Genomic DNA, 109,064 nt, shown 5'->3' with positions numbered 1-109,064 from the left:
CTGATCTCGGCCGCGGCGGGGCTGGCGCTGTTTTTCGTGTTCCACGGACTGGGCCGGCGCCACGGCTGGGGCTGGGGCCCGCCGATCGGCTGGAGCTTCCTGCTGGCGAGCGCGCTGACCGCCAGCGGCGACCTGTGGAACCTGTTCTATTTCAACTACGGCCGGCTGCAGTCGCTGCAGCTGCTGAAGGTGAAGCTGGCCGAAGTGCACGACCCGGACAGCATGGGCCTGCGCGCGCTGTGCGAGCTGCTTGGCGTGGTGCTGGGCATCTACGTCGGCTGGGCGCTGGCCAGCGGCGACTGGCGCCGGCGCTTCGGCGGGCGCAGGTGATTCCTCAGCGCGCCGGCAGCTGGTGCGCGAACATCCACGGCCACAGTGCCTGCGTGGCATACGCGGCCTGCCAGGAAGCGTGCCTGACGCCGGCGAATTCGGTATAGCGCACCTCGGCGCCACGCGCCTGCAGCGCGGCGTGCATGCGGCGCGATTCCTCCGGCGGCACCACGTCGTCGAGCGCGCCGTGGAAGATCCACACCGGCAGCGTGCCGAGGTGGGCGGCGAGCCACGCATACGGGTCGCCGGCCGTGGCGGGGATGCCCTGCACGCGCAGGTCGGCGTGGTCGTTCGGATGGCGGATGCCGCCGCAGACGATCGCGGCGGCGGCAAACATGCCGGGGTGGTCCAGCGCGATCTGCCAGGCGCCGTAGCCACCCATCGACAATCCGGTGAGGTAGAGCCGCCGGCGGTCGCCGTGCCATTCGCCGATGCTGTCGTCCAGCGCCTTGAGCGCCATCTGCTCGATCGCGCCGTTCCAGCGGCTGCCGGCCGGTGCCTGCGGGATCACCACCACGGCCGGGAAACCCGCGCCGTGTTCGGCCAGCCACGGTGGCAGGCCCTGACCGAGCTGGGCACGGTTGTTCTTGCCGCGCTCGCCGCTGCCGTGCAGGAACAGCACCACCGACCATGCGCGTTTGGCCGTCCAGCCGTCCGGTACGAAGACCCGGTAGCGATAGGTGGTGCCGTGCAGTTCCAGCGAGCGCTCGACGAAGCGAGTCGGTTCGCCGGCGTGTGCGGCCAGGCTCACGGCCATCAGGCACAGCAGTAGGGCAAACTGGCGCATGGCGGGGTGCTCCTACAGTAGCGGGTCGAACAAGCGTGCCACATGCATCGCCACCCGGTGCAGGTAGGGCGCCTCGCGGTATTCGCGTTCGTCGATGGCCTTGGCGCGGGCGAAGTCCGCGTTGAGCATCGCCGCCACCTCGGCGGCGAAGGCGTGATCGACGGCGAGGGCGGCGACCTCGAAGTTGAGCCGGAACGAGCGGCTGTCCAGGTTCAGGCTGCCGATCGCGGCGGTGTCGCGGTCGATCAGCAGCGCCTTCTGGTGCAAAAAACCGGGCTGGTAGCGGAACACGCGGATGCCGGCGCGTACGGCAGCGTAGGCGTGCAGGGTGGAGGCGAGGAACACGGTGCGGTGGTCCGGCCGCGCGGGGATCAGCACGCGCACGTCCACCCCGCGCAGCACCGCCAGCTGCAGCGCCGCGCGCACCGCGTGGTCGGGCACGAAGTACGGCGTGCTGAGCCACACGCGCTGGCGCGCCGCGTTGATCGCGGCGGCGAAGAACAGCGAGCCGGTTTCCTGCGGATCGGCCGGGCCGCTGGCCACCACCAGCGCACTGGCCTCGCCGTCGGCGGGCGGCGACGCCAGCAGTGGCGGCGGTGCGCCGGTGATCCATTGCCAGTCCGCGGCGAACAGCTGCTGCAGGTCGGCCACCGCCGGCCCGGCGAGTTCCAGCTGGGTGTCGCGCCACGGCGCCAGCGGCGGTTTCAGGCCGAGGTATTCGTCACCCACGTTGAGCCCGCCGACGAAGCCGCGCGCGCCGTCCACCACCAGAATCTTGCGGTGGTTGCGGAAATTCAGCTGGAAGCGGTTGCGCCAGCGGTGGGTGGCGAAGCGGTGGATCGCCACGCCGCCGGCGCGCAGCTCGTCGACGTAGCGTTGCGGCAGCGCATGGCTGCCGATGCCATCGAACAGCACGTACACGCGCACGCCGGCCGCGGCGCGCTCCAGCAGCACCCGCTGCAGGCGCCGGCCCAGCGTGTCGTCGTGGATGATGAAGAACTGCACCAGCAGACAATGCTTGGCCGCAGCCATCGTGCCGAGCATGGCGTCGAAGGCGGCTTCACCGTCGATCAGCAGGCGCAACCGGTGGCCGCCGCGGAACGGCCGTCGCTGCAGCGCGCTGATGGCGGCGTAGCGCTCGCAGCCCGGGTCGAGCGGCGGCGCGGCACCGGCGGCCCCGGCCTGCGTGGATGCCGCTGGTGCATGGTGCCCGGCGCGATAGCCGAGGAAGCGGCTGGAACCCAGGTACAGGTAGGGCAGCAAGGTCACGTACGGCAGCAACAGCAGGCCGAGCGTCCAGCCGATCGCGCCCTGCGGGGTGCGCGCGTGCATCACCGCGTGCATCGCTGCCAGCAGGCCGAGCAGGTGCGCCACGGCGATGCAGGCGGTGAGCACGCTGGCAGTCATCGCGGGCGCCGCGGCCGCTCAGTCGCCCAGCAACTGGTCGGCCAGGTGGCGCGCCTGCTGGCGGATCTCCGGCATCGCGGTGGATTCCCACAGCGTGCCGCGCAGCAGGCTGCCGATGGCGAACAGGTTCGGCCAGTACTGCTCGCCGTGGCGCAGGTGGCCGTCGCCGTCGGCCTGCACGCCGAGGCCGAGCGGGTCGGCGGCGATGTGCGCGTTGGTGAGCAGCTGGCTGACCAGCCGGTGGTTGCAGCGGCGCAGGTCGGTCTCCAGGCCTACGGTCTGGATCACCAGGTCGGCGTCCAGTACATGGGTTGCGCCGGCGTGGCCCACGGTCAGTTGCAGCACGTCGCCGGCGACGTCCACCGCGTGCACGCGTCCGCACTGGCGCTGCAGCCGGCCGTCACGTTCCAGCGCGGCGATCGTCTCGCGCACCTGCGGCGGCATGCGGTGCCGCACGCGCTCCCACGCCCAGCGCGCATGGCGCATGAAGCGCGCGCGCTGTTCCGGCGACAGCTCGGCCCACAGCGCGGGCAGGTGCGGGCGCAGGCTGTCGACCACGGCGCGCCATTCGGTGCCTTGCTGGGCGATCGCCTCGCGCAGCAGGCGCATCCAGCGGCGGATCTCCGGCGCGTCGCGCATCGCCTCGACCAGCGCGGCGCCGTCGTCGGCGGGCGCGGCGGCGGCGTGCAGATGCGCTTCGGGGAAGCGGCCGTGGCGGGAGATCGCGACGAATTCGGCCTGCGGCCATCGCGCGGACAGTTCCAGCAGCACGTCGACCGCGGTCAGCCCCAGCCCGATCAGCACCACCTTGCGCGGCGGCGGCTGCCGCTCGGCGAGCTGGGCCAGCAGGCGCCAGGGGTCGACCACGTAGCGGCCGCTGGCGAGGGCGGCGGCGCTGACGCCGGCCAGCGGCTGCGGCGGCAGCGCGCCCAGCGCCAGCACGGCAGCGTCGGCCGGGTGGCTTTCCTCGCCATGGATCACGGTGATGCCGCCCGACTCGGGCACCAGTGCGTCGACCGCGAATGGCAGGATGTTGACGTGGTGCCCGCGCGCCTTGCCCTGCTGCAGCGCGCGCGCCACTTCCGCCTCGAGGTAGTCGCCGTAGCGGCGGCGCGGCAGGAAGTCGGTGCCGGCGATGGCGGGATCGTCGCGTTGCAGGAAATCCAGGAAGCCGCGCGGCTTGCCGGCGAACATGCTCATCGAGGCCGCCCGCACGTTCAGCAGGTGGCGTTCCGAAGCGGTGCCGTAGGCCACTCCGCGCGCCGGTGGGCCGCCGCCGGTGAACCAGTCCAGCTGCAGCGGCTGCGGCGATTCGCGCTCCAGCAGCTCGCTGAGCAGCGTGGCAGCCGCGGCACCGCCGCCGATGATGGCGACCCGTCGAAACATGGAACTCCCCGTGCGTGTGGTGGCGGGCGGATCAGCCGGGCAGGCGGCCGGCGATGGCGCTGTGCCGTGGCTGCGCGCTCCAGCGCCCGGCGGGGTCGAGCTGCCCGCCGGCAAAGTGCTGCGCCGGCTCGCCGCTGCAGACGTGCAGCGAGAGCGCCGTGTCGTGCCGCGACAGGTTGCGGCAGCGCCGCGCCAGTCCGTGTTCGCCCTCGAACCAGATGCCGTCGCCCGGGCCGAGCCAGTTGCGGCCGTGCAGGCTCAGCTCGCCGGACGCGTCGTCGCAGCGGTAGGACTGCACTTCCAGCGCGCCCACCAGCGCCATGTCCAGGCCCCACAGGCCGGCGGGGTCATGCACCGGCGCGGCGTGGTTCGGCGGCCAGGCCAGTACCAGCACGCTGACCGGCGGCTTGCCGCGCTCGGCCAGCAGCCAGCGTTCGAAACCGTGCCGGCGCTGGCTCAGCCGGCCCAGCCGGTGGGCCAGCGCCGCGGCATCCTGATGCACCACGCGGCCCAGTTCGCGCGCCATCGTGGCGAGGTCGGGGCGTTCGACGCCGGCGTGCTCGAGCGCGATCGCGCGCAGGGTTTTCAGGAGAGGCTGGTGCTTGCCCATGCGTGGAGCCCGGCAGGGTGAATGGGCGCCAGTGGAGCATGCATATCGTTAAAGCCACGTAAGCCGGCGGCATCGCCGCAGGCACTCGCGCCACGGTCATCCGCCCGTCGCGGCCGCCGGGCGGATGACCGCGGCGAAAGCGCTACTCGCGCAGGTCGAACGTCACCGGCACCCGTGCCCAGGCGCGCACCGCCCGCCCGTTCACCATCGCCGGCTGGAACTGCCAGCCGGCCAGCACCTGCTCGACGGCGCTATGGTCGAGCAGCAGGTAGCCGCTGCCGTGCTCCACCGACACCTGCACCGGCTTGCCGGTCTCGTCCACCAGCACGCGCAACAGCACCGTGCCCTGCATGCGTTGCTGCAGGGCGCGGGTGGGGAAGCGCAGCGGGGCGGAGCGGTAGGCCAGGCTGGCCTCGACCGGTGCCGTCAGTGCCGGCCCTGGCGTCGTAGCGCTTGGTAGCAGGGGCGGTGTGGCGACCGGTGGCACGGCGACGGCGCCTTCGGTGCTCGGCACGACCGCCGGCGGGTTGGCCGGCAACGGCGGCGTGTGCGCGACCGGCACGGCGGGCGGATGCGGCAAGGGCGTCATCTCGACCGGCGGCGGTGGAGGCAGGGGTGGTGTCGGCTCGACGAAACGGATCGTGGGTATCGGGTTGATCTGTTCGATCGCATGGAAAAACGCCGGGCCGGTCGGCCGCGAGGCGATCACGATCACGGCAAGGTTGAGTGCGATCGCGGCACTGATGGCGGCGATGCGTGCGCGGTCGGGGTGGGTACGATGAGCTACGGCCAGGCTTGCGGACGACATGGCGACCTCCTGACTTCGGTGGGATGTTGCGGCGGTCACGCTGCGCGGGCAGGGGGATCGTGCCGTCGCGATGGCAGCGTATGCCTGCGGAATGCGCTTGCGCAAGCGGACGGCTGGATGGCCAAATGCGGGATCGTGGCGGCGCGGCCGTGACCGGCAAAAAAAGCCCCGCGGAGAGGCGGGGCGGAAGGCGGATGGCCGGGGAGCGCACAGCCACCGGCAAAATCGTGCGCTGCGGCTGCAGCGGTCCGCCGTGGAATCCTCGTGAAGACGGTCTTCATGCCGGTCCTCGCCGCGGGTGCCATGCTCCTGCAGCCTTCGGCCGCGGCGCCGGTGCTGACCAGGGGCAAGGTCTCGCTGCGCTCGGCGGCAGGGGCGCGGGCCGGAACCTGGGCGTGGCGTTCGGTGCGTTCATCATCGAATAACGTGACGGCGTACCGGCGCGGCCATGCGCCACGATAGGCAGGCGCGGGCACACCCGGTTAAGGTATGCCCACGCGCCTCGCATTGCCCAGGAGTCCCCCATGTCCGCCACATCCGGCACGGTGATCCCGCGCTACAGCTTCGGCGACGAGCTTGCCAGCATCATCATCCACGGCCTCGGCATCGTGCTCAGCATTGCCGGCCTGGCGACGCTGGTGGCGTTCGCCGCGCTGCACGGCAATGCATTGACCGTGGTCGCCTGCGCGGTGTTCGGCACTTCGCTGGTGCTGCTGTACACCGCGTCCACGCTGTACCACTCGATTTCCGTGGCGGCAGCCAAACCGGCGTTGCGCATGCTCGACCACATCGCGATCTATGTGCTGATCGCCGGCACCTATACCCCGTTCACCCTGGTCGCCCTGCCCGGAGCATGGGGCTGGAGCCTGTTCGTGGCGGTGTGGGCACTGGCGCTGGCCGGCAGCGCGCTGGAGCTGGGTCTGCTCAAGCGTTACCACAAGCTGGCGGTGCTGCTGTACGTGGGCATGGGCTGGATCGGCATGGTCGCGTTCAAGCCGCTCAGCGAGCATCTGCAGACCGGCGGCACCGCACTGCTGCTCGCCGGCGGGCTGGCCTATACGCTGGGCGTGCCGTTCTACCTGTGGCGGCGGCTGCCGTACCACCATGCGCTGTGGCACGTGTTCGTGCTGGCCGGCAGCGTGCTGCACTTCCTGGCCGTGCTGCTGTACGTGATTCCCGACCCGGCGTGAGCCTGCCGCCGGACCTAGCGGCGCGGCGCCGCGAACTGGAGGACGCGGCCACCCACCTGGGCCGGCCGCACGAGTTGCGCTTCCAGCCGATGTTCGGCGGGCTGATGGCGTACCTCGGTGAAAAGCCGTGCGCGTGGCTGACCCCCGGCGGGCTGGCCTTGAAACTGGCGCCGGCGGATCAGCCGGCGCTGTTGCGGATCGAAGGCACCGCGCGACTGGTCGCCAAGCCAGGCGCCGCGCCGAGCCGGCACTACATCGTGCTGCCCGCCGCGCTCAGCCGCGACACCGCGCGGCTTGCCGGCTGGCTGGCGAAGAGTGTGCGGCGGTGACGGTCACGGTTTCTGCCGGGCCGGAATGAACTGCGTGCGCACCGCCTCGGCCAGCTGCTCCGGCGGCAGCAGGCCCTGGCCGATCACGAAATCGTTGAAGGCCAGGCGGTCGAACTTCGGGCCCAGCGCCAGCTCGGTCTGCAGGCGCAGCTGCTGCAGGCGCAGGTAGCCGTAGAAGTACGCGGTGGCCTGGCCGGGCGAATCGTAGGTGTAGCGGTTGATCTCCTGCGTGGCGAGCGCGTCGGACAAGCCCACCTCATGCATCAGGATCTGCTTGGCACGCTCGGGGGTGATCAGGCCGAGATTGAGCATCGGGTCGAGATACGCGCGCGCGGCGCGCTGCAGGCGCGCCTGCAGCGCGGCGAACTGCCCAGCTGGCGGCTCGTACGGCAGCATCTCGGACTCGGCGTACAGCGCCCAGCCTTCCACGTTGACGCTGTTGAACGCGAACAGGCTGCGCGCCAGCGAGACGCCGCGCTCGACCATCGCGGCGAACTGCAGCTCGTGGCCGGGGCGGCCCTCGTGTGCGGTCAGCGTCCACGCCGCGGCCTTGTAGGTGAAGTCGTCATAGGCCTGGGTCGGGTCGCCGTTCTTGCCCGGGTTGCCCATGGTCAGCACGAAGGTGCCTTGCTCGCCTTGGTTGTTGATGAACGGTGGCGGGTCCATGTGCGGCGCCGGCACCTGCGCGGCTTCCGCGTCGGAGGCCAGGCGCATCTGCATCTTGCGCTGCGGCAGGGTGACGATGCGCTCGCGGCGGATGATGTCCTCGATGTGGCCGAGCACCTGGTGGTACCACGGCTCCACCTGGTCCCGACCCAACTGGTCCTTCTTCAGTGCCTTGAGCACCGCGCGGTAGTCGGTGGCATCGATGCCCTCGGCCTTCGCCACCACCGGCGCCAGCACCTGCATCATGCCTTGCAGCTCGACGAACTCCAGCTGCGCCTGTTCCATCAACTGCTGCGGCGGGATGTCGATGCCGACCTGGCGCAGGTTGTAGGCGTACAGCGGCTCGGGCAGGCGGAAGTCGGCGCGGGCGCGCGGCAGCACGGTGCGGCGCACCCAGCCGTCGTACGCCTGCAGCTGGGCGTCCAGCGCGTCCAGCGCAGCCTTGCCCTGGGCATCGTCCAGCTTGTATTTGGCGAACAGCTGGCGGATGCCTTCGACATAGCGCGACGTGTTGGCGAGCTTCTGCTCGACCTCGCCCTTGTACGGGCCGAGCAGTGCCTTGTCGCCGAGCCGGGCAAGGGTCTGCGCCTTCGCCTGCTCGGCGATCGGCGTGCAGCCGGGTGCCTTGCCGACGTAGCACTGCAACCGCTTCAGTGCCGACGGGCGGCGCGCGGCGGCCACGTCATCCTTCAGCAGGCTGAATTCGCCGCCGAACACCAGCTCGCCGACATCGGTGTACGGCAACAGGTATTTGCGATTGAGGTCGATGCCCTCGATCTGCCCGGCGGTGGCCTTGATCAGGATCTGCAGGTCCTGCCGCACGTTGGCGTCCCGCTCCGCCGCCAGCCGGGTCTGCAGCTTCGCCTTGGCCGCCACCAGCGCGGCGCGCGAGCGCTGGTCCACGCCGGGGCGCAGGTCGGCAACCTTGTCGTCGTAGCCGGATACACCGACCTGCGAGGCGAACTCCGGGCTGAAACGGGCGATCTGGTCGAGCAGGATCTGCGAGTCGGCGTTGCTGCGGGCGATCCACGCCGGCGGCGAGGTCTGCGCGTGCAGCGAACCGGTCGTGGCCAGCAGGGCGGCGAGGGCGAGGACAATGCGTCGGGACATGGAGGTTCTCCTGGGAGGCTCCAAGTCTGCAGGCACGCGGCGTCGACGCCATGTGCCGAAGGTCGGGCGTGTCAGCCGAACAGCATGGCCAGCCCGAACAGGCCGACCATCACGAACGAGAGCACCACCTTCACCAGGGTGCCGAGCAGCAGGCCGAGCCAGGTGCCGACGCCGACGTGGGCCGAGCGCAGCACGCTGGTGCCGGAGGCCAGCTCGCCGGCGAGCGCGCCGAGGAACGGCCCGAACAGCAGCCCCGGGATGCCGAAGAACATGCCGACCAGGGTGCCCAGCCCGGCGCCCCACAGCGCCCGCTTGCTGGCACCGACGCGCTTGGCGCCGAGCGTGCCGGCGACGAAGTCGACGATCACCCCGAGCGTGCCCAGCGCACCGATGAGCAGCAGCCACCACAGGCCCAGGTGCCGGTAGCCGTCCACTGCCGCGACCAGCCAGATGCCGCCGAACAGCATCGGGATGCCGGGCAGCGCCGGCAGCACGGCGCCGGCCAGGCCGCCGACGATCAGCAGCGCGGCGAGGAGGTAGAGCGCGATGTCCATCATGGGTTTCCGTTGGCGCGGCCGCACGACCATGGTGAGTGGACAGACTATGGCATGCCGCCGCGCGCCGTGGCGCCGCATTCGCGGCCGCGGTCTGTCATGGGAGCGCACCTGTGCACGGTGGCTCTTCGTCACGTGAACAAGAGCGTTGCGCACAGGGTGCGCTCCTGCACTCATTTCTCCACGAAGGCCCGCTCGATCACGTAGTCGCCCGGTTCGCGCGTGCGCGGCGAGGCCTGGAAGCCGCGGCCGTCGAGCAAGGCGCTGAGGTCGTCCAGCATGGCCGGGCTGCCGCACAGCATCACGCGGTCGGTGGCCGGGTTCAGCGGCGGCAGGCCGGTGGCTGCGCTCAGCCTGCCGTTGACGATCGCATCGGTGATGCGGCCCTGGTGGCGGAACGGCTCACGCGTCACGGTCGGGTAGTAGATCAGCTTCTCGCGCACCAGCTCGCCCAGGTAGTCGTGCCGTGGCAGCTGGTGTTCCAGATAGTCGGCGTAGGCGAGGTCCTCGACCCGGCGCACGCCGTGGGCCAGCACGATCCTGTCGAAGCGCTGGTAGGTGTCCGGGTCGCGGATGACGCTCATGAACGGCGCCAGCCCGGTGCCGGTGCCGAGCAGGTACAGGTGCTTGCCGGGCTTGAGGTCGGTCAGCACCAGGGTGCCGGTGGGCTTGCGCGTGACGATCAGCGGGTCGCCGGGTTGCAGGTGCTGCAGGCGCGAGGTGAGCGGGCCGTTCGGCACCTTGATCGAGAAGAACTCCAGGTGTTCCTCCCAGCTGGCGCTGGCGATCGAGTAGGCGCGCAGCAGCGGACGGCCGTCCGTCTCCAGCCCGATCATCACGAACTGGCCGCTGTCGAAGCGGAAGCCCGGGTCGCGCGTGGTGCGGAAGGAGAACAGGTTGTCGTTCCAGTGCCGCACGTCGATCACGTGCTCGGTTGCCATTGCCACCATGGTCGGTCGTCTCGCCTTGTTGCGCCGTCGGGGAAGTCGCCCGCCGGGCCATCCGGCAGGCCGGAGAGGGGGACTCGCGGGGAGGGCGGCCACGGCCGCGGTGCCTTGCGAGCGCCGGGATGGGCGCGGCGACAGGCGCCTAGGATACGCGAGTGGGCGGGAGCGCGCCCATGCCTGGGCGCGGTGGTGCCGGGGCTTGCGGCATCGTGCCACGCCGCCGGCCCTGGCCGGGAGTCGGGGCGAAGGGGCGGTCGGGTGACCGGCCGCCATTTCCGGGGCGGGACGAGGCGATGGCCTAGGCCGGTGAGCCGCCGGGTACTACGCCGGCAGCAGCCGGGGACGACAGCAGGAACATGACTTGGACTGCAGCGCCGAAACTGCGCATACTCCATCGTCGCCGATGATCCGGTGCGCCAGTACCGGATCGCGATGGATGCCAGGGGGATTTCGCTGCACGCCGGGAGTTGGCGTGCCGGGGTTCTTGCTGGTGACTTCGGGGACGGACGATGCCGGTCATGCTCGGCCAATCCATGGCAATCCAGGCGGTGCGGGCGCAATTGCAGCGCTATGCCGGCTGCGACGTGCAGGTGCTGATCGAGGGCGAGACCGGCACCGGCAAGGAGCTGGCCGCGCGCGAGATCCACTACGCCAGCGCCCGCCGCGACCACCCGTTCGTGCCGGTCAACTGCGGCGCGATCCCCGACAGCCTGATCGAGAACGAGCTGTTTGGCCACGGCCGCGGCGCCTTCACCGACGCCGGCGCCGCCCAACCCGGCCTGGTCGACCATGCGCGCGGCGGCACGCTGTTCCTCGACGAGGTCGACGCGCTCTCGGACAAGGGCCAGGTGACTCTGCTGCGCTTTCTGCAGGACAACGAATACCGCCCGGTCGGCGCTGGCGCGGCGCGGGTGTCGGACGCGCGCATCATCGCCGCCACCAATGCCAGTCTGGAGCGCCAGGTGGCGGCCGGGCGCTTCCGCCGCGACCTGCACTACCGGTTGCATGCGCTGTACCTGCGGCTGCCGCCGCTGCGCGAGCGCAGCGACGACGTGGCCCTGCTCGCCAGGCGTTTCGTCGATACCGTCGCCCTGCGCCTGCGCGGGCCGGTCCGTCAATGGAGCGAAGCCGCCCTGCAGGCGCTGCGGGCCCATACGTGGCCGGGCAATGTGCGCGAGCTGGAGAACGTCGTGTTGCGCGCCTACATAGCCACCGAGGGCGACGTCATCGGCTTTGCCGAGCTAGTGACGGCGGAACCGGCGTTCGCCGGCACCGCGTCGGTGCCGCGGCGCCGCGCCGACGAGCCGGAGCTGGGCTTCAGCGCGGCCAAGCTGCATGCCATTCGCCAGTTCGAGCGCGACTACCTCACTCAGCTGATGCAGCAGGCCTGCGGCAACATCAGCGCTGCCGCCCGCCTGTCCGGCACCGAGCGCCGCCAGCTCGGCAAGCTGCTGCTGAAGCACGGCATCGAGACCAAGCAGTTCCGCTCGCACTGAACGGAGCGTCCGGCCCGGGTGCAATCTTCCCCAGTGCGCCGGCAAAACGGGTCACCGCTGACCCGGTTGCTGCAGGCTGGCACGCCCAGGCCCTTGGCACAGTCCATCCGGCCGGTCTGCTCCGCTGGCACGCCTGTTGCCTAGGTCCCCATGCACATGTGCAGAAGGGTGTCATGACTAGGCATCAGGGCCACAGCACGGCAGGCGACAGCGGGATGGAGATCGAGCGTTCGGTACTCGCGTATCTGCATTCCCATCCGCAGGCGGCTGACACCCTCCGCGGCATCGTCAACTGGTGGCTGCCGCGGCAGCGCTACGAGAGCAACTGCCTGCGCATCGAGCACGTGCTGGAGCGGCTGGTCGCCGAGGGACTGCTGCACCGCGACGAGCTGCCGGACGGCGAGGTGCTGTACGCGTTGAACAGGCACACCAGGCAGCCGCAGCCGAACTGACCGCGACACGGGTTTTCACGACGGAGGACCGATCCCATGCCATCTGCGCTCACCTATCCGGGCGTCTACATCGAGGAAATTCCCAGCGGCGTCCGCACCATCACCGGGGTGGCCACCTCGATCACCGCCTTCGTCGGCCGCGCCGCGCGCGGCCCGATCGATGCCGACGCGGAAAGCCCGGTCATCATCAACAGCTACGGCGACTTCGAGCGCAACTTCGGCTCCCTCGACCCGGCCTGTCCGATGGGCTATGCCGTGCGCGACTTCTACCTCAACGGCGGTGCGCAGGCGGCGATCGTGCGCTTGTACAAGGGGACCGACGGCAAGCCGGCAAAGGCGGCCATCGCGATCGCCAACCTGCCGCTGGAGGCGGCCTCGGCCGGCAGCTGGGGCAACCAGCTGCGCGTGCGCATCGACGGCAACGTGTCCGCCGACATCGCCACCGGCTTCGGCCTGGCGGTGGGCGACCTGTTCAACCTCACCGTGCGCGACCTGGCCAGCGGTACCCAGGAGAGCTTCCTCAACCTCAGCGTGAAGGAGAGCCCGCGGCGGGTCGACCGTGTGCTGAAGGCGGGCTCCTCGCTGCTGCGCGTGGCGTCTTCGCTGGTCCTGCCCGCCACCGCCATGCCCGCCGCCCACCTCGACGCGGACGCCGGCAAGACCGTGTGGGAGCAGGACAAGTCCTCCACCGGTGTCGCCGCGGCCGGCCAGGCCGTCGACAGCGCGGCACTGGACGACAACGCGTACCTGGGCAGTGCGGACGCCAAGACCGGCATCTACGCGTTGAAGAAGGCCGACCTGTTCAACCTGCTGTGCATTCCGCCGGACGTGCGGGGGGGCAACACCAGCAAGTCGGTCTACCAGAACGCCATGGCGCTGTGCGTGGAACGTCGTGCGCTGCTGATCGTCGATGCGCCGGCCGACTGGGGCAGCGCGGGCGCGATCACCCCGGCGGTGCTGGCGGCGCTGGGCCTCGCCGGCACGGCCGCGCGCAACGCCGCGCTGTACTTCCCGCGGGTGATCGAATCGGACCCGAAACGCCAGGGCCAGCTCGACACCTTCGTGCCCTGCGGCATCGTCGCCGGCGTGATGGCGCGCACCGATACCCAGCGCGGCGTGTGGAAGGCGCCGGCCGGCATCGACGCGGCGCTGAACGGCGTGCAGGGGCTCGCCGCCACGCTCAACGACGCCGAGAACGGCATGCTCAATCCGCTCGGCGTGAACTGCCTGCGCAGCTTCCCGCTGGTCGGCCCGGTGCTGTGGGGGGCGCGCACGCTGCGCGGCGCCGACCTGCTCGCCGACGAATACAAGTACGTGCCGGTGCGGCGGCTCGCGCTGTACATCGAGGAAAGCCTGTTCCGCGGCACCCAGTGGGTGGTGTTCGAGCCGAACGACGAGCCGCTGTGGTCGCAGATCCGCCTCAACGTGGGCGCCTTCATGCAGAACCTGTTCCGCCAGGGCGCGTTCCAGGGCAAGACGCCGGCCGACGCGTACTTCGTGAAGTGCGACAAGGAAACCACCACGCAGAACGACATCAACCTCGGCATCGTCAACATCGTGGTCGGCTTCGCGCCGCTCAAGCCCGCCGAGTTCGTGGTCATCCAGCTGCAGCAGATGGCCGGCCAGATCCAGACCTGAGGACACATCCATGGCTCAGTTCAGCGTCAATGCGCAGCGCTTCGATCCGTACAAGAACTTCAAGTTCCGGGTGAAATGGGACGGCCGCTACGTGGCCGGCATCAGCAAGGTGTCGGGCCTGAAGCGCACCACCGAGGTGGTCAAGCACCGCGAGGGCGGCGACCCCAGCAGCACGCGCAAGTCGCCCGGGCGCACCGAGTACGAGGCGATCACCATCGAGCGCGGCGTCACCCACGACACCGAGTTCGAGAAGTGGGCGAACAAGGTGTGGAACTTCGGCGCCGGGCTCGGCGCGGAAGTCTCGCTGAAGGACTTCCGCAAGGACCTGATCCTGGAGGTCTACAACGAGGCCGGCCAGCTCGCGCTCGCCTACAAGCTGTACCGCTGCTGGGTCTCGGAGTACCAGGCGATGCCGGACCTGGACGCGAACGCGAACGCGGTGGCGATCCAGCACCTGAAGCTCGAGAACGAGGGTTGGGAGCGCGACGTCGGCGTGCCGGAGCCGGCCGAGCCGAGCTTCACCGTACCCGCCGGCTGAGCGCCATGCACACGCCCACGCCCGCGCAGCTGCTGCAGGTCTGGGAACGCGGGGGCGACCCGTCCGCCGCGGCACGCGGACTGTTGCTGCTCGGCTGCAGCTGCGACGAATACTCCGCCGAAACGCAGGCGGCCTTGCCGCTGGGCCGGCGCGATGCGCTGCTGCTGGAGTTGCGCGAGCGCCTGTTCGGCGCCGCGATCGACGCGGTGGCGACATGCCCGCAATGCGCGGCCACGGTCGAGGCCACGTTCCGCTGCGATGACCTGCGGCTGCCGGACGCGGAAGCCGCCGCCACGCTGGAACACGCGGCGCACGGCATCCGCGTGCAGTTTCGCCTGCCCGACAGCCGCGACCTGCTGGCGCTGGAAAACTGCGGCGATGCCGGGGCGGCGCGCGCGCTGCTGCTCGAACGTTGCGTGCTCGCCGCGCAGCGTGGCAGCGAATCGCGCGAGCCGCGCGGCCTGCCGCACGAGCTGCAGGCGGAGATCGCGCAGGCGATGGCGCAGGCCGATCCGCAAGCCGACCTGCAACTGGCGTTCCGCTGCCCGGACTGCGGCCACGCATGGCAGCCGCTGTTCGATATCGCGCGCTTCCTGTGGCAGGAGCTGCATGCCTGGGCGCTGCACATGCTGCGCGAGGTGGACACCCTGGCGCAGGCCTACCACTGGGCCGAGGCCGACATCCTCGCGCTGAGCCTGCGCCGCCGCCAGGCCTACCTGGAGCTGTGCACGCCATGAGCGATTTCCTCGACCGGCTGGCGGCACGCGCGATCGGCAGCGAAACCTCGCTGATGCCGCGGTTGCCGTCGCTGTTCGAACCGCTGCAGCGTGCGCCGATCATGCCGCTGGCCGATGCGGGTGAGGCGCTGCCAGACCGGCGCGAGGCGGTGCCCGCAGTTCACGCGGTGCCGGGCGTGGCGCCGACAAGTGCCACGCCCGCGAGCACGTCGGCGCGGCCGGCTGCAGCGCCCGTCGCGCCCATCAAGCACGTGGTGGGAGCGGTGTCGGCAAGCGCTGCCGTGAGCACAGCGCAGCACGCATTGACACCGTCGACCGTCGGCGCGCGGGCCTCCGCTCCCGCCGTCGACCGTCCGGCAGCGCCACCTGTGTCGGCGCGTCCGGCCATGCCCGCAGCGCCGCTGCCGGTCCAGCCGCGGCAGGCGCGCGTCGCGCCGGATCGGCCGGAAACGGTGCGGACGCCAGCATCGAACGGCGTCCTGTTGCCCGCGCCTGCGCCGGTGTTTGCCGTAACGCTTGCGGCGCCCGCCCGATCCGGGCGCACCGTCGCCGCGCGGGCCGCGGCGGCGCGAACCGAAGGCAAGGCTGATGCAGCGGGCGAGCCGGTGGTACACGTCAGCATCGGCCGGCTCGAAGTGCGCGCCGCGCCGGTGGCCGCCGCGCCGCCGCGTCGTCGCGATGGCCCGCAGCCGAGCAGCCTCGACGACTACCTGCGCCAACGTGGCGGCAAGGCGTCGCCATGAGCAACGTGCTGGCGATCGCCGCGACCACGCGCACGCTGCGCAACCTGCTGCTGGCGCAGGTGCCGGTGCTGGATGCGGAACTGAGCGACCTGGAAGTGACCCTGCAGCCGCCCGACGTGGCGCGCAAGGGGATCAGCAAGGCGCAGCTCAACCTGTTCCTGTACCAGGTGGTCGCCAATGCCGCCTGGCGCAACCTCGACCTGCCGGGGCAAGTGCGTCCCGGCGAGACCGCGCCGCCGCCGCTGGCGCTGAACCTGCATTACGTGATCACCGCCTGGGGCCGCGGCGAAAACGACAACGACGCGATCAGCCACCGCGTGCTGGCCGCCGCGATGAGCACCCTGCACGACCGCGGCGTGCTCGACGGCAACGACATCCGCAACGCGCTGCCAGACAACGACCTGGCCGGCCAGGTCGAGCGCGTGCGGGTCACCCCGCTGGCGCAGAGTGTGGACGAGCTGTCCCGGCTGTGGACCGCGTTCCAGACCAACTACCGCGCCTCGGCCGTCTACGAGGCGGCGGTGGTGCTGATCGACAGCCAGGCGGCGATGCGTGCGCCGCTGCCGGTGCTGCGGCGCGGCTCGCAGGATCGCGGTGTGATCGCCACCGCGTCCGTCGCCGCGGTGCTGGACGCGCTCGACTACCCGCGCCATCAGGCTGCCGTGCGCCTCGGCGAGGACATCGTGCTGAACGGTCGCCAGCTCGCGACGGATCATGCGCTGGCCCGCTTCAGCAGCCTGCGCCTGGACGCGCCGATCGATCTCGCGCCGCTGCTTGGCGCCGCCGCCGGCACGTTGCGCGTGCATCTCGCCGACACCGCCGACGATGCCGACGCCGTCGCGCGCTGGGCGCCGGGCATCTACACCGTGGCCCTGCTGGTGCAGCCGCCGGGACTGCCGCCGCTGCTCAGCAACGAGCTGCCGCTGGTGCTGGCACCGCGCATCGTGCTCGGCTCGCTCGCCGCCGCGGCCGGCGACTTCGCCTTGAACCTGACCTGCACGCCGCGCATCCGCGACGGCCAGCGCGTGTTCCTGCTGTTCGGCGACCGCCTGCTGGCGCCGGCCAGCCTCGGCAACCCGGCCGACATGCAGCAGCCGACCGCGCTGGTCTTCAAGCTCACCGGCGTGGCCGCGGGCAGGTACACCGTGCGCCTGCGCGTGGATGGCGCCGACAGCATCCCGGTCGACTTCAGCGGCAGCGCGCCCGCGTTCGCCGCAGACCAGCAGGTGGTCGTGTCATGAACGACTACGCGCCGTGGCTGGAAGCGAACGACCGCTACCTCGCCGGTGCGCTGGCCGAGCTGCGCGCGCGGCTGGAACGCGCCGCGCAGCGGCACGACACGCCGCCGGCGGCACCGGCGGCGGCCACCGCGCTGATGGAATCCGCGCCGGCGGTGAGCGCGCCGGCCGGGCCGAAGCATTCCTGGGTCGCGCGGCTGTTCGGCGGCCAGCACGCGCCGCCGTCGCTTGCGGCGGAGGCCGACGAACCGCCCGTTGCTCGACCGCTCGTCGCCGCCGTGCCGGATGACGGCACGACCGTTGCCGCACCGGGCGAGGGCGAGGGCGGCCACACCCCCGCGCTGGCCGTGCTCGCGAACCGCCTTGGCCTGTCCGCGTTCGAGCGCGACGTGCTCCTGCTGTGCATCGGCATGGAACTGGACACGCGCTTCCCCGCGCTGTGCGCGCAGGCCCAGCACGATCCGGCGCGGCCGTACCCCACCTTCGCGCTGGCCTTTGCCGTGCTCGATGCGCCGAGCTGGGATGCGCTGTCGCCGCAGCGGCCGCTGCGCTACTGGCGCCTGCTCGAGATCCACCAGCCCGGCGCGCAGCCGCTGATCGGCGCGGCGCTCAGCGCCGACGAGCGCGTGGTCAACTTCGTCAAGGGCATGAACTACCTGGATGACCGGCTGACGCCGCTGCTCACCGCATTGCCGCCGGCCACGCTGCCGCCGTCGCAGCAGGCGATCGCCGACCAGCTGCTGGACAGTCTGCACCACGTGCCGCCGGGCGAGCCGCTGCCGCTGGTGCAACTGCTCGGCAGCGACAGCGTCAGCAAACAGGCGCTCGCGCAGGCCATTGCCGCCGCGTTCGGCGCGCAGGCCTATCGCCTGTCGGCCGAGCTGCTGCCGGCCGCGGTCGCCGAGCAGGAAACCCTGTTGCGGCTGTGGCAGCGCGAAAGCCAGCTGCTACCGCTGGCGCTGTACCTCGACGCGGCCGAGGTCGAACACGGCGATGCCGCGGCCGCGTGGGTCAGGCGTTTCCTCGCGCGCACCGGCGGGCTCGCCTTCGTCGACGCACGCGAGCCGTGGGCGGGTGCGGCCACGCAGGCGCTCAGCGTCGACGTGGCCAAGCCCACCGCGGTCGAGCAGCGTTCGCTGTGGCAGCGCCTGCTCGGCGACGCCGCCGGCGCGCAGCCGCAGCAGCTGGCCGGCCATTTCGATTTCAACCTGGGCCGGATCGAGCAGATCGCGCACGGTGCGCTGGCGGCGGCCGAGGGCAAGCCCGCCGCGCTGGCGCAGACGCTGTGGCAGGGCGCGCTGGCGCACACGCGGCCGGCGCTGGATCAGCTCGCCCAGCGGATCGAGCCAAAGGCCGGCTGGGACGACCTGAAACTGCCCGACGGCGAGAAGGCCCTGCTGCGCCAGATCGCCGACCAGGTGGCCCAGCGCACGACCGTCTACGACGACTGGGGTTTCCGCCAGCGGATGAATCGCGGGCTGTCGATCAGCGCGCTGTTCACCGGCGAAAGCGGCACCGGCAAGACCATGGCGGCGGAAGTGCTGGCGCGCGAGCTGGGCCTGTCGCTGTACCGCATCGACCTGTCGGCGGTGGTCAGCAAGTACATCGGCGAGACCGAGAAGAACCTGCGCAAGCTGTTCGACGCAGCCGAGGGCGGCGGCGCGATCCTGTTCTTCGACGAGGCCGACGCGCTGTTCGGCAAGCGCAGCGAAGTGAAGGACAGCCACGACCGCTACGCCAACATCGAGGTGAACTACCTGCTGCAGCGGCTGGAGTCGTTCGGCGGGCTGGCGATCCTGGCCACCAACATGAAGGGCGCGCTGGACAGCGCGTTCCTGCGCCGGCTGCGCTTCGTCATCAACTTCCCGTTCCCCGGCACGGCCGAGCGCCGCGCGATCTGGGCCTCGGTGTTCCCGGCGCAGGCGGCGGTGGGCGCGCTGGACTTCGACCGGCTGGCACGGCTCGCCCTCACCGGCGGCAGCATCCAGGGCATCGCCCTCAACGCCGCGTTCATGGCGGCCAAGGCTGGCGTGTCGATCGGCATGCCGCTGCTGCTGGATGCCGTGCGCACCGAATACCGCAAGCTGGACAAGCCGATCAACGAGGCGGACTTCCGCTGGCTGGAAAGTGCCGGAGGCAAACCGTGAGCATCGAGCTGCACATCGAACGGCTGGTGATCGACGAAGCCGCGCTCGGCGGCGAGCGTGCTGCAGGCGTGCGTACCGCGATCGAGCGCGAACTGGCCCGGCGGCTGGCGCAACCCGGCGCCGTCGACGCGCTGCGCGGTCTCGGCGCCGTGGCCACGCTGCCGCCGGCGACGCTGCCGATTGCCGGCCACCTGCACGAGCGCCTCGGCGTGCGCATCGCGACGGCGGTGCAGCACGGCCTCGGCATCCCTCCCGCCGCGCGCGTCGCGGGCAAGGAGCATTGACATGAAAGCGATCCCCAAACCCCGCCCCGACGGCATCGTGCGTTTCGGCAAACGGAAGGCCAAGCGCGACGACCGCAACCTGCTGTTCGCCACGCTGCTGAAAGTGCCGCCGGTGCTGCCGGCCGAGTACGACTTCGACGTGGTGCACCACGGCATCCCCACGCCGATGTTCGGCAACGACCAGTACGGCGACTGCGTGATCGCCGGCCGCGCGCACCAGACCCTGCGCTTCGAGAAGGCCGAGCAGAACAAGCTGATCGCGATCGGCGACAACGACGTGCTGCACGAGTACTTCGGCGAAACCGGTGGGACGGACAGCGGCCTGGTCGTGCTCGATTCGCTGAAGGAATGGCGCAAGCGGGGCTGGCTCGCCGCGAAGCGGCGCTACAAGATCAAGGCCTTCGCGCAGATCGACCAGGGCAAGCGCAGCGAGGTCAAGCGCGCGGTGTTCATGGACATCGGCGTCGGCCTCGGCTTCACCCTGCCCGACGCGGCGCTGACCCAGTTCTACGCCGGCAAGCCGTGGGCGGTGGTGGGCGGCAAGGCCGGCCAGCCGAACCCGCGCAACGGCCACTACGTCTACGTGCCCGGCTACACCAGGAGCGGCCCGGTCTGCGTCACCTGGGGCCGCAAGCAGCAGATGAGCTGGGCCTTCCTCGTCAAGTACTGCGACGAGGCCTACGCGATCATCGATGCGATCGACACCGCGAAGAAGAAGCGCGGGCTGGATGCGGGCAAGCTCGACGCCTTCCTTGCCGGGTTGCGCAAGGCGAAGGCGACCGCGAAGAAACGGGCGCCGCGCGCGGGAGCCCGACATGGCTGAGCGCAGCGCCACTGCCGTGAGCAAGCCGCTCGCCCGTCACGCGGCCGCGGCCGGCCTGCTGCGCCGCAAGTGCGCGTGCGGTGCGCACGTGCCTGGTGGCGGTGAATGCGAATCCTGCAAAAAAAAGCACGCGGGCCTGCAGCGTTCGGCGCAAAGGTCGGAGCCGCCCGCCGCGCTGCGGACTACCGGTCCACTGACCGCTTCACTGATGCGTTCGCGCTTCGGTGGGGATTTCTCGCGTATCCGCGTGAACGGCGCCAACGTGCCGATGGCGAGAGCAGACGACGGCGGCAGGAAGATGGATATCGACGTGCGCACGGTGCGCCACAACGCGGCTGCCCGCCTGGGCGCCCTGCAGCAGGCTGGCGAGCAGCCGAAGGAAAACGAAGGTGCTGGCGCAGGCGGCATCATGCGCACGGCGCAGGTCACGCCGCCGCCCGGCATCATGGGGCCGGTGGGCCCCGGTTCCGGCGCGGGTGGCTGCAGCTTCGCGATCCACTACGAGAACGTCCGGAATACCGGTTGTGGAGCGAACTGCGGCGCGCAGATCGAGTACGACGTCACCGGCGTGACCGCGACCGGCAGCGGTTGTCCGGCTACGCTCAACGGCCTGCGTGTCACCGAATCGGTAACCACCGACAACGGCTGCGGCCCCGGCGGTGTGACCACCGGCGCGGGTTGTCCGATCGAGGAACATCCACCGCTGCTGCCTGGCCACGGCATCATCCGCAACTGCCACGATACCTATGCGCTGTGCGGTCCGAACGCCGCCTTCGGCACGGCCGGATGCAGCGAAACCTACACGCAGAAGCTGTCCGTCGGCGGCACGCTGGCCGAGACGCGGACGATCCGCTTCGTCATCACCAAGTCGGGCAGCAGTTGCTCGGGCACAGTCACGCGTACCTGAGGGAATGCCATGAATACTCCCGCCCGCCGAACCGATGGTTCGTCCGTCTTCACCCCGAGGCAAGCCGCTGCATATCTGCGCGGGCAACACCACATGGCGCTGTGCTTCATCCAGAACGGTGCCGCGTCCCACGACTGGCAGGCGGCATCGCACGGGACGCCCGGAGCGCTCCTGGATTCCATTGTCGCCGTCGTGCCCGAATACGCGTGGACCGCGATAGGAGACCGGTACGTGCTCCATCCGCGTCAGGACATCTGGCGTGCGCCGCTGTCGGGTGGGGCGTTTCGGGGGCCGCGCCTGCAGACGGCGAAGGCCTATGTCGAGTTCCTGCGCGGCACGGCACCGGAGATGGCCGATCTGCTGCCGCCACTGTTGAAAGGCGATCCCGCCGCGGCGCTGTACACGGCCACGGTGTCGATACCTGAAAGCTGCAGCGCGCTGCAGGGGCTGGTCGGTCTGCTTGGTCCTGAGCCGACGATGGTGTTCACCATCGAACGTCAGGATGCCGACCGGCGGGTGCTTTTCTTCGAGCAGGTGGACGTGGGAGAGGCAGCATGAGCGCGGATAGCTCCTTCGCCTGTGCGCGGCCCCCGGATGCAGCCCCCTTCGCGGCGAGCCTGCGCCGCAAGTGCGCTTGCGGCACGCACACGCCGGACGGCGGCGAATGCCGGGATTGCGCGAGCAAGCGACTGCGGCGCAGCAGCGCCGGGAGAAGCTCGCCCATGCTCGTGCCGTCGCTCGTGCACGACGTGCTCGCCACGGCGGGCCGGCCGCTCGAACCCGCGACCCGCAATTGGATGGAGCCGCGTTTCGGCAGCGACTTCAGCCGCGTGCGCGTGCACGACGACGGCCACGCCGCCGCATCCGCGCGCGCCGTGGGTGCGCTGGCCTATGCGGTCGGCAGCCATGTCGTGTTCGACACCCATCAGTACGCACCGGGCACGCCCGCGGGCCGCCACCTGCTCGCGCACGAGCTGGCGCATACGCTGCAGGACCCCGGCGCTGGCGGCCTGCACGCGTCGCTGGCGATCGGGCAGCCCGGCGACGCCTCCGAAGTCGCCGCCGACCGGGCGGCCGACGCGGTGACGCGGGGCGAGCGGGTTTCCGTTGCGCCGAGCGGCGGCGGGCTGGTGCGTCGGCAGATGCGCGGGTGCGCCGCCAGCGCGGGCGACAGCCCGGACGTGCGCAAGGTGCATTGCCCGGACGGCTCCGACTACCGGGTGACGATGACCGCCATGGACGGACCGCCGGTGCCCGGCTTCCATGGCTCGGTCACGCCCGGTGCCAGCCTCAAGGAAATCTGGCTGGACATCGAACTGTGCAAGGGCGGCACCCAGGTGAACGTCCGCCCGAGCGTGGACCTGCCGCCGGCGCTCGGCTCGGTCATCGCCAACCTGGTCACGGGCTCCGACGCGCTGAAGGGCGTCGCCATCAATCCGGCGCTGAAGGTCACCTTCATCCAGGGCTCGAACTTCACGGTGACGCTCTCGCCGTCGGTCAAGCTGGACGACAAGGGCGTCGCCGGTGCCGGCGGGTCGGTGAAGGTGCAGACCCCGGATGTCACCGTGACCGGTGGCGTCAATTGCGACCCGCGGGCGAAGTCGTGCATGTTCACCATCGACATCGGCGGTGGCGCGACCACCAAGGATGTCGATTGCCACAAGAAAGGCAAGCAGAAGCTCGTCTTCGCGTGCGAGAAGATCACCCATGTGCCGCCGGTCCCGGAGGTGCCAGCGCAGCAGCGGACGGACACCCAGACGCGCTACGTGTTCTTCCGGCACGCCAGGCACGAAGTACGCAAGGATTTCCGGCTGCCGACCGACATCCAGGCATTGAACGAACAGGGCTACCGGGTCACCTCGATCAAGGGCTTTACCTCGCCCGAGGGACCGCGTGGTTCCGAACACGCGCCGCAGTTCGAGGGCAATGTGGAGCTGGCCAAGGAGCGCGCGCAGGCGGCCCGTGATTGGCTGGCGGACCCGAAGGTGTGCGCCGGTTGCGACCTGTCCGGCGCCAGACAAAGCGGCGAGAGCGAACTGCCGCCGGAACAGGGCCAGCAGGAGCCCGAACCGAAAGGCCCGGGCATGGAGCATGGCGCCGTGGACGAGTTCCTCGGCAAGCAGGGCACGCCCGACCCGCTGGCGCCTGCCGACCCGGCGGAACGCGCGAAATTCGAGCGCATGCCGTTCGGCCGGCAGCGCGAACAGGCGTACGAACTGATGCGCCGGGTGGCCATCGTGCTGGAGCGCACGCAGGTCGTGCGCGAACGCCAGCCTGGCGTTCCGGCACGGGACGAACCCAGCGCTGTCGAATGCAGCCCGGAGGTGCTGGAGGCGGCGCAGAAATCGTTCGGCATCAACCCGCCGGGCCCGTTCAACTTCGGCACGCCTGGGAAACCCTGATGGAAAGCTCGCCATGAACATCTTCGACGGCCTGTACGGCTACGAAAAACTGATGCTGCTTTGCGGCTTCATCCTGTTCGTGTTCGCGCTGGCGGCGATCACCGTGATGATCGTGCAGCGGCGCGACTTCAAGATGGCGATGGGGCTGATCGTGTTCGCGATCGTGCTGATGGGCTTTCCCGGCATCCAGGCGGTGAAGTTCAGCCAGGACACGGTCGAGCTGGACCGCATCCGCGCGCAGCCGCAGGCCCCCGCCGATCCGGCGCAGAAGCAGCAGGCCGAGCGGACGCTGGCCAGTCTGGAGCAGCGTGCGGCCGACAACCCGCAGTTGCAGGCGCAGGTGTCGGACGGCTACCGCGCGATCGGCGAGCTGGACCAGGCCTATCGGCTGGCGCAATCGGTGCTGCATGAGAAACCCTCGGCGCAGGTGCAGGCCACCCTGGTGCCGGTGCTCACCGCGAAGTTGAACCAGGTGCAGGCGGGCGCGCCGATCGCCGAACCGGCCATGCCGGCCGCCGCTGCCAGTTCGGCCATGGCGTCGACGACCACGCCGCCGGCGGCGCCCGCCGCAACCGCCACCCAGCAGCGCGAGATCGCCGATATCGCCAGCCAGCTGCAAGGCACCGGCACGCCGTTGCCGGCGGCCTCGCATGCCGCGCTGGCCAAGGCCTACGTGGTACTGGGCCAGCCGCAGAAGGCGCAGGCGAACGTCGAGGCGGCCCGCCGGATCGACCCGAACGTGAAGATCAACGCCGCCGTGCTGCGTGCGGCCAGGACGGACGGCCACCCATGAGCGACGAGGCGACGACGATGGATACCTTGCGCAGGAACGACCGGGGACCGCCGGTGCGGCAGTTGCAGAAGCTGCTGGCGCAGCGTGGCTACGCGGTCGATGCCAATGGCACGTTCGACACGAAGACCTGGCAGGCGACGCGCGCGTTCCAGACGCAGAACCTCGACCAGCACGGCCAGCCGCTGGTGGTCGACGGCGTGGTCGGGCCGCTGACGTGGTGGAGCCTGCGCAACCCGAAGCCGTTCATCCGCACGCCCACGGCGGTCGACTACGCCACGCTGCCGGCCAGCGGCGGCAGCAAACTTGGCCGCGCCGCACTCGCCGCGGCGATCGGCGAGCTGAAGGCGAACGCGCGCGAGATCGGCGGCAACAACCGCGGTCCGTTCGTGCGCAAATACCTCGCGCCGGCCGGCCTCGACGAAGGCAGTTCGTGGTGCGCCGGTTTCGTCAGCTGGTGTTTCATGCAGGCAAGCGGTGGCGACAAGGCGGCGATGCCGTTCACCTATATCGCCAGTGCGCGCAGCTTGCTGGGCGAGTTCAAGCAGCAGGGCTGGGCGTCGGCGCCGGGCAGTGGCTACCTGCCGCAGCCGGGCGACGTGGTGGTGTGGTGGCGGGTCAGCCTGGCCGGCTGGTTGGGCCACACCGGCCTGGTGCACTCGGTGCAGGACGGCATGCTCTACACCATCGAGGGCAACCGCAGTCCGCGCGTGCAGGGCTTCTCCTATGTGCTGAGCCGGATGGACAAGCTGCTCGGCTACGGCCACGTGCCATGAGCGCATTCCCCGGCTCCCCGCGCATTCTGAAGGGCGGCATCGTGCTGATCGACGCGGCCAGCTCGGCGGTGCTGCGGGTGATCGCGCTGCAGTACAACCCGGATTCGCTCACGCGCTCGCTGCAGGTGCAGGCCGTCAGTGCGGACGGCGGCGACCGCTCCGAGGTGCTGCGCCTGAAGGGACCGCCGGTGGAGACGCTGAAGCTGGAGGCGGAGATCGACGCCACCGATCAGCTGGAATTTCCGGAACAGAACGGCGGCGTCGCCCAGTCCGGCATCTTCGCCCAGCTGGCCGCGCTGGAGACGATGGTCTATCCGAGCAGCGGGCAGCTGCGCGCGAACGACCTGCTGGCGCAGATCGGCACGCTGGAGATCGTGCCGATGGAAACGCCGCTGGCGCTGTTCGTGTGGAGCAAGTCGCGCATCCTGCCGGTGCGCGTCACCGAGTTCGGCATCACCGAAGAGGCGTTCGACACGGCGCTGAACCCGATCCGCGCCAAGGTCAGCTTGGGGTTGCGCGTGCTGTCGGTGAACGACGTGCCGTCCGGGCACAAGGCCGCCAGCCTGTTCATGAGCTACCTGCAGCAGAAGGAGCGCCTGGCCGGCGGCGCCGGCGGCCAGCTGTCCGCGCTGGGCTTGAGCGGAGTGCCGTGATGAACGCGAACTTTCCTCCCACCAGCCGTTACGCGCTGACGCCTACCACGAGCTTCGTGCGCGCCGACGGCACCATCGTGACGTACCTGAAGCGCCGCTTCGTGCCGCCGCCGGAAAACCTCGCCCTGCTGCAGTGGCACCGCGTGGTGCAGGGCGAGCGGCTGGACAACATCGCGGCGAAGTACCTGGGCGATCCGGAACAGTTCTGGCGACTGTGCGACGCGAACCGCGCGCTGCGTCCCGGGGAGTTGACCGAGACGACAGGAAAGCCGTTGCGCATCACCTTGCCCGAAGGCATCCCGGGGGTGCCGCATGCTTGAGGGAATCCACCTGACCTTGCTGGTCGGCCCGGTGGTGCCGGTGCCGGTGCCGCAGCTCGTGCTGGATGCGCTGACCCGGATCGAGGTGAACGCGCCGGACGAAGCGGCCGGTGCGTTCACCCTGCAGTTCACGCTGAGCGTGCAGTCGCCGCTGCACACGCTGTTCCTGCTCTCGGGCGGCGGCGTGGTGCCGCTGCTGCGGGTGATCGTGGTGGTCACCGTGAACGGCATGCCGCAGGTGCTGATCGACGGCGTGGTGACCCGCACCGAAGTGGTGCCGGGTGCGGACCAGCGCCATACCACCTTGCAGGTCACCGGCGACGACCTCACTGCGGTGATGACCAAGCTGGAGTTCTCCGGCCTGCCCGGCCTGCCGTATCCGGCGATGCCGGCCGAGGCGATCGTGGCGCTGCTGCTGGCGAAGTACGCGTTCCTCGGCATCGTGCCGCTGGTGATCCCCAGCATCGCGATCGACGTGCCGATCCCGACCAACCGTATTCCCACCCAGCAGGGCAGCGACCTGGAGTACATCCGCCTGCTGGCCGAGCGCGTCGGCTACGTGTTCTACCTCGAGCCCGGCCCGCTGCCCGGCATGAGCACCGCGTACTGGGGGCCGAAGATCAAGGTAGGCGTGCCGCAGCCGGCGCTGAACGCGGACATGGATGCGGCCAGCAACGTCGACGAGCTCAGCTTCAGCTACGACGGCAACGCGCGACAGCTGCCAGTGGTCTACATCCAGAACGAGCAGACCAAGGTGCCGCTGCCGTTGCCGATTCCGGACATCGGGCCGCTCAATCCGCCGCTGGGCCTGATCGATCCGCCGCCGCAGCAGTTCCGCCCGCTGCCGGAGACCGCGAAGTATTCGCCGCAGCGCGCGCTGCTGCTGGGCATGGCCGAGGCGGCGAAATCCGCCGACACCGTCACCGGCCGCGGCAGCCTCGACGTGGTGCGCTACGGCCGCGTGCTGCAGCCGCGCCAGCTGGTCGGCGTGCGCGGCGTCGGCCCGGCGTTCGACGGCCTGCACTACGTCACCCAGGTGCGCCACACGATCCGCCGCGGCGAGTACCGGCAGAGCTTCCAGCTGTCGCGCAAGGGCCTGGTTTCGACCGTGCCGCTGGTGCTGCCATGAGCAAGTTCTTCGGCAAGTACCGCGGTACGGTGATCCAGAACGTGGACCCGGAGCAGCGCGGACGCATCCAGGTGATGGTGCCGGACGTGTCCGGGCTGATCCCGTCGAGCTGGGCGATGCCGTGCGTGCCGATCGCCGGCAAGCAGAGCGGCGTCTACGTGGTGCCGCAGATCGGCGCCGGCGTGTGGGTCGAGTTCGAGCAGGGCGATCCGGATTATCCGGTCTGGGTCGGCGGCTTCTGGGGCAGCGCGGCGGAAGTGCCGGCGCTGGCGCTGGCCGGCAATCCGGCCAGTCCGAGCGTGGTGCTGCAGTCGGGCCTGCAGAACACCATCGCGATCAGCGACGTGCCGGGGCCGGCCGGCGGCATCCTGCTGAAGAGCGTCACCGGCGCGATGATCATGGTCAACGAGGTCGGCATCACGATCTCCAACGGCCAGGGCGCCACCATCGTGCTCGCGGGGCCGACGGTGACGATCAACAACGGCGCGTTGGTCGTGACCTAGGGAGATGCATGATGCCGGGCTTCCTCATCCATGTCGGCGCCAGCGTGCTCTGCTCGCACGGCGGCCAGGCGCAGGCCACCGCTCCGAATCCGCGCGTCACCGTCAGCGGCCAGCCCAGCGTGACGATGCCGGCGCCGTGGCTGATTGCCGGCTGCGCGCTGCCGCCACCGACGGCGGCAAACGGGCCGTGCGTCACCGCGCAGTTCGTCACCGCCGCCACCCGGGTGACTTCCAACGGACAACCGCTGCTGCTCATCGACAGCCAGGCGATCTGCGCGCCGACCGGCACGCCGCTGCTGATCGTCGCCAGCCAGACGCGCGTCACCGCGATGTGAGGGTCCCATCATGAACATGGATTACCCGTTCCATTTCGACCCCCGCGGCCGCGTCGCGGAAACCGGCGACGACGAGCACGTGCGCGACATGATCGAGCAACTGCTGTTCACCAGCCCGGGCGAGCGGGTGAACCGGCCCGATTTCGGCAGCGGCCTGCTGCAGCTGGTGTTCGCGCCGAACAGCCCGGAACTGGCCGCCGCGCTGCAGTTCACCCTGCAGGCGGCGTTGCAGCGCTGGCTGGGCGACGTGATCGACGTGGGCAAGCTCGAAGTCAGCAGCGAGGACGCCACCCTGCGCGTCGACCTCAGCTATACCGTGCGCGCCAGCGGTGACACGCGCAGCGACAGCTTCGTGCGGAGCCTGCCATGAACCGCGCGAACGCCCATGCGAGTCTCGGTACGATCGGCTGCGCGCCGCTGCCGGCCTGCAGCGTGCCGGCGCGGCGCGAGAAGCTGCGTCAGGTCGGCACACTCAACGGCATCGACTACGTCGAGGTGAGCGACGACGGCGTGAGCCTGTGCGTGCACCTGTTCGGCGAGATTCCGCAAGGCCTCGGCGTGGCCACCGTGCGGATCAGCGGCGGCGACCGCATCACCGGGCTGCGCGTGCTCAGCGTGAACCCCGAGCTGGAAGCGGACATGCACGACGACGCCTGCCTGCGCGTGGTGCTCGACCGCGAAGGCGACCACACCGCGTACTGCCTGTGCCTGGTGGATGCGGCCTCCGGCAACGACCCGGCGAGCTGGCAGGCCTATCCCGGCTTCGACCCGCGCTACGCCTGCGTCACGCTGCACTTCCGCCTGGACTGCGCGAAGACGCTGGACTGCGCCGACGAGACGCCGTGCGTGTCGCCGCCGTCGCCCGCGCCGGAGATCAATTACCTGGCGAAGGACTACGCCAGCTTCCGCCAGCTGTTCCTCGACCGCCTCGCGCTGGACCTGCCGGCATGGCAGGAGCGTCACGTACCGGACCTCGGCATCGCGCTGGTGGAGACGCTGGCATACACCGCCGACTACCTCAGCTACTACCAGGACGCGGTCGCCACCGAGGCCTACCTGGGCACCGCGCGCAAGCGCATCTCGGTGCGCCGGCATGCGCGACTGGTCGACTACCGCATGCACGAGGGCTGCAATGCGCGCGCCTTCGTCACGCTGGCATCGAGCGACGATCTGAGTCTCGAGCTGGACAACCTGCTGTTGCTGGTGCCGCCGCCGGGGCAGGGCCATCCGCAACCCGGCGTGATCGACGCGGCCCAGCTCGACGCGGCGCGCGCGCAGGGTGCGCTGATCTACGAGCCGCTGCCGCTGGACGGCATGACCACGTTCGACGTGGTCGCCGCGCACAGCGCGATCCGGCTGCACAATTGGGGCGACGAGCTGTGCTGCCTGCCGCGTGGCAGCACACGGGCGACCCTGGTCGACACGCCGCCATCGGCGCCGCCGGCGACGACGGATGTCGCCGCCGCCACGGCGCCGCAACGCGCACTGAAACTCGTGGCTGGCGACCTGCTGATCTTCGAGGAGGTGCTGGGACCGCAGACCGGCAACCCGGCCGACGCCGATCCCACGCACCGGCACGCGGTGCGCCTGACGGACGTCCGGACGTCCGTCGATCCGCTCGACGGCACGCTGCTGCTGGAAGTGGCGTGGGATCCTTGCGACGCGCTGCCGTTCGACCTGTGCCTGTCGGTGCGCACGCCGGCGCCGGATTGCGCATGGCTGCACGACGTCAGCCTGGCGCGCGGCAACGTGCTGCTGGTCGATCATGGCGAACACGTGCGGGGGCAGTGCGTTTCGTCGGCGATCTGCATGCCGACCGGTGGCGATGGCGACTACCCCGGCCTCGCCGCCGCGCTCGCTGCGATGCCGGATGCCTGCACGCGCTGCGGCACGCTGGCCGAGGATTGCTGGCTGGTGCCCGGCGGCACGCAGTACGGCTGCTGCCGTTGCGACGGCGCCGTGCCCGACGTGCGCCGTCCGCCGTCCGACACCGGCCACGTGCTGCCGGATACGCCGCTGACCTGGGCCGAGCCGCTGCCGCCGCACGCGCCGGTGTGTCGGCTGCTGGCGCGCGATCCACGCCAGGCGCTGCCGCAGCTCACCGTCTACGGCGGCGCGCTCGACGAGGTGCTGGTGGCCGGCACGCCGGATCCGCGCTGGCAGTGGCTGCCCCGCCAGGACCTGCTGGCGAGCGGTCCGGACGACCGCCACTTCGTGGTCGAGATCGACGACGACGGCGCCGCGCACCTGCGCTTCGGCGACGGCGTGCTGGGCGCGCAGCCACAGGCCGGCGACTTCTTCCGCGCCGCCTCGCGCGTCGGCAACGGCCCGGCCGGCAACGCGGGCCGCGACAGCATCGTGTGGCTGGCGTTGAAGTCCGGCGTGCTGTCCGCCGAGCTGCAGCCGCGCAACCCGCTGCCGGCCAGCGGCGGCACCGCGCCGGAGAGCCTGGCCGAGGTGAAGCTGTACGCGCCGGGCGCATTCCGCGCGAAGCCGCTGCGCGCGGTCGTCGCCGACGACTACGCGAGCTTCGCCGCGCGCGCGCCGCAGCTGCAGGGCGCCGCCGCCGCGCTGGAGTGGAGCGGCAGCTGGTACGCCGCCGACGTGGTGGTCGACCCGCTGGGCCGCGAGTCGCTGCCGGCGGAGCTGGCGCGGCGCATCCGCGCGCAACTGGAGCGCTACCGCCGCATCGGCCACGACGTCGAGGTGCATGCGGCCTGCTACGTGCCGCTGCGCATCGCGCTGTTCGTCTGCGTGCGGCCGGACTTCCTCATCGCCCACGTCGAGGCCGGGCTGCGCGACCGCTTCAGTTCGGGCCTGCGCCGCGATGGCACGCCCGGCTTCTTCCATCCGGACCGGCTGAAACTGGGCGCGCCGGTGTTCGCCAGCGCCCTGCTGGCCGAGGCGCAGGCGATCGCCGGCGTGGCCCACGTCGAGGTCACCACGCTGGCTCGCGCCGACGGCGTGGATGGCAGCGTGCCCGACGACGGCGTGCTGCACCTGGCCGCGCGCGAAATTGCCCAGGTCGACAACGACCCGGATCATCCCGACCACGGAAGCATCGCGTTCACGCTGGGAGGTGGCCGATGAGCTGCTGTAGCGCTTGCGGCAAACACGCCTGTGCCTGCGGTTGCGGCGCGACTGCCGGCACGCCGCTGCCGCTGACCAACCGGCCGGGGCTGGACAGTCTCGCGTATCGCGTCGGCACCTATGCCGACTTCCGCGCGACCATGCAAGCCGGCTTGAGCGACGCCGCGCTGCCGGCGCTGGCCGGACTGCGCACGCGCGAGGCCGACGATCCGGCGATGGCGCTGATCGACGCCTGGGCGGTCGGCGCCGACGTGCTGAGCTTCTATACCGAACGCATCGCCAACGAGGCCTACCTGCGCACCGCCACCGAGCGCCGCTCGGTGCTGGAGCTGGCGCGGCTGGTCGACTACCGCCTGCGTCCCGGCGTGGCCGCCAGCGTCTACCTCGCCTACACCGTGGAGAAGGATTCGCCGCCGGTGACGATTCCTGCCGGTGCGCGCGCGCAGTCGGTGCCGGCGCCGGGCGAACAGATGCAAACCTTCGAAACCGCCGAGCCGCTGGACGCTCGCTACGAGTGGAACGCGCTCAAGCCGCGGTTGACGCGGCCGCAGGACATCACGCTGGACAACGTCGCCACGCTCGACGCGGTGTGGATCGCCAGCACGGCCACCGGCCTCAAGCCGAACGATCGCCTGTTGTTCCTGTTCGGTGAACTTCCCGGCGGCGTGCCGGCCATCCGCCTGGTGCAGTCGATCGAAGTGCACCAGCGGGACGGACGCAGCAAGCTGCTGCTGCAGCCGCTTGGCGCACTGAAGGTGCAGATCGTGGCGGCGGCGAAAGCGGCGGTCGCCGCGCTGGCGTCCGACGGGACGTCGCTGCGCAGCAAGATGGAAAGGCTCTATCGGGGCTTGCTGCTCGGCGGCGGCGATGCCGGCAGCGTCAACCAGCTCCTGGGGAGCTTCGGCCTGGAGGTGGGAACCCTTGCCGGCGGCCCGGCGGCGGCGCAGGCATTCCTGCTGGCCGTAGTGAAGGCTTTCGGCGACGGCGGCTCCGTCAGCCCGCCGCCGGCAGGCGGTTTCGGTGCGCTGTTCGGCGCGTTGACGCTGCAAGCCACGCTGCAGCCAGCCAACAGCTTGCGCCTGCAACGAAGCGTCGCCGCGGCCTTGGGCAAGGCCAGCGATGCGCGACCGCAGCTGCTGCTGAAATTCGCGCCGCAACTGCACGACACCTTCTACCGCGCCTGGGCCAGCGTGCCGCAGGGCGAACCCTCGCCGACATTGAACGGCGTGTACGCGCTGCGCCTGGCCGCGCCGCTGTTCGGCTACAACGCGCCGCGCATCATGGGGCTTGGACTGAACACGGACAGCGCCACCAAGAACACCGTGCCCTACGTGTCCCGGCCGGATGGCGACTGGGATTCCATCGGGGACGGCGGCGAAGAGGATGACCTCGTGCAGCTCGACAATGCCTACGACGGCGTCCAGGCGGGCAGTTTTCTCCTGATCCAGTCGGGGCGCTACGGCCCACCGGTCGTTGCGCAGGCCAGGCGCGTGCAGGTGCATCCGCGCAGTGCCTATGGCATCAGCGGCAAGACCACCGGGATCGAATTGGTCAAGCCGGACGCGGACACGTCCGTGTGGCAGGCACCGACAATGTCGACGCTGCGCACCACCCAGGTCTACGCACAAAGCGACTCGCTGCCGCTGGCCGAGCTGGCGATCGCCGACGAGATCGGCGCGGTCGCGGCCGACGGCAGCCCGCGCAGCACCGGCGACAGCGCCACCCGCCTCACCCTCGACGGCGCGGTGGATGGCCTCAAGGCTGGCCGCTGGGTGATCGTGGAAGGCCGGCGCAGCGACGTGCCGGGTACCGACGCGGTGACGGCCGCCGAGCTGGTGATGCTGTCCGCGGTGGAGCAGGGCGTGGAGGCGAACCTGCCCGGCGACACGGTGCACAGCACCCTGGTGTTCGGCAACACGGGCCTGGCCTATCGCTACGTGCGCGACAGCGTGCAGGTGCAGGCGAACGTGGTGCGCGCCACCCACGGCGAGAGCCGCCGCGAGGTGCTGGGCAGCGGCAGCGGTGCGGCGTCGATGCAGGCCTTCGTGCTGAAGCAGCCACCGCTGACCTACGTTTCCGCGGCCACCGCCGATGGCGTGCAGAGCACGCTCACGCTGCGCGTCAACGACATGCGGTGGCACGAGACGCGCAACCTCGCCTTCGTCGGCGCGGCCGAGCGCAACTTCGTCACCGCCATCGACGACGGCGGCAGGACCACGGTGCAGTTCGGCGACGGCACGCATGGCGCGCGTCCGCCGACCGGCATCGAAAACATCGTCGCCACCTACCGCAACGGCATCGGCACGCCGGGCAACGTGCGCGCACGACAGGTCAGCCTGCTGGCGACCCGGCCGCTCGGCGTCAAGGGGGTGATCAACCCGCTGCGCGCCTCCGGCGGCGCCGACGCGGAGACGCGCGATCAGGCGCGTCGCAACGTGCCGCTGGCGGTGCTGGCGCTGGACCGGCTGGTCTCGGTGCCGGACTACGCCGACTTTGCGCGCACGTTCGGCGGCGTCGGCAAGGCGGCGGCGATCAAGCTGGGCCACCGGGTGCAGGTGACCATCGCCGGTGCCGCCGATGCGCCGATCGACTCGTCTTCCGATCTGTACCGCAACCTGCTGCAGGCACTGCAGCGCTACGGCGATCCGTCGCTGTCGGTGCAACTGGGCGTGCGCGAGCTGCTGGCGCTGACCGTGAGCGCGAAGGTGGGGCTGCTGCCGGACTTCGCGTGGGAGTCGGTCGAGCCGGCCGTGCGCGCGGCGCTGCTGGATGCGTTCGGCTTCGAGCGGCGCGCTCTGGCGCAGAGCGTCTACCTCAGCGAATTGGTCGCCTGCGTGCAGGCCGTGCGCGGCGTGGCCTGGGTCGACGTGGACGCGTTCGGCAGCCTCGACGAGGCGACCCTGCTGGCCGGTTTCGGCGTGAGCGGCGACAAGCAGGGTGATGGCGTTGGCTTGATGAGCCACGCCACCGCCACGACCGTTGCGACGGTGCCGCCGCGCGTGCGCGTGCTGCCCGCCCGCTACGACGATCAAGGCACGCTGCGCCCGGCGCAGCTCGCCTACCTGCCGCCGAACATCCCCGACACACTGCTGCTGCAGGAGGCCACGCCATGAGCGCGCAAGCGGAAGGAGGGCGCGCCATGAGCGCGCGAGCGGATCGGCTGTTCGACCTGCTGCCGGTGGTCTACCGCATGCGCGATGCGGAGCAGGGCTATGCGCTGCGCGATTTCCTGCGCGTGCTGTCGAGCCAAGTCGAGGTGATCGAGCAGGACATCGCGCGGCTGTACGGCAACGCCTTCATCGAGACCTGCGACGACTGGGTGGTGCCGTATATCGGCGACCTGCTCGGCTACACGCTGCTGCCGGAAGCGGCCACGCTGGGCGCGGACGGCGGTCGCGATGGCGGCCTCGGCCGCGTGCTGGCACCGCGCGCCGACGTGGCCAACGCGATCGACGCGCGCCGGCGCAAGGGCACGCTGTCGCTGCTGGAGGACCTGTCCCGCGACGCGGCGGGCTGGCCGGCGCGCGCGGTGGAGTTCTACCGCCGGCTCGGCTGGATGCAGCATCTCGACCACCTGCATCCGCGGCGCGGCGGCACGGCCGACCTGCGCGATCCCGGGCGGCTGCAGCGGCTCGGCTGGGCCAACGGCGCGTTCGATCCGTTCGCGCACAGCGTCGACCTGCGGCGCCTGGGCAGCGCGCATCGGCGCGGCCGCCACAACATCCCCGCGGTGGGCGTGTTCGCCTGCCGCCTGCGCAGCTACCCGGTGAGCTGCACCCCGGCGTACTGCATCGAGGAGCGCGGCCCGCACTGCTTCAGCTTCAGCGTGCTCGGCAACGACACGCCACTGTTCCAGCGCCCGGTCGCGGAAACCGAACCCACCCACATCGCCGACGAGCGCAACCTGCCGCTGCCGCAGCGCCGCTGGCGTTTCGCCGAGCGCGGCGTGCTGGCCGACTACGCCAGCGTGGCGGCCGAACTCTACGGCGACGGCCGCAGCGTGCAGCTGTGGGCGCCGGACTGGCCGGCGAAAGGGCAGGGCGTGCCGGTGCCGCGCGAGGCGCTGATCCCGGCGGATCTGTCCGGCTGGGGTGGCCAGGTGAAGCGGGGGCGCGTGGCAGTCGATCCCGAGCGCGGCCGCCTGCTGTTTCCGGCCAACCAGCGGCCGAAGCGCGGCGTGTGGGTGAGCTACCAGTACGGTTTTGCCGCCGATCTCGGCGGCGGCGAGTACGCACGGGTCACGCCGGAACTGGAAGGCGCCACGCGCTACGTGGTGCATGCGACGCGGCCGGATCGTGCGGCAAACGCCAGCTGGCCGGCCGGCCACTTCGGCAGCGTCGCCGAGGCGCTGGCGGCGTGGGCCGCCGCCAAGGCGGCCACGCCGGCGTTGCACGCGCTGATCATCGAGCTGGCCGAGAGCGGCGTGTACGAAGGCAGCCTCGATCTGCAGCTCGATGCCGGCGAGGCGATCCAGCTGCGCGCCGCCGAACGCACGCGACCGGTGCTGCGCCTGCTCGACGTGCGCGCCAGCCAGCCGGACGCGCTCAGCGTCAGTGGCCATGCCGGCAGCCGCGTCTTGCTCGACGGCCTGCTGATCGTGGGCCGCGGCGTCGAGGTGCATGGACCGGCGGAAGAAGATGACGCGCCGACCGGCGACCTGTGCGAACTGGTGATCCGGCACTGCACCCTGGTGCCGGGCTGGGCGCTGCAGTGCGATTGCGATCCGAAGCGCCCGGGTGAACCCAGCGTCACGTTCGATCGCACGCGCGCTGCGCTGCGCGTCCGCCACAGCATCCTCGGCGCGATCATGGTGATCAGCCCCGAGCAGCGCGGCGAGCCGCCGCCGCTGGAACTGTGCGACAGCATCCTCGACGCCACCGGCATGGAGCGCGTGGCGCTGGGCGCGCCGGACGAGGCAGTGGCGTATGTCGAGGCCAGCTTCCGCCGCTGCACGGTGATCGGCACGGTGCAGGCGCACGGCATCGTGCTGGCCGAGGACTCGATCTTCGCCAGCCCGCTGCGCGTGCTGCGCCGGCAGCAGGGCTGCGTGCGTTTCTGCTACGTGGCGGACGGTTCGCGCACGCCGCGACGCTTCCACTGCCAGCCCGACCTGGCGCTGGCCGCGGTGGCGCCGGAGCAGCGCGCGCACGAACGGCTGCGCGTGGTGCCGCAGTTCCGCAGCCGGCGTTACGGCACGCCGCACTACCTGCGCCTGGCCGATGGCTGCTGCGCGGAGATCCGCCGCGGTGCGTCCGACCGTTCTGCGATGGGCGTCTGGCACGACCTGTACGAGCCGCAACGCGAGGCGAACCTCGCGGCGCGGCTGACCGAATACGTTCCGGCGGGCACGGACGCCGGCATCCTCTTTGCGACTTAGGAGATCGACCATGAAAGGCGACTTCGCACGCGTCAGCTTCGATCCGACCCGGCATTACAGCCAGGTGTTCCAGCAGCAGGGCCGCGTGTTGCTGGAGGCGGACTGGAACGAACAGGCGCAGATCCAGCTGCAGCTGCTGCGCAGCCTGGTGCGCGACCTGGTCGGCCCGTGCTGGGCCGCGGGCAGCGGCTTCGCCATCACCGCCAGCGTCACCAACGCGGACGGCAGCAGCAAGCCGCTGCCGCTGGCCGACTGGCAACTGGCGCCGGGGCACTTCTACGTCGACGGCATCCTGTGCGTGAACGAGGCTGCCTGCACGCTGGCGCAACAGCCGTACGCGCCCACGCCTGACTACGGCGTGGCCGACGGCAAGAGCGGCTTCGAGAACCCGCCGCAGGGCTACGCGTTGTGGCTGGACGTGTGGGAGCGGCACCTGTGCGCGGTGGAAGCGCCGGGCATCGCTGATGCGGCGCTGGACGGCGTCGACACCGCCTCGCGTGCGCAAGTGGTGTGGCAGCTGCGCATGCTCGACCAACCGCGGGCGCAGCAACAGCTCGACGACGTCACCACGGCGTTGAAGACGCGTCAGCAAGCCGCGGACAATCCGACCAGTGCCGCCGCGATCAAGCAGCAGTTGGCCGAGGTGGCCTCGCTGCGCAAGAGCCTCGACGGCGGCGACCAGGCCAACGCCTCGCCCTGCGCGCTGGTGCGCCAGTTGCTCGATGCGCGCGCGACCTATGCGTCGCCGCGGCTGCGCGCCGAGCTGGGCCCCCACGAGACCGATGACGATCCTTGCGTGATCGCCGCCGACGCGCGCTACCGCGGCATGGAGAACCAGCTGTACCGGGTCGAAATCCACCAGGGTGGGCCGGCCGGCACGGCCAGCTTCAAGTGGTCGCGCGAGAACGGCTCGGTGGTGTTCCCGGTCACCCGCAGCGATCTCGGCGCCACGGCGGACGACGGCAGTGCGCCACTGACGGTGACGCTGGCCCGGCTCGGCCGCGATGCCCGGCTCGGGCTGGCGGCGAACGACTGGGTGGAGCTGGTCGACGACCGCTATACGCTGGGGCAGCGCGCGTATCCGCTGCTGCAGGTGCTCGCGATCGACCCGGCGAATGGCAGCGTCACCCTGAACGTGCCGAAGAACATCGTGCCATGGCCGTTGGACAGCGATCCGCGCCAGCATCCGTTGCTGCGCCGTTGGGACCAGCGCGATGCGGTGAATGCGCAAGGCGTGCTGGCCGTGGCCGAGGGCACGCCGATGGCACTGGAAGACGGCGTCCAGATCACCTTCGAGCCGGGTGGCGTGTACGCCACCGGCGAGTACTGGTTGATTCCCGCGCGCGTGGCCGGCAACGGCCAGCTCGACTGGCCGTTGGCGAACGGCGCACCCGCCACCCTGCCGCCGCGCGGAGGGCATCACTACGCGGTGCTCGGTGTCACCGGTGACAACGGCAGCTATGCCGAATGCTGCTGCCGGTTCGACTCGCTGTGCCAGTTGCTGCAGGCCAGGCTTGGCCTGCAGACCGGGGCCGGGGCGGTGCTGGTGCCAGGCGCCGCCGTGGCGGCGCCGAGTGCGGTGAAGAAGGCGCGGGCCAGACCGGTGAAGAAGGCCGCGAAGGTGAACGGGTAGGCACGGCGCAGCACGCGGGCATAGGAGCAAACGCCGGGGTGACGTAGCATTCACCCGGAAACTCCCCGAGATGTTCCGAATATGGCCGAAAACCACCACCGCGCCCCGCCCTGGCAGCTTTCGGTGGCGCCGATGATGGACTGGACCGACCGGCACTGCCGCTACTTCCACCGGCTGCTGTCGCCGCGCGCGCGGCTGTATACCGAGATGGTGACCAGCGCGGCGCTGGTGCGCGGCAAACAGCTGCGCCTGCTCGAGCACAGCCAGCAGGAGCATCCGCTGGCGCTGCAGTTGGGTGGCAGCGAGCCGTACGAACTGGCGCAGGCGGCGCGCCTGGGTGCGGAGGCGGGTTACGACGAGATCAACCTCAATGTGGGCTGCCCGTCCGACCGCGTGCAGTCGGGTCGCTTCGGTGCCTGCCTGATGTACGAGCCGGCGCTGGTCGCCGACTGCGTGAAGGCGATGCGCGACGCGGTAAGCGTGCCGGTGACGGTGAAGTGCCGCATCGGCGTGGACGACCAGGACGACTACGCCGGCCTGCAGCAGTTCACCGAACTGATGCTGGAGGCTGGCGTCGAGGTGCTGGTGGTGCACGCGCGCAAGGCCTGGCTGAAAGGCCTCAGCCCGAAGGAGAACCGCGAGGTCCCGCCGCTGGACTATGCGCGCGTGTACCGGCTCAAGCGCGAGTTTCCGCCGCTGGTAGTGGTGATCAACGGCGGTATCAGCACGGTGGACCAGGTGCGTTCGCACCTGGCACAGCTGGACGGCGTGATGCTGGGCCGCGCCGCCTACCACGACCCGTACCTGCTGGCGCAGCTCGAACACGCGCTGCACGACGAGCCGCTGCCCCGCCGCGAAGATGTGCTGCAGCGCCTGCGTCCCTACGTGGAGGCCGAGTTGGCGCGCGGCACCGCGCTGAAACACATCAGTCGGCACCTGCTCGGCCTGTACCAGGGTGAGCCGGGAGCGCGCGCGTTCCGCCGCACGCTCAGCGAAGGCGCACACCTGCCGGGCGCCGGCTGGGCGCTGCTGGAGCAGGCGATGGCGCCCTGCGCGGCGGCGGCGTGACAGCCGCCGCCCGTCCGGTCAGTATTCAGGCCCGACTGCCTAGGCTGGGCGCCTGGGCAAGGGCCGGTTGGAAACTTCACGCATGACGACGCACAAAAACTTCATCCCGGCTCTGCTCATATCGCTGTTCGTCGGCGTGTTCGGGTCGGCCCTGGCGCAGTCGGCCGAGGCGACGGTGACGCTGGACCAGGCGGTACTCCAGGTGCAGCAGGAGACCGGCGGCAAGGTATTGTCGGCCGAGCAGCGGGGGGTCGGGCGCCGGCAGGAATACCGCATCAAGGTGCTCACCCTGGACGGTCACGTCAAGGTGATGGTGGTCTCTTCAGAATCGGGCAAGAATCCGTCATCTGCCCAATCAACCAAGAACTCGCCCGCCAAGAATGCGGGCCGCAAGGAGAAACGCTGATATGCGCATCCTGCTGGTGGAGGACGAGGCGCCGTTGCGCGAGACGCTGGCGGCACGCCTGAAACGCGATGGCTTCGCCGTCGATGCGGCGCAGGACGGCGAGGAGGGCATCTACCTCGGCCGCGAGGTGCCGTTCGACCTGGCGATCATCGATCTGGGCCTGCCCAAGATGTCCGGCATGGAACTGGTCAAGGCGCTACGCGAGCACGGCCAGCGCTACCCGATCCTGATCCTCACTGCGCGGGGCAGCTGGCAGGACAAGGTCGAGGGGCTGAAGTACGGCGCCGACGACTATCTGGTCAAGCCGTTCCACGTCGAGGAACTGCTGGCGCGCATCAATGCGCTGGTGCGTCGCGCCAGCGGCTGGTCCAAGCCGATCCTGGCCTGCGGCATGATCAAGCTGGACACCACCGCGCAGACGGTGATGGTGGAAGGCAAGCCGGTCGACCTGACCAGCTACGAGTACAAGGTGCTGGAATACCTGATGCTGCACGCCGGCGAGCTGGTGTCCAAGGCCGACCTCACCGAGCACATCTACCAGCAGGATTTCGACCGCGACTCCAACGTGCTGGAAGTGTTCATCGGCCGCCTGCGGCGCAAGCTCGACCCGGAAGGCACCCTCAAACCCATCGAGACGGTACGTGGACGCGGATACCGCTTTGCCATCCCGCGCACCGACGGCGACGACGAATGAGCGTGGGTCGCCGCGCCGCCCGCTGTCGCTGGCGGCACGCGCGGCGATCGCCACCACGCTCGTGCTGGCCGGCTTCCTCGGCCTGGTCGGGCTGACCCTGACCCAGACCAACAAGGCGCGCGCGCTGCGCACGCTGCACGATCGGCTCGAGAATTTCGCCATCGCGTACATCACCAGTACCGACGTCAACCGGTACGGCAGGCTGTTGCCGCCGGAAACCTCGCCGAACCCGAACTTCTCGCGACCGGGTTCCGGCCTGTATGCGGTGGCGCTGGGCGACCACGGCTATCACTGGGAATCGTCGTCGGCGATCGGTCGCGATTTCGCCTTCCTCAGGCCGCTGGAGCCGGGCCAGAGCCAGTTCGTGGGGCCGATCGACACCCACATGGGCCGGCTGTACTACTACAGCTACGGCGTGGCGCTGGACACCGTGGACAGGAAATCGGTGCGGCTCACCGTGCTGGTGGCGCAAACCGAGGACCAGCTCGAGGGCGAGAACGCGGTGTTCCGCCATACCTTGGTGGTGTGGCTGTCGATCCTCGGCGTGATGCTGATCGTGCTGCAGCTGCTGCTGCTGCGCTGGAGCCTCACTCCGCTGCGCAAGGTGGCCAGCGACATGAGCCGGGTCGAACGCGGCGACAGCGAGCAGTTGGACAGCCAGTACCCGCTGGAGCTGACCGGCCTGACCGAGCGCATCAACGCGTTCATCACCAACGAGCGCGAGCAGCGCACGCGCTACCGGCATACCCTGGCCGACCTGGCGCACAGCCTGAAGACGCCGCTGGCGGTGATCCGCTCGCAGCTGGAGTCGCCGACCACCGGCGACGAGGCGGCGCGGCGCGCCAGCGTGCTCGACCAGGTGCGGAGGATGAACGAGCTGGTCGCCTACCAGCTGTCGCGCGCCGCCACCTCCGGCCGGCAGACCTTCGCCAGCGCGGTGCCGATCGCCGGCCATGCCGAGGACCTGGTGCAGGGCCTGGAGAAGGTCTACGCGGCCAAAAATGTTCTCTGCGAATTCGACATCGAGGACGGTGCGGTGTTCTACGGCGAGCAGGGCGACCTGCTGGAGCTGATGGGCAACCTGCTGGAGAACGCGTTCAAGTGGGCCGGCCACCGCGTGCTGCTGGTGGTGAAGATGCAGCCGCAATCCGGCCGCAAGCGCCCCGGCCTGTGGCTGAGCGTGGAAGACGACGGCCCGGGCATTGCCGAGGACCAGATCGAGAAGGTATTGCAGCGGGGCGTGCGCGGCGACGAGCGGGTGCAGGGCCATGGCATCGGCCTGTCGATCGTGCAGGACATCGTGCATGCCTATCAGGGCGAACTGGTGGTCGACCGTTCGCCGGAATTAGGCGGCGCGCGCTTCAGCGTGAGGCTGGCAGCAAGCTGAGCCGGCTCCGCGGGGCGCTCAGCGCGCGCGGCAGAAACCCACCGGTTCGCGGCCTTCGGCGGGCGAGCGGCCGTAGTAGGCTTCCAGCAATTCGGCGACCGCCGGCTCGGCCTCGCGCAGCAGCACCGGTTGCGAGTAGTGCAATTCGCTGACCACGGCAAAGTACTCGGCGGCGCTTTCGGTGGCGTAGTGGTCGATCGGGCTGTTGCAGCGGTCTGGCGGCGTGGCGACCAGGCGGTCGTAGGCCTGCTGGAATTGCTGGATCCAGCGCCGCCGCGGAATGTCCACCAGCGGCGGCACGCCATCGGGCGGCCCGTCGAGCATGTCCAGCTTGTGCGCCATCTCGTGCACGACCACGTTGTAGCCGTCCCACGGCTGCTCCAGGTCCAGCTGCACATCGGCCAGCGACAGCACCAGCGGGCCGCGTTCCCACGCCTCGCCGATGCGGACCTCGTCGCCTTCGGTGACCACGCCGGTGCGGTCGTCGTGGTGGCTGCGGCGCACCTTGAATTCGCCCGGGTAGATCAGCACCTCATGCCAGCCGCGCAGGCTGGCGCCCCCTTGCTGCAACGCCGGCAGGCAGGCCTGCATGGCGATCAGCAGGCGCCAGTAGTCGTCCAGCACGGCGCCGGCCAGGGCATGGAAGCGCTTGCGCGCGAGGAACAGGGCGGACAGCCGGCGCAGTTGGAGTTGCCGTTCGGGGTCGAGCCGGCGTGCCAGCGGGCAGCCGGCCAGCGCGCGTCGCCACAGTGGGTCGGCAATCGGCGCCGGTTCAAAACGCGCCCGCAGCGATTGCCACCATGGCCCCGGCATGACGCCGGGCGTTACTGGATCGAGCCAGGCAGCAGCGATTGCCAGCCCAGATGCGGCCGGCGGGCCGGCGCCGGCCCGGAGGAAGCACCGCCGGAGCGGGTGCTGCCGTTGCCGGCATTGCCACCGGTATTGTCGTTGCTGCTGGCCGGCGGGCAGTCGCGGCTCAGCCCCAACACGTCGCCACCGCTGCTGTTGCCGTCATGGGAACTGGCGTTGTCGAGCGTGGCGTGCGAGGAGCTGTCCAGGTCCTGGGTGGCGTCCAGACTCGTGGCCGCCGCGCCGCCGAGCCCGGCGATGCACAAGGCGCAACCGATAAGCCAATGGGTGGCACGCATGGCGATCGAACTCCCTGACCCTCAAGCGAGGGCCCTGATCGTCTCAGAAACACCGACGCCGTACCAGTGCTGCCGACCCGCCCGCGGGATGCCGCAGGGGCGGCCGGCCGGGCTAGAATCCGCCGATGCCTGAGCTGCCCCGCCATCCCTCCTTTTGCCGCCGCCGCGCCGCCGCAGCCCTTTCCGGGGCCTGCTGATGCAGCCGGCCGAATTGCTGGCCCTGCTCGCCGAAGGTGAATCACTGTCCGGTGCCGGCCTTGCCGCGCGGACCGGGGTGACCCGCGCGGCAATCTGGAAGCAGGTCGAGGCCCTGCGCGCCCGTGGCGTGCCGATCGAGGCGCGCGGCACCACGGGTTATCGCCTGCCCTGGCCGTTGCAGATGCTGGATGCGAAGCGGATCCGCGCCGCCCTGCCGACGCCGCTGGCGCGCTCGCTGGGGGCGCTGGAGGTGCACTGGGAACTCGATTCCACCTCCAGCGAACTGCAGCGTCGTGGCAACGCGGCGAAGGACTTCAGCATCGTGCTGGCCGAGACCCAGCGAGCCGGGCGCGGCCGGCGTGGACGCACGTGGCTGTCGCCGCCCGGGCTGAACCTGTACCTGTCCTGCCTCAAGCGTTTCGAGTCCGGGTGTGCCGCGCTGAGCGGATTGTCGCTGGCGGTCGGCGTGATGGTGCTGCGCGCGCTGGAGCAGCTGGGCATCGCCGGAGCCGGGCTGAAGTGGCCGAACGACGTGCTCGCCGTCGGCGGCGACCGGGCCGGCGGCAAACTGGGCGGCATCCTGGTCGAGCTGAGCGGCGAATACCAGGGGCCGTGCGCGGCGATCATCGGCATTGGTCTCAACCTGCGACTGACGCCGGCACTGCGCGAACAGGCCGGGCAGCCGGCCTGCGACCTGGCCACCCTGGCCGGCGGCACGCCGCCGGACCGCAACCGCGCCGCGGCGGCGCTGGTCCAGGTGCTGGTCGAGGGACTGCGGCAGTTCGAGCGCGAGGGCTTCGCCGCGTTCGTCGATGACTACGCGCGCCACGACCTGCTGCGCGACCAGCCGCTGCAGCTGAGTGGGGCACCGGGCGTGTTCGACGGCGTGGGCGCTGGCGTGGACGGGCGCGGCGCGCTGCAGGTGCGCATGGCCGATGGCAGCATGCGCCGGATCGACAGCGCGGACGTCACGGTGCGCCGCGCATGAGGCTGCTGCTCGACCTAGGCAACACGCGGCTGAAGTGGGCGCTGCAGGCGCAGCCGGAAGGCTGGCTGGCACGCGGTGCGGTGGACTGGCAGGATCATCCGGCGGCCGAGATGGCATCGGCCTGGGCCGGTTTGCCGCGGCCGGCGCGGGTGCTTGCGGCGTCGGTCGTCGATGCCGCGCGCGAAGCGCAGGTGGAAGCCGTGGCGCAGCGCCTGTTCGATTGCGCGCCGACCTGGCTGCGCACGCCGGCGCATGCCTGCGGTGTGCGCAACGCGTACGCCGAGCCGCAGCGGCTCGGCGTGGACCGGTTCCTGGCGATGGTGGCGGCGCATGCCGACGGCCACGCGCCGTGCGTGCTGGCCGGCGTCGGTACCGCGCTCACGCTGGATGCGCTGGCGGCCGATGGCCGGCACCTGGGCGGCCTGATCGCGCCAGGCCCGGCGCTGATGCAGCAGTCGCTGCTGGGTGCCACCGCGCAGGTGCGGCCGGAGCGGCCGGGTGTGGTCGTGGAGCTGGCCGACAACACCGCGGACGCGGTGGCTTCGGGTTGCTGGCACGCGGCGGCCGCGCTGGTCGAACGCTTCGCGACCCGGGCCACGGCGCGGCTGGGCGCGACGCCGCAGCTGATCCTCGGCGGCGGCGATGCCGCATCGCTGCTGCCGCTGCTGTCACTGCCGGCCCGGCTGAGTCCGGACAGCGTGCTGCGCGGCCTCGCCGTGTGGGCCGATGCGTCATGACGCCCGGGCCGTCCGTCTAGAATGGTGCCCGCTGCCGGTTGATGGGGGTTCGATGTTCCTGCGTCTGCTGTTCGTGTTGTTGACCGCGCTGAACATCGCGGTGGGCGCCTGGCTGCTGCTGGGGCAGCCGTATGCCCGCGGCGGCATGCCCAGCGACCCCGGCGTGGCGGAACTGCGCCTGCTGTCGGAACTGCCCGAGTCCGGCCCGGCAGCGACGGCGTCGGCAGCCGTGCCTCCGACGGTGACGCCACCGCGCAATCTCGTTTACAGCTGCCTGGCGCTGGGTCCGTTCGCCACCCCGCAGGACCTGCGCAATGCGCGCCAGGCGCTGTCCGCGCAGGCCACGCGAATGCGTTCGCGCCAGGAACAGGCCAGCCAGACCAGTGGCTGGTGGGTCTACCTGCCGGCCGCCGGCAGCCGCACGCAGGCGCTGGCGGTGGCGCGCCAGTTGGCGGCGCGCAACATCGACGACTACTTCGTGGTCAGCTCCGGCGACCAGCCCAACACGATCTCGCTGGGCCTGTTCAAGGACCCGGCGAATGCGCGCAAACGCCGCGACGAAGTCACTGCGGCCGGCTTTCCCGCCCGCATGAGCGAGCGCAGCGAGAGCGTGCCCGAATACTGGCTGGATCTGGTGGTCGCCGACGGCGGCAATTTCGACTGGCGCAGCCGTGTCCGCACCGCCGGCATCGACGCACACGACACCGGCTGCTTCTGAACACGCGCCGTGATGTGCCCTGCTAGAATCCATCGCCTTCGCCGGCATAGCTCAGTTGGTAGAGCAACTGATTTGTAATCAGTAGGTCGCGGGTTCGATTCCTGCTGCCGGCACCAGCTTCCAGCCATCCGCCTGGCCACTCGCCCGTCTTTTTCTCCGCGGTCGGTGGCACCGCGACGAGCGCCCGCCCCAGGCTGAACGCTTCAACCCGGTCTTAACGAAACCATCGCGATCTCTCTACTTCCGCCTGTTCACCGTCGCATGGCCGGGGGCATGCGCGAGGGCACATCATGGGTACGCTTTACGTGGTGCAGGGCTTTCACGAGGTGGACGGCGACGTCGTCGCGGACAAACCGATTCTTCACGGCATGGAGCAACTGGCGCGCACGCGCGGTGAAATGCTGGCCAGACAACGTGAGGGCGTGCTGGTTTACGCACAGGCGGCCGACATCGACCGCGGCGAGTACTCGGAACCGATCATCCTCGCCCGGTACGGCCGGGTACCGCATCCGGAACAACAGAGTCTTTGCCGGGCTGGCTGAGCGGAGCGGCGAAAGCACGGAGCCGGCCGAGGCCGGGGCTCTCTCCGGGCCGTTTGCGTACGCCAGCCCTAGGTGCGCGCCGACATACGCAGCGGGGCGCGCGATGCAGACTGGGCAAAGACCGGAGGCACAGCATCACCCGTCGGCAAGGGGGGCAGGGGTGGGGCTCCGGGCGATTCCTCTGTCCGGGAGTGCAGCGATGCGCATGGTTCTGTCGATCAAGGAAAGCCGCCATGGCTTGTGGCGCATCTGCAGCGGGGAGGCCGTGCTGTACGACAAGCTGCGCTTCACGCATGCGATCCGGCTGGCGCGCGGACTGGCGCGGGAAGAGCACGCCAATTCTGGCCGCACGGTCAGTGTCGAGATGGCCTGTGCGGAGTTCACCATCACCCTGGCGCACTATGCGGGGACCGCCAGCTCGCAGCGCGTCGCGGCCTGACGCCACCGGCCTGCCGCAATCCCGGGCGTGCTGTCGCGCCAGCGGCCGCGCACTCCGCTGCGAGGCATGATCGGCGTGCCATGTCGTGGCGTGCTTGCGGGGTCTCAATCGTGTGCACTACGCCGGCCGTCGACGGGCGGTTTGCCAACGGCCCCATGGCCGGCGTTGGGCATGCACGCCACATGAAAGCTTGCTACGATCCACTCGACGGCTGCGCAGGGGCAGCTCGGGGTGATCGACATGCAAACGCTTCTTGCGCATTCCGCCTTCTGGCGTGGAGTGTCGCTGTTTGCAGGGATGCTGCTGGGGAAAATCATTCGGGATGCCAAGCCCGCCGCCTCACCGCCCCGGAATGCCGGGGATCTGGTGTCGTGGAATCCGGGCGCGCGATCGCGCCGCGAGGACGAGTTGGCACGAAGTCGCCATACGGGATGCCGCTGACCGACGAGCGCGCCGGTTCGGGCAGCCAGCGTGGATGCAACGGATGCGATCGCCGCGGTCGTGCATCGGCCCGGCGGCGGCGCGTTTCCAGATCGAGCCGGAGGATGCCCATGCACGTTTCGTCCATCTTGCGCCGCTTCGGCCTGGGCGCGTTCACCTTATGGACCACCATGGCGCTGGCGCAGTCGGGTTCCGCCAACATGATGACGATGACGGTCACCATGAAGATGCAGGTATCGGGCGCGGGCGACTTGCCGGCGCGCACGACCACGCAGGAGGTGTGCGCCTCCACGGACCATGACATGCGCGCCATGCTGCAGCATCAGCAGAAGTGCGTGGTCAGCGACTACCGGCAGCTCGGCAGCGTCATCAGCTACCACCTGGTTTGCGGCGGAAATCCGCCGACGATGACCGGCGATGCGCGCTTCGAGCTGCTGCCCAACGACGACATCCGGGGCAGCGTCCACGCGAACAGCAACATGGGCGGCCAAAGCGTGGTGATGGACATGACCTACGCCGGCCGGCGCACCGGCAGCTGCGATTACGGCGCGAGCCGGCAGCGGCGTTGAGTGGAACGCCATGGGGGCGACCATCGACAGGCATCTTGCCGGTGCGGCCGTGCCGGTCCGGGCGTCGGCGGGCCTGTTCCGGTAGACTTTCGGCTCGTTCGCGACGGTTCGTGTCGCGAGTACCCTTCTCACTGGGACGGCGGTGACTCGTTCGGGATGGTGGCGGAACGCCCCTTCGCCGGCTGTCGTTCCGACGTCGGCGGCGTGCGACGGCCCAGGCCGCGCGGCCGCCGCGATGCATGGCAGGTAGACACGGATCATGGGCAATCAGACCGTTTCATTGATCGGCGTGCCGACCGACATCGGCGCCGGCCATCGGGGTGCCGCGATGGGGCCGGAAGCGCTGCGGGTAGCCAACCTGGCGGCGAAGCTGGAGCGCCGCGGACTGAAGGTGATCGACCGCGGCAACCTGCAGGGGCCGCTCAATCCGTGGCTGCCACCTGAGCACGGCTACCGGCATCTGGATGAGGTGGTGGCCTGGAATACGGCCGTCCATACGGCTGTTCACCAGGAGCTTCAGGCTGGCCGCCTGCCGATCATGCTCGGCGGCGACCACTGCCTGGCGATCGGCTCGATCTCGGCGGTGGCGCGTCATTGCCACGACGAAGGCAAGCAGTTGCGCGTGCTGTGGCTGGATGCGCACACCGACTTCAACACGGCGCAGGCCACGCCCACCGGCAACATCCATGGCATGCCGGTGGCCTGCCTGTGCGGCATCGGCCCGGCCGGGCTGATCGACTTGGGCGGCAGCGTGCCGGCGACCACGCCGGACGTGTTCCGCTACGTCGGCATCCGTTCGGTCGACGAGGGCGAAAAGCGGCTGGTGCGCGAGGCGCACATGCAGGTGCACGACATGCGCCACATCGACGAGATCGGCATGAAGCGCGTGATGGAAGAGGCGCTGGCCGGAATCGACGAGAACACCCACCTGCACGTGAGCTTCGACGTCGACTTCCTCGACCCCAGCATCGCGCCGGGCGTGGGCACCACCGTGCGCGGCGGGCCGGATTACCGCGAGGCGCAACTGTGCATGGAAATGCTCGCCGATACCGGCCGGGTGAGGTCGCTGGACATCGTCGAACTGAACCCGGCCTTCGACAAGCGCAACCAGACCGCGAAGCTGGCGGTGGACCTGGTCGAATCGCTGTTCGGCAAATCCACGCTGATCCGCTGAAGTGGATCGAGGCCCTTCGACGCGACCCGGCGGGTCGCGTCGAAGGGCCGCTCACTCCTCGACGAGTTTGGCGTCCGGCGCGTTCGCCATCACCGAGGCGATGCCGGCGTCGCGCTCGCTCTCGCTCTCGTACATCTCGCTGCTGCCGATGATCTGGTGGTTGGCCGCCTTCAGGCTGAAGTGGAACTTGCCGCCGACCGAGGTCTTTTTCTCGTAGCGTGCCGCATCCGGCGCGTTCTTGCGCACCGACTCGACGCCGTTGCGTGCGCTGGCCTTGTCCTTGTAACCCTCGCTCTTGAGGATGATCTCGCCGTTGCCGGCCCTGAGGTTGAAGTAGGCCTCGCCGTTCTTGCCGCTAAACAAGGTGAACTTTCCGCTCATGAGTCGGATCTCCATCGCCATGGTCAGGGTTGGCAGAATCTGGACTCGCCCATGTGATTTTTTTGGCAAGGGGCAACGCCGACCATGGTGGACGGCGGGCCGCTCGGTCGAGCCGTTTTGCCGGATGTCGTAGACTGGCGTTTTCCCTGCGCGGCGCAGCATGAACACCCGAGTCCTCACCGGCATCACCACCACCGGCACCCCGCACCTGGGCAATTACGTGGGCGCGATTCGCCCGGCGGTCGAAGCCAGCCGGCGCGACGACGTGGATGCGTTCTTCTTCCTCGCCGACTACCACGCGCTGATCAAGAGCGACGACGCCGCGCGGATCGAGCGCTCGCGGCTGGAGATCGCCGCCAGTTGGCTGGCCGCCGGGCTCGACCCGCAGCGGGTCACCTTCTACCGCCAGTCGGACATCCCCGAAATCCCGGAGCTGACCTGGTTCCTCACCTGCATCGCCTCCAAGGGCATGCTCAACCGCGCGCACGCGTACAAGGCGGCGGTGGACAAGAACGCCGCGGCGGGCGAGGACGCCGATGCGGGCATCACCGCCGGCCTGTACATGTACCCGGTGCTGATGGCGGCCGACATCCTGGCGTTCGACGCCAACCAGGTGCCGGTGGGGCGCGACCAGATCCAGCACATCGAGATGGCGCGCGACCTCGGCCAGCGCTTCAACCATCTGCACGGCCACGAGTTCTTCGTGCTGCCGGAGGCGCTGATCGAGGAGCAGGTGGCCACGCTGCCGGGGCTCGACGGCCGTAAGATGTCGAAGAGCTACGACAACACCATCCCGCTGTTCGCCGGCGGCAAGAAGCAGCTGCGCGAGGCGATCATGCGCATCGTCACCGATTCGCGCGCGCCCGGCGAGCCGAAGGATCCGGACGACAGCGCACTGTTCACCATCTTCCGCGCATTCGCCAGTGAGGCCGAGACCGCGGCGTTCCGCCAGGCCCTGCTGGACGGCAGCGGCTGGGGCGAGGCGAAACTGGCGCTGTACGAGCGCATCGAGGCCGACGTGGCGCCGATGCGCGAACGCTACGAGGCGCTGATGGCCGACCCGGCCGCGATCGAGACCATCCTGCAACAGGGCGCACAGAAGGCGCGCGCGATCGCCACGCCGAAGCTGGCCGCGCTGCGCGAAGTGCTGGGCCTGCGCGCGATGACCACCGCGCCGGTGCGCGCCGGGCAGGCGGCCGCGGCGGCGAAACCCGACAAGGCGCCGCGCTTCGCCAGCTTCCGCGACGCCGACGGCAGCTTCCGCTTCCGACTGTTCTCCGCCGATGGCGAGGAGTTGCTGCTGTCCAAGCCGTTCGCCGACCCGAAGGCGGCCGGCGCGCTGCAGAAGCGGCTCGGGGCATTGGGCGCCGTGGCAGCCGTGTTGCAGCTTCGGGCGCAGGGCATGAGCCTGGAGCTGGACGGCGAGACGGTCGCCAGCACGCCCGATTACCGCGACGAGCAGGCGCGCGATGAAGCGCTGGCGCAGTTGCGCGCGGCGCTGGATCAACTCGCCGCGCAGGCCTGATGCGCGGCGCCACACTTTGCGGGTGATCGACCGATGCGCTACCTCGCCATCCTGCTGCTTGCGCCGCTGCTGCTGATCCTGTGCTGGGGCTACTGGGCGTACCCGAAGAGCCTGCCGCGCACGTCCGGCCGGCGCCTCTTCGATGTTGCTGCCCTGCTGCTGGCGCTGATCACCGCGGTGCAGTGCGCGATGCTCGGTTTCGACACGGTCGAGTTGCCCACGGTCGATGGCTTCGGCCGCGCCAGTGGCGCGATCTGGCAGCAGGTGTTGCCGGCGCTGTACGGCTACGGCGCGTTCGCCGCCGTCATCGTGCTGGCGATGCTGCTGCGCCATGCATGGTGGGGGCGCCGCCGGCGCCGCTGAGCGGGCGGCGCCAGCGCACGATGGGGCGCCTGCCACAAGTCATGGCGTGACTTGTGGCGGTCGAGGCGGCGGCGCACAGGCGGCAAGCTGTGCGCCACCCGACGTGGCGATTCCATCGCCTCCACGGCGCCTCCGCGCCGCCTCCCCGTGGAAATTTTTCAACATGCGCCTGGCATGCCTGCTGTTCGTTACCCTGGCCGCACTGTCGACACCGGCACTGGCCGTCGACATCGACGGCCACCTCGGCGCGGACGAGTGGAAGGGCGCACGACACATCACCGACTTCCGCCAGACCCAGCCGCTCACCGGCAAGCCGGGCTCGCTGCCGACCGAGGCCTGGATCCTGGCCACGCCGAAGGGGCTGGCGGTGGCGTTCCGCTGCGTGCAGCCGCCCGGCGTGCCGCGTACGCACCAGCGCGTGCAGCGTGACTTCGAGGACCAGGTCGACCGGGTCAACGTGATGGTCGACTTCAACGGCGACGGACGCACCGGCTACGACTTCGTGGTGAGCTCGACCGGCGGCATCAACGATGCCGTGGTCATCAACGAGAACAAGTTCAACAAGGACTGGGACGGCAACTGGCGGCATGCGGTGAGCGAGGATGCCGAAGGCTGGACGGTGGAGATTCTGATCCCGTGGTACATCGCGCCGATGCACACGGCGCGCGACGGCAGGCGCATGCTGGGCGTCTACCTCGACCGCGTGACCGGCTCGACCGGCGAGCGCGACTCGTGGCCGGCGGCCAGTTTCACGCTGCCGCGTTTCCTGTCCGAGTTCGGCAAGGTCGAGGTGCCGCAGTACAGCCAGTCGCTGCTGGCGGTGACGCCGTACGTGTCCGGCCTGTACGACAACGTGCGCGGCCGCAGCCACTTCCAGGAAGGCGCCGACCTGTTGTGGAAGCCGAGCGGCCAGTTCCAGCTCACCGCCGCGCTGCACCCGGATTTCGGCCAGGTCGAGAGCGACGACCTGGTGGTGAACTTCAGCGCCACCGAAACCTACGTCAGGGACAAGCGGCCGTTCTTCACCGAGAACCAGGGCATCTTCGACTTCAGCCTGCTCGACGACTACAGCCAGCTGGTCTATACGCGACGTGTCGGCGGACCGTCCGATGACGGTCTCGGTGCGGCCGACATCAACGCCGCGGTGAAGCTCAACGGCAGCTTCGGCACCACCAGCTACGGCGTGCTGGCCGCCGACGAGGATGGCGCGGCGGGGCGCTTCTTCGGTGCCGCGCGGGTCATCCACGATTTCGGTGACCAGAGCCTGGGCATGCTGCTGACCCGGGTCGACCGCCCGTGGCTGGACCGCGAGGCCAGCGTGCTCGGCGTGGACCATCACTGGCGGCCGACGCCGCAGCTGACCATCGCCACCAACGTGGTCGGCAGCGACATCCTGCAGTCGGGCACGCACACGCGCGACAGCGGCGGCACCGTCATCGCGGATTACGAGATGGGCGACGGCTGGCGCCAGCAGTGGCTGGGCATGCATTTCGGCGACCGGCTGCAGGTCAACGACTTCGGCTACCTGGAGCGCAACAACTTCAACTACGGCCATTGGGAAGTGCGCAAGCGCAATACGGCGCTGCCGGCCGACTCCGCCTACAGCTCGCACGAATGGCGCTTCCGCATCGACGCCCTGGACAACGACCACGGCCTGCGCCTGCGTCGCCAGTTGCGCCTGCGCCGCAACAGCGACCTGCGCAACGGCGCCACCGAAATGGTGCAGCTCAACGTCAACAGCGCCGGCTGGGACGACCTGCTTACCCGCGGCAACGGTGCGTTGTTCCTGCCGCCGTCGCTGGACCTGGTCTACGAACGGATCAGCCCGCGCCACGGCGACTGGGCGTTCAAGCTGGACGCGGAGGTCGTCAGCGGCGGGCTCGGCGGCAACCGGCAGCTCGGCTACGACGTCAAGTTCATCCCGACCTACTTCGTCAGCGACGCGTTCAGCGTCTACGCCGGCCCGTACTACGAGCACCTGCCGGACTGGCTGGTGTGGCAGCACGACAACCTCATCGGCCGGTATGACGAGCACACGCTGCAGCTGGACGCCGGTTTCGACTGGAGCATCGACAGCCGCCAGGAGCTGCGCGTGAAGCTGCAGGCGATCGGGCTGGACGCAGGTGTGCGCGGCGGCTACCGCGTGCAGGCCAACGGTCGCGCCGTGGCCAGCAACGAGCCGGTCGACGGTTTCGGCGTGCGCAACCTCGGCCTGCAGATCCGCTACCGCTACGAGCTGGCGCCGCTGTCGTACCTGTACGTGGTCTACGGTCGCGGCGGCTACGCGATGGATGGCTATGCGCGCCGCACCAGCGACGTCTTCGACCGCAGTTTCGCGCTGCGCGACGACGAACAGCTGCTGGTCAAGCTGAGCTACCGCTTCGACATCTGACGGCAGGCGATTCCGGCGGCGCCCCGGCCCGCTCGGCCGACGGCTGGGCGGGCCGGGGCGGCGACGGTGGCCGCACCCGCGCGCGCGACTTTCCGCGAGGGCTCCGGCATGATCGCGCCGTGGCCGGAATGCGGCCGTGGCGCGTCATGAGTGTGGCTCGATGGATGTCGTTCTTTCCTGGACCGGCTTCGCGGTCGCGCTGGGCATCGGATTGCTGATCGGCGCCGAGCGCGAGCGGCGCAAGGGCGGCGACGGCGACGCGGTTGCCGGCATCCGCACGTTCGCCGTGGTGGCGCTGCTGGGGGCGGCCAGCGCGAGCTTCGGCGTCGCGGTGCTGCTGCTGGCACTGGCTGCGGTGGCGGCGCTGCTGGCGATCGCGTATGCGCGCGATACCAGCAGCGATCGCGGCCTGACCACCGAGGTCAGCCTGCTGCTGTGCCTGATACTCGGCGCGGTAGCCATCCACCAGGCTCCACTGGCCGCCGGGCTGGCGGTGGCGGTGACCATCCTGCTGGCGGCGCGCGAGCCCATGCATCACTTCGTGCGCGGCGTACTGACTGCGGAGGAGCTGAACAACCTGCTGGTGCTGGCCGCCGCCACGCTGCTGGTGTTGCCGCTGGTGCCGGATCGCCCACTCGGCCCGTTCGACGCGATCAACCCGCGCGCGCTGTGGCTGATCGTGATACTGATCATGTCGATCGGTGCAGCCGCCCACGCACTGCTGCGGCTGGTGGGCAGCCGCGTCGGCCTGCCGCTGGCCGGGTTGCTCTCCGGCTTCGTGTCCAGCGTGGCCACCATCGGCGTGATGGGCTCGCAGGCGCGCAGCTTGCCGGCGCTGCGGCGGTCGGCGGTCGCGGCGGCGGTGCTGTCGACCGTGGCCACCTTTGTGCAGATGGCGGCGGTACTGGCGGTCACCGACCTGGCGACGCTGCGCGTGCTCGCCGTGCCGCTGGCTTGCGGTGGCGTGACCGCGGCGGTGTACGGCGCGTTGTGGACGTGGAAGGGCCTGCACCTGAGCGCGGCGGACCCGGTGCAAGGCAGCGTCGTCTTCAGCGTCAGGGCTTCGCTGCTGCTGGGACTGATGATCGCCGTGGTGCTGCTGGCGTCGGCCGCGATGCGGGCCTGGCTGGGCGAGCGTGGGCTGGCTATCGCCACCGGCGTCGCCGGCTTCGCCGACACGCATGCCGCGGCGGTATCGGTGGCTTCGCTGGCGGCCGCAGGCAGGATCGAGCCCGCGGCCACCGCGGTGCCGATCCTGATCGCGCTGACCAGCAACAGCCTGTCCAAGGCGGTGATTGCCCGGACGAGCGGCGGTCGCGACTATGCGCGGCCGGTGCTGCTGGGCCTGGCCGTGGTGCTGGCGGCCACCTGGCTGGGCTGGTGGCTCGGCTGACGCGCCCGGCGCGCGCCGTCGCGTCGGCGCGCCGGCGACGACACGTCAATCCCAGTGGTTGAGGTGCGGCCCGAACACCTCGCGCTGCCGCTGCACCACGCAGAAACGATGTCCACTGGGCGCCTCCAGCACCCACCAGCGCCCGCGCACGAACGCGATGCGGCGCGCGCCCAGCTGCTCCAGCCGCGCCACCTCGGCGTCGAGGTCGTCGGTCTCGATGTCCAGGTGCACGCGGCTGGCATGGTCGACCTTCTGCAGCAGGATGATCGGTTCGTCCGCGGCGGTCTGCAGCTCCGCGTATTTGCCGTCGCCGTCCTGGTCGATGCTGGCGATCGGCTTGCCCAGCGCCCGGCTCCAGAAATCGGCGACGGGTGCGAGTTCGTCGACGTGGCAGTCGATGACGATGGCGCAGAGTCGGCTGTGGTGCATGGGATGCCTCCATCGGGTTGTCGAAACGCATGGCAGCGGTGCAGTGCGAGAATACCCCGCATGATTCCGCTCAAATACCTCCAGGCCTACCCCGCCACCTTGCAGGAGAAGGTGCGCGAGTTGATCGCGCAGGAGCGCCTGGGCGAGCACCTGGCCAAGCGCTACCCGGGGCGCCATGAGGTGCAGAGCGACAAGGCGCTGTACGCCTACGTGGCATCGCTGAAACAGCAGCACCTGAAGAACGCGCCGGCCATCGACAAGGTGCTGTACGACAGCAAGCTCGACGTGTTGCGCAACGCGCTGGGCCTGCACACCGCGATCTCGCGCGTGCAGGGCGGCAGGCTCAAGGCGAAGAAGGAGATCCGCGTGGCCAGCCTGTTCAAGGCCGCCGCGCCGGAATTCCTGCAGATGATCGTGGTGCACGAACTGGCGCACCTGAAGGAAATCGATCACAACAAGGCGTTCTACCAGCTGTGCACGTATATGCTGCCGGACTACCACCAGCGGGAATTCGACCTGCGTGTCTACCTGACCTGGCGCGAATTGCCGTCGACGATCGACGTGAACCAACGGGAATGACGATGGACAGTGCGGCGCTACAGAAATACCTGCTGCGGCTGTTCGAACGGCACGATGTGGAGCTGGACGTGGACGAGGACGGCTGGCTGGTCACCGACGGCGACTTTCCCGCGATCCGTGCCGCCTGGCACGAGGGCGCCAGCGACGAACCGGGCCGGCTCGACGTCGACGTGGTGCTCAGCGAAGAGCGCTACATCGAAGAGAGCTTCGCCGGCGTGGGCGGCGGCGACGCCGGCTGCCGCGACGCGCTGCGCACGTTCGAGCAGAACGTGTTCCATGTGCTGCTGGCGGCGTGCTGGTACGTCACCGACGAGCGCCGCATGCGGATCGCCGCGTGGGACATCGGGCTGCGCACGTGGGACGTGTTCATCGGTCCGTTCAGTGTGCGCGGTGCGGATGCCGCGAGCATGCCGGCCGAGGCGCTGGCGTCGATCGAGGCGGCGGTGAAGCGCGAGGCGTTGACACCTGAATTGCACTGGCTGCGACTGGTGCACAGCCATGTCGAGAATGGCGACTCGCGCTGCGAGGCACTGCTCGACAATGAACCGTGGACGGCCGGGACGCTGGCGCTGACCGCCGTGCCGTGGCCGCATGGCGGCGACTACGTCGCACGTTGCTTCATGCTGCTGGATGTGCGCGATTATTGATTGACGTCCCGTAGACAAGCGAACGGGCGCCTGGGCGCCCGTTCGTTCAACGCATGATCGCGGATACGATCAGTTCGGCAGTGCCAGATCGTCCAGCAGCGCCTTGAGGAAGCGCGCGGCTTCGCCGCCGGTGGCGGCGCGGTGGTCGAAGGTGAGGCTGATCGGCATGCGCCGGTGCACTTCGATGCCGCCGATCACCGCCACCACGTCGTGGCTGAGCTTGCCGGCGCCGATGATGGCCACGGTCGGCGGCACCACCACCGGCGTGGCGTAGCGGCCGGCGAACATGCCGAAGTTGCTGAGACTGATGGTGTAGCCGGACAGTTCCGAGGCTGGGATGCTGCGGTCCTCGACCTGCGTGCGCAGGCGCTTGATCGCGGCGCGCACGCCGGCGGCGTCGAGCACGTCGGCGTTGCGCAGCGCCGGCACGAACAGGCCGTCGTCGGTGTCCACCGCGATGCCGATGTCGACCTGCGGGTGCAGCGTGCGGCTGAGGTTCTTGCCGTCGAACCACGCGTTCAGCGCCGGCACCGTCTTGCAGGCGGCCACGATGGCGCGGATCAGGCGCGCGGTGATGTCCTGCTTGCCGATCCAGCCGTGCAGGTCGGCGTCGTCGACCAGGGTGGTCGGTACCACTTGCGCGTGCGCATCGGCCATCACGCGGGCCATGTTGCGGCGCACGCCCTTCAGCTGTTCCGGCTGGCCGCTGGCCTGCACCGACGGCGGCGCGGTGCGCACCGGCTTGCCGGCCAGCGAGACCGGGCCGCGCTGCTGACCTTGTGGAGCATGGCCGGGCTGCGGCAGTTCCGGTGCCAGATGACGACCGGCCGAGGCGGGCACGGCGCGCGCCGGGGCGGCGCCCAGCGCGGCGCTGCCGTTGGCGGCGGCGTTCTTCACGTCCTGCATGGTCACCACGCCGTCGGCACCGCTGGGACGCACGCGGGTGAGGTCGACCTTGAGCTTCTTCGCCAGCGCGCGCACCGCCGGCACCGCCTTCACGCCGCCGATGCTGGCGGCCTGCTCGACGTGCACGGTGTTGCCGCTGACCATCGCGCCGACCACGGTGCCTTCGTCCTCGCGGTCCGTGCCGCCGGTCTGCACTTCGCCGCCTTCGTCGGAGGCGATCACGTTGCCTGCGTCGTCCGGCGCGGGGCTGCCGACGCTCCTTTCCGCGCCCTTCTTCGGGCCGTGGTGGTGGCCGGTGGCTTCGGCCTCGGCGCGTTGCTTGGCGTTCGGGTCGGGCTCGAAATCGGCCAGCGCGGCGCCGGTCTCGATGATGTCGCCGGGCGCGCCGTACAGCTTGACGACCTTGCCGGTGTACGGCGAGGGCACGTCGACCACCGCCTTGGCGGTTTCCATCGAGCACAGCGGCGCGTCGAGTTTGATGCTGTCGCCCGCCTTCACGTGCCACTCGACGACGGTCGCGTCGGGCAGGCCTTCGCCGAGGTCGGGGAGGTAGAACGTCTTGATGTCAGCCATGGGCGGATTTCCAGAATATGTGTTGGTTTGGCTCCCTCCCCTGCATGCAGGGGAGGGTTGGGGTGGGGTGCTCTTTGTTCCGGACTTCAGATCAAGAGCTTTACCCCCTCCCAGCCTCCCCCTGCAAGCAGGGGGAGGAGCAAGGGCGTCAGCTCGCCGCCAGCGTGCGCTTGGCCGCGTCGACGACGCGTTCCACGCTCGGCAGGTATTTCATTTCCAGGCGGAACAGCGGGATGTGCGTGTCGAAGCCGGTGACGCGCTCGACCGGCGCGAGCAGGTCGTACAGGCATTCCTCGGCGACGCGCGCGGCGATCTCGGCGCCGAAGCCGGCGGTCTTCGGCGCCTCGTGCACGATCACGCAGCGGCCGGTCTTCTGCACCGACTCGGCGATGGTGTCGAAGTCCAGCGGGGTCAGCGTGGCCACGTCGATCACCTCGGCGCTGATGCCTTCGGCGGCCAGCTCGTCGGCCGCTTCCAGCGCTTCCTTCACCTGCGCGCCCCAGGTCACCAGGGTCACGTCGGTGCCGTCGCGCAGCACGAAGCACACGTCCAGCGGCAGCGCCTCGCCGTCGTCCGGCACCTCTTCCTTGTACTGGCGGTAGATCCGCTTGGGCTCGAAGAAGATCACCGGATCGGGATCGCGGATCGCGGCCAGCAGCAGGCCGTAGGCGCGCGCCGGCGAGGACGGCATCACCACGCGCAGGCCGGGGATGTTGGTGAACAGGTGCTCGTTCGCCTCGGAGTGATGCTCCGGTGCGCGAATGCCGCCGCCCCATGGCGCGCGCCACACGGCCGGCACGGTGAGGCGGCCGCGGGTACGGTTGCGCATGCGCGCGGCGTGGCAGGCGATGTGCTCCATCATCGGATAGATGAAGCCCTCGAACTGTGCCTCGGCCACCGGCTTCATGCCTTGCACGGCCATGCCCACGGTGACGCCGGCGATGGTCATTTCGTCCAGCGGCGTGTCGATCACGCGCCATTCGCCGAACTTCTCCTGCAGGCCCTGGGTGGCGCGGAACACGCCGCCATTGACGCCGACGTCCTCGCCCAGCACCACGACCGATGCGTCGTGCGCCATTTCGTAGGCGAGCGCCTGGGTGACGGCCTCGATGAGTGTGATTTGTGCCATGGCTCAGTGACCCTTGTTTTCAAGCGAGAGGACGTAGTCGCGCTGTTTCGCGAGGTCGGCGGGGACTTCGGCGAAGATGTAGTCGAACATCGCCGAGACCGGCTGGGTCTTGGTCTCGAGGTAGGCGTTCACCTCGTTGTCCATCCACTCGTCGCACTCGGTCTTCCAGGCTTCTTCCTTGGCGTCGTCCCACACGCCCTTGGCCACCAGCCAGTGCTTCAGGCGCTTCATCGGTTCCTTGGCCCAGGCTTCGTCGACCTCGTCCTTGCCGCGGTAGCGGCGTGCGTCGTCGGCGGTGGTGTGGTCGCCGAGGCGGTAGGTGACCAGTTCCAGCACGCTGCCGCCCTGGCCGTTGCGCGCACGCTCCAGCGCGTCTTCCATCGCCTTGCGCACGGCGATGATGTCGTTGCCGTCCACCTGGATCGAGTAGAGGCCCGCGGCGATGCCCTTCTGCGCCAGCGTCTGCGCGCCGGACTGGATCTTGCGCGGCACCGAGATCGCCCACTGGTTGTTGACGATGGCGATCACCAGCGGCAGCTCGCGCGCGCCGGCCATGTTGATGGCGCCGTAGAAGTCGCCCTTGGAGGAGCCGCCGTCGCCGATGGTGGCCACCGCCACGCGCTTCTCGCCGCGGATCTTGAACGCCAGCGCGGAGCCGGCCGCATGCAGGCACTGGGTGGCGATCGGCACCGACCAGGCGAAGTCGTGCCGCGCCGGTTCTTTCTGGTAGTCGTTGCCGCGCTCGTCGCCGCCCCAGTACATGTACACCTCGCGCGGCTGCACGCCGCGGTACAGCTGCGCGCCGTATTCGCGGTAGCTCGGCGCGTACACGTCTTCGGGCTTCATGGCGCTGCCGATGCCGACGTGCGCGGCCTCATGGCCGAGGCAGCTGGCGTAGGTGCCGAGCTTGCCGGTGCGCTGCAGCGCGATCGACTTGGCGTCGAACACGCGGGTGGACAGCATCAGCTTGTACAGCTCGACCATGTGGTCGAGGTCTTTGGCGAACTCGGGCAGATCATCACGTACCTGCTTGCCCTCGGCGTCGAGGTATTGCAGGTATTCGATTTCAAACTTGGCGGCGATGGTCACGACGCGCTCCGGGGGTGAGAGACAGGGGGCTGGCGGTGGCCGGGCTCCGATGCAGGAGGCACGAAACGACCGCACAAGACCGCGCTTGATAACAGGCGGGGATGTTGCGCTGCAAGGTACAGCGCAGCATGCGCAGGCGTACGGGTCGACCGTCGCCGGTCGCCGCCGGGCCGCCGCTCCGCGCCACGCCGGCCTTTTCGCGCCGGGTCACGGTAGCGGCGGGCGGGCGCCCGGACCCTGTCCTGGATCAGGCGTTGCGCGCGAACGGGGGCGCGGGACCGGGCCGGCGAACGGGCGCGCTTGCCGCGGATCAGGGGCCGCTCGACGCGCTGCCGTTACCATGAGCGTTTTCGACCACGTGACGGAACACCATGAGCGACAACCAGCGCGACATCGAGGCGGGCATCCAGACCGACCTCAACGGCCAGATCACCTATGGCGGCTATCTGCACCTGGACACCTTGCTGTCGGCCCAGCAGCCATTGAGCCAGCCGCCGCATCACGACGAGATGCTGTTCATCGTGCAGCACCACGTGTCCGAGCTGTGGATGAAGCTGCTGATCCACGAGCTGAAGGCGGCGCTGGCGCACCTCAAGCAGGACGACGTCGACGCCTGCCTGAAGATACTGGCGCGGGTGAAGCAGGTGCAGCGCCAGCTGTTCGAGCAGTGGGCGGTACTGGAGACGCTCACCCCGTCGGAGTACCTGGAGTTCCGCGGCGTGCTGGGGCCGTCGTCGGGTTTCCAGTCGCTGCAGTACCGCACCATCGAGTTCATGCTGGGCAACAAGAACGCCGGCATGCTGAAGGTGTTCGCGCACGACCCGGTCGCGCAGGCCGAGCTGCGCGCGGTGCTCGAGGCGCCCAGCCTGTACGACGAGTTCCTGCGCTACCTGGCGCGCCGCGGCCACGCGGTGCCGGCCGAGCTGCTGCAGCGCGACTGGACCGAAGCCTACCGGCGCAACGAGGCGCTGCTGCCGGCGCTCAAGCGCATCTACGAGCAGCGCGCGCAGTTCTGGCCGGAGTACCACCTGTGCGAACAGCTGGTGGACGTGGAGGAGAGCTTCCAGCTGTGGCGCTTCCGGCACATGAAGACGGTGGAGCGGATCATCGGCCACCGCCGCGGCACCGGCGGTTCGTCCGGGGTGAGCTTCCTGAAGAAGGCGCTCGACCTGGAATTCTTCCCCGAGCTGCTGGACGTGCGCACCGTGCTGGGCAGCTAGCGACATGACGTGGCGCGTGCTGCGGCGCATTTGACGATCGCGCGACCGGCGGTTACATCTGGCCATCGCAAGATTTTTCGATCGACCGACGGAGCAGGGGACACGCATGGGCCACACCACACTCGCCGGCGACGCCAGGCCGATACCCGACTACCCGCAGCTGATGGGCCACCCGCGCCCGCTGTGGATGCTGTTCATGTCGGAGTTCTGGGAGCGCTTCGCGTTCTACGGCATGCGCTGGGCGCTCACGCTGTACATCGTGGCGCAGTTCTACGACGGCAACGACGCCGGCCAGGCGGACGCCAGCCGCACCTACGGCGCCTACCTGGCGCTGGTCTACGCCACCGCGGTGTTCGGCGGCTACGTGGCCGACAAGATCCTCGGCTACCAGCGCTCGATCCTGCTCGGCGCGGTGGTGATGGCGGCCGGCCTGTTCATGGTGATGGTGCCGAACCATGCGGTGTTCATGCTCGGCCTGGCCACCATCATCGTCGGCAACGGCCTGTTCAAGCCGAACATCTCCTCGATGGTGGGCCAGCTCTACGTGCAGGGCGACTCGCGCCGCGACCGCGGCTTCACCCTGTTCTACATGGGCATCAACGCCGGTGCGCTGATCGCGCCGATCCTCACCAGCATCCTCGCCAACAAGGTGTTCGGCACGCCCGGCCACCACAACTACCACGTGGTGTTCGCCGCCTCCGGCGTGGGTATGCTGATCAGCCTGGTGTGGTTCTGGTTCGGCCGGCGCCAGCTCGGCCCGGTCGGCCGCCCGGCGCCGGAACAGGCCAGTCGCATGCGCATGCTGTACGTGGTGCTGGGCGTGCTGGCGACGATTCCGCTGGTCTACCTGCTGATGGACAAGGCCGGCGCGGTGGCGATCCAGTGGCTGCTGAGCGTGCTGTTCCTGGGCGTGGGCGTGATGCTGGTGATCGAGGCGATCCGCACCGGCCGCGTGCAGATCCAGCGGGTGATCGCGATGCTGATCATCTTCACCTTCAACGTGCTGTTCTGGATGTTCTTCGAGCAGGCCGGCAGTTCGTTCAACTTCCTGGCGCAGCACATCGTCGACCGCAACCTGGGCGGCTGGGAGTTCCCGATCGGCTGGTTCCAGTCGGTCAACCCGGTGGCGATCGTGCTGCTGGCGCCGCTGATCTCGCTGGCCTGGGGCTGGCTGGACCAGCGCCGCGTCGAGCCGTCGATCCCGCGCAAGTTCGGCCTGGGCCTGATCGGCAATGCGCTGGGCTTCGCGGTACTGATGTACGCGCTGTCCGCGCTGGTCGGCAGCGACGGCACGATTCCGCTGTGGACGCTGGTGCTGTGCTACGTGCTGCAGACCGCCGGCGAGCTGTGCCTGTCGCCGATCGGCCTGTCGATGGTGACCAAGCTGGCGCCGGCGCGGCTGGTCGGGCTGGGCATGGGCGGCTGGTTCCTGTCCACCGCGATCGGCAACAACCTCGCCGGCCTGTTCGCCGGCCACGTCAGCGGCGCGAGCGGCATGACCGTGGGCTCGGCGCTGTCCGGCTACACCATGGGCTTCTGGATCCTGCTCGGCGGCGGCATCGTGCTGTTCCTGGTCGCGCCGCTGATCAACCGGCTGATGCACGGGGTGCGTTGAAAGCCGGGAATAGGGAATCGGGAATGGGTAAAGCGAAGCTCGCCCGCTTTTCCGATTCCCTATCCCCTATTCCCCACTCCCTGCTCCACAAACATTGACGCCATGCCCGGCGCCCGGTTACATCTGGGCGCTTGCGGCGGCCTGACGCATGCCGACGAGGGGATTGCATGAGCCAGACCAGCAGCGCCGGCGATAGCGTGACGACGCCCGACTACCCGCAACTGCTCGGCCATCCGCGTCCGTTGTGGATGCTGTTCATGACCGAGTTCTGGGAGCGCTTCGCCTACTACAGCGTGAGCTGGGCGCTGGTGCTGTACATCGTGGCGCAGTTCTTCCATGGCGACGCGTCGGGTCAGGGCTGGGCCGCCGGCATCTACGGCGCCTACACTGCGCTGATCTACGCCGCCTCGATCTTCGGCGGCTACGTGGCCGACCGGGTGATCGGCTACCAGCGCTCGATCCTGCTCGGCGCGGCGGTGATGGCCGCCGGCTTGTTCACCCTGCTGTTGCCGCAGCAGCCGGCGATGCTGCTGGGACTGGCGCTGGTGATCGCCGGCGACGGCCTGTTCAAGCCGAACATCTCCACCATGGTGGGCCAGCTCTACGGCCGCGACGATCCACGCCGCGACCGCGGCTTCACCCTGTTCTACATGGGCATCAACGCCGGCGCCTTCGCGGCGCCGCTGCTGACCGGCTGGATGGCGGCCCACTTCACCGACACGCCGATGCAGCAGAACTACCGCGTAGTGTTCGGCGCCGCCGGCGTGGGCATGCTGCTGAGCTTCCTGTGGTTCTGGTTCGGCCGGCGTGGTTTGAAGGGCGTGGGCCGCCCGCTGCCGGGCATGGAGAACCGCCTGCGCGTGCTGTGGGTGCTGCTCGGCGCGGCACTGGCGGTGCCGCTGATCTACGCGCTGCTGGCCTATGTCGGCGCCGACGGCCTGCAGTGGCTGCTCGGCGCGCTGTTCATCGGCGTGGCGGCGGCGCTGATCGTCGAGGCGCGGCGCCACGACCGCGTGCAGCTGCACCGCGTGATCGCCATGCTGATCGTGTTCGGCTTCAGCGTGCTGTTCTGGACCTTCTATTTCCAGTTCGGCACCTCGCTCAACTTCCTGGCGGAAAACTGGGTGGATCGGCAGATGTTCGGTGGCTGGACGTTCCCGGTCGGCTGGTTCCAGTCGGTGACGCCGCTGGCGATCTTGCTGTTTGCGCCGCTGCTGACGCTGGTGTGGGCCGTGCTTTCGCGCCGCAACGCCGAGCCCTCGATCCCGCGCAAGTTCGGCTTCGGGCTGATCTTCAACGGCTTGGGTTTCGTGGTGCTGGTGTATGCGCTGAAGGAACTGCTTGGCCCGACCGGGCTGATCCCGTTCTGGCCGCTGGTGCTGTGCTACGTGATGCAGACACTGGGCGAGCTGTGCCTGTCGCCGATCGGGCTGTCGATGGTGACCAAGCTGGCGCCGCCGCGCCTGGTCGGCTTGGCGATGGGCGGCTGGTTCCTGTCACTGGCCGCCGGCGGCGACTTCTCCGGCCTGGTGGCGCGTTCGATCAGTGGCGAGCGCGGCATGACGGTGGCCTCGGCGCTGTCCGGCTTCACCTTCAGCTTCTGGGTGCTGCTTGGCGCGGGCGCGTTGCTGTTGCTGCTGGCGCCGCTGATCAACCGGCTGATGCATGGGGTGCGGTGAGGCAGGGAACCGGCACTAGGGAATAGTTGAAGCGAAACCAGCGCGCCGGACATCGCCCGCCTTTCCCGTTCCCGATTCCGGATTCCCTCAGGAAAGCAATTTGTCCAGGATGCGCGCCAGCCACTGCCGCTCCTGCGCATCGAGCTTCGCCAGCACTTCGCGCTCGCGCGCGCGGGCCATCGGCGCGACCACGTCGTGGATCGCCCAGCCGGCGCTGCTGAGGTTGAGCACCGAGCGGCGCTTGTCGTTGTCGTGCACCGCGCGGTCGACCCGGCCGGCCTCGACCAGCCGGGCCAGCGCGCGGCTCACCGCCACCTTGTCCATCGCAGTGCGCTCGGCCACCTCGCGCGCGGACAGGCCGGCGTAGCGCGCCAGCACGGCCATCACCCGCCATTCCGTCACCGAGATGTCGTAGCGGCGCTGGTAGTCGTCGGCGATCGCCTGGCTGATCGTGTTGGACAGGATCGACAGCCGGTACGGCAGGAAGTGTTCCAGCTGCAGCGGCGCGTGTTCGGCCGTGGCGGGGACAGGGGAGCGCTTGGCAGGCATTGCGGCGGTGATCCTTGCAAATGGTTTCAAATGAAACTATAACGCAAGACCAATCTGCCGGTGGCACGCTTGCGTGAGGCCATCGTGCACCGACTCAGAGGAGAGCGCCATGAACGCCCAACCCAACCCCGGCATGCAGGTCACCACGTTCGAGAATCCGATGGGCATCGACGGCTTCGAGTTCGTCGAGTTTGCCGCCCCGGCCGGTCGCGCCCACGAGCTGCACGCGCTGTTCCGGCGGATGGGCTTCAGCGCCGTGCTGCGGCACAAGTCCCGCCCGATCACCGTCTACCGGCAGAACGGGGTGAACCTGCTGGTCAACGAGGATCCGGATTCGTTCGCCGCCGATTTCGCCGCGCAGCACGGCCCCAGCGCCTGCGGCTTCGCGATCCGTTTCCGCAAGCCGGTGGCCGAGGTGGAGGCGAGGGTGCTCGCCAACGGCGGCGAGGCGGTCGCGCACAAGCCAGCCAGCCGCGCGATCGGGGTGCCGGTGGTCAAGGGCATCGGCGACTGCATGCTGTACCTGGTGCCGCGCGAGGGCGACGCCTACGCCGCCGACTACGCGCCGATCCCGGGCGCCGAGCAGAACCCGAAGGGTTTCGGCCTGACCTTCATCGACCACCTCACCCACAACCTGCATTTCGGCAACATGCAGAAGTGGTCGGACTACTACGAGAAGCTGTTCAACTTCCGCGAGATCCGCTACTTCGACATCAAGGGCGCCAAGACCGGCCTGGTGTCCAAGGCGATGACCGCGCCGGACGGCATCGTACGCATCCCGCTGAACGAGTCCAGCGACCCGAAGAGCCAGATCAACGAGTACCTCGACGCCTACCACGGCGAAGGCATCCAGCACATCGCCTGCTTCACCGACGACATCTACGCCACGGTGGAGGCGATGCGCGACGCCGGCGTGGAATTCCTCGACACCCCGGACGCGTATTTCGAGGTGATCGACGTGCGCGTGCCCAACCACGGCGAAGACGTGCCGCGGCTGGCCAGAAACAAGATTCTGATCGACGCCGACCCGGAGACCAAGCAGCGCAAGCTGCTGCAGATCTTCACCCAGAACGCGATCGGCCCGATCTTCTTCGAGATCATCCAGCGCAAGGGCAACGAGGGTTTCGGCGAAGGCAATTTCCAGGCGCTGTTCGAGTCGATCGAGCGCGACCAGATGAAGCGCGGTTTCCTCTGAAGGAGCGGTGCATGGCAACGATCGTGGGCAAGGGCTACCAATCCGGCTTCGGCAACGAATTCGCCAGCGAGGCGATCCCCGGCGTGCTGCCGGTCGGCCAGAACTCGCCGCAACGCGTGGCGCACGGGCTGTACGCGGAGCAGCTGTCCGGCACCGCGTTCACCGCGCCGCGCCATCTGAACCGGCGCAGCTGGCTGTACCGGATCCGCCCGGCGGCGGTGCACGAGCCGTTCCAGCCGCTGGCGCACGCCACCTTCCACAACCGCTTCGACGAAGCGCCGGCCACGCCGAACCAGCTGCGCTGGGATCCGCTGCCGCTGCCGGAGCAGCCGACCGATTTCCTCGACGGCCTGGTGACGATCGCCGGCAACGGCGGCGCGGCCGAGCAGGGCGGCATCGGCATCCATCTCTACGCGGCGAACCGCTCGATGCAGGGCCGCTTCTTCTACGACGCCGATGGCGAGCTGCTGATCGTGCCGCAGCAGGGTCGGCTGCAGCTGGCCACCGAGCTGGGCGTGATCGAGCTCGAGCCGCAGGAGATCGCGGTGATCCCGCGCGGCGTGCGCTTCCGCGTCGAGCTACCCGACGGAACCGCGCGCGGCTACGTCTGCGAGAACTTCGGCGCACTGCTGCGCCTGCCGGAGCTCGGCCCGATCGGCTCGAACGGGCTGGCCAACGCGCGCGACTTCCTCACCCCGGTGGCGGCTTTCGAGGACATCGAGGGCGCGTTCGAGCTGGTGACGAAGTTCCAGGGCACGCTGTGGACGGCGAAGATCGGCCACTCGCCGCTGGACGTGGTCGCCTGGCACGGCAACTACGCGCCGTACAAGTACGACCTGCGCCGTTTCAACACCATCGGCTCGATCAGCGTCGACCACCCTGATCCGTGCATCTTCACCGTGCTGACCTCGGCCAGCGACACGCCCGGCACGGCGAACGTGGATTTCGCGATCTTCCCGCCGCGCTGGCTGGTGGCGCAGCACACCTTCCGCCCGCCGTGGTTCCACCGCAACGTGGCCAGCGAGTTCATGGGCCTGATCACCGGTGTCTACGACGCCAAGGCCGAAGGATTCGTGCCGGGCGGCGCGAGCCTGCACAACTGCATGAGCGCCCACGGCCCGGACGCGGCCACCTTCGAGAAGGCCGCGAACGCGGACCTCTCGAAGCCGGACGTGATCGGCGGCACCATGGCCTTCATGTTCGAGACGCGCAAGGTGATCCGCCCCACCCGGCAGGCGCTGGAGGCGCCGCAACTGCAGCGCGACTACTACCGATGCTGGCAGGATATCCGCAAGCACTTCGCGCCGTGACGGCGATCCCTCCACGCAGCAGGCACAAGGCAGCACGATGAAACTCGGATCTCTCAAGGAAGGCGGCCGCGACGGCACGCTGGTGGTGGTCAGCCGCGATCTCTCCCGCGCGGTGAAGGCAAACGGCATCGCGCCGACGCTGCAGGCGGCGCTGGACGACTGGTCGAACGCGGCGCCGCGGCTGAATGCGCTGTCGGATGAGCTGAACGCGGGTCGCGCCGCCGGCGTGTTCGCGCTGGACATGGCCATGCTCGCCTCACCGTTGCCACGTGCCTACGAGTTCGTCGACGGCAGCGCTTACCTGCCGCACGTCGAGCGCGTGCGCCGCGCCCGCGGCGCCGAGGTGCCGGCCAGCTTCTACACCGAGCCGCTGATGTACCAGGCCACCAGCGCCGCCTTCCTCGGCCCGCGCGACCCGGTGGTGGTGCCGAGCGAGGACTACGGCATCGACCTGGAAGCCGAGGTGGTGGTGGTCACCGACGATGTGCCGATGGCGGTCACGCCGGGCGAGGCCTCCGCGCACATCCAACTGGTCGGCCTGGTCAACGACGTGAGCCTGCGCGGGCTGATTCCCGGCGAGCTGGCCAAGGGCTTCGGCTTCCTGCAGAGCAAGCCGCGCTCGGCGCTGTCGCCGGTGCTGGCGACGCCGGACGAGCTGGGCGGGGCGTGGGCCGGCGACAAGCTGCACCTGCCGATGCGCACCTGGCTCAACGACAAATGGTTCGGCGAGGCCGAGTGCGGCGTCGACATGCAGTTCAGCTTTGCCGAACTGGTGGCGCACGTGGCGAAGACGCGGCCGCTCACGGCCGGCACCATCGTTGGCTCCGGCACCATCGCCAACCAGGACACCGGCAAGGGTGCCTCCTGCCTGGCCGAGCAGCGCACAGTGGAAACCCTGCGCGACGGCCAACCGAGCACGCCGTTCCTGAAGTTCGGCGACCGCCTGAAGATCGACGTCACCGACGCCACCGGCGCCTCGATTTTCGGCGCCATCGAGCAGCAGGTCGAGCCGTACCGGAGATGACGCGAGCCGCCACGCCGGCGCTGCGGCAGGTCGCCGCGACTGGCGTGCGAATTGACCCGGATCAAGGCATGCTGGCGGGTGTCCCGACAGACTCGGCAACATGGCCATTCCCATCACTCCTCCCGAATTCGACCCGGCGCTGATCGCCCGTTACGACGTGGCCGGGCCGCGCTACACCAGCTACCCGACCGCGCCGCATTTCAAGGCCGAGTTCGACGAGGCGGCGTTGCGCGCGGTGATCCGCGCTTCCAACGAGGAGCCGATCCCGCGTCCGCTGTCGGTGTACGTGCACGTGCCGTTCTGCATGAGCCCGTGCTTCTACTGCGGCTGCAACCGGGTGATCACCCGCGACGTGACCCAGGCCGACCGCTACCTGGAACGGCTGTACCGCGAGATCGAGCTGATCGCGCCGCTGTTCGACCGCGACCGGCCGGTGCGCCAGCTGCACTTCGGCGGCGGCACGCCGAACTTCCTCGACACCGCGCACATGGGCGAGCTGCTGGAGTCGCTGGCGCGGCATTTCAGCTTCAGCCATGCCGCGGATCGCGAATACGGCATCGAGATCGACCCGCGCTTCGCCGACGCCGCCTACATCCGCGCCATGGGTGAGCTGGGCTTCAACCGGCTCTCGGTGGGCATCCAGGATTTCGACCCGGTGGTGCAGAAGGCGGTGAACCGGATCCAGAGCTTCGAGCAGACCCGCGAGGTGATCGAGGCGGCGCGGACCTCGGGTTTCCGCTCGGCCAGCGTCGACCTGATCTACGGCCTGCCGTTCCAGAGCGTGGACGGCTTCAGCCGCACGCTGGACCAGGTGGTGGCGCTGAACCCGGACCGGGTGGCGGTGTACGGCTACGCGCACCTGCCGGAAATGTTCAAGGCGCAGCGGCAGATCGAGGCCGCCGACCTGCCCGACGCGGCCACCCGGCTGGCGCTGTTCGGCCGCGCGCTGGAACACCTGTCGGCGGCCGGCTACGTCTACATCGGCATGGACCACTTCGCCAAGGCCAGCGACGAGCTGGTGCTGGCGCAGCGTGCCGGCACGCTGCAACGCAACTTCCAGGGCTACTCGACGCACGGCGATTGCGACATCGTCGGCCTGGGCGTCAGCGCGATCGGCCGCATCGGCGACAGCTACAGCCAGAACGCACGCGACCTGATCGGCTACTACGCGGCGCTGGACGCCGGCCGCCTGCCGCTGATGCGCGGCCTGCAGCTGGACGAGGACGACTTGATCCGGCGCGAACTGATCAACGAATTGATGTGCCACGGCAGCGTGGACAAGCAGGCGTTCGGCGCGCGCCACCGGCTGCTGTTCGACGAGTACTTCGCGCGCGAGCGGCAGCGCCTGCTGCCGCTGATCGAGGATGGGCTGGTCACGGAAAACCCGCGCGAGATCCGGGTCACCTCGCGGGGGCGGCTGCTGTTGCGTATCATCGCCATGTGCTTCGACGCCTATCTGGACGACGCGGCACAGGCCCCACGCTATTCGCGCGTGATCTGATCCACGCAGCCCCAACCCGGCAGCCCATCATCATCATGCAATCCAAGCCCATGGCAGGTCGTCTGCCCGAGCCGCCCAGCCCGATTGCCGACGACGGCGACGAAACGCGCTTCTGCGGCACCTGCGCGTTCTCCAGCGCGTGCATCGCGGCCGGCTACGACAAGCCGGAGCTGGCCGAGTTGCAGTGCCTGGTCGAGCACGTCGGCCCGTTCCGCGCCGGCGAGCACATCTTCCGCACCGGCGACCCGTTCCGCGCGATCTTCGCCGTGCGGGCAGGCACCGTGAAGACGCGCATGGTCGACAAGGAAGGCCGCGAGCAGGTGCTGGGCTTCTACCTGCCCGGCGAGGTGATCGGCCTCAACGCGATCTACCCCGAGCATTTCCCGTGCGACGCGGTGGCGCTGGACACCGCCTACTTCTGCCGCTTCTCGTTCCCCGCGATGAGCGCGCTGGCCTCGCGCATCCCTGCCGTGCAGCAGCATCTGTTCCGCATGCTGAGCAAGGAGCTGGGCACCGCCAGCCTGCTCGCCGGCGACCACAGCGCCGACGAGCGCGTCGCCGCGTTCCTGATGGACCTGGCCGGCCGCTACGCCGTGCGCGGCTTCTCCGCCACCCGCTTCCACCTCAGCATGTCGCGCGGCGACATCGCCAACTACCTGCGTCTGGCCGCGGAAACCGTCAGCCGTGTGCTCAGCCGCTTCCGCAGCCAGCAGCTGATCGAGATCGAAGGGCGCGAGCTGGAGCTGCTGAATCCGAAGAAGCTGCGCGAGATCGGGCAGGCGCTGCTGCCGGAGTGAGCGCCGCGAGGCGCTCCGGGGGGGCTGACACAGATCAGTGTCCGTGCGGGTGCTAACCTGCCACCATGGTGAATCATTCTCGTTCGGGTTGGCATCGGCATGGCTGAATCACGATCTCCCGCGGCGGAAGCGGTCGCACCGGCGCAGCTGACGGCGCTGCTGGCTTCCGCGCCGCATCGGCCGCTGTTCCTGGCCGGTACCGTCGCGGTGTTGCTCAGCATGACCTGGTGGGCGGTGGAGCTGACCTGGATGCGCTTCGGTCTGGCCGGCTGGCCGCAGCCGTCGATACCGCCTGGCTGGGCGCACGCGATGCTGATCCAGTACGGCCTGTTCCCGCTGTTCATGTTCGGCTTCCTGATGACCACGTTCCCGCGCTGGCTGGGGCGGCCGGACCTGCCCAAGACGCGCTACCTGCCGGTGGCTGGCTGCGTGTTCGGCGGCTACGTGCTGGCGAACGTCGGCCTGCTCGACCTGCCGTGGCTGCTGAAGCTGGGCATCGCCGTGATGCTGGTCGGCTACCTGGTTGGCGTGTGGACACTGGGCGGGGTGCTGCGTGCCTCGGTGGCCGAGCGCAAGGGCCATGCGCGTTCCTGCCTGATGGCGTTGAGCCTGGGCTGCCTGGGGCTGGCGGTGTTCCTGGCCTACCTGTTCGGTGCGCCGGCCGATTGCGCGCTGCTGGCGATCAAGCTGGGCACCTACGGCCTGCTGCTGCCGATCTACTTCTCGGTGATGCACCGCATGCTGCCGTTCTTCACCGGCAACATGGTGAAGGGCTACGAGGTGGTCCGGCCGGACTGGAGCATGCCGGTGGTATGGGCATTGCTGCTGGCGCACCTGCTGCTGGAATGGCGAGTCGCGCTGGGCTGGCTGTGGCTGGTCGACGTGCCGCTGGCACTGGTGTTCGCATGGCATTCGCTGACCTGGCGACCGTGGCGGGCGATGCGCCCGGGCATCCTGGCCGTGCTGCACCTGGCGTTCGCGTGGCTGCCGGTGGCGTTCGTGCTGTACGCGGTGCAGGACGTGGTGTACGCGACCAGCGGGCATCTGATCCTCGGCCGCGCGCCGCTGCATGCGCTGGCGATCGGTTTCTTCGGCTCGATGCTGGTGGCCATGGTGACGCGGGTCACCATGGGCCATTCCGGCCGCCCGCTGCAGATGGGCGCGGTGGCCTGGCTGTGCTTCGGCCTGCTGCAGCTGGTGGCGCTGCTGCGCATCCGTGCCGAGCTGGGTGGGGATGTCTACCTGTGGCTGGTGATCGCCGCCTACGGCTGGCTGCTGGCATTCCTGCCGTGGGTACTGCGCTCGGCATGGATCTACCTGACGCCGCGGGCGGACGGCAAGCCGGGTTGAACGGAGCGCGGGCCGCGGCAGGGTGACGCAGCGCGGCCCCGACAGAGTTCGGGTTGACCCAAGTCAGCGGCGCAGCCGGGCGATCGCCTAGGCTAGGACGCGCAAGGACTCACGGAGACCGCCCATGTCACGTCCACCGTTTCTCGTCGTCGCCGCGGCCGCAGCGGAGCACTGAAGATGCGCGCACGATGGGTCCTGGCCTGGCTTGGCCTGATGCTGGCGCTGCCGGCGGCGGCGGCGGACTATGCCGCCCTGCCGGGGGGCCGCTTCGCCAGCGTGCTGCCGGCCGACGGCAAGGCGGCAGCAGCGCAGGTCGCGCCGTTCCGCCTGCGCACCGAGCCGGTCACCAATGCCGAGTTCCTGGCCTTCGTGAAGGCCCATCCGCAGTGGCGGCGCGATCGCGTCGCCAGCATCCTGGCCGATCGACGTTATCTCAGCCACTGGGCCGGTGCCGATGCGTTGGGCAGCGAGGTGCTGCCCAGGCAGCCGGTGACCCGGGTCAGCTGGTTCGCCGCCCAGGCTTACTGCGAGAGCGAAGGCGCCCGCCTGCCCAACTGGTACGAGTGGGAGTACGCGGCGGCGGCCGACGCCACCCGCCGCGACGCGCGCAGCGACCCGGCCTGGCGCGAGACCCTGCTGGCCTGGTACTCGCGCCCGTCCAATGCGCCGCTGCCGGCCATCGGCGGCGCACCCAACACCTACGGCGTGCGCGACATCACGCAGCCGGTGTGGGAGTGGGTGGACGACTTCAACGCGCTGCTGGTGGCCAGCGACAGCCGCGACCAGAACGACCCCGACGTATTGAAGTTCTGCGGTGCCGGCGCGATCAGCCTGCAGGAAAAGGAGAACTACGCGGTGCTGATGCGCATCGCGATGCTGTCCGCGCTGAAGGCCGCCGACACCACCAACAACATGGGCTTCCGTTGCGCGAAGCCCCAGTGAGGTAATGCATGAAACGCCTGTTGCCCCTGCTCGCGATGCTCCTGCTGTTCGGCAGCACGCGAGCCGCCACGCCGCTGCCCGGCGACTCCGTGTACAACCTGCCGCTGCAGCTGACCGACCAGGACGGCCATCGACAGACGCTGGCCGATCGACGCGGCCGCCCGCAGCTGGTGACGATGTTCTACACCTCGTGCCAGATGGTCTGCCCGATGATCATCGACAGCCTGCGGCTGACCCGCAATGCGCTGGACCCGGCCACGCGCGCACGGATCGACCTGCTCGCAGTGAGCTTCGACCCGGCGCGCGACGGCGTGGCCACGCTGAAGAGCTACGCGCAGAAGCGCAAGCTCGATCCGCGCATCTGGACCCTGGCGCGCGCCGAGCCGGCGCAGGTGCGCCAGTTGTCCGGCGTGCTCGGCCTGCAGTACCGGCAACTGCCCGATGGCGAGTTCAACCACTCGAGCGAACTGATCCTGCTCGATGCCGAAGGCCGCATCGCCGCCCGCACCGCGCAGATCGGCAAGCTCGATCCCGGCTTCGTGGAGGCGATCCGCAAGGTGGTTGCGCAGCCGCACGACTGAGGGACCCGCTCCGCCGCCGGCTGATCCATGTCAGCGCGGCAGTGGCCGCCGGCGAGCAGACTTCCCGGAAAACTTCGGGAGACGCTGCATGGTTGCCTGGTATCCGTGGATCGTGCTGGTGCACCTGGCGTGCGCCATCGTGTTCGCCGGCGCGGTAGCATTCGAGGTGCTGGTGGTCGAGGCGCTGCATCGGCAGTTCGACACGGCCACCATGCAGCGCATCGAACAGTCGATCATGGCGCGCGTGCGCCGGTTCATGCCGGTGATCGTGGTGCTGCTGTTCGCCAGCGGCTTCATGCTGTTCGACATCCGTTGCGACGGCCTGTCCTGCGTGGGCAGCCGCTTCGGCAACTGGCTGCTGCTGAAGGTGCTGCTGGCGTTCGGCGTGCTCGGCGTGTTCATCAACGCGATGTGGGCGATGCGCAGCGGCAAGATGGACGTCTGCCGCTTCCGGCACACCCATCGCGCGGTGCTGGGCCTGATGGTGGGCATCGTCTTCCTGGCCAAGACCATGTTCTACTTGTAGCCATCCATCTACACACGAGGTGCACGATGTCCCAGGTCACGTTCAAGGGCCAGCCGATCAGCGTCGACGGCCAGTTTCCCGCGGTCGGTTCGACCGCGCCGGCATTCAGCCTGGTCGGCGGCGACCTGTCCGACGTGGCGCTTTCCGGCTTCGCTGGCAAGCGCAAGGTGCTGAACATCTTCCCCAGCATCGACACCGGGGTGTGCGCCGCCTCGGTGCGCCGTTTCAACGAACTGGCCGGCAAGCTCGACAACACCGTGGTGCTGTGCATCTCGGCCGACCTGCCGTTCGCGCAGGCACGCTTCTGCGGCGCCGAGGGGCTGGAGCGGGTGACCAACCTGTCGCTGATGCGCGGGCGCCAGTTCCTCAACGACTACGGCGTGGCGATTGCCAGCGGCCCGCTGGCCGGATTGGCCGCGCGCGCGGTGCTGGTGCTGGACGGCCATGACAAGGTGCTGCACGCCGAGCTGGTCAGCGAGATCGGCCACGAGCCGAACTACGACGCGGCGCTGAAGGCGCTGGGCTGAGAACGATCGCCTACGGCTTGCCGATGCCCACGATCGGCACGCCGAACGGCTGCGCCTGCGGGTACAGGCCGAGGCCCAGCTTGAGGCTGCGGCCGATGCGCTCGGCGTATTCCAGCATCTGTGCGGCGCCGGCCTCGTCCAGTTCCTCGGCGGTGGTCTCGCGCCACAGCGCGAGCCAGCGGTCGAAGTGTTCGGCGCGGATCGGGTGCGGCCGGTGCGCGCCCATCGGGTTGCCGCGGTAGCTGCCCGCGCGCAACGCCACCGAGGCCCAGAACGAGGTCAGCAGGCGCTTGTGTTCGTCCCAGTCGTGCACCGCCGCATTGAAGATCGGGCCGAGCTGCGCGTCGCGCCGCACTTTCTCGTAGAAACGGTCGACCAGCCGGGCGAGGGCCGGTTCATCCAGTGGCGAGGATGGGTTCATGCGGGACATGATGGATCCGTGCGCGGAACGGTGTGTGATGCCCGTACCAACAAAAACGCATCCGGCCATCACGGCCGGATGCGTCGCTGGTCCGCCAAGCTTACTGACCCAGGCTCAACGTGCCCTTCATCAGCGCGGCGTGGCCGGGGAAGGTGCAGAAGTAGGCGTACTGCTCGCCGGCCTTCAGCTTGGTCACGTTGATCGTGGCGGTGTCCGATTCGCCGCCGCCGATCAGTTTGGTATGCGCGATGATGCGGGCGTCGCCGGGCTTCTCGTAGCTGTTGGCGGCGCCGGCCTTCATGCCGTCGGCGATCACGCCGGATTCGTCGGCGCTATGCGCGAGCACCCAGTTGTGGCCCATCGCGGTGACCGGCAGCTTGCCGGTGTGCTTCAGGGTCACCTTGAAGGTCTTGCAGGTCTTCGGCACGGTGATGGTCTTGGTGTTGAACTGCATGGCGTCGCTGGCCTCGACCGTGGTGGCGCACTCGGCGGCCATCAGCGGGGTGGAGAGTAGGCCGAGCAGGGCAAGGGCAATCAGTTTGCGCATGGGGTGTCGCTCCTGGGGAAGTGGTGAAATGCGGATGGATTCTGCAGCGGCGGCGCGCGGCGGGCACTGATCTGCGTCATTGCCACGGCACCTGCCGTCATTCGACACTCTAGCCATCACCGGCGGATGCCGGAAGGAGGCACGATGACGCACGTCGTTACCGAAAACTGCATCAACTGCAAGCACACCGATTGCGTCGAGGTGTGTCCGGTGGACTGCTTCCACGCGGGGCCGAACTTCCTGGTGATCGACCCGGACGAATGCATCGACTGCACGTTGTGCGTGGAGGAGTGCCCGGTCGGCGCGATCTTCCCCGAGCTCGACGTGCCGGCGGGGCAGGAGATCTTCATGTCGATCAACGCCGAGCTGGCCAAGGAGTGGCCGGTGCTGACCAGCAAGATCCCGTCGATGGAAGACGCCGACAAGTGGGACGGTGTGCCGAACAAGCTGCCGCTGCTGCAGCGCTGAATTGCCTGCCCCCCGTAGGAGCCCGCTCGCGGGCGATGCTGTTGATCTTGCGATTCCCAATTCCCGACCCCAAGAGTATCGCCCGCGAGCGGGCTCCTACGGGGCGTAAAAAAAGCCGGGTGGTGCCCGGCTTTTTCGTGTCGCGCGGGGTCAGGCTTACTTCGCCACCACCCGCACCATCTCCAGGCACTTGTTCGAGTAGCCCCACTCGTTGTCGTACCAGCTGACCAGCTTGACGAAGCTGTCGTCCAGTGCGATGCCTGCGTCGGCATCGAAGATCGAGGTGCGCGCGTCGCCGCGGAAGTCGGTGGCCACCACCTTGTCCTCGGTGTAGCCCAGGATGCCCTTGAGCGCGCCTTCGCTCTGCGCCTTCATCTCGGCCTTGATCTCCTCGTAGGTCGCCGGCTGCTCCAGTTCCACGGTGAGGTCGACCACCGACACGTCCGAGGTCGGCACGCGGAAGCTCATGCCGGTGAGCTTCTTGTTGAGCTCGGGGATCACCACGCCGACGGCCTTGGCCGCGCCGGTGGAGGAGGGAATGATGTTCTCCAGGATGCCGCGGCCGCCGCGCCAGTCCTTGTTGCTCGGGCCGTCCACGGTCTTCTGCGTGGCGGTGGCGGCGTGCACGGTGGTCATCAGGCCGCGCTTGATGCCCCACTTGTCGTTCAGCACCTTGGCCACCGGCGCCAGGCAGTTGGTGGTGCAGCTGGCGTTGGAGACGATCGCCTCGCCGGCGTACTTCTGGTGGTTCACGCCGTAGACGAACATCGGCGTGGCGTCCTTGGACGGCGCCGACAGGATCACCTTCTTCGCGCCGGCGTCGAGGTGCTTCTGCGCCGCTTCCTTGGTCAGGAACAGGCCGGTGGACTCGATCACCACGTCGGCGTTCACCTCGTTCCACTTCAGGTTGGCCGGGTCGCGTTCCTGGGTCAGGCGGATGCGCTTGCCGTTGACCACCAGGTGGCCGCCGTCGACCTTGACGTCGCCCTCGAAGCGGCCGTGCACGGAGTCGTGCTTCAGCATGTAGGCGAGGTAGTCCGGCTCCAGCAGGTCGTTGATCGCGACGATCTCGATGTCGTTGCTGAAGTTCTGCACGGCTGCGCGCAGCACGTTGCGACCGATGCGGCCAAAGCCGTTGATGCCGACCTTGATGGTCATGAGGGAACGTCCTCCTGAGGGCGATGGGATGTGGCGATGAGGATGGGCAGCCGCGGGTCGCGGCGCCGCTGTTTCAGCCGCGAAATCTTACAATGAAAGCGCCCGGATCGCCCGCGCCGGATTGTCGCTGTGGCAGACTGCGGCCTTTTGCGCCGGTGGTCGCCATGTCTCTGCGTCGTTGTTCGCTGGCCTTCGCGGCCATCCTGTTCGCGGTCGCACCGGCAGTCCGCGCCTGGGGGCCGCTCGGTCACCGCGTGGTCGCCGAGCTGGCGCAGCGGCACCTCGGCCCCGCCGCCAGGGCCGAGGTGGAACGCCTGCTGGCGGCGGACCACGTCACGCGACTGGCCGATGTCGCCAACTGGCCCGACCAGATCCAGGACGACCCCGCGCAGGCCACGTTGTGGCAGCAGACGCGCAAGCTGCACTACGTCAATTTCCGTGGCGGCCCGGGTTGCGACTACCTGCCGCCGCGCGACTGCCGCGACGGCGCATGCATCGTCGCGGGGCTGGCGCGCTACGTGGCGATCCTCGGCGACAAGGCGCAAGGCGACGCCGCGCGCCTGGAGGCCCTGAAATTCGTGGTGCACTTCGCGGGTGATGTGCACCAGCCGCTGCATGCCGGCTACCGTGACGACCTCGGCGGCAACCGGTACCAGGTGCAGTTCGAGGGCAAGGGCAGCAACCTGCACCGGGTCTGGGACTCGGGCATGCTGGGGACGCGCGGGCTGGACTGGCAGGCCTACGCGGCGAAACTGGACGCCGAGGGTCCGGCGCCGCTGCCGGCGCCGATCGCGCCGCTGGGCGACCCTTACGCGCAGTGGGCGGAGGAATCCTGCCGGGCCACCGCCGTGGCCGGCTTCTATCCGGACGGCCACAAGATCGGCCGGACCTATGTCGACGCCGAGCTGCCGGTGGCCGAAAACCGGCTGCGCATCGCCGGGCGCCGGCTCGCTGCCGTGCTCAACCTGGCGTTGGCGCCGCGGTGAGCGGGTGTCGGCGCGGCGCATTGCATACGAATGCAAGGTGATGGCGCGCCGCACGGCATCTGCTAGCCTCGACACATGAACGCCAATCCCCTGCGCCGCACCAAGATCGTCGCCACCCTCGGCCCCGCCACCGATGCGCCGGGCATGCTCGAGAAGATCATCGCCGAAGGCGTCAACGTGGCCCGCCTGAACCTCTCGCACGGCCAGCCGGACGACCACCGCGCCCGCGCCAGCGCGGTGCGTGCGGCGTCGCTCGCCGTCGGGCGCGAAGTCGGCATCCTGGCCGACCTGCAGGGGCCGAAGATCCGCATCGAGACCTTCGCCAACGGGCCGGTGGAACTCGCCGAAGGCGCCTCGTTCGTGCTCGATTGCCGCCCCGACGCGCCGCCCGGCGACGCGAGCCGCGTCGGCGTGAGCTACTACGGCCTGCCGCACGATGTGCACGCCGGCGACGTGCTGTTGCTGGACGACGGGCTGATCGCGCTGAGCGTGCACGAAGTGGCCGGCGCCGAGGTGCGCTGCACGGTGCTGATCGGCGGCAAGCTGTCCAACCGCAAGGGGCTCAACCGGCAGGGCGGCGGGCTGTCGGTGACTGCGCTGTCGGACAAGGACAAGGCCGACATCAAGCTGGCTGCCGAGATCGGCGCGGATTTCCTCGCGGTGTCGTTCGTGCGTTCGGCCGAGGATATGCACCAGGCGCGCCGCCTGCTGCACGAGGCCGGCGGCAGCGCGGCGCTGGTGGCGAAGATCGAGCGCGCGGACGCGATCCCGGTGCTGGGCGAGATCATCGACGCCTCCGACGTAGTGATGGTGGCGCGCGGCGACCTCGGCGTGGAGATCGGCGACGCCGAGCTGCCCGGCCTGCAGAAGAAGATCATCCGCGAGACGGTGCAGCGCAACCGCGCGGTGATCACCGCCACGCAGATGCTGCAGTCGATGGTGCGCTCGCCGATCCCGACCCGCGCCGAAGTGCTCGACGTGGCCAACGCGGTGATCGACGGCACCGACGCGGTGATGCTGTCGGAGGAGAGCGCGGCCGGCGCGCACCCGGACAAGGCGGTGGCGGCGCTGACGCGGATCTGCCTCGGCGCCGAACGCCAGTTCGAGCCGAAGGAGGATCTGGCCAGCGTCAGCCAACAGATGAAGCGCACCGACCAGGCGATCGCGCTGGCCGCGATGGTGCTGGCCGGCCAGCTCGACGTGCGGGCGATCGTGGCGCTGACCGAATCCGGCGCCACCGCCCAGTGGCTGTCGCGCTACCGCAGCGCGGTGCCGATCTACGGCATGTCGCCATCCGCCGCCGCGCGCCGGCGCATGCTGGTGCTGCGCGACGTGCAGCCGGTGGCGTTCAGCCACGGCGAGAAGCAGAGCATGGCTGCCTCCACCCGCGCCGCGGTGCGGCTCTTGTTCGAGCAGGGCAAGCTGGTCGAGGGCGATAGCGTGGTGATCACCTACGGCGACCGCGTCGGCCACGTCGGCGGCACCAACACGCTGAAGCTGCTCTCGGTCGGCCCCGATGGCACGGTCGAGAGCCAGCGCGAGCTGTGACGCCTGACGCGCGGCTGTCCGGCCGCCGGGTCCCGACTGGTGCCGGGCGGCAATGCCGCTACACTTCATGTCGTCACCCCGGCCAGGAGAACGCCATGAAATCCGTGTCCCGTCTGCTTCGTCAGGGTCTGCTGCTGGCGTTGGCGCTGGGCTTCGTCGCGCCGGTGCTGGCGCAGACGCGCCGGATCGACCAGCCGGAGCTGTACCGCTACTGGATCCTGCTCAATACGCAGGTGAAGATGGACGTGCCCAACAGCGGCCTCAACCTGGACCAGCCCGGCTGCGCGGCAGTGACCTACACGATCGGTTCCGACGGTGTGCCGATGAACGTGCAGGTGGCCAAGCTGGTGCCCAAGAGCGACCTCGGCCCGGCGGCGCACAGCGCGGTCTCCAATTTCCGCTACGGCCCGTCGCTGAGCAACCGCATCGGCGAGCCGGTCGCCACCTACTACATCGTGCCGTTCAATGCGCCGAAGGATCCGGCCCAGCGCCAGCACTTGATGGACCAGTGCAAGCTGCCCGGCTACACCCCCTGAGCCGATACAGTCCGGCCCCGCCGCGCTCTGGCGCTGGCGGCCGCCGATCTGGCCTATAATCGCCGTTTTGAACCGCGCCGCTTCGGCCCCGAGGCGGCTTCAACCATGTGCGGGCGGGCACGCCCCCGCACCACGGAGTCGTCATGAGTATTGAAGATCTCGAAAGCATCGCCCTGGCGATGGTCGCGCCCGGCAAGGGCATCATCGCCATCGACGAGTCGACCAACACCATCAAGAAGCGCTTCGAGGCGGTCGGCATCGAGAACACCGAGGAGAACCGTCGCGCCTACCGCGAACTGCTGCTGACCACGCCGGGCCTGAACGAGCACATCTCCGGTGCGATCCTGTACGACGAGACGATTCGCCAGAAGACCCGCGACGGCGTGCCGTTCACCGAGGTGATGAAGAAGCTCGGCATCATCCCCGGCATCAAGGTCGACAAGGGCCCGCAGCCGCTGGCCGGCTTCCCCGGCGACGTGGTCACCGAAGGCCTCGACGGCCTGCGCGAGCGCCTGCAGGAGTACGTGAAGCTGGGCGCCCAGTTCTGCAAGTGGCGCGCGGTGATCAACATCTCCGAGGAAAACCCCAGCTCCACCGCGATCGAGGCGAACTGCCACGTGCTGGCCCGTTACGCCGCGCTGTGCCAGGAGGCCGGCCTGGTGCCGATGGTCGAGCCCGAGGTGATCATGGACGGCGACCACAGCATCGAGATCAGCTACGAAGTGCACGAAGCGGTGCTGCGCAGCCTGTTCAACGCGCTGTACGAGCAGAACGTGATGCTGGAAGGCACCATCCTCAAGGTCAGCATGGTCATCCCGGGCAAGGATTGCGACGAGCAGGCCGACGTCGAGGAAGTGGCCGAGGCCACCGTGCGCGTGCTGAAGTCCACCGTGCCGGCCTCGCTGCCGGGCATCGTGTTCCTCTCCGGCGGGCAGACCGACGAACAGTCCACCGCCCACCTCAACGCGATGAACCAGATCGGCCCGCACCCGTGGCCGCTGTCGTTCTCCTACGGCCGCGCCATGCAGCAGGCGGCGCTGAAGCTGTGGTCGAAGGACATGAAGGCGAACTACGCCGAAGCGCAGAAGACCGTGCACGCCCGTGCGCGCGACAACGGCCTGGCCGCGCTGGGGCAGTGGAACGGCTGATCGCCCGACGGTGCCGTTGCTGGCGGTCGCCTGGTGATCCGCGTCGTAGGAGCCCGCTCGCGGGCGATGCTTGTGCTCTGATGTCTCAAGATAAAGCATCGCCCGCGAGCGGGCTCCTACAGCAAAAAGGGCGCCTCACGGCGCCCTTTTTGTCATGCATGAAACGGTGAAGCTCAGAAGCGGTATTCCGCGCTGACCGAGACCATGTCGGTGCTCAGGTTCACGCGATCCTTCTTCGCGTCGTAGTAGTCGTAGTTCAGGCCCACGCTGACGTTGTTGCTGAAGTCGTAGCCCACGCCGGCACCGGCGTACCAGCTGGTGTTGTCCAGGCCCTTGCGGACCGGGTTGACGTCATTGCTGAGGCCGTGACCTTTCCAGCCGTAGATGCCGGTGCGCGCGCTGACGTACCAGTTCGGGCTGACGTTGAAATGGCCGTTCACGCCGGCGGTCCAGCCGTGCAGCTGCGACTTGCCGCGGTCGACGACCGGCTGGCTGTTGAAGACGTTCTTCGGGTGGATGTTGCCCAGGTCGTTGTAGCCCACCTCGGCGCCCAGCGCGAGCGACGGGTTCAGCGCCCAGCGGTAGCCACCATTGATGCCGTAGCCGGTGGTGCTGTCGTCGTACGGGCCATGGTTGAGCGAGGCCTGGCCGACATTGCCATTGATGAACCAACCGTCATTGTGGGTCGGCGCGCTCTGCGCGAACGCAGCGGGAATGGCCAGCAGGCCGGCGGAGGCAAAGGCGAGGGCAAGCAGGGTCTTGTTCATTTTCATGGAGCTTCTCCAGTTGTTGTCATGGCAGTCGGCCCTGAGGGGGAGTGGCCGCTGCTGGCGGTGCGCCGTCCGTTCGAGCGGCGGCATCCGATTGCTTAGATGGGTCGTGGCCCGGAAGATTCAATACCGATTAGTTCAGTATTAAGCTTGGGTTAATTCGCTGCCGACAGGGGCTCAGAAACGGTATTCCGCGGTCAGCGAGGCGGTGTCAGAACTCAACTTGATGTGGTCCTTGTTCGCACGGTAGTAGTCGTACGACAGACCGAGGCCGAAGTGCTCGCTGAAGTCGTAACCGGCACCCACGCCGGCGTACCAGTCGACCTTGTCCAGATGGTGCCGGTTGACGTCCTGGTTGGCGTAGCCGTGGCCCTTCCAGCCGTACACGCCGGTGCGGCCGCTGAGGTACAGGCCGCGCCATACGTCGATCTTGCCGTTGACGCCGGCGGTCCAGCCGCGCAGTGCCTGGCGCTGCGAGGTCAGGTTGACGTCGTTGCTGTTGAAGGCATTCTTCAGCCTGAAATTGCCGAGGTCGTTGTAGCCGACCTCCACGCCCAGGCCCAGGTCCTGGCCCACCTTCCAGCGGTAGCCGCCGTTGAGCGCGTAGGTGGTCGGATGGTCGTCGTACGGGCCCACGCGCATGTGCGCCTGGCCGACACTGCCGTTGATGAACCAGTTGCCGCTGCCGATCGGCTGCGACGGCTGGAAATTGCCGCCGGCGGCCGTGGTGGCTTCGCTGTCCTGCGCAAAGGCAGGCAGGGCGCCCAGCGTGGCGGAGGCGAGAGCAAGGGCAAACAGAGTCTTTTTCATGGGGTACTCCTCTTTTTTGGGCCGGGCCGGCGCCACGGAACAGGGCGCGCGGTCGGGCAGCGCTTGGGGATGGCGCCGCGGGGCGTAGTGATAGTGGGGCGAGGCTGAAGCCGGCCGAACCGTATGGTCTGAGGTTAAGCGGTGATTAATCCCGTGGTCGCGGGCGACAGCCGACGGCCGGATCGGCGACAATGGCGCTTTTGCATCTTCCGGAGACCGCCCGATGACCACCCGCCGCGAACTCGCCAATGCCGTGCGCGCCCTTGCCATGGACGCCGTGGAGGCGGCCAGGTCCGGTCATCCGGGCATGCCGATGGGCATGGCCGACCTCGCCGAAGTGCTGTGGAACGACTTCCTGAAGTTCAATCCGGCCAACCCGAAGTGGTTCAACCGCGACCGCTTCGTGCTCTCCAACGGCCACGGCTCGATGCTGCAGTACGCGCTGTTGCACCTGACCGGCTTCGACCTGCCGATGGAGCAGTTGAAGCGCTTCCGCCAGCTGCATTCAAAGACCGCCGGCCATCCGGAGGCCAGCGAAACGCCAGGCGTGGAAACCACCACCGGCCCGCTCGGCCAGGGCCTGGCCAACGCGGTTGGCTTCGCGCTGGCCGAGAAGGTGCTGGCGGCGCATTTCAACCGCCCCGGTCATGACGTGGTCGATCATCACACCTATGTGTTCCTCGGCGACGGCTGCCTGATGGAAGGCATCTCGCACGAAGTCGCCTCGCTGGCCGGCACCTGGCAGCTCGGCAAGCTGGTGGCGATCTACGACGACAACGGCATCTCGATCGACGGCGAGGTGCACGGCTGGTTCACCGACGACACCCCGGCGCGCTTCGAGGCCTACGGCTGGAACGTGATCCGCGGCGTCGACGGACACGATGCCGAGGCGATCAGGCAGGCGATCGCGAAGGCCGCCGCGCAGCGCGACAAGCCCACCCTGATCTGCGCGAAAACCATCATCGGCTTCGGCGCACCGAACAAGCAGGGCAAGGAGGAAAGCCACGGCGCCGCGCTGGGCAAGGACGAGATCGCCGCCGCGCGCGAGCAGCTGGGCTGGAAGTACGCACCGTTCGAGATCCCGGCCGAGATCTACGCCGGCTGGGACCACAAGACCAGGGGCGCCGCCGCCGAACAGGTGTGGAACGACGCCTTCGCGAAGTACGCCGCCGCGCATCCGCAGCTGGCCGCCGAATTCAACCGCCGCATGCGCGGCGAGCTGCCGGCCGACTGGGCCGCGAAGTCGCAGGCGTTCATCGACAAGCTGCAGGCCGACGGTCCCGAAGTGGCCTCGCGCAAGGCCTCGCAGATGAGCATCGAGGCGTTTGCGCCGCTGCTGCCGGAGCTGCTCGGCGGTTCGGCCGACCTGGCCGGCTCCAACCTGACCAAGTGGAAGGGCAGCCTCGACGCGGCCACCGGCGACAGCGCCGACGGCAAGGGCAACTACGTCTACTACGGCGTGCGCGAATTCGGCATGACCGCGATCGCCAACGGCGTGGCGCTGCATGGCGGCTTCATCCCGTACGACGCGACCTTCCTGGTGTTCTCCGACTACGCGCGCAACGCGGTGCGCATGAGCGCGCTGATCCCGGCCCACGCGATCCACGTCTACACGCACGACTCGATCGGCCTGGGCGAGGACGGCCCGACCCACCAGCCGGTCGAGCACATGGCGTCCCTGCGCTACATCCCGAACAACCAGTTGTGGCGTCCGTGCGACGCGGTGGAATCGGCGGCATCGTGGAAGGCGGCGATCGAGCGCAAGGGCGCGCCGTCGTGCCTGGTGTTCTCGCGGCAGAACCTCAGGCACCAGCAGCGCGGCGCACGGCAGGTGGCCGACATCGCGCGCGGCGGCTACGTGCTGTCCGATCCGCTGGACACGAAGTTCCAGGCGATCCTGATCGCCACCGGCTCGGAAGTGGAACTGGCGATGGAAGCGTCGCGCGCGCTGGCGCAGCAGGGCGTGGCCGTGCGCGTGGTGTCGATGCCGTGTACCGAGGTGTTCGACGCGCAGCCGCTGGAATACCGCGAAGGCGTGCTGCCGCTCTGGTGCCGCGCCCGCGTGGCGGTGGAAGCGGCCACCGCTGACTTCTGGCGCAAGTACGTGGGCCTGGATGGCGAGGTGGTAGGCATGACCACGTTCGGCGCCTCCGCGCCCGCGCCGCAGCTGTTCGAGCACTTCGGCTTCACCGTGGCGCACGTGATCGACGCGGTGAAGCGCGTTATCCGCTGAGCTCACCCACCCGGGTAGGAGCCCGCTGGCGGGCGATGTTCCTGGCGAGAGGCCAGAAAAGCATCGCCCGCCAGCGGGCTCCTACAGGAAATGACGGAACGGATCAGCCGAGCAGCAGCGCGGCCAGTTCGTCCGGCTTCGCTGCGAGCGCGTGGGCGCCGGCGCGCTGCAGTTCCGCGCGGCTGCCGAAGCCCCACAGCACGCCGATGCCGTTCACCCGGTTGGCCACGGCGCCGTCGATGTCGAAGTGGCGGTCGCCGATCATCACCGCGCCGGCCGGGTCGGCGCCGAAGTCGGCCAGTGCCGCGGCGATCATCGTGGCCTTCTCGCTGTGTGCGCTGCCGGGATGGGGGCCGTACAGGCGCTCGAACGCCGCGCCGAACGGCAGCTGTTCGACGATCGGTGCGGCGTGATGTTGCGGCTTGCCGGTGACCACGGCGAGCTGGTGGCCGGCGCTGCGCAGCTGCCCGATCAGCGCCTCGATGCCCGGATAGACGGCGTGCTCGCGCCAGCCCAGCGTATCGAAGCGCTCGTGGTAGTACGCCACTGCCGCCTCGATGCGTTCGGCGTCGTGGTCCAGCAGCGGCGCGAAGCTGTGCCGCAGCGGCGGGCCGATCCAGCGGCGCAGCTCCTCGGCGGCCGGTGTCGGCACGTCCAGCCGCGCCAGCGCATGTTTCACGCAGGCGGTGATGCCGTGCTCGGAATCGATCAGGGTACCGTCGAGGTCGAACAGGCAGAGCATTACTTCGCCGCTCGCGCCTTCAACGCGGCCACCGCGGGTAGCTCCTTGCCTTCCAGGAATTCCAGGAACGCGCCGCCGCCGGTGGAGATGTAGGAGACCTGGTCGGCGATGCCGTACTTGTCGACCGCGGCCAGCGTGTCGCCGCCGCCGGCGATCGAGAACGCCTTCGACGCGGCGACCGCCCGCGCCAGCGTCTCGGTGCCCTTGCCGAACGCGTCGAACTCGAACACCCCGACCGGGCCGTTCCACACCACGGTGCCGGCGCTGGCGATCAGCGCGGCATAGGTTTGGGCGGTCTGCGGGCCGATATCGAGGATCATCTCGTCCGCGCCGACCTGGTCGACCGGCTTCACCGTGGCCGGGGCCTGCGCCGAGAAGGTCGGCGCCACCACCACGTCGACCGGCATCGGCACCTCGGCGCCGCGGCGCTTCGCGTCGGCCAGCACCTTCTTCGCGGCGTCGATCAGGTCCGGCTCGTACAACGAGTTGCCGACCGAATGGCCCATCGCGGCGATGAAGGTGTTGGCGATACCGCCGCCGACGATCAGCTGGTCCACCTTGCCGATCAGGTTTTCCAGCAGGGTCAGCTTGGTCGATACCTTGGAGCCGGCCACGATCGCCAGCAGCGGGTGTGCCGGGTGTTCCAGCGCCTTGCCCAGCGCGTCGAGTTCGGCGCACAGCAGCGGGCCGGCGGCGGCCACCGGGGCGAACTTGATCACGCCGTGGGTGGAGGCCTGCGCGCGGTGCGCGGTGCCGAACGCATCCATCACGAAGATGTCGCACAGCGCGGCATATTTCTTCGCCAGCGCCTCGTCGTCCTTGCCCTCGCCGACGTTCATGCGGCAATTTTCCAGCAGCACCACCTCGCCGGCCGCCACCTCGACGCCGTTGACCAGGTAGTCGGCCACCAGCCGCACCGGCTGGTCGAGCTTGCTGCTCAGCCACAGCGCCACCGGCGCCAGCGAGGATTCGGCGTCGAACTGGCCTTCCTTCGGCCGGCCCAGGTGCGACATCACCATCACCTGCGCGCCGGCGTCGCGGGCGGCCCGGATCGTGGGCAGCGCGGCGTCGAGGCGCTGGGTGGAGGTGATCCGGCCGTGGTCGTCGATCGGCACGTTCAGGTCTTCGCGGATCAGCACGCGCTGATCGCGCACATCGAGGTCACTCATGCGGATGACGGACACGGCGGCACTCCGGTAATGGACAAGGGGACAGCCCCTCATGGGCGGTAACCGCCTATTGTCCGGCCCGCCGGGGACCGATGCAAACGCAGCGGTCGGCCGGTGCGTTGCGGCGCGCCATGTGCCCGGTTCACACTGTGGCAAACTGCGCTTGTCCGTCGGGGGAGATGGTTCATGGCTAACGGTTTGGTGCTGTATGGCTACTGGCGTTCCAGTGCCGCGTATCGGGTGCGCATCGCGCTGAACCTGAAGGGCCTCGACTACGAGACACGCCCGGTGCACCTGGTGCGCGACGGCGGCGAGCAGCACGCGGCGGACTACCGCACGCTCAACCCGCAGGAAATGGTGCCCTGCCTGCTCGACGGGGACCGCGTGATCACCCAGTCGCTGGCGATCATGGAATACCTCGACGAAATGCACCCGGAGCTGGAAACGGCCCTGCTGCCGGTCGACGCGCGTGGCCGCGCGCAGGTGCGTGCGCTGGCGATGGCAGTGTGTTGCGACATCCACCCGCTCGGCAACCTGCGTGTGCTGCAGCAGCTGGAAACCGAATTCGGTGCCAGCGAAGAGCAGCGCGCGGCGTGGTCGCGGCACTGGATCGGCGCGGGCTTCCAGGCGATCGAGTTGCTGCTGGGCGACAGCGTGGCCACTGGCCGCTATTGCCACGGCGAGACGCCGGGCATGGCCGATGCCTGCCTGATCCCGCAGGTCTACAACGCGCTGCGCTGGAAGCTGCCGCTGGACGACTACCCGACCATCGCGCGCATCTACCAGTCGTGCAACGAGCTGGAGGCGTTCCGCCGCGCGGCGCCGGAGGCGCAGCCGGACGCGCCGCAGAGCTAGAAACGAGCGAGCGCAGGGTGAGGCGGCTTGTGCCGTCTCTCACTCCTCCTCACTCATGCCCTGGCTCTCAGAACCCCATGCCGTACGGGTCGTTGCCAGCCAGCGCCTCGTCGCTGGACCCGCCTTCGGCCAGGCGGATCTTCAGCGCCAGGCCGTCGCGCGAATCGGACTTGTTGAGCGCTTCCTCCAGCTCCACGCGGCCTTCCTTGTACAGCTTGTACAGCGACTGGTCGAAGGTCTGCATGCCTTCCTGCAGGCTGCGGTCCATCGCTTCCTTGATCTCGTGGATCTGGCCGCGGCGGATCATGTCGCGGATCAGCGGGGTGTTCAGCAACACCTCGGCGGCCGGGATGCGGCGGCCGTCCTTGCCGAGTACCAGGCGCTGGCTGATCACCGCGCGCAGATTCAGCGCCAGGTTCATCAGCACGTTCTTGTGCGCCGACTCGGGGAAGAAGTTGAGGATGCGCTCCAGCGTCTGGTCGGCGTTGTTGGAGTGCAGCGTGGCCAGGCACAGGTGGCCGGTCTCGGAGAACGCGATCGCCGCCTCCATCGTGTCGGTGTCGCGGATCTCGCCGATCATGATCACGTCCGGCGCCTCGCGCATCGCGTTCTTCAGCGCTTCGTGGTAGCTGTGCGTGTCCAGCCCCACCTCGCGCTGGTTGACGATCGACTTCTTGTGCCGGTGCAGGTATTCGATCGGGTCCTCGATGGTGAGGATGTGCCCGGGCGAATTGGTGTTGCGCTGGTCGAGCATCGCCGCCAGCGTGGTCGACTTGCCCGAACCGGTGGCGCCGACCACCAGGATCAGGCCGCGCGGCTCCATGATCAGGTCGCGGAAGATGCCGGGCAACTGCAGCTGGTCGATGCTGGGGATCTCGCTCTTGATCGCGCGGATCACCATGCCCACTTCGCCGCGCTGCTTGAACACGTTGATGCGGAAACGGCCGGCTTCCTTCACCGCCAGCGCCATGTTCAGTTCCAGGTCGCGTTCGAACTGCGGTACCTGGCCCTCGTCCATCAGCGAATAGGCGATCTTCTTGACCATGCCGCTGGGCAGGCCGGTGTTGCCCAGCGGGTACAGCTTGCCCTCGACCTTGATATTCACCGGGGCGCCGGTGGACAGGAACATGTCCGACGCGCCCTTGTCTACCATAAGCTTGAGGAAGTAGCCGATATCCACGAATGACCCCTGGGTTGGCGAAATGCGCGTTGCAATGATGGATTATGCCCGCCCACAATACGCTGCGACACACCATGAGGAATGTGATGTACATCTTTTCCCCGCCGGCCGGCTCGACGCGCCGTACCCGCACGGCGCTGGCCGCCCTGGTCCTGATCCTGGCGCTGACCGGCTGCGCCTCGGCGCCGCCGCCGAATGACTCGATGAATCAGGCGCAAAACCAGCTGCAGATGGCCCGCGATGCGGGAGCGGCGGACTATGCGCCGGTGGACCTGGGCTTTGCGCAGGACAAGTTCCAGCTGGCGCAGGCGGCGATGGCCGAGCGCAAGTACGCCGACGCGGCGAACCTGGCCGAGGAGTCGCGGGCCGACGCCGAACTGGCCCAGGCCAAGGCCCGGCTGGGTGCGGCGCGGGCGCAGATCCAGAGCAAGGTGCAGGAGAACACCCGCCTGCGCCAGCAGGGCGAGCAGGCGGCGGCCGCCGCCCAGGCGCCGCCGCCGGCACCGCCGTCCAGCGCAGCGCCGGCCGGGGAGATGCCGGCGCCGGCGTCGTCGGTGCTGTCCGCGCCGCCGGCCGACGGTTTCCAGACCGTGCCCGACACCGTCCAGCAACCGGCCGCGAACACCCAGGGAGGCCAGCCATGAAGCGTTCCACCGCCACCCTGGCCGCGGTTGCGCTGGCACTGGCCATGCTCGGCCCGGCACATGCCCGCCAGGACGACATCGACATCAACCGCCTGACCGGCAGCCTCAACCAGCTCGCCAACGATCCGGGCATGGGCGGCTACGCGCAAGCCGAACAGGCGCGCGCGCGCGACGCGATCAACCGGCTGGCCCAGGCCAGCTCGCGCGAGCGACCGCACGTGCTGTACCTGGCCGAACGCCGGGTCGATCTGGCCAAGACCGCCGCGCAGCTGCAGGACGCCCAGATCAAGCTGACCCAGCTCGACCGCGAGCACGACCAGATCCTGCTCGACAACAGTCGGCGCGATGCGGAACTGGCGCGGCGCGAGCTGGAACGCCAGCGCCTGCAGTACCAGCTGGCGCAGGAAGAGGCTGCCCGGTTGCAGGCGCAGGGGCTGGAATACTCGCAAGCGGCCGAGCAGGCGCGTGCCGAAGCCGAGCGGGCCAAAAAGCTGGCGGCGGCGCAGAGCAAGGTGGCCCGGGCCGCCAAGCGCCAGGCCGAGCTGGCGGCTCAGGCCGCCAAGGCAATGCGTTCGCAGATGCAGGACGCCGACAAGCCTGCCGACGCGGCCCCGGACGCCTCGAAACAGCATCGTTGAGCGGCCTGCCGGCAGGGTGTGCCGGGCGTCCCGCCAGCGCGGCGGGGCGCTTCGCCGAGGCTGTCGTCGGTCAAATGTAAAAGGCTGTTTTGACAGCTTTTTCACGTGGACTTCCGGGTTTCGCGAGGCGCCTGCGGAGGCTCTTGCGACCCCCGTGGCGGCGGAGTAGGGTCAGAGTCCCACGAGGCATCCAGGCCGTGTGGGCTACTGACCCGAACCATGCGCTCATCCCTTGTTTCCATGCTTCCCCTGCGTCCCGGTCATCCGGCGCGGGCGATGGGGTGTGTGCGTGCGTTCACCGTCTGCGGATGCGTCCTGTCGCATCCGCACGTCAACTCGCGAGGAGGTCGGATCATGTTTGAAAACCAGCAGCGTGACGATGTCGAGGCATTGATGAAGGCCGACGCCGAATTCCGGCGGCTCTATCAGCATCATCGGGAGCTCGACAGCAAGGTGCACGACGCCGACATCGGCGTGCTGCCCATCGACGACGTCACCCTCGCCAGCATGAAGAAGGAGAAACTGCTGGCCAAGGCGCGGCTCGAGCGCATGTGGGCAAGTCGGGCGCACCTCATCCACTGAGTCTGCTGCTTCACGCGAACGCGGCCCCGGCCTTTCCCGCGCAGCGGGCGAGGTGCCGGGGCCGCCGCGTTTGCGGCGTACGCCCGGGTCGAGCGGTTATCATGGCGATCCTGCAGCCGCGGCATCGCCCGCGGCCGCCCCAGCGACGGAGTCCCCATGACGGTCCACCAGAGTGTCCTCGAACTGATCGGACGTACCCCGATGGTGCGCGCGCAGCGCCTGGACACCGGGCCGTGCGAACTGTTCCTCAAGCTGGAGAGCACCAACCCCGGCGGCTCGATCAAGGACCGCATCGGCCTGTCGATGATCGAGGGCGCCGAGAAGGACGGCCGCATCCGCCCGGGCGACATCCTGGTCGAGGGCACCGCCGGCAACACCGGCCTGGGCCTGGCCTTGGTCGCGCAGCAGAAAGGCTACCGCCTGATCCTGGTGGTGCCGGACAAGATGAGCCGCGAGAAAATCTTCAACCTCAAGGCGATGGGCGCGGAAGTGGTGCTGACCCGCTCCGACGTGGCCAAGGGCCACCCCGAGTACTACCAGGACATGGCCGAGCGGATCGCGCGCGAAACGCCCGGCGCCTACTTCATCAACCAGTTCGGCAACCCCGACAATCCGGCCGCGCACATCGCCACCACCGGGCCGGAGATCCTCGAACAGATGGACGGCCGGGTCGACGCGATCGTGGTCGGCTGCGGCTCGTCGGGCACGCTGAGCGGCCTGTCGAAATTCTTCGCCGGGCACTCGCCGCAGACCGAACTCATCCTGGCCGACCCGGTCGGTTCGATCCTGGCGCAGTACATCAACGAGGGCACGCTCTCGACCAAGTCCGCCAGCTGGATGGTCGAGGGCATCGGCGAGGATTTCCTGCCCTCGATCAGCGACTTCACCCGGGTCAAGAAGGCCTATGCGATTCCCGACAAGGAAAGCTTCCTCACCGCGCGCGAACTGCTGGCGAAGGAAGGCATCCTGGGCGGCTCGTCCACCGGCACCCTGGTCGCCGCGGCGCTGCGCTACTGCCGCGAGCAGACCAACCCGAAGCGCGTGGTCACCCTGGTCTGCGACACCGGCAACAAGTACCTGTCCAAGCTCTACAACGACTACTGGATGCTCGACAACGGCTTCATCGAACGCGAGCAGCACGGCGACCTGCGCGACCTGCTGCTGCGCCCGTTCGCCCAGCGCGACACCGTGGTGGTCGGCCCGAACGAGCTGCTGATCACCGCCTACAACCGCATGAAGCTGTACGACGTGTCGCAGCTGCCGGTGATGGATGGCCGCAAGCTGGTCGGCATCGTCGACGAGTCCGACGTGCTGATCCACGTGCACGCCGACGGCGCGCGCTTCCGCGACCCGGTGTCGACTGCGATGATGACCAACCTGCAGAAGCTCGACGTGCGTTCGCCGATCGAGTCGCTGCTGCCGGTGTTCGAGCGCGGCCACGTGGCGATCGTGGTCGACGGCGAGGACTTCCTCGGCCTGATCACCCGGATCGACCTGCTGAACTGGCTGCGCCGCAAGGTGGATTGAACGATTCGGCGCCGCGCCGGTGCGTAGCCGCCGGTGCGCGAAAGGTTGCGTCAATGCAGTGCAGCCACAATCGCTTGCCCATGGCGGGGCCCGAGGCTCCGCCACCCAACCCAGGGAGCTGCCCCGATGTGCGGAATTGTTGCTGCCGTAGCCCAGCGTGACGTCGCGCCGCTGCTGATCGCCGGCCTGAAAGCCCTCGAATATCGCGGCTACGACTCCTCCGGCGTGGCCGTGCTCGACCGCGGCACGATCCGCCGCGTGCGCGCCAAGGGCAAGGTACGCGAGATGGAGGCGCTGTACCTGGCCGACCCGCTGCCCGGCGGCACCGGCATCGCGCATACCCGCTGGGCCACCCACGGCGTGCCGAGCGAGGCGAACGCGCATCCGCACATCGCCGGCCGCGTGGCGATCGTGCACAACGGCATCATCGAGAACTACGCCAGCCTGCGCGCCGGGCTGCAGGCCGGCGGCCACGTGTTCACTTCCGAAACCGACACCGAAGTGATGGCCGCGCTGATCGACCGCCACATCGGCCAGGGCATGAAGCTGCGCGAGGCGGTGCTGGCCACCGTACGCGAGCTGGAAGGCGCCTACGCCATCGCGGTGATCAGCAGCGACGAGCCTGACCGCGTGGTCGGTGCGCGGCGCGGCGCGCCGCTGCTGGTCGGCGTGGGCATCGGCGAGAACTTCCTCGGCTCCGACGCGCAGGCGCTGATCCAGGTCACCAACCGGATGATCTACCTTGACGAGGACGACGTGGTCGAGATCACCCGCGACAGCGTGCAGGTGTACGGCCTCGACGGCACGCCGGTCGAGCGCGCGGTGCACGAGAGCGAGCTGTCCACCGACGCGGTCGAGCGCGGCGAGTACCGCCACTACATGCAGAAGGAGATCTTCGAGCAGCCGCGCGCAGTGGCCGACACGCTGGAGGCGCGCATCGGCCCGCACGGCGTGCTGCCGAACATCTTCGGCATCGACAGCGGCGCCTTGCTGCAGGCCACCCGCGGCCTGCACATCGTCGCCTGCGGCACCAGCTACCACGCCGGCCTGGTCGCCAAGTACTGGATCGAGGAGTACGCGCGACTGCCGGTCGCGGTGGAAGTGGCCAGCGAGTACCGCTACCGCGAGACGGTGGTGCCCGAGGGCACGCTGTTCGTGGCGATCTCGCAATCCGGCGAAACCGCCGACACCCTGGCGGCGATGCGCGAATCGCGCCGCCGCGGCTACCTCGGCACGCTGGCGATCTGCAACGTGCCCGAATCCTCGGTGGTGCGCGAGGCCGACCTGAAGCTGATGACCCGCGCCGGCCCCGAGATCGGCGTGGCTTCGACCAAGGCCTTCACCACCCAGCTGGCCGGGCTCGCCCTGCTGACGCTGGAGCTGGCCCGCCGCCACGGCCTCGACGACGACCGTTACGCGGCGCTGTGCGCCGAGCTGCAGCGCCTGCCGCGCGCGATCGGGGAGGCGCTGCAGATGGAACCGGCGATCATCGAGCTGGCGGCCGACTTCATCCAGCGCCAGCATGCGCTGTTCCTCGGCCGCGGCGTGCAGTATCCGGTGGCGCTGGAGGGTGCGCTGAAGCTCAAGGAAATCTCCTACATCCACGCCGAAGCGTATGCGGCCGGCGAACTCAAGCACGGCCCGCTGGCGCTGGTCGACGAGAACATGCCGGTGGTGGCGGTGGCGCCGAACGGCCCGCTGCTGGACAAGCTGAAATCCAACCTGCAGGAGGTACGCGCCCGCGGCGGGCGCCTGATCGTGTTCGCCGACGGTGCTGCCGGCATGGACGACATGGCCGGCAGCGGCACCATGCTGCGGGTGGAATCCGGCGGCAGCTTCATCGCCCCGGCCGTGTTCACCGTGCCGCTGCAACTGCTGGCCTACCACGTCGCCGTGCTGCGCGGCACCGACGTAGACCAGCCGCGCAACCTGGCCAAGTCGGTCACCGTGGAATGAGGCGGTGAATGGCCATGCGGCCCGCGCAGGCCTTTGCACGCGGTAGTTGATCGAGGTCAAGCTCCCTGCGCGCGGCGCCGCTAGATTGGCCTGCGTGAAGGAGGGCCGCGGCATGCAGGACATCCTGGCCTATGCCAGCAGTTTCGCCACGTGGTCGCGGGGTCCGGCGTACGCGGCACGCATGGCCGGTGCGCTGGATGCCTCGTTGACCGGCCTCTACGTCAGTCCGTCGCCGCTGGCAATGGCGCCGACCTACGAGACGCCGGAGCTGATGACCTACGTGCTGGAAGGCATCCGCGAGCTGGTGGAGAGCGCTTCCGCCGCCGCCCCTGCGTTCGTCCGCTGGGCCGGCGAACACGGGGCGAAAAAGGCAGCCTGGCAGGTCGCCGAAGGCGATCTGCCGAGCGTGCTTGGGCACATCGGCAACTGGCACGATCTGCTGGTGCTGGAACGCACGCCGGTGCCGGAGGAGAGCGCCGCCGAACTGGGCCGTATTGCGCTTTCCGTGGAGATTCCGTGTTTGATCGTGCCGCCGGAGGGGACGCCGTCGCCCACGCCGGAATGCATTGCCGTGGCTTGGAACGGCTCGCCCGAGGCGATCCGGGCGATCCATGCGGCGCGACCGCTGCTGGCGCGCGCCGGCCGCGTGGTCGTGCTGAGTGGAACACCACGAAAGGCCCTCACCGAGATCGACTGGAAGCCGCAGTTCGACCTGGACGTCTATCTCCGACGGCACGGCGTCCGTGCCGAGGAACGCCGGCTGCTCGCCAGCGACGAAGAGGCCGGCCAGGCCCTGCTCGCGGCGGCGGCGGAGGTTGACGCCGGCCTGCTGGTGATGGGTGCCTATGGCCGCACCCGTTTCAGCGAATGGTTCTTCGGCGGCGCCACCCGCCATGTCCTGAGTCATGCCGACATTCCGGTGGTGATGCGGCATTGACGTCCGTGTAGCCGCCTTGCACACACCCGCAGGAGGTTCGATATGCCGAACACGATGGTCGTCGTCACCGACAGCGTGAGGGCGCGATGCTTCGAGGCGGCTGCGAAGCCCGCGGCGTGGACCGAGGTCGCCTGCCTGGTCAACCCCGATGGCCGCGCGCTCGGCCGCGATGCGCCGACCGACCGCCTGCCGCGCACCAACGAGAGCGCGGGGCCGTCGCGCCATGCCATCGAACCGCACACGAGCCTGCCCGGGAAAAGCCTCGATGCGTTTGCGCGTACCATCGGCGAGACGCTGGAACACGACCACCGCACCGGGCGCTTCGAGCGCCTGGTGCTGGTCGCGGCGCCGCATCTGCTCGGTGTGTTGCACACGCACTTCAGCAAGTCCCTGCGTGCCAGCATCGTCGGTGAACTCAAGCTCGACATCGCCGGGCTGACGGCCGACGAGATCCATGCGCGACTGCCGCGGGAATGGCTCAGGTAGGCGGGGCCCGCCGCCTGGAGCCGTCCGTCCCGGGCACGGCTGCTGCCTGCCGGTTCATGCCTGCAGGCTCCGCTCGCCGGCATCCATGAATCGCCGCTTGGCCAGTTCGACCAGCAGCAGGTAGGTGGCCGTCGCCGCCAGCAGGAACCCGAAGAAGGCGGCCGGCAGCGGCGTCATGCCCAGCCGGGGCGCGAGCGGCGTCCACGGCAGCACTATGCCGATGGCGAGCGCCGCCAGCACGCCGATCGCCAGCGGCAAACTTGGGCGGCTGCGCAGCGGATTGCCGGCGGTGCGGATGACGAACAGCACCAGGGTCTGGGTGGCGAGCGATTCGATGAACCAGCCCGTGTGGAACGCTGCCTCCGACGCGTGCAGCCAGTGCAGCAACACGTAGAACGTGGCGAAGTCGTACAGCGAACTGATCGGCCCCACGCCGAGCATGAAGCGCCGGATCACGGCCACGCTCCATCGCCGCGGCCGCCGCAGCTGCGCCTCGTCCACGTGGTCGGTCGGGATGGCGGTCTGCGCCAGGTCGTAGAGGAAGTTGTTGAGCAGGATCTGGGTCGGCAACATGGGCAGGAACGGCAGGAACAGCGTGCCGGCGGCCATGCTGAACATGTTGCCGAAGTTGGAACTGGTACCCATCAGCAGGTATTTCATCACGTTGGCGAACGCCCGGCGCCCCTCGATGACGCCGGCGTGCAGGATGCCGAGATCGCGCTCGCGCAGCACGATGTCGGCCGCGTCGCGGGCCACGTCCACCGCATCGGCCACCGAGATGCCCACGTCGGCGGCGTGCAGCGACGGCGCGTCGTTGATGCCGTCGCCGAGGAAACCGACCACGCAGTTGCGCGCCTTGAGCGCCAGCACGATGCGGTGCTTCTGCGCGGGCGACACCCGCGCGAACACGCTGCTGCGCTCGGCCAGGACACCGAGCGCGGCCTCGCCAAGCGCGTCGATTTCCGTCCCGCTGACGAGTTGGCCGACGTCGATGCCGACCTGCGCGCATACGTGCCGCGCCACCTTCTCGTTGTCGCCGGTGAGGATCTTCACCGCGATGCCGTCCTGCGCCAGTGCCCGCAGGGACTCGGCCACGCCGGGGATCAGCGGGTCGGCGAACGTGACGAAGCCGGCCAGCACCAGTGCAGCCTCGTCGGCCACCGTGTAGCGATCCTGTGCCGGCACGTTGCGCCAGGCCACCGCCAGCACGCGCAAGCCCTGTTCGCCGAACGTCTCGTAGCTTTGCGTGCAGCGGGCCGTGGCGGCGGCGTCGAGCGGCCGCACCGCGCCGCCCACCTCATATTGCGTGCATGCGGCGAGCACGGATTCCGGCGCGCCCTTGACGACCAGCCGCCGCTCGCCGCCGTGCTCGAGCACGACGCACAGCCGGCGCCGCTCGAAGTCGAACGGGATCTCGTCGAGCTTGCGGTACTCGTCGGTGGCCAGCGTGGCGTGGCGCAGGATGGCCGCGTCGAGCGGGCTGCGAATGCCGGTCTCGAACGTGGCGTTGAGCTGGGCCAGCAACTGCGTGCGTGCGGAGGCTTCGCCGAACGGATCGACCGTGGCGGCGACCGCGGTCTCGCTGCTGGTCAGGGTGCCGGTCTTGTCGCTCAGCAGCACCGTCATGCTGCCGAAGTCCTCGATGGCGGCAAGGTGCTTGACGATGACCCGCCGGCGCGCCATGCGCACCGCGCCGCGGGCCAGCGTGACGGCGGTGATCATCGGCATGAACTCGGGCGTGAGCCCCACGGCCAGCGCCAGCGCGAACAGCAGGGTCTGCAGGGGCGGGCGGTGCAGCACGGCGCCGACGAGCAGCACGCCGAGCAGCAGGAACACCACGGTGTGCATGATCAGCCGGGAAAAATCCCCCAGGCCGCGCTCGAACTCGGTTTGCGGCGGACGCTCGGACAGCGTTTCGGCGACATCGCCGAAGGCCGTGCGGCGCCCGGTCGCATAGACCAGTGCCGTCGCCGTGCCGGCTACCACCGAGGTGCCGAGGAAAACCAGCTGTCTTGCGTCCGCGCCGTCGGCCGCGTCGTCCGCCGGCTGCTTCTCCACCGGTGCCGATTCGCCGGTCAGCGCGGCCTGCTGCACGTGCAGGTCGCGCGCGTCGATCAGGCGCGCATCGGCCGGCACCCGGTTGCCGGCGGACAGCCGGATCACGTCGCCGGCCACCAGCTCGCGGCGCGGCAGTTCCTGCCAGCGGCCGTCGCGGCAAACCGTCGCCATCGGCGCGATTTCCTCGCGCAGGCGGTTGGCCGCCTGCTGCGAGCGATAGCTGAGCGTGAAGTTGAGCGTCACGCTCAGCAGCACGATGGCGACGATGATGGCGGCGCCGGCCCAGTCGCCGAGGAACCCGGAGACGCCTGCCGCCAGCAGCAGGATGACCACCAGCGGGTTGGCGAACAGGCCGGGCAGCACGGCGATCGCGCCGCGGCGGCCGGCCGCGCGGGCCTCGTTCGGGCCATCGCGCAGCAGCCGGCGCGCGGCCTCCGGCCCGGACAGGCCGTCCGCACGGCTTTCCATGCCGCGGAACAGCCCGGCCAGCGAGGTGTCCACCGGGTTCCGCGCCGGAGAGGAAGGTGCGCCGATGTCGTTCATGATGCTGGCGACATTGCAGGTTGTGCGGTGGCGCCGCGTTGACGTCGGTCAACTGGTCCGGGCGTTCCCGGGGCGGACTGGAACGCCCCGCCTGCGCCAGGCGGTCATTGCGCAGCGTGCGCCGACGCTCAGGCGCGCCCGTAGACGTCGTCGTAGCGCACGATGTCGTCTTCGCCCAGATAGCTGCCGGATTGCACCTCGATCAGTTCCAGCGCGACCTTGCCCGGGTTGCGCAGGCGGTGCCTGCTGCCCAGCGGGATGTAGGTGCTCTGGTTCTCGCCGAGCAGGAACACCTTGTCGTCGCAGGTGACCTCGGCGGTGCCGGAGACCACCACCCAGTGCTCGGCGCGGTGGTGGTGTTTCTGCAGGCTCAGGCTGGCGCCGGGCTTGACCACGATGCGCTTGACCTGGAAGCGCGGGCCTTCCTCCAGCGAGTCGTAGCTGCCCCACGGCCGGTACACCACGCGGTGCAGCGAGTGCTCGCTGCGGCCGGCGGCCTTCAGCCGCTCGACGATCTTCTTCACGTCCTGCGCGGCATCGCGGTGCGCCACCAGGGTGGCGTCCGGCGTGGTCACCACGATCAGGTCGTCGACGCCGACGGTGGCGAGCAGGTGGCGCTCGTGCGAACGCAGCAGCGAATTGCGTGTGTCCACCGCCAGCGTGTCGCCTTCGCGCAGGTTGCCGTCGGCGTCCTTGTCGCCGGTGAGCCACAGCGCCGACCACGAGCCGATGTCGCTCCACGCGCAGCTGACCGGGATCACCGCGGCACGCCGGGTCTTTTCCATCACCGCGTAGTCGATCGACTTGTCCGGCACCCGTGCGAAGGCGTCATGGTCGATGCGCACGAAGTCGAGGTCGGCAGTGGCTTTGGCGTGCGCCTCGCGCACCGCGGCCAGCATCGCCGGCGCGTGCGCGGCCAGTTCCTCCAGGTAGCGCGCGGCCTTGAACAGGAACATGCCGGAGTTCCAGTCGTAGCCGCCGTCGGCGAGGTAGGACTCGGCGGTGGCCAGGTCGGGTTTTTCGACGAACTGATCGACGCGGAAGCCGTAGCCGTCGATCGCCTCGGAACGACGGATGTAGCCGAAGCCAGTCTCCGGCCGGTCCGGGCGGATGCCGAACGTCACCAGCCAGCCCTGCGCGGCCAGCGGCAACGCCTGTTTCACCGCCTCGACGAAGGCGGCGGTGTCGCCGATCAGGTGGTCGGCCGGCAGCACCAGCAAGGTGGCGTCGGCGTCGCGCTGCAGGGCGGTGAGCGCGCCCAGCGCGATCGCCGGCGCGGTGTTGCGGGCCAGCGGCTCCAGCACGATGCTGGCGTCATCGATGCCCGCTTCCAGCAACTGGTCGGCGGCGAGGAAGCGATGGTCCTCGCTGGCCACCACGATCGGCGCGGCGACATGCGGCAACTGGCGGGTTCGCGCGATGGTCTGCTGGAACAGCGTGCCCTTGCCGGCCAGCGCCAGGAACTGCTTGGGCAGGTTCTTGCGCGACACCGGCCACAACCGGGTGCCGCTGCCGCCGCTGAGGATCAAGGGGATGAGCATGGTGGATCTTCCTGATGGAGCGCGCTTGCCTGCGGCTCACGGCTAGCCCGTAGAGCCGCACCCTGTGTGCGAATACTCTTTGTCACGTGACGGAAAAGCATTCGCGCACAGGGTGCGCTCCTACAAGCGGTGTCAGGCGCGCTGGCGCGAAAGCGCATCCAGCACGTCATGCAAGCCGCTTTGCCAATCGGGCAAAGCATAGCCGAAGCGCCGCTGGAAACCGGTGTTGTCCAGCAACGACCAGGCCGGGCGTTCGGCTGGCGTTGGGTAGTCGGCGGTGGTGATCGCTGCCACCCGTGGTGCGCGCGCGATCAGCCCGCGCCCGGCGGCGTCGGCGAAGATCGCCTCGGCGAAGCCGTGCCAGCTGGTGTGGCCGCTGGCGACCAGATGATGCGTGCCGATCAGCGTTCGGCGCTGCGTGGCCTCGGCAGCTTGCCAGGCATCCAGCGCGGCGAGCGTGCCGGCAACGATCAGCGCCGTGCTGGTGGGTGCGCCGTGCTGGTCGGCCACCACGCGCAGTTCGTCGCGTTCGGCGCCCAGGCGCAGCATGGTGCGCAGGAAGTTGTGGCCATGCGCGGCGTAGACCCAGGCGGTGCGGAACGTCAGGTGATCGGCGCCGCTGTCGCGCAGCGCCCGTTCGCCGGCCAGCTTGCTGCGGCCGTAGGCGCCGAGCGGGCCGGTAGTCGCATCGACGGCATAGGGCTGCGACTGCCTGCCGTCGAACACGTAGTCGGTGGAGTAGTGGATCACCAGTGCGCCGTGCGCCGCCGCCCAGCGGCCGAGCACGCCGACCGCCTCGCCGTTGACGCGGGTGGCCAGCGCTTCCTCCTGTTCGGCGCGGTCGACGGCGGTGTAGGCGGCGGCGTTGACGATCACGTCCGGCCGTACGCGGTCGAGCAAGGCGGGCAGCGATGCGGGAATCGAAAGGTCGGCGATCTCGCCGGGGCCGCCGTGCGTCAGCGCACCATCACGGCTGGCCGCAACCAGTTCGCCACGCGCAGCCAAACCGCCCTGGTCGAGAAACGTGCGGCCAAGCTGGCCGTTTGCGCCCAGCAGCAAAATTCTCATGGAAACCTCGAACAATCACCGTCATTCCCGCGCAAGCGGGAATCCAGTGCCTCGGCATGGGCGTGCATTGAAGTCACTGGATCCCCGCTTCCGCGGGGATGACGAGAAAAAACGGCTGGTCGGGGCTTGCTCATGCGGCGTACGTCGGCAACCGCTCGGGCGGCACGTCGGCCAGCAATGGCGTCTTGCCGTCCTTGTCCGACAGCAGCGGCGCGCTGATCGGCCAGTCGATGCCCAGCGCGGCGTCGTTCCAGCGGATGCCGGCGTCAGCCTTCGAGTCGTACAACGCGGTGCACTGGTAGCAGAAGGTGGCGAACTCGGAGACCACGCAGAAGCCATGCGCAAACCCCTCTGGAATCCAGAAGTGGCGATGGTTGTCGGCCGTCAGCATCACGCCGACCGATTGCCCGAACGTGGGCGAGCCGCGGCGGATATCCACCGCCACGTCGTAGACCTCGCCTTCGAGCACACTGACCAGCTTGCCCTGCGGGTTCGGCCACTGGTAGTGCAGGCCGCGCAGCACGCCGCGCGCGGAGCGCGAGACGTTGGATTGCACGAAGTGGTGGTCGATGCCGGCGGCGCGGTACTTGGCCTCGTTGTAGCTTTCGTAGAAGAAGCCGCGGGCGTCGCCGAACACCTGAGGTTCGAGGATCAGGGCGCCGGGCAGAGCGGTTTCGATCACTTTCATCGTGCCGGACCCTGCGTGGTCAGCTGCTGCAGGTACTGGCCGTAGCCGGTCTTGGCCAGTGGCGCGGCCAGCGCCAGCAACTGCTCGGTGTCGATCCAGCCGTTGAGGTAGGCGATTTCCTCCGGGCAGCACACCTTGAGGCCCTGGCGGTTCTCGATCGTCTCGATGTAGTTGCCCGCTTCCATCAGCGATTCGTGGGTGCCGGTGTCGAGCCAGGCGAAGCCGCGGCCGAGCTGCTCCAGGTGCAGCGAGTCGTCGTCCAGGTAGCAGCGATTGAGGTCGGTGATCTCCAGCTCGCCGCGCGGCGAAGGCTTCAGCGAGGCGGCGTAGTCGCACACGCGGGCATCGTAGAAGTACAGGCCGGTGACGGCGTAATGCGACTTCGGCTGGGCCGGTTTTTCCTCCAGCCCGATCACCTTGCCGGCGGCGTCGAATTCGGCCACGCCGTAGCGCTCGGGATCCTTTACCCAATAGCCGAACACCGTGGCGCCGTGCTCGCGTGCGGCGGCGCGCTTGAGGCGCTCGGTGAAACCGTGGCCGTAGAAGATGTTGTCGCCCAGCACCAGGCAACTGGGCTTGCCGTCGACGAAGTCGCGGCCGATGGTGAACGCCTGCGCCAGCCCGTCGGGCGAGGGCTGCACCGCGTAGCGGATATCCAGACCCCACTGCGAGCCGTCGCCGAGCAGGCGCTGGAACATGTCCTGCTCGTGCGGGGTGTTGATCACCAGCACCTCGCGGATGCCGGCCAGCATCAGCGCGGCCAGCGGGTAGTAGATCATCGGCTTGTCGTATACCGGCAGCAGCTGCTTGCTGATCGCGCGGGTGATCGGGTGCAGCCGTGTGCCGGAGCCGCCGGCGAGGATGATGCCCTTGTGCGTCGAATTCACGGTCGAGTCCCTGGAGGTTGCGATGCTCATGCGCCGAGGCGCTCCATGCGGTAGCTGCCGTCGAGCACGCGTTGCACCCACGGCTGGTGGTCGAGATACCAGTCCACCGTGGCGGCGATGCCGCTCTCGAAGGTCTGCGACGGCTGCCAGTTCAGTTCGCGCTGCAGCTTGGAGGAGTCGATCGCATAGCGGCGATCGTGGCCGGGGCGGTCCCGCACGTAGGTGATCAGCGACTCGCGCTTGCGGCCGTCGGCCAGCGGACGGCGCGCGTCCAGCAGCGCGCAGATCGTCTTCACCACGGTGATGTTCTCGCGCTCGGCATTGCCGCCCACGTTGTAGGTCTCGCCCACCCGGCCGGCGTCCAGCACGCGGCGGATCGCGCTGCAGTGGTCGCCCACGAACAGCCAGTCGCGGATGTTTTTGCCGTCGCCGTAGACCGGCAGCGCTTCGCCGGCCAGCGCCTTCTGGATCACCAGCGGAATGAGCTTTTCCGGGAACTGGTACGGCCCGTAGTTGTTCGAGCAGTTGGTGGTCAGCACCGGCAGGCCGTAGGTATGGTGGAACGCGCGCACCAGGTGGTCGGAGGCAGCCTTCGAGGCCGAGTACGGCGAGTTCGGCGCGTACGGCGTGGTCTCGGTGAACTTGCCGTCGGCGCCGAGCGAGCCATACACCTCGTCGGTGGACACGTGCAGGAAGCGGAACGCCTCGCGGGCGCCGCCTTCCAGGCCGCGCCAGTAATCGCGGGCGCATTCCAGCAGGCCCAGCGTGCCCACCACGTTGGTCTGCACGAACTCGGCCGGGCCGTCGATCGAGCGGTCGACGTGCGATTCGGCGGCGAAATTGACGATCGCGTCGGGCCGGTGTTCGGCCAGCAGCCTGGCCACCAGCGCGCGGTCGCCGATGTCGCCGTGCACGAACACATGCCGCTCGCTGCCCTGCAACGAGGCCAGCGTGTCCGGGTTGCCGGCGTAGGTGAGCTTGTCCAGGTTGACGACCCGCAGGCCGTCGGCCACCGCCTGCAGCACGAAATTGGCGCCGATGAAGCCGGCCCCGCCGGTGACCAGCAGGGTCTTGCTCCTCGTGGATGATTCGTTCATCAAGATGTCCTAGGTTTCAGCTGAGTGGGTCTGCACGGCGGTTCGAGCGCCGGGTGGGCAGCAAATGATGCCGGTTTCAGGCGCGATGACCAAGCGCCGGCCGTGTTCGCAAAGGTGTCGAAGCGAGAAAGATGCCGAAAAACCGACGGTTTGCTCACTTTGGGATGAACGTCATCCTCACCGGCATGCCCGGCAGCTGCCGCTTAACGGCTAGAATCATCGGCTTGATCATCATCCAGGCGATCCGTCCGGCGGGTCGGGAGAAACAGAGCGATGAAAAGCGGCAAGCAACGCAGTGAGCAGGGAATGGGCACCCGCGCGATCCACGCCGGCCAGCATCCCGATCCCAGCACCGGCGCCATCATGACGCCGATCTACGCTACCTCGACCTACGTGCAGGAAAGCCCGGGCAAGCACAAGGGCTACGAGTACTCGCGCACGCAGAATCCTACGCGGATGGCCTACGAACGCTGCGTGGCGGACCTGGAAGGCGGCGTGGCCGGCTTCGCGTTCGCCTCCGGCCTGGCTGCCGCGGCGACCGTGCTGGACCTGCTCGACTCGGGCAGCCACGTGATCGCGATGGACGACCTCTACGGCGGCACCTACCGCCTGTTCGAGAGGGTGCGCCGGCGCTCGGCCGGGCTCGACTTCAGCTTTATCGACCTGAACGACATGGCGGCGCTGAAGGCGGCACTGAAGCCGAACACGCGGATGATCTGGGCCGAAACGCCGACCAACCCGATGCTGAAGCTGGTCGACCTGGCCAAGGTCGCCGCGTTCGCGAAGAAGCACGGCCTGATCCTGGTGGTCGACAACACGTTCTGCTCGCCCATGATCCAGCGGCCGCTGGAATTCGGCGCCGACCTGGTGCTGCACTCGGCCACCAAGTACATCAACGGCCATTCCGACATGGTCGGCGGCATCGTGGTCGCCGGCAGCCAGGAACTGGCCGGGCCGATGGGCTTCCTGCAGAATTCGGTGGGCGCGGTGGCCGGCCCGTTCGATGCGTTCCTCGCCATGCGCGGCCTGAAGACCCTGCACCTGCGCATGCGCCAGCACTGCGCCAGCGCGCTGGAGCTGGCGACGTGGCTGCAGAAGCATCCGGCGGTCGAGCGAGTGATCTACCCCGGCCTGAAGAGCCACCCGCAGCACGCGCTGGCAAAACGCCAGATGCATGGCTTCGGCGGCATCGTCACGATCGAGGTGAAGGGCGGCCTGAAGAAGGCCAAACGCATGCTGGAACGCTGCGAACTGTTCGCGCTGGCCGAATCGCTCGGCGGCGTCGAGAGCCTGATCGAGCATCCGGCGATCATGACCCACGCCTCGGTGCCCGCGGCCAACCGCAAACGGCTGGGGATCAGCGACGGGCTGGTGCGGCTGTCGGTCGGGGTGGAGGACATCGAAGATCTGCGTCACGAATTGACGGCGGCACTGGCTTGATGGCTCCCGATATCGATCATTCTTTTCGCCGCTGCTGCGCGATGGGCACCGATAACTGACGGATTGCGCCCCGCGATGCCGGGTAGAAGCACGTCAGTAACCACACCTTATGGAAAACCATGATCTCAGCTTACCGGCTCATTGACCCGACTTCTCCCTATCGAGCCTTGTTTCGTCATCTTGCGCTGGTAGTGCAGATGGCGAGACGCGATGTCGTGGGCCGTTATCGCGGTTCGTTCGTCGGATTGCTATGGTCATTTTTCAATCCGTTGCTGATGCTGATGATCTATACGTTCGTCTTCGGCGTCATTTTCAATTCGCATTGGAATGAACAGGCTGGTGGGCGCTTCCAGTTTGCCATCATCCTGTTTGCGGGACTGAACATCAATTCGATGTTTGCGGAATGCGCCAATCGCGCCCCCACATTGATCGTGGAGAATACGAACTTCGTCAAGAAAGTGGTATTCCCGCTGGAAACGCTCTCCTGGAGCGCCATCGGGTCAGCCCTGTTTCACTTGCTCGTGTCGACACTGGTGTTGCTGGCCATCGAATGGCTGGTGAGCGGCTCGATCCCGTGGACGGTGGTGCTGTTCCCGATTGTCGTAGCATGCTTCATGCCGTTCGTGGCCGGAGTCATCTGGCTGCTGGCATCGCTGGGCGTATTCCTGCGCGACCTCAAGCAGGCTACCGGCATTATCACGACAGCGCTCATGTTCCTTGCGCCGATCATGTACCCGAAGGAGTTCATTCCCGCGGAGTTCCGCAACTGGATGTACCTGAATCCGCTCACAGTCATGGTGGAGGCCTCGCGTGACGTGCTGATCTGGGGAAAGCCGCCAGCCTGGGGAATGCTGGGACTTTACACCTTGCTTTCCGGGCTTTTTGCGTGGCTTGCTTTTGCATGGTTCGAGCGCAGCCGCAAGGGGTTTGCCGATGTCCTCTGATGAGCTGAATATTCGCGTAGAAGGCTTGGGCAAGCGTTACGAGATCTACGCGCAACCGGTGGATCGGCTCAAGCAGATGATCATGCCGCGCATCAGCCAGGCGTTCGGTAGAGGGCAGCGCGCCTACTTTAGAGAGTTCTGGGCCCTGCGCGGCGTTTCATTCGATGTGCGCCGCGGCGAAACGGTCGGCATCATCGGACGCAACGGCTCAGGCAAGTCAACGCTGCTGCAGATGGTGTGCGGAACGTTGCATCCCACCGAAGGCTCAGTAGCCGTGCATGGGCGGATAGCTGCCCTGCTGGAACTTGGTGCAGGCTTCAATCCGGAGTTCACCGGCAGGGAGAACGTCTATCTGAGCGGCCTCCTCTATGGCATCCCGGAGAGCGAACTGCGCGGCCGGTTCCAGTCGATCGTGGATTTCGCCGACATCGGTGATTTCATCAACCAGCCAGTAAAGACGTATTCGAGCGGCATGTACGTGCGCCTGGCGTTCGCGATTGCGGCGCATGTCGATGCCGACACGCTGGTAATCGATGAGGCACTGAGCGTCGGCGACGTGCGGTTTACCCAGAAATGCATGCGTTTCCTGCGCGAATTCCAGAAGCGCGGCACGCTGTTGTTCGTGAGTCATGACACCGGGGCGGTCACCAACCTGTGCAGCCGAGCCATCTGGCTGGATACCGGTAAGCTGATGATGGACGGCTCCGCCCGTGATGTCGTCGAGCGCTATCTTGCCGTGCAGCATGCGGCGGACCGCGCCTCGCTAGGCGAATCCGTGACAGTGCAGCCATTCGCTGGCGGGGCGGTTACTGTGTCTGACGAAGCCCACGCCGTGCCCGTGGATGTGGTCGATCCACGCAAGGCCCTGCTGAATGGAGAGGCGACGCGGAACCTGGTCGAGGTATTCGAGTTCGATCCTGAGCGGATCAACTCAGAGTTTGGTACCGGGGCGGCGCGCATTGTCGACGTGCAGTTGCTGGACGAAGAAGGCAAGGTGCATCGGTTGATTGCTGGCGGCGAAGTGGCCGACCTGACGATCGATGCAAATATGCTGGAGGCGATCGGTGCACCGATCTTCGGCTTCTACGTGAAGGATCGGCTGGGGCAGCGGATTTTTGGTGACAACACGTATGTCAGCTATCGGGAGCGACCTGTCCAGGTGCAACCGGGCGTCCGTCTGCGTGCACATTTCCGTTTCCGCATGCCGATATTGCCCAGCGGCGACTACTCCGTTGATGTCGCACTCGCCACCGGGACGCAGGAGAATCATACCCAGCAGCACTGGATTCACGACGCGATCAGCTTCAAGGCGCACGAAAGCACCATGCGCTACGGACTTGTGGGCATTCCCATGCATGCGGTCGAGATCGAACAGGTGGAGGCGTAGCCGATGGAGTTCACCGGTGAGCGCTACGTACCGACGGAGCAGGGAGAGATCCGCCACGAACACATGCATCGCTACGCGTGGTGCGTGCCGCTCGTTGCTGACAAGGACGTTCTCGATATTGCCTGCGGCGAGGGTTATGGAAGCGCGATGCTCGCTCGCCGGGCTCGTACCGTAAAGGGCGTGGATGTCGCGCAGAGCACAGTTGCGCATGCTCGTGTTGCTTATGGCGATATTCCTGGATTGGAGTTTCAGTGTGGCGATGCCGCGCAGATACCGTTGGATGACAACAGTGTCGATGTGGTGGTTTCCTTCGAAACCATCGAACACCATGATCGCCACCGGGAAATGCTCAGTGAGATTCGTCGTGTCCTGCGACCGGATGGAGTACTGGTCATTTCCTCGCCGAACCGAATCGTCTATACAGAGCTGGCTGGACATCACAACGAATTTCACGTCAAGGAACTGGATTTCGCCGAGTTTGACGCCGTACTCAAGGAGCAGTTCGGCGATATCAACTACTTTGGCCAGCGCCTGGCGGTTGGCTCGTCGATTTTCACATTACAAGATGACGCTCCGGAGCGTACGCTTGATGCGTTGACCGACACCGGCTCCGAGGTTGTCGAACGTGCCGCCTCGTTGGCGGATCCGGTGTATTTCATCGCCATTGCCGGGGAGCTGAGTGGCGCTCGAAAATGCCTGCGTCCATCCGTTCTGTTCTCTGAGGCCGAAGATCTATACACCCATCACCGTGAGGTTGCGCGCTGGGCTGTCGGGCTAGAAGCCGAAGTCCACCGGCTACGTGATCTTCATGGCCAAGTAGTGGCTGATCACAAAAAGGCAGTGACGTGGGCAAAGGAGTCGGGAAAGGCGCTGGATGATCTGCGCACAGCGCATGCGAAGACGGTGGCGGACCACGAGAAGGTTTCCGCATGGGCGCAGCGTCTGGACGTCGAATTGCTCGCATCTAGAAAGCGTATCGATGAGCTGACCAAGGCGCGCGAGGAGACGGTGGCCTGGGCGTCGTCGCTGAATCGGGAGTTGAACGAGCTGCGTGAAGCGCACGGCCGGACGGTCGCCGATCACCAGAAGCTGGGTGCATGGGCACAGGGGCTGAACGCCAAGCTCGAGGAAATGCATGAAATCCATGCGAAGACGGTGGCAGACCATGAGAAGGCTTCCGCATGGGCGCAGCGTCTGGACGCTG

The 109,064-nt window shown here is 69.0% G+C and carries 108 protein-coding genes and 1 tRNA gene (1 of these 109 running past the window's edge); 79 read left to right on the top strand and 30 right to left on the bottom strand.

Features of this window, described 5'->3' with window-relative positions; genetic code table 11:
• Positions 1-330, top strand: the 3' portion of a protein-coding gene (locus tag RHOOR92_RS0107915) for a hypothetical protein (RefSeq protein WP_081491651.1). Its footprint begins 105 nt before the window's first position; only the last 330 of its 435 coding nucleotides appear in the window; its start codon lies off the left edge, out of view; it ends in the stop codon at positions 328-330.
• Positions 331-334: 4 nt separating this feature from the next.
• Here the strand turns inward: RHOOR92_RS0107915 and RHOOR92_RS0107910 are convergent, their stop codons facing one another.
• The 5 genes from RHOOR92_RS0107910 to RHOOR92_RS0107890 form a co-directional block, all read right to left on the bottom strand.
• A complete protein-coding gene (locus RHOOR92_RS0107910) occupies positions 335-1,117 on the bottom strand; it encodes a prolyl oligopeptidase family serine peptidase (RefSeq protein ID WP_027489995.1) in 783 nt (260 codons plus the stop codon).
• A gap of 12 nt (positions 1,118-1,129) precedes the next feature.
• Positions 1,130-2,524 (bottom strand): cardiolipin synthase, encoded by a 1,395-nt coding sequence (gene cls, locus RHOOR92_RS0107905; RefSeq protein WP_027489994.1) that lies wholly within the window; start codon positions 2,522-2,524, stop codon positions 1,130-1,132.
• An 18-nt stretch (positions 2,525-2,542) separates the two neighbouring features.
• Positions 2,543-3,910, bottom strand: coding sequence for an FAD/NAD(P)-binding protein (locus RHOOR92_RS0107900; RefSeq protein WP_015446708.1), 1,368 nt, complete (start codon positions 3,908-3,910; stop codon positions 2,543-2,545).
• Between the two features lie 31 nt (positions 3,911-3,941).
• Entirely contained in the window at positions 3,942-4,520 is a 579-nt protein-coding gene (locus tag RHOOR92_RS0107895) for a cysteine dioxygenase (protein ID WP_007514701.1), read from the bottom strand.
• 142 nt (positions 4,521-4,662) lie between these two features.
• On the bottom strand, positions 4,663-5,328 hold the full coding sequence (locus RHOOR92_RS0107890; protein ID WP_007514703.1) for an energy transducer TonB: 666 nt from the start codon (positions 5,326-5,328) through the stop codon (positions 4,663-4,665).
• 524 nt (positions 5,329-5,852) lie between these two features.
• Between RHOOR92_RS0107890 and RHOOR92_RS0107885 the strand changes: the two genes are divergently transcribed.
• On the top strand, positions 5,853-6,518 hold the full coding sequence (locus tag RHOOR92_RS0107885) for a hemolysin III family protein (protein ID WP_007514705.1): 666 nt from the start codon (positions 5,853-5,855) through the stop codon (positions 6,516-6,518).
• Complete coding sequence (locus tag RHOOR92_RS0107880; RefSeq protein ID WP_007514707.1) at positions 6,515-6,847, top strand: TfoX/Sxy family protein; 333 nt, start codon at positions 6,515-6,517, stop codon at positions 6,845-6,847. Before RHOOR92_RS0107885 ends, RHOOR92_RS0107880 begins: the two co-directional genes overlap by 4 nt.
• 3 nt (positions 6,848-6,850) lie before the next feature.
• On the opposite strand, the gene RHOOR92_RS0107875 is transcribed toward RHOOR92_RS0107880, so the two are convergent.
• From RHOOR92_RS0107875 to RHOOR92_RS0107865, 3 genes are all read right to left on the bottom strand, one after another.
• Entirely contained in the window at positions 6,851-8,623 is a 1,773-nt protein-coding gene (locus RHOOR92_RS0107875) for a DUF885 domain-containing protein (RefSeq protein WP_027489993.1), read from the bottom strand.
• 71 nt (positions 8,624-8,694) lie between these two features.
• A complete protein-coding gene (locus tag RHOOR92_RS0107870; RefSeq protein ID WP_027489992.1) occupies positions 8,695-9,177 on the bottom strand; it encodes a DUF456 family protein in 483 nt (160 codons plus the stop codon).
• Between the two features lie 173 nt (positions 9,178-9,350).
• Positions 9,351-10,127: a ferredoxin--NADP reductase gene (locus tag RHOOR92_RS0107865; protein ID WP_007514713.1), complete on the bottom strand. Its 777-nt coding sequence runs from the start codon at positions 10,125-10,127 to the stop codon at positions 9,351-9,353.
• Between the two features lie 515 nt (positions 10,128-10,642).
• Between RHOOR92_RS0107865 and RHOOR92_RS0107860 the strand changes: the two genes are divergently transcribed.
• The 29 genes from RHOOR92_RS0107860 (at position 10,643) to RHOOR92_RS0107720 (ending at position 41,690) form a co-directional block, all read left to right on the top strand.
• Positions 10,643-11,620 carry a sigma-54 dependent transcriptional regulator gene (locus tag RHOOR92_RS0107860; RefSeq protein WP_007514716.1) on the top strand — a complete coding sequence of 326 codons (978 nt, stop codon included), beginning with the start codon at positions 10,643-10,645 and terminating at the stop codon, positions 11,618-11,620.
• 173 nt (positions 11,621-11,793) lie between these two features.
• Positions 11,794-12,072 carry a hypothetical protein gene (locus RHOOR92_RS0107855; RefSeq protein ID WP_100224922.1) on the top strand — a complete coding sequence of 93 codons (279 nt, stop codon included), beginning with the start codon at positions 11,794-11,796 and terminating at the stop codon, positions 12,070-12,072.
• A 36-nt stretch (positions 12,073-12,108) separates the two neighbouring features.
• A complete protein-coding gene (locus RHOOR92_RS0107850) occupies positions 12,109-13,710 on the top strand; it encodes a phage tail sheath subtilisin-like domain-containing protein (protein WP_007514720.1) in 1,602 nt (533 codons plus the stop codon).
• 10 nt (positions 13,711-13,720) lie between these two features.
• Positions 13,721-14,248 (top strand): phage tail protein, encoded by a 528-nt coding sequence (locus RHOOR92_RS0107845; RefSeq protein WP_007514723.1) that lies wholly within the window; start codon positions 13,721-13,723, stop codon positions 14,246-14,248.
• Positions 14,249-14,253: 5 nt separating this feature from the next.
• Entirely contained in the window at positions 14,254-14,985 is a 732-nt protein-coding gene (locus RHOOR92_RS0107840; protein ID WP_007514725.1) for a hypothetical protein, read from the top strand.
• Positions 14,982-15,728 carry a hypothetical protein gene (locus RHOOR92_RS0107835; protein ID WP_007514727.1) on the top strand — a complete coding sequence of 249 codons (747 nt, stop codon included), beginning with the start codon at positions 14,982-14,984 and terminating at the stop codon, positions 15,726-15,728. Before RHOOR92_RS0107840 ends, RHOOR92_RS0107835 begins: the two co-directional genes overlap by 4 nt.
• On the top strand, positions 15,725-16,969 hold the full coding sequence (locus RHOOR92_RS0107830) for a DUF4255 domain-containing protein (protein WP_027489991.1): 1,245 nt from the start codon (positions 15,725-15,727) through the stop codon (positions 16,967-16,969). Before RHOOR92_RS0107835 ends, RHOOR92_RS0107830 begins: the two co-directional genes overlap by 4 nt.
• The gene (locus RHOOR92_RS0107825; RefSeq protein WP_027489990.1) at positions 16,966-19,113 is read left to right on the top strand and encodes an ATP-binding protein; all 2,148 of its coding nucleotides are present in this window, start codon (positions 16,966-16,968) and stop codon (positions 19,111-19,113) included. Before RHOOR92_RS0107830 ends, RHOOR92_RS0107825 begins: the two co-directional genes overlap by 4 nt.
• A complete protein-coding gene (locus RHOOR92_RS0107820) occupies positions 19,110-19,397 on the top strand; it encodes a hypothetical protein (protein ID WP_007512644.1) in 288 nt (95 codons plus the stop codon). Before RHOOR92_RS0107825 ends, RHOOR92_RS0107820 begins: the two co-directional genes overlap by 4 nt.
• A 1-nt stretch (position 19,398) precedes the next feature.
• Entirely contained in the window at positions 19,399-20,220 is an 822-nt protein-coding gene (locus RHOOR92_RS0107815) for a hypothetical protein (protein ID WP_007512642.1), read from the top strand.
• Positions 20,126-21,127 carry a hypothetical protein gene (locus RHOOR92_RS0107810; protein WP_231378348.1) on the top strand — a complete coding sequence of 334 codons (1,002 nt, stop codon included), beginning with the start codon at positions 20,126-20,128 and terminating at the stop codon, positions 21,125-21,127. Before RHOOR92_RS0107815 ends, RHOOR92_RS0107810 begins: the two co-directional genes overlap by 95 nt.
• Before the next feature lie 9 nt (positions 21,128-21,136).
• Positions 21,137-21,685: a hypothetical protein gene (locus RHOOR92_RS0107805; protein WP_015446722.1), complete on the top strand. Its 549-nt coding sequence runs from the start codon at positions 21,137-21,139 to the stop codon at positions 21,683-21,685.
• Between the two features lie 164 nt (positions 21,686-21,849).
• A complete protein-coding gene (locus RHOOR92_RS0107800; protein ID WP_027489989.1) occupies positions 21,850-23,529 on the top strand; it encodes a DUF4157 domain-containing protein in 1,680 nt (559 codons plus the stop codon).
• A 13-nt stretch (positions 23,530-23,542) separates the two neighbouring features.
• Positions 23,543-24,322 (top strand): hypothetical protein, encoded by a 780-nt coding sequence (locus tag RHOOR92_RS0107795; RefSeq protein ID WP_015446724.1) that lies wholly within the window; start codon positions 23,543-23,545, stop codon positions 24,320-24,322.
• The gene (locus tag RHOOR92_RS0107790) at positions 24,319-25,095 is read left to right on the top strand and encodes a CHAP domain-containing protein (protein WP_027489988.1); all 777 of its coding nucleotides are present in this window, start codon (positions 24,319-24,321) and stop codon (positions 25,093-25,095) included. The genes RHOOR92_RS0107795 and RHOOR92_RS0107790 overlap by 4 nt, the downstream gene beginning before the upstream one ends.
• Positions 25,092-25,748, top strand: a complete 657-nt coding sequence (locus tag RHOOR92_RS0107785) for a hypothetical protein (RefSeq protein ID WP_007512630.1) — start codon at positions 25,092-25,094, stop codon at positions 25,746-25,748. Before RHOOR92_RS0107790 ends, RHOOR92_RS0107785 begins: the two co-directional genes overlap by 4 nt.
• A complete protein-coding gene (locus RHOOR92_RS0107780) occupies positions 25,748-26,068 on the top strand; it encodes a LysM domain-containing protein (RefSeq protein WP_027489987.1) in 321 nt (106 codons plus the stop codon). The genes RHOOR92_RS0107785 and RHOOR92_RS0107780 overlap by 1 nt, the downstream gene beginning before the upstream one ends.
• Complete coding sequence (locus RHOOR92_RS0107775) at positions 26,061-27,197, top strand: hypothetical protein (protein ID WP_027489986.1); 1,137 nt, start codon at positions 26,061-26,063, stop codon at positions 27,195-27,197. The genes RHOOR92_RS0107780 and RHOOR92_RS0107775 overlap by 8 nt, the downstream gene beginning before the upstream one ends.
• On the top strand, positions 27,194-27,700 hold the full coding sequence (locus RHOOR92_RS0107770) for a phage baseplate assembly protein V (protein WP_027489985.1): 507 nt from the start codon (positions 27,194-27,196) through the stop codon (positions 27,698-27,700). Before RHOOR92_RS0107775 ends, RHOOR92_RS0107770 begins: the two co-directional genes overlap by 4 nt.
• Positions 27,701-27,708: 8 nt before the next feature.
• On the top strand, positions 27,709-28,035 hold the full coding sequence (locus RHOOR92_RS0107765; protein WP_231378347.1) for a hypothetical protein: 327 nt from the start codon (positions 27,709-27,711) through the stop codon (positions 28,033-28,035).
• Positions 28,036-28,045: 10 nt separating this feature from the next.
• Entirely contained in the window at positions 28,046-28,405 is a 360-nt protein-coding gene (locus RHOOR92_RS0107760) for a GPW/gp25 family protein (protein ID WP_007512620.1), read from the top strand.
• The gene (locus RHOOR92_RS0107755; protein ID WP_027489983.1) at positions 28,402-31,125 is read left to right on the top strand and encodes a putative baseplate assembly protein; all 2,724 of its coding nucleotides are present in this window, start codon (positions 28,402-28,404) and stop codon (positions 31,123-31,125) included. Before RHOOR92_RS0107760 ends, RHOOR92_RS0107755 begins: the two co-directional genes overlap by 4 nt.
• Entirely contained in the window at positions 31,122-34,238 is a 3,117-nt protein-coding gene (locus tag RHOOR92_RS0107750; RefSeq protein ID WP_027489982.1) for a putative baseplate assembly protein, read from the top strand. Before RHOOR92_RS0107755 ends, RHOOR92_RS0107750 begins: the two co-directional genes overlap by 4 nt.
• Before the next feature lie 26 nt (positions 34,239-34,264).
• A complete protein-coding gene (locus tag RHOOR92_RS0107745) occupies positions 34,265-36,502 on the top strand; it encodes a hypothetical protein (protein ID WP_027489981.1) in 2,238 nt (745 codons plus the stop codon).
• A gap of 10 nt (positions 36,503-36,512) precedes the next feature.
• Positions 36,513-38,135 carry a DUF6519 domain-containing protein gene (locus RHOOR92_RS0107740; RefSeq protein ID WP_027489980.1) on the top strand — a complete coding sequence of 541 codons (1,623 nt, stop codon included), beginning with the start codon at positions 36,513-36,515 and terminating at the stop codon, positions 38,133-38,135.
• A gap of 81 nt (positions 38,136-38,216) precedes the next feature.
• On the top strand, positions 38,217-39,203 hold the full coding sequence (dusA, locus tag RHOOR92_RS0107735) for a tRNA dihydrouridine(20/20a) synthase DusA (protein WP_015446735.1): 987 nt from the start codon (positions 38,217-38,219) through the stop codon (positions 39,201-39,203).
• Positions 39,204-39,285: 82 nt separating this feature from the next.
• Complete coding sequence (locus RHOOR92_RS0107730; protein ID WP_027489979.1) at positions 39,286-39,609, top strand: hypothetical protein; 324 nt, start codon at positions 39,286-39,288, stop codon at positions 39,607-39,609.
• Position 39,610: 1 nt separating this feature from the next.
• Positions 39,611-40,303 carry a response regulator transcription factor gene (locus RHOOR92_RS0107725; protein ID WP_015446736.1) on the top strand — a complete coding sequence of 231 codons (693 nt, stop codon included), beginning with the start codon at positions 39,611-39,613 and terminating at the stop codon, positions 40,301-40,303.
• Entirely contained in the window at positions 40,269-41,690 is a 1,422-nt protein-coding gene (locus RHOOR92_RS0107720) for an ATP-binding protein (protein ID WP_007512608.1), read from the top strand. Before RHOOR92_RS0107725 ends, RHOOR92_RS0107720 begins: the two co-directional genes overlap by 35 nt.
• An 18-nt stretch (positions 41,691-41,708) precedes the next feature.
• Here the strand turns inward: RHOOR92_RS0107720 and RHOOR92_RS18605 are convergent, their stop codons facing one another.
• Together RHOOR92_RS18605 and RHOOR92_RS0107710 are read right to left on the bottom strand one after the other, a co-directional pair.
• A complete protein-coding gene (locus tag RHOOR92_RS18605) occupies positions 41,709-42,503 on the bottom strand; it encodes a M90 family metallopeptidase (protein ID WP_007512607.1) in 795 nt (264 codons plus the stop codon).
• Positions 42,504-42,514: 11 nt separating this feature from the next.
• Complete coding sequence (locus RHOOR92_RS0107710) at positions 42,515-42,838, bottom strand: hypothetical protein (protein ID WP_007512606.1); 324 nt, start codon at positions 42,836-42,838, stop codon at positions 42,515-42,517.
• A 196-nt stretch (positions 42,839-43,034) separates the two neighbouring features.
• Between RHOOR92_RS0107710 and RHOOR92_RS0107705 the strand changes: the two genes are divergently transcribed.
• The 9 genes from RHOOR92_RS0107705 to rocF all read left to right on the top strand — a co-directional run bounded on the left by RHOOR92_RS0107705 (position 43,035) and on the right by rocF (position 48,644).
• Positions 43,035-44,024 (top strand): biotin--[acetyl-CoA-carboxylase] ligase, encoded by a 990-nt coding sequence (locus tag RHOOR92_RS0107705; RefSeq protein WP_015446740.1) that lies wholly within the window; start codon positions 43,035-43,037, stop codon positions 44,022-44,024.
• Positions 44,021-44,761 carry a type III pantothenate kinase gene (locus RHOOR92_RS0107700; protein WP_027489978.1) on the top strand — a complete coding sequence of 247 codons (741 nt, stop codon included), beginning with the start codon at positions 44,021-44,023 and terminating at the stop codon, positions 44,759-44,761. Before RHOOR92_RS0107705 ends, RHOOR92_RS0107700 begins: the two co-directional genes overlap by 4 nt.
• Before the next feature lie 52 nt (positions 44,762-44,813).
• Entirely contained in the window at positions 44,814-45,479 is a 666-nt protein-coding gene (locus tag RHOOR92_RS0107695; RefSeq protein ID WP_007512602.1) for an SPOR domain-containing protein, read from the top strand.
• Positions 45,480-45,519: 40 nt separating this feature from the next.
• A tRNA-Thr gene (locus RHOOR92_RS0107690) sits at positions 45,520-45,595 on the top strand.
• A gap of 174 nt (positions 45,596-45,769) precedes the next feature.
• A complete protein-coding gene (locus RHOOR92_RS0107685) occupies positions 45,770-46,021 on the top strand; it encodes a hypothetical protein (protein ID WP_007512600.1) in 252 nt (83 codons plus the stop codon).
• 199 nt (positions 46,022-46,220) lie between these two features.
• Positions 46,221-46,460 carry a hypothetical protein gene (locus tag RHOOR92_RS0107680; RefSeq protein ID WP_027489977.1) on the top strand — a complete coding sequence of 80 codons (240 nt, stop codon included), beginning with the start codon at positions 46,221-46,223 and terminating at the stop codon, positions 46,458-46,460.
• Positions 46,461-46,700: 240 nt separating this feature from the next.
• Positions 46,701-46,901, top strand: a complete 201-nt coding sequence (locus RHOOR92_RS19845; RefSeq protein ID WP_157769693.1) for a hypothetical protein — start codon at positions 46,701-46,703, stop codon at positions 46,899-46,901.
• Positions 46,892-47,470 (top strand): DUF3617 family protein, encoded by a 579-nt coding sequence (locus tag RHOOR92_RS0107675; RefSeq protein ID WP_231378346.1) that lies wholly within the window; start codon positions 46,892-46,894, stop codon positions 47,468-47,470. Before RHOOR92_RS19845 ends, RHOOR92_RS0107675 begins: the two co-directional genes overlap by 10 nt.
• 259 nt (positions 47,471-47,729) lie before the next feature.
• Positions 47,730-48,644: an arginase gene (gene rocF, locus RHOOR92_RS0107670; protein ID WP_027485290.1), complete on the top strand. Its 915-nt coding sequence runs from the start codon at positions 47,730-47,732 to the stop codon at positions 48,642-48,644.
• Between the two features lie 51 nt (positions 48,645-48,695).
• Here rocF and RHOOR92_RS0107665 read toward each other — a convergent pair whose 3' ends face one another.
• Positions 48,696-49,025 (bottom strand): YegP family protein, encoded by a 330-nt coding sequence (locus RHOOR92_RS0107665; protein ID WP_027485289.1) that lies wholly within the window; start codon positions 49,023-49,025, stop codon positions 48,696-48,698.
• 160 nt (positions 49,026-49,185) lie between these two features.
• On the opposite strand from RHOOR92_RS0107665, the gene RHOOR92_RS0107660 reads away from it, so the two are divergent.
• The 4 genes from RHOOR92_RS0107660 to RHOOR92_RS0107645 all read left to right on the top strand — a co-directional run bounded on the left by RHOOR92_RS0107660 (position 49,186) and on the right by RHOOR92_RS0107645 (position 54,698).
• Entirely contained in the window at positions 49,186-50,550 is a 1,365-nt protein-coding gene (locus tag RHOOR92_RS0107660; RefSeq protein ID WP_007512589.1) for a tryptophan--tRNA ligase, read from the top strand.
• 33 nt (positions 50,551-50,583) lie between these two features.
• Complete coding sequence (locus RHOOR92_RS0107655) at positions 50,584-50,913, top strand: hypothetical protein (RefSeq protein WP_027485288.1); 330 nt, start codon at positions 50,584-50,586, stop codon at positions 50,911-50,913.
• Positions 50,914-51,076: 163 nt separating this feature from the next.
• Positions 51,077-53,305, top strand: coding sequence for a DUF5916 domain-containing protein (locus RHOOR92_RS0107650; protein WP_027485287.1), 2,229 nt, complete (start codon positions 51,077-51,079; stop codon positions 53,303-53,305).
• Positions 53,306-53,465: 160 nt separating this feature from the next.
• The gene (locus RHOOR92_RS0107645; RefSeq protein ID WP_027485286.1) at positions 53,466-54,698 is read left to right on the top strand and encodes an MgtC/SapB family protein; all 1,233 of its coding nucleotides are present in this window, start codon (positions 53,466-53,468) and stop codon (positions 54,696-54,698) included.
• Between the two features lie 45 nt (positions 54,699-54,743).
• Here RHOOR92_RS0107645 and RHOOR92_RS0107640 read toward each other — a convergent pair whose 3' ends face one another.
• Positions 54,744-55,127 carry a VOC family protein gene (locus RHOOR92_RS0107640; protein ID WP_027485285.1) on the bottom strand — a complete coding sequence of 128 codons (384 nt, stop codon included), beginning with the start codon at positions 55,125-55,127 and terminating at the stop codon, positions 54,744-54,746.
• A 60-nt stretch (positions 55,128-55,187) separates the two neighbouring features.
• On the opposite strand from RHOOR92_RS0107640, the gene RHOOR92_RS0107635 reads away from it, so the two are divergent.
• Both RHOOR92_RS0107635 and RHOOR92_RS0107630 read left to right on the top strand, forming a co-directional pair.
• Positions 55,188-55,706 (top strand): M48 family metallopeptidase, encoded by a 519-nt coding sequence (locus RHOOR92_RS0107635; protein WP_027489975.1) that lies wholly within the window; start codon positions 55,188-55,190, stop codon positions 55,704-55,706.
• A 2-nt stretch (positions 55,707-55,708) separates the two neighbouring features.
• The gene (locus tag RHOOR92_RS0107630) at positions 55,709-56,353 is read left to right on the top strand and encodes a DUF6348 family protein (RefSeq protein ID WP_027485284.1); all 645 of its coding nucleotides are present in this window, start codon (positions 55,709-55,711) and stop codon (positions 56,351-56,353) included.
• Between the two features lie 69 nt (positions 56,354-56,422).
• On the opposite strand, the gene RHOOR92_RS0107625 is transcribed toward RHOOR92_RS0107630, so the two are convergent.
• The 3 genes from RHOOR92_RS0107625 to pdhA all read right to left on the bottom strand — a co-directional run bounded on the left by RHOOR92_RS0107625 (position 56,423) and on the right by pdhA (position 60,050).
• Positions 56,423-57,832 carry a dihydrolipoamide acetyltransferase family protein gene (locus RHOOR92_RS0107625; RefSeq protein WP_027489974.1) on the bottom strand — a complete coding sequence of 470 codons (1,410 nt, stop codon included), beginning with the start codon at positions 57,830-57,832 and terminating at the stop codon, positions 56,423-56,425.
• Positions 57,833-57,980: 148 nt separating this feature from the next.
• Positions 57,981-58,961 carry an alpha-ketoacid dehydrogenase subunit beta gene (locus RHOOR92_RS0107620; protein WP_007512574.1) on the bottom strand — a complete coding sequence of 327 codons (981 nt, stop codon included), beginning with the start codon at positions 58,959-58,961 and terminating at the stop codon, positions 57,981-57,983.
• A gap of 3 nt (positions 58,962-58,964) precedes the next feature.
• The gene (pdhA, locus tag RHOOR92_RS0107615) at positions 58,965-60,050 is read right to left on the bottom strand and encodes a pyruvate dehydrogenase (acetyl-transferring) E1 component subunit alpha (protein WP_015446754.1); all 1,086 of its coding nucleotides are present in this window, start codon (positions 60,048-60,050) and stop codon (positions 58,965-58,967) included.
• A gap of 371 nt (positions 60,051-60,421) precedes the next feature.
• On the opposite strand from pdhA, the gene RHOOR92_RS0107610 reads away from it, so the two are divergent.
• The 3 genes from RHOOR92_RS0107610 (at position 60,422) to RHOOR92_RS0107600 (ending at position 64,564) form a co-directional block, all read left to right on the top strand.
• The gene (locus tag RHOOR92_RS0107610) at positions 60,422-61,270 is read left to right on the top strand and encodes a tryptophan 2,3-dioxygenase family protein (protein ID WP_015446755.1); all 849 of its coding nucleotides are present in this window, start codon (positions 60,422-60,424) and stop codon (positions 61,268-61,270) included.
• Positions 61,271-61,376: 106 nt separating this feature from the next.
• A complete protein-coding gene (locus RHOOR92_RS0107605) occupies positions 61,377-62,885 on the top strand; it encodes a peptide MFS transporter (protein ID WP_015446756.1) in 1,509 nt (502 codons plus the stop codon).
• Between the two features lie 167 nt (positions 62,886-63,052).
• Entirely contained in the window at positions 63,053-64,564 is a 1,512-nt protein-coding gene (locus RHOOR92_RS0107600) for a peptide MFS transporter (protein ID WP_015446757.1), read from the top strand.
• A gap of 87 nt (positions 64,565-64,651) precedes the next feature.
• Here the strand turns inward: RHOOR92_RS0107600 and RHOOR92_RS0107595 are convergent, their stop codons facing one another.
• On the bottom strand, positions 64,652-65,113 hold the full coding sequence (locus RHOOR92_RS0107595) for a MarR family transcriptional regulator (protein WP_015446758.1): 462 nt from the start codon (positions 65,111-65,113) through the stop codon (positions 64,652-64,654).
• A 109-nt stretch (positions 65,114-65,222) separates the two neighbouring features.
• Between RHOOR92_RS0107595 and hppD the strand changes: the two genes are divergently transcribed.
• The 10 genes from hppD (at position 65,223) to tpx (ending at position 74,866) form a co-directional block, all read left to right on the top strand.
• On the top strand, positions 65,223-66,308 hold the full coding sequence (gene hppD / locus RHOOR92_RS0107590; protein WP_027485280.1) for a 4-hydroxyphenylpyruvate dioxygenase: 1,086 nt from the start codon (positions 65,223-65,225) through the stop codon (positions 66,306-66,308).
• Positions 66,309-66,319: 11 nt separating this feature from the next.
• A complete protein-coding gene (hmgA, locus tag RHOOR92_RS0107585) occupies positions 66,320-67,618 on the top strand; it encodes a homogentisate 1,2-dioxygenase (RefSeq protein WP_027489973.1) in 1,299 nt (432 codons plus the stop codon).
• Between the two features lie 37 nt (positions 67,619-67,655).
• The gene (locus RHOOR92_RS0107580) at positions 67,656-68,642 is read left to right on the top strand and encodes a fumarylacetoacetate hydrolase family protein (protein WP_027489972.1); all 987 of its coding nucleotides are present in this window, start codon (positions 67,656-67,658) and stop codon (positions 68,640-68,642) included.
• Between the two features lie 100 nt (positions 68,643-68,742).
• A complete protein-coding gene (gene hemN, locus RHOOR92_RS0107575) occupies positions 68,743-70,143 on the top strand; it encodes an oxygen-independent coproporphyrinogen III oxidase (protein WP_027489971.1) in 1,401 nt (466 codons plus the stop codon).
• Between the two features lie 35 nt (positions 70,144-70,178).
• Complete coding sequence (locus tag RHOOR92_RS0107570) at positions 70,179-70,940, top strand: helix-turn-helix domain-containing protein (RefSeq protein ID WP_015446763.1); 762 nt, start codon at positions 70,179-70,181, stop codon at positions 70,938-70,940.
• 99 nt (positions 70,941-71,039) lie between these two features.
• Complete coding sequence (locus RHOOR92_RS0107565; RefSeq protein ID WP_015446764.1) at positions 71,040-72,290, top strand: NnrS family protein; 1,251 nt, start codon at positions 71,040-71,042, stop codon at positions 72,288-72,290.
• Between the two features lie 177 nt (positions 72,291-72,467).
• Positions 72,468-73,232, top strand: coding sequence for a formylglycine-generating enzyme family protein (locus RHOOR92_RS0107560; protein ID WP_015446765.1), 765 nt, complete (start codon positions 72,468-72,470; stop codon positions 73,230-73,232).
• Positions 73,233-73,240: 8 nt separating this feature from the next.
• Positions 73,241-73,813, top strand: a complete 573-nt coding sequence (locus tag RHOOR92_RS0107555; protein WP_027489970.1) for an SCO family protein — start codon at positions 73,241-73,243, stop codon at positions 73,811-73,813.
• Between the two features lie 88 nt (positions 73,814-73,901).
• Entirely contained in the window at positions 73,902-74,339 is a 438-nt protein-coding gene (locus tag RHOOR92_RS0107550) for a membrane protein (protein WP_027489969.1), read from the top strand.
• Between the two features lie 26 nt (positions 74,340-74,365).
• Positions 74,366-74,866 carry a thiol peroxidase gene (tpx, locus tag RHOOR92_RS0107545; protein ID WP_027489968.1) on the top strand — a complete coding sequence of 167 codons (501 nt, stop codon included), beginning with the start codon at positions 74,366-74,368 and terminating at the stop codon, positions 74,864-74,866.
• Positions 74,867-74,876: 10 nt separating this feature from the next.
• On the opposite strand, the gene RHOOR92_RS0107540 is transcribed toward tpx, so the two are convergent.
• Both RHOOR92_RS0107540 and azu read right to left on the bottom strand, forming a co-directional pair.
• Positions 74,877-75,287: a group III truncated hemoglobin gene (locus tag RHOOR92_RS0107540; protein ID WP_027489967.1), complete on the bottom strand. Its 411-nt coding sequence runs from the start codon at positions 75,285-75,287 to the stop codon at positions 74,877-74,879.
• A gap of 100 nt (positions 75,288-75,387) precedes the next feature.
• Positions 75,388-75,834 (bottom strand): azurin, encoded by a 447-nt coding sequence (gene azu, locus RHOOR92_RS0107535; protein WP_007512540.1) that lies wholly within the window; start codon positions 75,832-75,834, stop codon positions 75,388-75,390.
• 144 nt (positions 75,835-75,978) lie between these two features.
• Here azu and fdxA point away from each other — a divergent pair, with 144 nt between their 5' ends.
• Positions 75,979-76,302, top strand: coding sequence for a ferredoxin FdxA (fdxA, locus tag RHOOR92_RS0107530; RefSeq protein WP_007512538.1), 324 nt, complete (start codon positions 75,979-75,981; stop codon positions 76,300-76,302).
• Positions 76,303-76,458: 156 nt separating this feature from the next.
• On the opposite strand, the gene gap is transcribed toward fdxA, so the two are convergent.
• Complete coding sequence (gap, locus tag RHOOR92_RS0107525) at positions 76,459-77,460, bottom strand: type I glyceraldehyde-3-phosphate dehydrogenase (protein WP_007512536.1); 1,002 nt, start codon at positions 77,458-77,460, stop codon at positions 76,459-76,461.
• Positions 77,461-77,624: 164 nt separating this feature from the next.
• Between gap and RHOOR92_RS0107520 the strand changes: the two genes are divergently transcribed.
• From RHOOR92_RS0107520 to RHOOR92_RS0107505, 4 genes are all read left to right on the top strand, one after another.
• Positions 77,625-78,446, top strand: coding sequence for a S1/P1 nuclease (locus RHOOR92_RS0107520; protein WP_027489966.1), 822 nt, complete (start codon positions 77,625-77,627; stop codon positions 78,444-78,446).
• Positions 78,447-78,521: 75 nt separating this feature from the next.
• A complete protein-coding gene (gene pyk / locus RHOOR92_RS0107515; RefSeq protein WP_007512531.1) occupies positions 78,522-79,994 on the top strand; it encodes a pyruvate kinase in 1,473 nt (490 codons plus the stop codon).
• A gap of 95 nt (positions 79,995-80,089) precedes the next feature.
• A complete protein-coding gene (locus RHOOR92_RS0107510; protein ID WP_027489965.1) occupies positions 80,090-80,530 on the top strand; it encodes an energy transducer TonB in 441 nt (146 codons plus the stop codon).
• 143 nt (positions 80,531-80,673) lie between these two features.
• The gene (locus tag RHOOR92_RS0107505) at positions 80,674-81,678 is read left to right on the top strand and encodes a class I fructose-bisphosphate aldolase (RefSeq protein ID WP_027489964.1); all 1,005 of its coding nucleotides are present in this window, start codon (positions 80,674-80,676) and stop codon (positions 81,676-81,678) included.
• A 173-nt stretch (positions 81,679-81,851) separates the two neighbouring features.
• Here the strand turns inward: RHOOR92_RS0107505 and RHOOR92_RS0107500 are convergent, their stop codons facing one another.
• The gene (locus tag RHOOR92_RS0107500) at positions 81,852-82,451 is read right to left on the bottom strand and encodes a porin family protein (protein ID WP_037115094.1); all 600 of its coding nucleotides are present in this window, start codon (positions 82,449-82,451) and stop codon (positions 81,852-81,854) included.
• A 174-nt stretch (positions 82,452-82,625) separates the two neighbouring features.
• Positions 82,626-83,258 carry an outer membrane beta-barrel protein gene (locus tag RHOOR92_RS0107495; RefSeq protein WP_027485747.1) on the bottom strand — a complete coding sequence of 211 codons (633 nt, stop codon included), beginning with the start codon at positions 83,256-83,258 and terminating at the stop codon, positions 82,626-82,628.
• Positions 83,259-83,481: 223 nt separating this feature from the next.
• On the opposite strand from RHOOR92_RS0107495, the gene tkt reads away from it, so the two are divergent.
• Positions 83,482-85,491 carry a transketolase gene (gene tkt / locus RHOOR92_RS0107490; protein WP_007512519.1) on the top strand — a complete coding sequence of 670 codons (2,010 nt, stop codon included), beginning with the start codon at positions 83,482-83,484 and terminating at the stop codon, positions 85,489-85,491.
• 103 nt (positions 85,492-85,594) lie between these two features.
• Here tkt and RHOOR92_RS0107485 read toward each other — a convergent pair whose 3' ends face one another.
• Both RHOOR92_RS0107485 and RHOOR92_RS0107480 read right to left on the bottom strand, forming a co-directional pair.
• The gene (locus RHOOR92_RS0107485) at positions 85,595-86,233 is read right to left on the bottom strand and encodes an HAD hydrolase-like protein (RefSeq protein ID WP_027485749.1); all 639 of its coding nucleotides are present in this window, start codon (positions 86,231-86,233) and stop codon (positions 85,595-85,597) included.
• Positions 86,233-87,417, bottom strand: a complete 1,185-nt coding sequence (locus tag RHOOR92_RS0107480) for a phosphoglycerate kinase (RefSeq protein ID WP_007512516.1) — start codon at positions 87,415-87,417, stop codon at positions 86,233-86,235. The genes RHOOR92_RS0107485 and RHOOR92_RS0107480 overlap by 1 nt, the downstream gene beginning before the upstream one ends.
• Positions 87,418-87,588: 171 nt before the next feature.
• Here RHOOR92_RS0107480 and maiA point away from each other — a divergent pair, with 171 nt between their 5' ends.
• Positions 87,589-88,257, top strand: coding sequence for a maleylacetoacetate isomerase (maiA, locus tag RHOOR92_RS0107475; protein ID WP_007512514.1), 669 nt, complete (start codon positions 87,589-87,591; stop codon positions 88,255-88,257).
• A gap of 67 nt (positions 88,258-88,324) precedes the next feature.
• Here maiA and RHOOR92_RS0107470 read toward each other — a convergent pair whose 3' ends face one another.
• Positions 88,325-89,437, bottom strand: a complete 1,113-nt coding sequence (locus tag RHOOR92_RS0107470) for a PilT/PilU family type 4a pilus ATPase (RefSeq protein ID WP_015446779.1) — start codon at positions 89,435-89,437, stop codon at positions 88,325-88,327.
• Positions 89,438-89,523: 86 nt separating this feature from the next.
• Here RHOOR92_RS0107470 and RHOOR92_RS0107465 point away from each other — a divergent pair, with 86 nt between their 5' ends.
• The 7 genes from RHOOR92_RS0107465 (at position 89,524) to RHOOR92_RS0107435 (ending at position 96,207) form a co-directional block, all read left to right on the top strand.
• Complete coding sequence (locus RHOOR92_RS0107465) at positions 89,524-90,081, top strand: DUF4398 domain-containing protein (RefSeq protein WP_015446780.1); 558 nt, start codon at positions 89,524-89,526, stop codon at positions 90,079-90,081.
• Positions 90,078-90,719: a hypothetical protein gene (locus tag RHOOR92_RS0107460; RefSeq protein ID WP_027485752.1), complete on the top strand. Its 642-nt coding sequence runs from the start codon at positions 90,078-90,080 to the stop codon at positions 90,717-90,719. The genes RHOOR92_RS0107465 and RHOOR92_RS0107460 overlap by 4 nt, the downstream gene beginning before the upstream one ends.
• 354 nt (positions 90,720-91,073) lie before the next feature.
• Positions 91,074-91,301 carry a YdcH family protein gene (locus tag RHOOR92_RS0107455; RefSeq protein ID WP_007510956.1) on the top strand — a complete coding sequence of 76 codons (228 nt, stop codon included), beginning with the start codon at positions 91,074-91,076 and terminating at the stop codon, positions 91,299-91,301.
• A 156-nt stretch (positions 91,302-91,457) separates the two neighbouring features.
• Positions 91,458-92,828, top strand: coding sequence for a pyridoxal-phosphate dependent enzyme (locus RHOOR92_RS0107450; RefSeq protein WP_027489962.1), 1,371 nt, complete (start codon positions 91,458-91,460; stop codon positions 92,826-92,828).
• Between the two features lie 126 nt (positions 92,829-92,954).
• Positions 92,955-94,784: a glutamine--fructose-6-phosphate transaminase (isomerizing) gene (gene glmS, locus RHOOR92_RS0107445; protein WP_027489961.1), complete on the top strand. Its 1,830-nt coding sequence runs from the start codon at positions 92,955-92,957 to the stop codon at positions 94,782-94,784.
• 181 nt (positions 94,785-94,965) lie between these two features.
• Positions 94,966-95,721 (top strand): universal stress protein, encoded by a 756-nt coding sequence (locus tag RHOOR92_RS0107440; protein WP_231378345.1) that lies wholly within the window; start codon positions 94,966-94,968, stop codon positions 95,719-95,721.
• 42 nt (positions 95,722-95,763) lie between these two features.
• A complete protein-coding gene (locus tag RHOOR92_RS0107435; protein ID WP_015446785.1) occupies positions 95,764-96,207 on the top strand; it encodes a host attachment protein in 444 nt (147 codons plus the stop codon).
• 54 nt (positions 96,208-96,261) lie between these two features.
• Here RHOOR92_RS0107435 and mgtA read toward each other — a convergent pair whose 3' ends face one another.
• The 6 genes from mgtA to rfbB form a co-directional block, all read right to left on the bottom strand.
• Entirely contained in the window at positions 96,262-98,808 is a 2,547-nt protein-coding gene (gene mgtA, locus RHOOR92_RS0107430) for a magnesium-translocating P-type ATPase (RefSeq protein ID WP_027489959.1), read from the bottom strand.
• Between the two features lie 128 nt (positions 98,809-98,936).
• Positions 98,937-100,349, bottom strand: coding sequence for a mannose-1-phosphate guanylyltransferase/mannose-6-phosphate isomerase (locus RHOOR92_RS0107425; RefSeq protein ID WP_027489958.1), 1,413 nt, complete (start codon positions 100,347-100,349; stop codon positions 98,937-98,939).
• Between the two features lie 132 nt (positions 100,350-100,481).
• The gene (rfbD, locus tag RHOOR92_RS0107420; protein WP_027489957.1) at positions 100,482-101,417 is read right to left on the bottom strand and encodes a dTDP-4-dehydrorhamnose reductase; all 936 of its coding nucleotides are present in this window, start codon (positions 101,415-101,417) and stop codon (positions 100,482-100,484) included.
• A gap of 130 nt (positions 101,418-101,547) precedes the next feature.
• Positions 101,548-102,105, bottom strand: a complete 558-nt coding sequence (rfbC, locus tag RHOOR92_RS0107415) for a dTDP-4-dehydrorhamnose 3,5-epimerase (RefSeq protein WP_027489956.1) — start codon at positions 102,103-102,105, stop codon at positions 101,548-101,550.
• Complete coding sequence (gene rfbA / locus RHOOR92_RS0107410) at positions 102,102-102,992, bottom strand: glucose-1-phosphate thymidylyltransferase RfbA (RefSeq protein ID WP_027489955.1); 891 nt, start codon at positions 102,990-102,992, stop codon at positions 102,102-102,104. Before rfbA ends, rfbC begins: the two co-directional genes overlap by 4 nt.
• Before the next feature lie 26 nt (positions 102,993-103,018).
• Positions 103,019-104,089: a dTDP-glucose 4,6-dehydratase gene (rfbB, locus tag RHOOR92_RS0107405; RefSeq protein WP_027489954.1), complete on the bottom strand. Its 1,071-nt coding sequence runs from the start codon at positions 104,087-104,089 to the stop codon at positions 103,019-103,021.
• A 164-nt stretch (positions 104,090-104,253) separates the two neighbouring features.
• Between rfbB and RHOOR92_RS20050 the strand changes: the two genes are divergently transcribed.
• The 5 genes from RHOOR92_RS20050 to RHOOR92_RS19005 all read left to right on the top strand — a co-directional run.
• A complete protein-coding gene (locus RHOOR92_RS20050; RefSeq protein WP_255326665.1) occupies positions 104,254-104,388 on the top strand; it encodes a hypothetical protein in 135 nt (44 codons plus the stop codon).
• Positions 104,363-105,529 (top strand): PLP-dependent aspartate aminotransferase family protein, encoded by a 1,167-nt coding sequence (locus RHOOR92_RS0107395; protein WP_027489953.1) that lies wholly within the window; start codon positions 104,363-104,365, stop codon positions 105,527-105,529. The genes RHOOR92_RS20050 and RHOOR92_RS0107395 overlap by 26 nt, the downstream gene beginning before the upstream one ends.
• Positions 105,530-105,648: 119 nt before the next feature.
• Positions 105,649-106,473 (top strand): ABC transporter permease, encoded by an 825-nt coding sequence (locus RHOOR92_RS0107390; protein ID WP_051281161.1) that lies wholly within the window; start codon positions 105,649-105,651, stop codon positions 106,471-106,473.
• The gene (locus RHOOR92_RS0107385; RefSeq protein ID WP_027489951.1) at positions 106,463-107,860 is read left to right on the top strand and encodes an ABC transporter ATP-binding protein; all 1,398 of its coding nucleotides are present in this window, start codon (positions 106,463-106,465) and stop codon (positions 107,858-107,860) included. Before RHOOR92_RS0107390 ends, RHOOR92_RS0107385 begins: the two co-directional genes overlap by 11 nt.
• Positions 107,861-107,863: 3 nt before the next feature.
• Positions 107,864-109,064: class I SAM-dependent methyltransferase (locus RHOOR92_RS19005; protein WP_155950212.1), on the top strand; the 1,201-nt coding region annotated here is incomplete at its 3' end.

The sequence above is a fragment of the Rhodanobacter sp. OR92 genome, from assembly GCF_000427545.1.
Taxonomy (GTDB): Bacteria; Pseudomonadota; Gammaproteobacteria; order Xanthomonadales; family Rhodanobacteraceae; genus Rhodanobacter; species Rhodanobacter denitrificans.
This window is presented reverse-complemented; position numbering and strand designations above follow the sequence as displayed.

Bases quoted from the DNA above. Each gene is read 5' to 3' on its own strand.
- RHOOR92_RS0107870 (WP_027489992.1), bottom strand. From the start codon at position 9,177: ATGGACATCGCGCTCTACCTCCTCGCCGCGCTGCTGATCGTCGGCGGC.
- RHOOR92_RS0107435 (WP_015446785.1), top strand. From the start codon at position 95,764: ATGCCGAACACGATGGTCGTCGTCACCGACAGCGTGAGGGCGCGATGC.
- RHOOR92_RS0107450 (WP_027489962.1), top strand. From the start codon at position 91,458: ATGACGGTCCACCAGAGTGTCCTCGAACTGATCGGACGTACCCCGATG.
- RHOOR92_RS0107860 (WP_007514716.1), top strand. From the start codon at position 10,643: ATGCTCGGCCAATCCATGGCAATCCAGGCGGTGCGGGCGCAATTGCAG.
- RHOOR92_RS0107440 (WP_231378345.1), top strand. From the start codon at position 94,966: ATGGCCGGTGCGCTGGATGCCTCGTTGACCGGCCTCTACGTCAGTCCG.
- RHOOR92_RS0107550 (WP_027489969.1), top strand. From the start codon at position 73,902: ATGGTTGCCTGGTATCCGTGGATCGTGCTGGTGCACCTGGCGTGCGCC.
- rocF (WP_027485290.1), top strand. From the start codon at position 47,730: ATGGGCAATCAGACCGTTTCATTGATCGGCGTGCCGACCGACATCGGC.
- RHOOR92_RS0107605 (WP_015446756.1), top strand. From the start codon at position 61,377: ATGGGCCACACCACACTCGCCGGCGACGCCAGGCCGATACCCGACTAC.
- RHOOR92_RS0107540 (WP_027489967.1), bottom strand. From the start codon at position 75,287: ATGAACCCATCCTCGCCACTGGATGAACCGGCCCTCGCCCGGCTGGTC.
- azu (WP_007512540.1), bottom strand. From the start codon at position 75,834: ATGCGCAAACTGATTGCCCTTGCCCTGCTCGGCCTACTCTCCACCCCG.
- RHOOR92_RS0107485 (WP_027485749.1), bottom strand. From the start codon at position 86,233: ATGCTCTGCCTGTTCGACCTCGACGGTACCCTGATCGATTCCGAGCAC.
- RHOOR92_RS0107890 (WP_007514703.1), bottom strand. From the start codon at position 5,328: ATGTCGTCCGCAAGCCTGGCCGTAGCTCATCGTACCCACCCCGACCGC.
- RHOOR92_RS0107650 (WP_027485287.1), top strand. From the start codon at position 51,077: ATGCGCCTGGCATGCCTGCTGTTCGTTACCCTGGCCGCACTGTCGACA.
- RHOOR92_RS0107635 (WP_027489975.1), top strand. From the start codon at position 55,188: ATGATTCCGCTCAAATACCTCCAGGCCTACCCCGCCACCTTGCAGGAG.
- RHOOR92_RS0107850 (WP_007514720.1), top strand. From the start codon at position 12,109: ATGCCATCTGCGCTCACCTATCCGGGCGTCTACATCGAGGAAATTCCC.
- RHOOR92_RS0107910 (WP_027489995.1), bottom strand. From the start codon at position 1,117: ATGCGCCAGTTTGCCCTACTGCTGTGCCTGATGGCCGTGAGCCTGGCC.
- RHOOR92_RS19845 (WP_157769693.1), top strand. From the start codon at position 46,701: ATGCAAACGCTTCTTGCGCATTCCGCCTTCTGGCGTGGAGTGTCGCTG.
- RHOOR92_RS0107810 (WP_231378348.1), top strand. From the start codon at position 20,126: ATGCGGGCAAGCTCGACGCCTTCCTTGCCGGGTTGCGCAAGGCGAAGG.
- RHOOR92_RS0107620 (WP_007512574.1), bottom strand. From the start codon at position 58,961: ATGGCACAAATCACACTCATCGAGGCCGTCACCCAGGCGCTCGCCTAC.
- RHOOR92_RS0107510 (WP_027489965.1), top strand. From the start codon at position 80,090: ATGAAATCCGTGTCCCGTCTGCTTCGTCAGGGTCTGCTGCTGGCGTTG.
- RHOOR92_RS0107630 (WP_027485284.1), top strand. From the start codon at position 55,709: ATGGACAGTGCGGCGCTACAGAAATACCTGCTGCGGCTGTTCGAACGG.
- RHOOR92_RS0107655 (WP_027485288.1), top strand. From the start codon at position 50,584: ATGCGCTACCTCGCCATCCTGCTGCTTGCGCCGCTGCTGCTGATCCTG.
- RHOOR92_RS0107455 (WP_007510956.1), top strand. From the start codon at position 91,074: ATGTTTGAAAACCAGCAGCGTGACGATGTCGAGGCATTGATGAAGGCC.
- mgtA (WP_027489959.1), bottom strand. From the start codon at position 98,808: ATGAACGACATCGGCGCACCTTCCTCTCCGGCGCGGAACCCGGTGGAC.
- RHOOR92_RS0107675 (WP_231378346.1), top strand. From the start codon at position 46,892: ATGCCGCTGACCGACGAGCGCGCCGGTTCGGGCAGCCAGCGTGGATGC.
- dusA (WP_015446735.1), top strand. From the start codon at position 38,217: ATGGCCGAAAACCACCACCGCGCCCCGCCCTGGCAGCTTTCGGTGGCG.
- RHOOR92_RS0107900 (WP_015446708.1), bottom strand. From the start codon at position 3,910: ATGTTTCGACGGGTCGCCATCATCGGCGGCGGTGCCGCGGCTGCCACG.
- glmS (WP_027489961.1), top strand. From the start codon at position 92,955: ATGTGCGGAATTGTTGCTGCCGTAGCCCAGCGTGACGTCGCGCCGCTG.
- RHOOR92_RS0107570 (WP_015446763.1), top strand. From the start codon at position 70,179: ATGCAATCCAAGCCCATGGCAGGTCGTCTGCCCGAGCCGCCCAGCCCG.
- RHOOR92_RS0107700 (WP_027489978.1), top strand. From the start codon at position 44,021: ATGAGGCTGCTGCTCGACCTAGGCAACACGCGGCTGAAGTGGGCGCTG.
- RHOOR92_RS0107740 (WP_027489980.1), top strand. From the start codon at position 36,513: ATGAAAGGCGACTTCGCACGCGTCAGCTTCGATCCGACCCGGCATTAC.
- RHOOR92_RS0107685 (WP_007512600.1), top strand. From the start codon at position 45,770: ATGGGTACGCTTTACGTGGTGCAGGGCTTTCACGAGGTGGACGGCGAC.
- fdxA (WP_007512538.1), top strand. From the start codon at position 75,979: ATGACGCACGTCGTTACCGAAAACTGCATCAACTGCAAGCACACCGAT.
- RHOOR92_RS0107680 (WP_027489977.1), top strand. From the start codon at position 46,221: ATGCGCATGGTTCTGTCGATCAAGGAAAGCCGCCATGGCTTGTGGCGC.
- gap (WP_007512536.1), bottom strand. From the start codon at position 77,460: ATGACCATCAAGGTCGGCATCAACGGCTTTGGCCGCATCGGTCGCAAC.
- RHOOR92_RS0107460 (WP_027485752.1), top strand. From the start codon at position 90,078: ATGAAGCGTTCCACCGCCACCCTGGCCGCGGTTGCGCTGGCACTGGCC.
- RHOOR92_RS0107495 (WP_027485747.1), bottom strand. From the start codon at position 83,258: ATGAAAAAGACTCTGTTTGCCCTTGCTCTCGCCTCCGCCACGCTGGGC.
- RHOOR92_RS0107695 (WP_007512602.1), top strand. From the start codon at position 44,814: ATGTTCCTGCGTCTGCTGTTCGTGTTGTTGACCGCGCTGAACATCGCG.
- RHOOR92_RS0107560 (WP_015446765.1), top strand. From the start codon at position 72,468: ATGCGCGCACGATGGGTCCTGGCCTGGCTTGGCCTGATGCTGGCGCTG.
- RHOOR92_RS0107830 (WP_027489991.1), top strand. From the start codon at position 15,725: ATGAGCAACGTGCTGGCGATCGCCGCGACCACGCGCACGCTGCGCAAC.
- RHOOR92_RS20050 (WP_255326665.1), top strand. From the start codon at position 104,254: ATGAACGTCATCCTCACCGGCATGCCCGGCAGCTGCCGCTTAACGGCT.
- RHOOR92_RS0107640 (WP_027485285.1), bottom strand. From the start codon at position 55,127: ATGCACCACAGCCGACTCTGCGCCATCGTCATCGACTGCCACGTCGAC.
- RHOOR92_RS0107425 (WP_027489958.1), bottom strand. From the start codon at position 100,349: ATGCTCATCCCCTTGATCCTCAGCGGCGGCAGCGGCACCCGGTTGTGG.
- rfbD (WP_027489957.1), bottom strand. From the start codon at position 101,417: ATGAGAATTTTGCTGCTGGGCGCAAACGGCCAGCTTGGCCGCACGTTT.
- RHOOR92_RS0107395 (WP_027489953.1), top strand. From the start codon at position 104,363: ATGAAAAGCGGCAAGCAACGCAGTGAGCAGGGAATGGGCACCCGCGCG.
- RHOOR92_RS0107390 (WP_051281161.1), top strand. From the start codon at position 105,649: ATGATCTCAGCTTACCGGCTCATTGACCCGACTTCTCCCTATCGAGCC.
- rfbB (WP_027489954.1), bottom strand. From the start codon at position 104,089: ATGAACGAATCATCCACGAGGAGCAAGACCCTGCTGGTCACCGGCGGG.
- RHOOR92_RS0107765 (WP_231378347.1), top strand. From the start codon at position 27,709: ATGATGCCGGGCTTCCTCATCCATGTCGGCGCCAGCGTGCTCTGCTCG.
- RHOOR92_RS0107845 (WP_007514723.1), top strand. From the start codon at position 13,721: ATGGCTCAGTTCAGCGTCAATGCGCAGCGCTTCGATCCGTACAAGAAC.
- RHOOR92_RS18605 (WP_007512607.1), bottom strand. From the start codon at position 42,503: ATGCCGGGGCCATGGTGGCAATCGCTGCGGGCGCGTTTTGAACCGGCG.
- RHOOR92_RS0107745 (WP_027489981.1), top strand. From the start codon at position 34,265: ATGAGCGCGCGAGCGGATCGGCTGTTCGACCTGCTGCCGGTGGTCTAC.
- RHOOR92_RS0107805 (WP_015446722.1), top strand. From the start codon at position 21,137: ATGAATACTCCCGCCCGCCGAACCGATGGTTCGTCCGTCTTCACCCCG.
- RHOOR92_RS0107865 (WP_007514713.1), bottom strand. From the start codon at position 10,127: ATGGTGGCAATGGCAACCGAGCACGTGATCGACGTGCGGCACTGGAAC.
- hmgA (WP_027489973.1), top strand. From the start codon at position 66,320: ATGGCAACGATCGTGGGCAAGGGCTACCAATCCGGCTTCGGCAACGAA.
- RHOOR92_RS0107565 (WP_015446764.1), top strand. From the start codon at position 71,040: ATGGCTGAATCACGATCTCCCGCGGCGGAAGCGGTCGCACCGGCGCAG.
- RHOOR92_RS0107785 (WP_007512630.1), top strand. From the start codon at position 25,092: ATGAGCGCATTCCCCGGCTCCCCGCGCATTCTGAAGGGCGGCATCGTG.
- RHOOR92_RS0107730 (WP_027489979.1), top strand. From the start codon at position 39,286: ATGACGACGCACAAAAACTTCATCCCGGCTCTGCTCATATCGCTGTTC.
- RHOOR92_RS0107760 (WP_007512620.1), top strand. From the start codon at position 28,046: ATGAACATGGATTACCCGTTCCATTTCGACCCCCGCGGCCGCGTCGCG.
- hppD (WP_027485280.1), top strand. From the start codon at position 65,223: ATGAACGCCCAACCCAACCCCGGCATGCAGGTCACCACGTTCGAGAAT.
- rfbC (WP_027489956.1), bottom strand. From the start codon at position 102,105: ATGAAAGTGATCGAAACCGCTCTGCCCGGCGCCCTGATCCTCGAACCT.
- RHOOR92_RS0107505 (WP_027489964.1), top strand. From the start codon at position 80,674: ATGAGTATTGAAGATCTCGAAAGCATCGCCCTGGCGATGGTCGCGCCC.
- RHOOR92_RS0107770 (WP_027489985.1), top strand. From the start codon at position 27,194: ATGAGCAAGTTCTTCGGCAAGTACCGCGGTACGGTGATCCAGAACGTG.
- RHOOR92_RS0107825 (WP_027489990.1), top strand. From the start codon at position 16,966: ATGAACGACTACGCGCCGTGGCTGGAAGCGAACGACCGCTACCTCGCC.
- RHOOR92_RS0107600 (WP_015446757.1), top strand. From the start codon at position 63,053: ATGAGCCAGACCAGCAGCGCCGGCGATAGCGTGACGACGCCCGACTAC.
- RHOOR92_RS0107790 (WP_027489988.1), top strand. From the start codon at position 24,319: ATGAGCGACGAGGCGACGACGATGGATACCTTGCGCAGGAACGACCGG.
- RHOOR92_RS0107580 (WP_027489972.1), top strand. From the start codon at position 67,656: ATGAAACTCGGATCTCTCAAGGAAGGCGGCCGCGACGGCACGCTGGTG.
- RHOOR92_RS0107855 (WP_100224922.1), top strand. From the start codon at position 11,794: ATGACTAGGCATCAGGGCCACAGCACGGCAGGCGACAGCGGGATGGAG.
- maiA (WP_007512514.1), top strand. From the start codon at position 87,589: ATGGCTAACGGTTTGGTGCTGTATGGCTACTGGCGTTCCAGTGCCGCG.
- tkt (WP_007512519.1), top strand. From the start codon at position 83,482: ATGACCACCCGCCGCGAACTCGCCAATGCCGTGCGCGCCCTTGCCATG.
- RHOOR92_RS0107895 (WP_007514701.1), bottom strand. From the start codon at position 4,520: ATGGGCAAGCACCAGCCTCTCCTGAAAACCCTGCGCGCGATCGCGCTC.
- RHOOR92_RS0107610 (WP_015446755.1), top strand. From the start codon at position 60,422: ATGAGCGACAACCAGCGCGACATCGAGGCGGGCATCCAGACCGACCTC.
- tpx (WP_027489968.1), top strand. From the start codon at position 74,366: ATGTCCCAGGTCACGTTCAAGGGCCAGCCGATCAGCGTCGACGGCCAG.
- RHOOR92_RS0107710 (WP_007512606.1), bottom strand. From the start codon at position 42,838: ATGCGTGCCACCCATTGGCTTATCGGTTGCGCCTTGTGCATCGCCGGG.
- cls (WP_027489994.1), bottom strand. From the start codon at position 2,524: ATGACTGCCAGCGTGCTCACCGCCTGCATCGCCGTGGCGCACCTGCTC.
- RHOOR92_RS0107595 (WP_015446758.1), bottom strand. From the start codon at position 65,113: ATGCCTGCCAAGCGCTCCCCTGTCCCCGCCACGGCCGAACACGCGCCG.
- RHOOR92_RS0107465 (WP_015446780.1), top strand. From the start codon at position 89,524: ATGTACATCTTTTCCCCGCCGGCCGGCTCGACGCGCCGTACCCGCACG.
- RHOOR92_RS0107385 (WP_027489951.1), top strand. From the start codon at position 106,463: ATGTCCTCTGATGAGCTGAATATTCGCGTAGAAGGCTTGGGCAAGCGT.
- pyk (WP_007512531.1), top strand. From the start codon at position 78,522: ATGAACGCCAATCCCCTGCGCCGCACCAAGATCGTCGCCACCCTCGGC.
- RHOOR92_RS0107875 (WP_027489993.1), bottom strand. From the start codon at position 8,623: ATGTCCCGACGCATTGTCCTCGCCCTCGCCGCCCTGCTGGCCACGACC.
- RHOOR92_RS0107775 (WP_027489986.1), top strand. From the start codon at position 26,061: ATGCTTGAGGGAATCCACCTGACCTTGCTGGTCGGCCCGGTGGTGCCG.
- RHOOR92_RS0107815 (WP_007512642.1), top strand. From the start codon at position 19,399: ATGAAAGCGATCCCCAAACCCCGCCCCGACGGCATCGTGCGTTTCGGC.
- RHOOR92_RS0107755 (WP_027489983.1), top strand. From the start codon at position 28,402: ATGAACCGCGCGAACGCCCATGCGAGTCTCGGTACGATCGGCTGCGCG.
- hemN (WP_027489971.1), top strand. From the start codon at position 68,743: ATGGCCATTCCCATCACTCCTCCCGAATTCGACCCGGCGCTGATCGCC.
- RHOOR92_RS0107800 (WP_027489989.1), top strand. From the start codon at position 21,850: ATGCTCGTGCCGTCGCTCGTGCACGACGTGCTCGCCACGGCGGGCCGG.
- RHOOR92_RS0107840 (WP_007514725.1), top strand. From the start codon at position 14,254: ATGCACACGCCCACGCCCGCGCAGCTGCTGCAGGTCTGGGAACGCGGG.
- RHOOR92_RS0107835 (WP_007514727.1), top strand. From the start codon at position 14,982: ATGAGCGATTTCCTCGACCGGCTGGCGGCACGCGCGATCGGCAGCGAA.
- RHOOR92_RS0107665 (WP_027485289.1), bottom strand. From the start codon at position 49,025: ATGAGCGGAAAGTTCACCTTGTTTAGCGGCAAGAACGGCGAGGCCTAC.
- RHOOR92_RS0107780 (WP_027489987.1), top strand. From the start codon at position 25,748: ATGAACGCGAACTTTCCTCCCACCAGCCGTTACGCGCTGACGCCTACC.
- RHOOR92_RS0107750 (WP_027489982.1), top strand. From the start codon at position 31,122: ATGAGCTGCTGTAGCGCTTGCGGCAAACACGCCTGTGCCTGCGGTTGC.
- RHOOR92_RS0107520 (WP_027489966.1), top strand. From the start codon at position 77,625: ATGTCTCTGCGTCGTTGTTCGCTGGCCTTCGCGGCCATCCTGTTCGCG.
- RHOOR92_RS0107725 (WP_015446736.1), top strand. From the start codon at position 39,611: ATGCGCATCCTGCTGGTGGAGGACGAGGCGCCGTTGCGCGAGACGCTG.
- RHOOR92_RS0107885 (WP_007514705.1), top strand. From the start codon at position 5,853: ATGTCCGCCACATCCGGCACGGTGATCCCGCGCTACAGCTTCGGCGAC.
- RHOOR92_RS0107500 (WP_037115094.1), bottom strand. From the start codon at position 82,451: ATGAAAATGAACAAGACCCTGCTTGCCCTCGCCTTTGCCTCCGCCGGC.
- RHOOR92_RS0107625 (WP_027489974.1), bottom strand. From the start codon at position 57,832: ATGGCTGACATCAAGACGTTCTACCTCCCCGACCTCGGCGAAGGCCTG.
- RHOOR92_RS0107705 (WP_015446740.1), top strand. From the start codon at position 43,035: ATGCAGCCGGCCGAATTGCTGGCCCTGCTCGCCGAAGGTGAATCACTG.
- RHOOR92_RS0107660 (WP_007512589.1), top strand. From the start codon at position 49,186: ATGAACACCCGAGTCCTCACCGGCATCACCACCACCGGCACCCCGCAC.
- RHOOR92_RS0107555 (WP_027489970.1), top strand. From the start codon at position 73,241: ATGAAACGCCTGTTGCCCCTGCTCGCGATGCTCCTGCTGTTCGGCAGC.
- RHOOR92_RS0107645 (WP_027485286.1), top strand. From the start codon at position 53,466: ATGGATGTCGTTCTTTCCTGGACCGGCTTCGCGGTCGCGCTGGGCATC.
- RHOOR92_RS0107795 (WP_015446724.1), top strand. From the start codon at position 23,543: ATGAACATCTTCGACGGCCTGTACGGCTACGAAAAACTGATGCTGCTT.